The sequence below is a fragment of the Streptomyces sp. DSM 116795 genome, from assembly GCF_055792905.1.
Genome location: NZ_CM147707.1, coordinates 399,784 through 512,731, shown reverse-complemented (window position 1 = coordinate 512,731; position 112,948 = coordinate 399,784). Strand labels below are relative to the sequence as shown.

General features: G+C 67.7%; 102 protein-coding genes and 1 pseudogene (2 of these 103 running past the window's edge). 44 read left to right on the top strand and 59 right to left on the bottom strand.

From position 1 onward, the window contains the following. The 5 genes from ACSMXX_RS02235 to ACSMXX_RS02215 form a co-directional block, all read right to left on the bottom strand. Positions 1 to 128 carry the 5' portion of an MmgE/PrpD family protein gene (locus tag ACSMXX_RS02235; RefSeq protein ID WP_473182329.1) on the bottom strand. Its footprint begins 1,375 nt before the window's first position, so only the first 128 of its 1,503 coding nucleotides appear in the window; it begins with the start codon at positions 126 to 128; its stop codon lies beyond the left edge, outside the window. Further along, positions 125 to 952, bottom strand: a complete 828-nt coding sequence (locus ACSMXX_RS02230) for a cyclase family protein (protein WP_473182328.1) — start codon at positions 950 to 952, stop codon at positions 125 to 127. The genes ACSMXX_RS02235 and ACSMXX_RS02230 overlap by 4 nt, the downstream gene beginning before the upstream one ends. 90 nt (positions 953 to 1,042) lie before the next feature. Then, positions 1,043 to 1,921: an HpcH/HpaI aldolase/citrate lyase family protein gene (locus ACSMXX_RS02225; protein ID WP_473182327.1), complete on the bottom strand. Its 879-nt coding sequence runs from the start codon at positions 1,919 to 1,921 to the stop codon at positions 1,043 to 1,045. Continuing rightward, entirely contained in the window at positions 1,918 to 3,159 is a 1,242-nt protein-coding gene (locus tag ACSMXX_RS02220) for a CaiB/BaiF CoA transferase family protein (RefSeq protein ID WP_473182326.1), read from the bottom strand. The genes ACSMXX_RS02225 and ACSMXX_RS02220 overlap by 4 nt, the downstream gene beginning before the upstream one ends. Continuing rightward, the gene (locus ACSMXX_RS02215) at positions 3,156 to 3,944 is read right to left on the bottom strand and encodes an IclR family transcriptional regulator (protein WP_473182325.1); all 789 of its coding nucleotides are present in this window, start codon (positions 3,942 to 3,944) and stop codon (positions 3,156 to 3,158) included. Before ACSMXX_RS02215 ends, ACSMXX_RS02220 begins: the two co-directional genes overlap by 4 nt. 231 nt (positions 3,945 to 4,175) lie before the next feature. Here ACSMXX_RS02215 and ACSMXX_RS02210 point away from each other — a divergent pair, with 231 nt between their 5' ends. The 3 genes from ACSMXX_RS02210 (at position 4,176) to ACSMXX_RS02200 (ending at position 9,179) form a co-directional block, all read left to right on the top strand. Then, positions 4,176 to 5,597: an FAD-dependent oxidoreductase gene (locus ACSMXX_RS02210; protein ID WP_473182324.1), complete on the top strand. Its 1,422-nt coding sequence runs from the start codon at positions 4,176 to 4,178 to the stop codon at positions 5,595 to 5,597. After that, positions 5,594 to 7,060 (top strand): dihydroorotase, encoded by a 1,467-nt coding sequence (locus ACSMXX_RS02205; RefSeq protein WP_473182323.1) that lies wholly within the window; start codon positions 5,594 to 5,596, stop codon positions 7,058 to 7,060. The genes ACSMXX_RS02210 and ACSMXX_RS02205 overlap by 4 nt, the downstream gene beginning before the upstream one ends. 163 nt (positions 7,061 to 7,223) lie before the next feature. Continuing rightward, positions 7,224 to 9,179 (top strand): class I SAM-dependent methyltransferase, encoded by a 1,956-nt coding sequence (locus ACSMXX_RS02200; RefSeq protein ID WP_473182322.1) that lies wholly within the window; start codon positions 7,224 to 7,226, stop codon positions 9,177 to 9,179. Here the strand turns inward: ACSMXX_RS02200 and ACSMXX_RS02195 are convergent. The 3 genes from ACSMXX_RS02195 to ACSMXX_RS02185 all read right to left on the bottom strand — a co-directional run bounded on the left by ACSMXX_RS02195 (position 9,168) and on the right by ACSMXX_RS02185 (position 11,533). Continuing rightward, positions 9,168 to 10,394, bottom strand: coding sequence for a M20 metallopeptidase family protein (locus tag ACSMXX_RS02195; protein ID WP_473182321.1), 1,227 nt, complete (start codon positions 10,392 to 10,394; stop codon positions 9,168 to 9,170). The genes ACSMXX_RS02200 and ACSMXX_RS02195 overlap by 12 nt on opposite strands. Before the next feature lie 99 nt (positions 10,395 to 10,493). Beyond that, positions 10,494 to 11,054 (bottom strand): RipA family octameric membrane protein, encoded by a 561-nt coding sequence (locus ACSMXX_RS02190; RefSeq protein WP_473182320.1) that lies wholly within the window; start codon positions 11,052 to 11,054, stop codon positions 10,494 to 10,496. Between the two features lie 56 nt (positions 11,055 to 11,110). After that, positions 11,111 to 11,533: a nuclear transport factor 2 family protein gene (locus tag ACSMXX_RS02185; protein WP_473182319.1), complete on the bottom strand. Its 423-nt coding sequence runs from the start codon at positions 11,531 to 11,533 to the stop codon at positions 11,111 to 11,113. 206 nt (positions 11,534 to 11,739) lie between these two features. On the opposite strand from ACSMXX_RS02185, the gene ACSMXX_RS02180 reads away from it, so the two are divergent. Together ACSMXX_RS02180 and ACSMXX_RS02175 are read left to right on the top strand one after the other, a co-directional pair. Beyond that, on the top strand, positions 11,740 to 13,242 hold the full coding sequence (locus ACSMXX_RS02180) for a hypothetical protein (protein WP_473182318.1): 1,503 nt from the start codon (positions 11,740 to 11,742) through the stop codon (positions 13,240 to 13,242). Between the two features lie 347 nt (positions 13,243 to 13,589). Continuing rightward, positions 13,590 to 15,659: a LamG domain-containing protein gene (locus tag ACSMXX_RS02175; RefSeq protein WP_473182317.1), complete on the top strand. Its 2,070-nt coding sequence runs from the start codon at positions 13,590 to 13,592 to the stop codon at positions 15,657 to 15,659. Between the two features lie 163 nt (positions 15,660 to 15,822). On the opposite strand, the gene ACSMXX_RS02170 is transcribed toward ACSMXX_RS02175, so the two are convergent. The 4 genes from ACSMXX_RS02170 to ACSMXX_RS02155 form a co-directional block, all read right to left on the bottom strand. Continuing rightward, positions 15,823 to 16,119: a hypothetical protein gene (locus tag ACSMXX_RS02170; RefSeq protein WP_473182316.1), complete on the bottom strand. Its 297-nt coding sequence runs from the start codon at positions 16,117 to 16,119 to the stop codon at positions 15,823 to 15,825. Between the two features lie 246 nt (positions 16,120 to 16,365). Further along, complete coding sequence (locus ACSMXX_RS02165) at positions 16,366 to 18,495, bottom strand: beta-glucosidase (RefSeq protein ID WP_473182315.1); 2,130 nt, start codon at positions 18,493 to 18,495, stop codon at positions 16,366 to 16,368. A 118-nt stretch (positions 18,496 to 18,613) separates the two neighbouring features. Continuing rightward, positions 18,614 to 19,348: a 4'-phosphopantetheinyl transferase family protein gene (locus ACSMXX_RS02160; protein WP_473182314.1), complete on the bottom strand. Its 735-nt coding sequence runs from the start codon at positions 19,346 to 19,348 to the stop codon at positions 18,614 to 18,616. Continuing rightward, complete coding sequence (locus ACSMXX_RS02155) at positions 19,345 to 19,566, bottom strand: hypothetical protein (RefSeq protein ID WP_473182313.1); 222 nt, start codon at positions 19,564 to 19,566, stop codon at positions 19,345 to 19,347. Before ACSMXX_RS02155 ends, ACSMXX_RS02160 begins: the two co-directional genes overlap by 4 nt. Positions 19,567 to 19,812: 246 nt before the next feature. Between ACSMXX_RS02155 and ACSMXX_RS02150 the strand changes: the two genes are divergently transcribed. Continuing rightward, a complete protein-coding gene (locus ACSMXX_RS02150) occupies positions 19,813 to 20,493 on the top strand; it encodes a DNA alkylation repair protein (protein WP_473182312.1) in 681 nt (226 codons plus the stop codon). A gap of 65 nt (positions 20,494 to 20,558) precedes the next feature. Here ACSMXX_RS02150 and ACSMXX_RS02145 read toward each other — a convergent pair whose 3' ends face one another. After that, positions 20,559 to 21,782, bottom strand: coding sequence for a CehA/McbA family metallohydrolase (locus tag ACSMXX_RS02145; protein WP_473182311.1), 1,224 nt, complete (start codon positions 21,780 to 21,782; stop codon positions 20,559 to 20,561). Between the two features lie 380 nt (positions 21,783 to 22,162). On the opposite strand from ACSMXX_RS02145, the gene ACSMXX_RS02140 reads away from it, so the two are divergent. Both ACSMXX_RS02140 and ACSMXX_RS02135 read left to right on the top strand, forming a co-directional pair. Beyond that, on the top strand, positions 22,163 to 23,650 hold the full coding sequence (locus ACSMXX_RS02140; protein ID WP_473182310.1) for an FAD-dependent monooxygenase: 1,488 nt from the start codon (positions 22,163 to 22,165) through the stop codon (positions 23,648 to 23,650). After that, positions 23,647 to 24,111 (top strand): hypothetical protein, encoded by a 465-nt coding sequence (locus ACSMXX_RS02135; RefSeq protein ID WP_473182309.1) that lies wholly within the window; start codon positions 23,647 to 23,649, stop codon positions 24,109 to 24,111. Before ACSMXX_RS02140 ends, ACSMXX_RS02135 begins: the two co-directional genes overlap by 4 nt. Before the next feature lie 15 nt (positions 24,112 to 24,126). On the opposite strand, the gene ACSMXX_RS02130 is transcribed toward ACSMXX_RS02135, so the two are convergent. Continuing rightward, positions 24,127 to 24,777 carry a TetR/AcrR family transcriptional regulator gene (locus ACSMXX_RS02130; RefSeq protein WP_473182308.1) on the bottom strand — a complete coding sequence of 217 codons (651 nt, stop codon included), beginning with the start codon at positions 24,775 to 24,777 and terminating at the stop codon, positions 24,127 to 24,129. 147 nt (positions 24,778 to 24,924) lie between these two features. On the opposite strand from ACSMXX_RS02130, the gene ACSMXX_RS02125 reads away from it, so the two are divergent. Further along, the gene (locus ACSMXX_RS02125; RefSeq protein WP_473182307.1) at positions 24,925 to 25,914 is read left to right on the top strand and encodes a hydroxyacid dehydrogenase; all 990 of its coding nucleotides are present in this window, start codon (positions 24,925 to 24,927) and stop codon (positions 25,912 to 25,914) included. A gap of 83 nt (positions 25,915 to 25,997) precedes the next feature. Here ACSMXX_RS02125 and ACSMXX_RS02120 read toward each other — a convergent pair whose 3' ends face one another. Further along, complete coding sequence (locus ACSMXX_RS02120; RefSeq protein ID WP_473182306.1) at positions 25,998 to 26,330, bottom strand: ArsR/SmtB family transcription factor; 333 nt, start codon at positions 26,328 to 26,330, stop codon at positions 25,998 to 26,000. Between the two features lie 93 nt (positions 26,331 to 26,423). On the opposite strand from ACSMXX_RS02120, the gene ACSMXX_RS02115 reads away from it, so the two are divergent. The 7 genes from ACSMXX_RS02115 to ACSMXX_RS02085 all read left to right on the top strand — a co-directional run bounded on the left by ACSMXX_RS02115 (position 26,424) and on the right by ACSMXX_RS02085 (position 32,403). Beyond that, positions 26,424 to 27,413 carry a quinone oxidoreductase family protein gene (locus tag ACSMXX_RS02115; RefSeq protein WP_473182305.1) on the top strand — a complete coding sequence of 330 codons (990 nt, stop codon included), beginning with the start codon at positions 26,424 to 26,426 and terminating at the stop codon, positions 27,411 to 27,413. A 188-nt stretch (positions 27,414 to 27,601) separates the two neighbouring features. Then, complete coding sequence (locus tag ACSMXX_RS02110) at positions 27,602 to 28,069, top strand: cupin domain-containing protein (protein ID WP_473182304.1); 468 nt, start codon at positions 27,602 to 27,604, stop codon at positions 28,067 to 28,069. Positions 28,070 to 28,073: 4 nt separating this feature from the next. Further along, positions 28,074 to 29,327 (top strand): MFS transporter, encoded by a 1,254-nt coding sequence (locus tag ACSMXX_RS02105; protein WP_473182303.1) that lies wholly within the window; start codon positions 28,074 to 28,076, stop codon positions 29,325 to 29,327. A 50-nt stretch (positions 29,328 to 29,377) separates the two neighbouring features. Then, positions 29,378 to 29,713, top strand: a complete 336-nt coding sequence (locus tag ACSMXX_RS02100) for a DUF3870 domain-containing protein (RefSeq protein WP_473182302.1) — start codon at positions 29,378 to 29,380, stop codon at positions 29,711 to 29,713. A gap of 3 nt (positions 29,714 to 29,716) precedes the next feature. Beyond that, entirely contained in the window at positions 29,717 to 30,547 is an 831-nt protein-coding gene (locus ACSMXX_RS02095) for an MBL fold metallo-hydrolase (protein WP_473182301.1), read from the top strand. Positions 30,548 to 30,659: 112 nt separating this feature from the next. After that, positions 30,660 to 31,403, top strand: a complete 744-nt coding sequence (locus ACSMXX_RS02090) for a sulfite exporter TauE/SafE family protein (protein ID WP_473184595.1) — start codon at positions 30,660 to 30,662, stop codon at positions 31,401 to 31,403. 532 nt (positions 31,404 to 31,935) lie between these two features. After that, the gene (locus ACSMXX_RS02085) at positions 31,936 to 32,403 is read left to right on the top strand and encodes an amidohydrolase family protein (protein ID WP_473182300.1); all 468 of its coding nucleotides are present in this window, start codon (positions 31,936 to 31,938) and stop codon (positions 32,401 to 32,403) included. Between the two features lie 71 nt (positions 32,404 to 32,474). On the opposite strand, the gene ACSMXX_RS02080 is transcribed toward ACSMXX_RS02085, so the two are convergent. Both ACSMXX_RS02080 and ACSMXX_RS02075 read right to left on the bottom strand, forming a co-directional pair. Beyond that, positions 32,475 to 33,155 carry an NUDIX domain-containing protein gene (locus tag ACSMXX_RS02080; RefSeq protein WP_473182299.1) on the bottom strand — a complete coding sequence of 227 codons (681 nt, stop codon included), beginning with the start codon at positions 33,153 to 33,155 and terminating at the stop codon, positions 32,475 to 32,477. Continuing rightward, a complete protein-coding gene (locus tag ACSMXX_RS02075) occupies positions 33,152 to 33,535 on the bottom strand; it encodes a DUF4406 domain-containing protein (RefSeq protein ID WP_473182298.1) in 384 nt (127 codons plus the stop codon). Before ACSMXX_RS02075 ends, ACSMXX_RS02080 begins: the two co-directional genes overlap by 4 nt. A 49-nt stretch (positions 33,536 to 33,584) precedes the next feature. On the opposite strand from ACSMXX_RS02075, the gene ACSMXX_RS02070 reads away from it, so the two are divergent. The 11 genes from ACSMXX_RS02070 to ACSMXX_RS02020 all read left to right on the top strand — a co-directional run bounded on the left by ACSMXX_RS02070 (position 33,585) and on the right by ACSMXX_RS02020 (position 46,469). Continuing rightward, complete coding sequence (locus ACSMXX_RS02070) at positions 33,585 to 34,343, top strand: DeoR/GlpR family DNA-binding transcription regulator (protein ID WP_473182297.1); 759 nt, start codon at positions 33,585 to 33,587, stop codon at positions 34,341 to 34,343. 227 nt (positions 34,344 to 34,570) lie between these two features. Then, positions 34,571 to 35,884, top strand: coding sequence for a Trk system potassium transporter TrkA (gene trkA, locus ACSMXX_RS02065; RefSeq protein ID WP_473182296.1), 1,314 nt, complete (start codon positions 34,571 to 34,573; stop codon positions 35,882 to 35,884). A 71-nt stretch (positions 35,885 to 35,955) separates the two neighbouring features. Continuing rightward, positions 35,956 to 37,452, top strand: a complete 1,497-nt coding sequence (locus ACSMXX_RS02060) for a TrkH family potassium uptake protein (protein ID WP_473182295.1) — start codon at positions 35,956 to 35,958, stop codon at positions 37,450 to 37,452. A gap of 233 nt (positions 37,453 to 37,685) precedes the next feature. Next, positions 37,686 to 39,029 carry an MFS transporter gene (locus ACSMXX_RS02055; protein ID WP_473182294.1) on the top strand — a complete coding sequence of 448 codons (1,344 nt, stop codon included), beginning with the start codon at positions 37,686 to 37,688 and terminating at the stop codon, positions 39,027 to 39,029. A 66-nt stretch (positions 39,030 to 39,095) separates the two neighbouring features. Then, entirely contained in the window at positions 39,096 to 40,019 is a 924-nt protein-coding gene (locus ACSMXX_RS02050; RefSeq protein WP_473182293.1) for a LysR family transcriptional regulator, read from the top strand. A gap of 289 nt (positions 40,020 to 40,308) precedes the next feature. After that, positions 40,309 to 41,574: a flavin-containing monooxygenase gene (locus ACSMXX_RS02045; protein ID WP_473182292.1), complete on the top strand. Its 1,266-nt coding sequence runs from the start codon at positions 40,309 to 40,311 to the stop codon at positions 41,572 to 41,574. A gap of 160 nt (positions 41,575 to 41,734) precedes the next feature. Then, positions 41,735 to 42,151, top strand: coding sequence for a RidA family protein (locus tag ACSMXX_RS02040; RefSeq protein WP_473182291.1), 417 nt, complete (start codon positions 41,735 to 41,737; stop codon positions 42,149 to 42,151). Then, entirely contained in the window at positions 42,148 to 42,816 is a 669-nt protein-coding gene (locus tag ACSMXX_RS02035) for a DUF1028 domain-containing protein (RefSeq protein WP_473182290.1), read from the top strand. The genes ACSMXX_RS02040 and ACSMXX_RS02035 overlap by 4 nt, the downstream gene beginning before the upstream one ends. Beyond that, positions 42,809 to 43,936 (top strand): M20 family metallopeptidase, encoded by a 1,128-nt coding sequence (locus ACSMXX_RS02030; RefSeq protein WP_473182289.1) that lies wholly within the window; start codon positions 42,809 to 42,811, stop codon positions 43,934 to 43,936. Before ACSMXX_RS02035 ends, ACSMXX_RS02030 begins: the two co-directional genes overlap by 8 nt. A 101-nt stretch (positions 43,937 to 44,037) precedes the next feature. Next, positions 44,038 to 45,351, top strand: coding sequence for an MFS transporter (locus ACSMXX_RS02025; RefSeq protein ID WP_473182288.1), 1,314 nt, complete (start codon positions 44,038 to 44,040; stop codon positions 45,349 to 45,351). Beyond that, positions 45,348 to 46,469 (top strand): M20 family metallopeptidase, encoded by a 1,122-nt coding sequence (locus ACSMXX_RS02020; protein WP_473182287.1) that lies wholly within the window; start codon positions 45,348 to 45,350, stop codon positions 46,467 to 46,469. Before ACSMXX_RS02025 ends, ACSMXX_RS02020 begins: the two co-directional genes overlap by 4 nt. A gap of 73 nt (positions 46,470 to 46,542) precedes the next feature. On the opposite strand, the gene ACSMXX_RS02015 is transcribed toward ACSMXX_RS02020, so the two are convergent. From ACSMXX_RS02015 to ACSMXX_RS01990, 6 genes are all read right to left on the bottom strand, one after another. After that, on the bottom strand, positions 46,543 to 48,216 hold the full coding sequence (locus ACSMXX_RS02015) for an alkaline phosphatase D family protein (RefSeq protein WP_473182286.1): 1,674 nt from the start codon (positions 48,214 to 48,216) through the stop codon (positions 46,543 to 46,545). 396 nt (positions 48,217 to 48,612) lie between these two features. Beyond that, positions 48,613 to 50,076 carry an alpha/beta hydrolase family protein gene (locus ACSMXX_RS02010; RefSeq protein WP_473182285.1) on the bottom strand — a complete coding sequence of 488 codons (1,464 nt, stop codon included), beginning with the start codon at positions 50,074 to 50,076 and terminating at the stop codon, positions 48,613 to 48,615. A 195-nt stretch (positions 50,077 to 50,271) separates the two neighbouring features. Then, on the bottom strand, positions 50,272 to 50,934 hold the full coding sequence (locus ACSMXX_RS02005; protein ID WP_473182284.1) for a response regulator: 663 nt from the start codon (positions 50,932 to 50,934) through the stop codon (positions 50,272 to 50,274). Beyond that, entirely contained in the window at positions 50,931 to 52,175 is a 1,245-nt protein-coding gene (locus ACSMXX_RS02000; protein ID WP_473182283.1) for a sensor histidine kinase, read from the bottom strand. Before ACSMXX_RS02000 ends, ACSMXX_RS02005 begins: the two co-directional genes overlap by 4 nt. Continuing rightward, entirely contained in the window at positions 52,175 to 52,999 is an 825-nt protein-coding gene (locus ACSMXX_RS01995; RefSeq protein ID WP_473182282.1) for an ABC transporter permease, read from the bottom strand. The genes ACSMXX_RS02000 and ACSMXX_RS01995 overlap by 1 nt, the downstream gene beginning before the upstream one ends. Continuing rightward, a complete protein-coding gene (locus ACSMXX_RS01990; protein WP_473182281.1) occupies positions 52,996 to 53,952 on the bottom strand; it encodes an ATP-binding cassette domain-containing protein in 957 nt (318 codons plus the stop codon). Before ACSMXX_RS01990 ends, ACSMXX_RS01995 begins: the two co-directional genes overlap by 4 nt. Positions 53,953 to 54,492: 540 nt before the next feature. Between ACSMXX_RS01990 and ACSMXX_RS01985 the strand changes: the two genes are divergently transcribed. Continuing rightward, on the top strand, positions 54,493 to 55,962 hold the full coding sequence (locus ACSMXX_RS01985) for an amino acid permease (RefSeq protein WP_473182280.1): 1,470 nt from the start codon (positions 54,493 to 54,495) through the stop codon (positions 55,960 to 55,962). A 463-nt stretch (positions 55,963 to 56,425) separates the two neighbouring features. After that, positions 56,426 to 57,262 (top strand): PIG-L family deacetylase, encoded by an 837-nt coding sequence (locus ACSMXX_RS01980; protein WP_473182279.1) that lies wholly within the window; start codon positions 56,426 to 56,428, stop codon positions 57,260 to 57,262. Positions 57,263 to 57,763: 501 nt separating this feature from the next. Here ACSMXX_RS01980 and ACSMXX_RS01975 read toward each other — a convergent pair. Then, the gene (locus tag ACSMXX_RS01975; protein WP_473182278.1) at positions 57,764 to 59,107 is read right to left on the bottom strand and encodes a M14 family metallopeptidase; all 1,344 of its coding nucleotides are present in this window, start codon (positions 59,105 to 59,107) and stop codon (positions 57,764 to 57,766) included. Positions 59,108 to 59,407: 300 nt separating this feature from the next. Here ACSMXX_RS01975 and ACSMXX_RS01970 point away from each other — a divergent pair, with 300 nt between their 5' ends. Continuing rightward, positions 59,408 to 61,615: a molybdopterin oxidoreductase family protein gene (locus ACSMXX_RS01970; protein ID WP_473182277.1), complete on the top strand. Its 2,208-nt coding sequence runs from the start codon at positions 59,408 to 59,410 to the stop codon at positions 61,613 to 61,615. A gap of 202 nt (positions 61,616 to 61,817) precedes the next feature. Here the strand turns inward: ACSMXX_RS01970 and ACSMXX_RS01965 are convergent, their stop codons facing one another. The 6 genes from ACSMXX_RS01965 to ACSMXX_RS01940 form a co-directional block, all read right to left on the bottom strand. Then, positions 61,818 to 62,696, bottom strand: a complete 879-nt coding sequence (locus ACSMXX_RS01965; RefSeq protein ID WP_473182276.1) for an LLM class F420-dependent oxidoreductase — start codon at positions 62,694 to 62,696, stop codon at positions 61,818 to 61,820. A gap of 318 nt (positions 62,697 to 63,014) precedes the next feature. Beyond that, on the bottom strand, positions 63,015 to 63,500 hold the full coding sequence (locus ACSMXX_RS01960) for a carboxymuconolactone decarboxylase family protein (protein ID WP_473182275.1): 486 nt from the start codon (positions 63,498 to 63,500) through the stop codon (positions 63,015 to 63,017). A gap of 279 nt (positions 63,501 to 63,779) precedes the next feature. Further along, positions 63,780 to 64,784 (bottom strand): methyltransferase, encoded by a 1,005-nt coding sequence (locus tag ACSMXX_RS01955; protein ID WP_473184594.1) that lies wholly within the window; start codon positions 64,782 to 64,784, stop codon positions 63,780 to 63,782. Positions 64,785 to 64,903: 119 nt separating this feature from the next. Further along, complete coding sequence (locus tag ACSMXX_RS01950) at positions 64,904 to 65,950, bottom strand: methyltransferase (RefSeq protein WP_473184593.1); 1,047 nt, start codon at positions 65,948 to 65,950, stop codon at positions 64,904 to 64,906. A gap of 244 nt (positions 65,951 to 66,194) precedes the next feature. Beyond that, positions 66,195 to 66,377: a hypothetical protein gene (locus tag ACSMXX_RS01945; protein WP_473182274.1), complete on the bottom strand. Its 183-nt coding sequence runs from the start codon at positions 66,375 to 66,377 to the stop codon at positions 66,195 to 66,197. Next, positions 66,374 to 66,916, bottom strand: coding sequence for a hypothetical protein (locus ACSMXX_RS01940; protein WP_473182273.1), 543 nt, complete (start codon positions 66,914 to 66,916; stop codon positions 66,374 to 66,376). The genes ACSMXX_RS01945 and ACSMXX_RS01940 overlap by 4 nt, the downstream gene beginning before the upstream one ends. Positions 66,917 to 68,194: 1,278 nt before the next feature. On the opposite strand from ACSMXX_RS01940, the gene ACSMXX_RS01935 reads away from it, so the two are divergent. Genes ACSMXX_RS01935 through ACSMXX_RS01920 form a run of 4 tightly spaced genes read left to right on the top strand, consistent with a single transcriptional unit; the run spans position 68,195 to position 72,074 of the window. Next, the gene (locus ACSMXX_RS01935) at positions 68,195 to 69,298 is read left to right on the top strand and encodes a type III polyketide synthase (protein WP_473182272.1); all 1,104 of its coding nucleotides are present in this window, start codon (positions 68,195 to 68,197) and stop codon (positions 69,296 to 69,298) included. A 54-nt stretch (positions 69,299 to 69,352) separates the two neighbouring features. Beyond that, positions 69,353 to 69,880, top strand: coding sequence for a cupin domain-containing protein (locus ACSMXX_RS01930; protein ID WP_473182271.1), 528 nt, complete (start codon positions 69,353 to 69,355; stop codon positions 69,878 to 69,880). A 43-nt stretch (positions 69,881 to 69,923) separates the two neighbouring features. Then, positions 69,924 to 71,066 carry a DegT/DnrJ/EryC1/StrS family aminotransferase gene (locus ACSMXX_RS01925; protein WP_473182270.1) on the top strand — a complete coding sequence of 381 codons (1,143 nt, stop codon included), beginning with the start codon at positions 69,924 to 69,926 and terminating at the stop codon, positions 71,064 to 71,066. A 9-nt stretch (positions 71,067 to 71,075) separates the two neighbouring features. Then, a complete protein-coding gene (locus tag ACSMXX_RS01920) occupies positions 71,076 to 72,074 on the top strand; it encodes a class I SAM-dependent methyltransferase (protein ID WP_473182269.1) in 999 nt (332 codons plus the stop codon). A 66-nt stretch (positions 72,075 to 72,140) separates the two neighbouring features. On the opposite strand, the gene sigJ is transcribed toward ACSMXX_RS01920, so the two are convergent. Continuing rightward, entirely contained in the window at positions 72,141 to 73,073 is a 933-nt protein-coding gene (sigJ, locus tag ACSMXX_RS01915) for an RNA polymerase sigma factor SigJ (RefSeq protein ID WP_473182268.1), read from the bottom strand. A gap of 383 nt (positions 73,074 to 73,456) precedes the next feature. On the opposite strand from sigJ, the gene wrbA reads away from it, so the two are divergent. The 3 genes from wrbA to ACSMXX_RS01900 all read left to right on the top strand — a co-directional run bounded on the left by wrbA (position 73,457) and on the right by ACSMXX_RS01900 (position 77,528). Continuing rightward, on the top strand, positions 73,457 to 74,065 hold the full coding sequence (gene wrbA / locus ACSMXX_RS01910; protein ID WP_473182267.1) for an NAD(P)H:quinone oxidoreductase: 609 nt from the start codon (positions 73,457 to 73,459) through the stop codon (positions 74,063 to 74,065). Between the two features lie 564 nt (positions 74,066 to 74,629). Continuing rightward, a complete protein-coding gene (locus ACSMXX_RS01905) occupies positions 74,630 to 76,210 on the top strand; it encodes a class I adenylate-forming enzyme family protein (protein WP_473182266.1) in 1,581 nt (526 codons plus the stop codon). A 247-nt stretch (positions 76,211 to 76,457) separates the two neighbouring features. Beyond that, positions 76,458 to 77,528 (top strand): methyltransferase, encoded by a 1,071-nt coding sequence (locus ACSMXX_RS01900; protein ID WP_473182265.1) that lies wholly within the window; start codon positions 76,458 to 76,460, stop codon positions 77,526 to 77,528. A 457-nt stretch (positions 77,529 to 77,985) separates the two neighbouring features. Here the strand turns inward: ACSMXX_RS01900 and ACSMXX_RS01895 are convergent, their stop codons facing one another. The 5 genes from ACSMXX_RS01895 to ACSMXX_RS01875 are packed head-to-tail and all read right to left on the bottom strand — an operon-like array spanning position 77,986 to position 83,588. Then, entirely contained in the window at positions 77,986 to 78,435 is a 450-nt protein-coding gene (locus tag ACSMXX_RS01895; RefSeq protein WP_473182264.1) for a hypothetical protein, read from the bottom strand. Positions 78,436 to 78,444: 9 nt separating this feature from the next. After that, positions 78,445 to 79,536: a hypothetical protein gene (locus ACSMXX_RS01890; protein WP_473182263.1), complete on the bottom strand. Its 1,092-nt coding sequence runs from the start codon at positions 79,534 to 79,536 to the stop codon at positions 78,445 to 78,447. After that, on the bottom strand, positions 79,533 to 81,527 hold the full coding sequence (locus tag ACSMXX_RS01885; RefSeq protein WP_473182262.1) for a hypothetical protein: 1,995 nt from the start codon (positions 81,525 to 81,527) through the stop codon (positions 79,533 to 79,535). Before ACSMXX_RS01885 ends, ACSMXX_RS01890 begins: the two co-directional genes overlap by 4 nt. After that, positions 81,524 to 82,282 (bottom strand): toll/interleukin-1 receptor domain-containing protein, encoded by a 759-nt coding sequence (locus ACSMXX_RS01880; protein ID WP_473182261.1) that lies wholly within the window; start codon positions 82,280 to 82,282, stop codon positions 81,524 to 81,526. The genes ACSMXX_RS01885 and ACSMXX_RS01880 overlap by 4 nt, the downstream gene beginning before the upstream one ends. 13 nt (positions 82,283 to 82,295) lie before the next feature. Continuing rightward, positions 82,296 to 83,588 carry a helix-turn-helix domain-containing protein gene (locus ACSMXX_RS01875; protein ID WP_473182260.1) on the bottom strand — a complete coding sequence of 431 codons (1,293 nt, stop codon included), beginning with the start codon at positions 83,586 to 83,588 and terminating at the stop codon, positions 82,296 to 82,298. 720 nt (positions 83,589 to 84,308) lie between these two features. On the opposite strand from ACSMXX_RS01875, the gene ACSMXX_RS01870 reads away from it, so the two are divergent. The 3 genes from ACSMXX_RS01870 to ACSMXX_RS01860 all read left to right on the top strand — a co-directional run bounded on the left by ACSMXX_RS01870 (position 84,309) and on the right by ACSMXX_RS01860 (position 86,297). Continuing rightward, positions 84,309 to 84,680 carry a hypothetical protein gene (locus tag ACSMXX_RS01870; RefSeq protein WP_473182259.1) on the top strand — a complete coding sequence of 124 codons (372 nt, stop codon included), beginning with the start codon at positions 84,309 to 84,311 and terminating at the stop codon, positions 84,678 to 84,680. Between the two features lie 190 nt (positions 84,681 to 84,870). Further along, positions 84,871 to 85,569, top strand: coding sequence for a site-specific integrase (locus tag ACSMXX_RS01865; protein WP_473182258.1), 699 nt, complete (start codon positions 84,871 to 84,873; stop codon positions 85,567 to 85,569). Positions 85,570 to 85,793: 224 nt separating this feature from the next. Next, positions 85,794 to 86,297, top strand: a complete 504-nt coding sequence (locus ACSMXX_RS01860; protein WP_473182257.1) for a CGNR zinc finger domain-containing protein — start codon at positions 85,794 to 85,796, stop codon at positions 86,295 to 86,297. 21 nt (positions 86,298 to 86,318) lie between these two features. On the opposite strand, the gene ACSMXX_RS01855 is transcribed toward ACSMXX_RS01860, so the two are convergent. The 3 genes from ACSMXX_RS01855 to ACSMXX_RS01845 are packed head-to-tail and all read right to left on the bottom strand — an operon-like array spanning position 86,319 to position 88,278. Beyond that, positions 86,319 to 87,236 carry an AEC family transporter gene (locus ACSMXX_RS01855; protein ID WP_473182256.1) on the bottom strand — a complete coding sequence of 306 codons (918 nt, stop codon included), beginning with the start codon at positions 87,234 to 87,236 and terminating at the stop codon, positions 86,319 to 86,321. After that, positions 87,233 to 87,802 (bottom strand): aminotransferase class I/II-fold pyridoxal phosphate-dependent enzyme, encoded by a 570-nt coding sequence (locus ACSMXX_RS01850; RefSeq protein ID WP_473182255.1) that lies wholly within the window; start codon positions 87,800 to 87,802, stop codon positions 87,233 to 87,235. Before ACSMXX_RS01850 ends, ACSMXX_RS01855 begins: the two co-directional genes overlap by 4 nt. Next, complete coding sequence (locus ACSMXX_RS01845) at positions 87,799 to 88,278, bottom strand: aminotransferase class I/II-fold pyridoxal phosphate-dependent enzyme (RefSeq protein ID WP_473182254.1); 480 nt, start codon at positions 88,276 to 88,278, stop codon at positions 87,799 to 87,801. Before ACSMXX_RS01845 ends, ACSMXX_RS01850 begins: the two co-directional genes overlap by 4 nt. Positions 88,279 to 88,614: 336 nt before the next feature. On the opposite strand from ACSMXX_RS01845, the gene ACSMXX_RS01840 reads away from it, so the two are divergent. Next, on the top strand, positions 88,615 to 89,064 hold the full coding sequence (locus ACSMXX_RS01840) for a transposase (protein WP_473182253.1): 450 nt from the start codon (positions 88,615 to 88,617) through the stop codon (positions 89,062 to 89,064). A 137-nt stretch (positions 89,065 to 89,201) separates the two neighbouring features. Here the strand turns inward: ACSMXX_RS01840 and ACSMXX_RS01835 are convergent, their stop codons facing one another. The 3 genes from ACSMXX_RS01835 to ACSMXX_RS01825 all read right to left on the bottom strand — a co-directional run bounded on the left by ACSMXX_RS01835 (position 89,202) and on the right by ACSMXX_RS01825 (position 93,113). Next, the gene (locus tag ACSMXX_RS01835; RefSeq protein WP_473182252.1) at positions 89,202 to 89,966 is read right to left on the bottom strand and encodes an IPT/TIG domain-containing protein; all 765 of its coding nucleotides are present in this window, start codon (positions 89,964 to 89,966) and stop codon (positions 89,202 to 89,204) included. Positions 89,967 to 90,232: 266 nt separating this feature from the next. Next, on the bottom strand, positions 90,233 to 91,999 hold the full coding sequence (locus tag ACSMXX_RS01830; RefSeq protein WP_473182251.1) for an IPT/TIG domain-containing protein: 1,767 nt from the start codon (positions 91,997 to 91,999) through the stop codon (positions 90,233 to 90,235). Between the two features lie 301 nt (positions 92,000 to 92,300). Then, complete coding sequence (locus ACSMXX_RS01825) at positions 92,301 to 93,113, bottom strand: IPT/TIG domain-containing protein (RefSeq protein ID WP_473182250.1); 813 nt, start codon at positions 93,111 to 93,113, stop codon at positions 92,301 to 92,303. Positions 93,114 to 93,538: 425 nt separating this feature from the next. On the opposite strand from ACSMXX_RS01825, the gene ACSMXX_RS01820 reads away from it, so the two are divergent. After that, entirely contained in the window at positions 93,539 to 93,832 is a 294-nt protein-coding gene (locus tag ACSMXX_RS01820) for a hypothetical protein (RefSeq protein WP_473182249.1), read from the top strand. Between the two features lie 396 nt (positions 93,833 to 94,228). On the opposite strand, the gene ACSMXX_RS01815 is transcribed toward ACSMXX_RS01820, so the two are convergent. The 8 genes and pseudogenes from ACSMXX_RS01815 to ACSMXX_RS01780 all read right to left on the bottom strand — a co-directional run bounded on the left by ACSMXX_RS01815 (position 94,229) and on the right by ACSMXX_RS01780 (position 101,862). Next, on the bottom strand, positions 94,229 to 94,486 hold the full coding sequence (locus ACSMXX_RS01815; protein WP_473182248.1) for a hypothetical protein: 258 nt from the start codon (positions 94,484 to 94,486) through the stop codon (positions 94,229 to 94,231). Between the two features lie 297 nt (positions 94,487 to 94,783). Then, positions 94,784 to 95,395: a hypothetical protein gene (locus ACSMXX_RS01810; protein ID WP_473182247.1), complete on the bottom strand. Its 612-nt coding sequence runs from the start codon at positions 95,393 to 95,395 to the stop codon at positions 94,784 to 94,786. A gap of 403 nt (positions 95,396 to 95,798) precedes the next feature. Next, a pseudogene (locus tag ACSMXX_RS01805) lies at positions 95,799 to 96,323 on the bottom strand (transposase); the annotation flags it as partial. Between the two features lie 223 nt (positions 96,324 to 96,546). After that, positions 96,547 to 96,681, bottom strand: a complete 135-nt coding sequence (locus ACSMXX_RS01800) for a hypothetical protein (protein ID WP_473182246.1) — start codon at positions 96,679 to 96,681, stop codon at positions 96,547 to 96,549. Positions 96,682 to 96,703: 22 nt separating this feature from the next. Next, positions 96,704 to 97,357, bottom strand: coding sequence for an HAD family hydrolase (locus tag ACSMXX_RS01795; RefSeq protein ID WP_473182245.1), 654 nt, complete (start codon positions 97,355 to 97,357; stop codon positions 96,704 to 96,706). 656 nt (positions 97,358 to 98,013) lie between these two features. After that, positions 98,014 to 98,871, bottom strand: a complete 858-nt coding sequence (bla, locus tag ACSMXX_RS01790; RefSeq protein ID WP_473182244.1) for a class A beta-lactamase — start codon at positions 98,869 to 98,871, stop codon at positions 98,014 to 98,016. A gap of 588 nt (positions 98,872 to 99,459) precedes the next feature. Continuing rightward, complete coding sequence (locus ACSMXX_RS01785; RefSeq protein WP_473182243.1) at positions 99,460 to 100,083, bottom strand: class F sortase; 624 nt, start codon at positions 100,081 to 100,083, stop codon at positions 99,460 to 99,462. Between the two features lie 690 nt (positions 100,084 to 100,773). Continuing rightward, a complete protein-coding gene (locus tag ACSMXX_RS01780; protein ID WP_473182242.1) occupies positions 100,774 to 101,862 on the bottom strand; it encodes a hypothetical protein in 1,089 nt (362 codons plus the stop codon). Between the two features lie 791 nt (positions 101,863 to 102,653). On the opposite strand from ACSMXX_RS01780, the gene ACSMXX_RS01775 reads away from it, so the two are divergent. After that, positions 102,654 to 102,908 carry a response regulator gene (locus ACSMXX_RS01775; RefSeq protein WP_473182241.1) on the top strand — a complete coding sequence of 85 codons (255 nt, stop codon included), beginning with the start codon at positions 102,654 to 102,656 and terminating at the stop codon, positions 102,906 to 102,908. 11 nt (positions 102,909 to 102,919) lie between these two features. Beyond that, positions 102,920 to 103,249, top strand: coding sequence for a response regulator transcription factor (locus ACSMXX_RS01770; RefSeq protein WP_473182240.1), 330 nt, complete (start codon positions 102,920 to 102,922; stop codon positions 103,247 to 103,249). 12 nt (positions 103,250 to 103,261) lie between these two features. On the opposite strand, the gene ACSMXX_RS01765 is transcribed toward ACSMXX_RS01770, so the two are convergent. The 9 genes from ACSMXX_RS01765 to ACSMXX_RS01725 all read right to left on the bottom strand — a co-directional run. Next, positions 103,262 to 104,068: an ABC transporter permease gene (locus ACSMXX_RS01765; protein ID WP_473182239.1), complete on the bottom strand. Its 807-nt coding sequence runs from the start codon at positions 104,066 to 104,068 to the stop codon at positions 103,262 to 103,264. A 47-nt stretch (positions 104,069 to 104,115) separates the two neighbouring features. Next, entirely contained in the window at positions 104,116 to 105,027 is a 912-nt protein-coding gene (locus ACSMXX_RS01760; protein ID WP_473184592.1) for an ABC transporter ATP-binding protein, read from the bottom strand. Positions 105,028 to 105,323: 296 nt separating this feature from the next. Next, the gene (locus tag ACSMXX_RS01755; RefSeq protein ID WP_473182238.1) at positions 105,324 to 106,955 is read right to left on the bottom strand and encodes a Rieske 2Fe-2S domain-containing protein; all 1,632 of its coding nucleotides are present in this window, start codon (positions 106,953 to 106,955) and stop codon (positions 105,324 to 105,326) included. A 78-nt stretch (positions 106,956 to 107,033) separates the two neighbouring features. Beyond that, positions 107,034 to 108,224 carry a UDP-N-acetylglucosamine--N-acetylmuramyl-(pentapeptide) pyrophosphoryl-undecaprenol N-acetylglucosamine transferase gene (locus ACSMXX_RS01750; RefSeq protein ID WP_473182237.1) on the bottom strand — a complete coding sequence of 397 codons (1,191 nt, stop codon included), beginning with the start codon at positions 108,222 to 108,224 and terminating at the stop codon, positions 107,034 to 107,036. A 562-nt stretch (positions 108,225 to 108,786) separates the two neighbouring features. Continuing rightward, positions 108,787 to 109,353: a hypothetical protein gene (locus tag ACSMXX_RS01745; RefSeq protein ID WP_473182236.1), complete on the bottom strand. Its 567-nt coding sequence runs from the start codon at positions 109,351 to 109,353 to the stop codon at positions 108,787 to 108,789. Continuing rightward, positions 109,350 to 110,801: a sensor histidine kinase gene (locus tag ACSMXX_RS01740; protein ID WP_473182235.1), complete on the bottom strand. Its 1,452-nt coding sequence runs from the start codon at positions 110,799 to 110,801 to the stop codon at positions 109,350 to 109,352. Before ACSMXX_RS01740 ends, ACSMXX_RS01745 begins: the two co-directional genes overlap by 4 nt. Next, the gene (locus tag ACSMXX_RS01735) at positions 110,798 to 111,496 is read right to left on the bottom strand and encodes a winged helix-turn-helix domain-containing protein (protein WP_473182234.1); all 699 of its coding nucleotides are present in this window, start codon (positions 111,494 to 111,496) and stop codon (positions 110,798 to 110,800) included. The genes ACSMXX_RS01740 and ACSMXX_RS01735 overlap by 4 nt, the downstream gene beginning before the upstream one ends. Before the next feature lie 107 nt (positions 111,497 to 111,603). Next, positions 111,604 to 112,857 (bottom strand): acyltransferase family protein, encoded by a 1,254-nt coding sequence (locus ACSMXX_RS01730; protein WP_473182233.1) that lies wholly within the window; start codon positions 112,855 to 112,857, stop codon positions 111,604 to 111,606. 16 nt (positions 112,858 to 112,873) lie between these two features. Continuing rightward, a protein-coding gene (locus ACSMXX_RS01725) for an SGNH/GDSL hydrolase family protein (RefSeq protein WP_473182232.1) crosses the window boundary here: on the bottom strand, positions 112,874 to 112,948 show its 3' portion. 747 nt of this gene lie beyond the right edge of the window; the window shows 75 of its 822 coding nt (coding positions 748–822); the start codon falls outside the window, past its right edge; it ends in the stop codon at positions 112,874 to 112,876.

The following is a 112,948-nucleotide window of genomic DNA, read 5'->3' as shown; positions in this document are numbered from 1 at the left end:
AGCAGGTGCCCGGCGACCTTGTCGCGGAGGGCTCCGTCGAGGCCGTCCCTACGTACTGCGGTCGCGAACCGCGCGAGCTGCTGCGCGGGCGTGAACTCCGCGTCCGTGAGCCCCGCCGGGGCCGTCATCCGAGCACCGCCAGCGGACGTATCGGGGACCCGGTGCCGCCGACGATCCTCAACGGAGCGACGACGAAGAGGAATTGGTGCCGGCCGGTGGCCGCGACGTCCTCCAGCGCCAGGTGCTCCATGATGTAGATGCCGCTTTCGACGAGGAGCAGCCGGTGGACCGGCAGAAGCCGGTGGCCCGCGCCCGCCGGGATCTGTTCGCAGGCGGTGGTGTCCGCGCCCACGGCCCGTACGCCACGGGAGGCCAGCCACTCGCCCGCCTCCTCGGTGATGCCCGGCACGCCGGACTCCCCGCCGAGATAGGCCGCCGCGTCGCCGAAGTTCCGTGCCCAGCCTGTGCGTACGAGAGCGACATCGCCCTCGCCGGGCTCCGCACCGCCGAGTGCGGCCGCGTGCTCCAGGTCCGCGGCGGTGACGCCGTATCCGCCGGGCAGTGTGCCGGTCCCGTGTGCCGCGGCCGCGTCGAGGAGGACACCACGGGTGACCATCGCGGGGATCTGCTCGGCGCCGTGCTGTGAGAACGCGCCGCCCGCCTGCGCCTCGGCGGCGTCCACCCCGCCGTGCAGCCTGCCGTCGTGACTGACGTGGGACAGAGCGTCGATGTGGGTGCCGACATGGCCGCCGGTGATGATCACCTCGCTGGACGCGGAACCCCCGTCGGGGCGGACCATGTCGCCGTGGCGGCGTTCCAGAGTCATCCGGAACCCGGGGTGGTTGGGTGAGCACGGCATGCCGGTGAAGAGCGGCTGACCCAGCTCGACGATGTGCGCGCCGCCGGAGAGCGCGTCGAGCAGCGGGTCCGGGGATTGCGGAGGTGCTGTCATGGCCTGCCTTGCGTGAACGGTGCGGAAAGAAGAGGGAGTTGGAATGCGGGACGCGGTCGTTGCCGGGCGGCGGACCCGGTCGCCGGGCGGTCAGCCGGCCGGTACGCGGCCCGTCGCCAGTTCGAGCACCCAGTGGGCCTGGGCCACGACCGCCGGATCGATCAGACGGCCGTCGTCGTCGAGCCAGGCGGCGCTGCCGGCGGCCCCGGCCTGCCGCAGGGAGTCGACGAGGCGGCGGGCGTCCTCGACCTCTGCCGGTCTCGGCGTAAAGGCCGCGTTGACGGGGGCGACCTGACGGGGATGCACGACGGACCGGCCGTGGAAGCCGCGGTCGCGGGCGAGTCCGGTGCTCGCGGTAAGCCCTTCCAGGTCCGCCACGTCCGTCCATACGCTCTGCACAGGAGGGGCCAGACCGGCCGCCCGGGCCGCGTTGACGACGCGGCCGCGCGCCCAGCCGAGCGCTTCGCCCGTACGCACCCGCAGGTCCGCGCCGAGGTCCGCCTCGCCGAGCGACAGAAGCGTCACCTGCGGGGCTGTGGTGGCGAGTTCGTAGGCGCGCTCCACACCGAGCGCCGTCTCGATCAGCAGGTGCAGCGGCGCGTCGAGGTGGCGCAGCACGGTCGCGATTTGCAGCGGCCCCTCGCACTTGGGCAGTCTCAGGCCCTGTACGGGAGTGCCGGCGAGGGCGGCCAAGTCGGCTTCGCCCTGCGGGAGTTGCACCTGGTTGATGCGGATCCACAGCGGCTTCGGCCAGGGACGGCATGCGGCCTCGGCCGCGAACGCGCGTGCCTCGTCCTTGTGCTGGTCGGGCACCGAGTCCTCAAGGTCGAGGACGACGGCGTCGGCGTCGCCGCGCATCGCCTTCTCCAGCAGCCCGGGCCTGGTGGCGGGGACGTACAGCCAGGACCGCACTGCCCCGACGGGCCTGCTGCTCGGGCCGCCGAAGCCAGCGCTGTTCGCGGCGCTCATATGACGCCCCGCTCCGCCAGGTCGGCGAGCTCGTCGGCGCCGATGCCGTACGCACCGAAGACCTCGGCGTTGTCACGGCCCTTGCGCGGACCCGGCCAGCGGACCCGGCCGGGCGTCTCGCTGAGCCGGAACGGCACGTTCTGGAACCGGACTTGACCGAGCTCTTCGTCGTCGACCGTCGTGATGGTCTCCAGCGCCCGGTACTGGGCGTCGGCGAAGATGTCACTCATGTCGTAGATCGGCGCGACCGCTGCCTGCGCCTCCTCGAAGGCCTCGGTGACCTCGCTGCGGGTGTGCCGGGCGATCCAGGAACCGACCGCCTCGTCCAGCTCGTCGGCGTGCTCGGCCCGCTGCGCTCCCGAGGCGAACCACGGCTCGTCCACGTACTCGGGCCGGCCCACGAGGCGCATCACACGCTCCGCGACCGACTGCGCACTGGTGGACACGGCGACCCAACTGCCGTCCCTGGTGCGGTAGGTGTTGCGCGGCGCGTTGTTCGCCGACCTGTTGCCCGTACGCGGCTGAAGCTCGCCGAGCTGGTCGTACGTGATTGCCTGGGGGCCCAGCAGGGTGACCATCGGTTCGATGATCGCGAGGTCGAGCACCTGGCCGCGCCCCGTACGCTCACGCGCGTGCAGCGCGGTCATGATGCCGAACGCGGCGGTCAGCGCGGACACCCCGTCGGCCAGGCCGAAGGGCGGCAGCGTCGGCGGACCGTCCGGGTCGCCCGTGATGGCCGCGAACCCGCTCATGGCCTCGGCGAGGGTGCCGAAACCCGGGCGCCCGGCGTACGGCCCGTACTGCCCGAAGCCGGTGACCCGGGCAAGGACCAGGCGGGGGTTGATCTCCGAGAGCACCTCGTAGCCGAGGCCCCAGCGCTCAAGCGTGCCCGGCCTGAAGTTCTCGATCACGACGTCGGCGTCCGCAACCATGCGGCGGAAGGTCTCCTGGCCCTCGGGGCTGCCCAGGTAGAGCGTGATCGCCTTCTTGTTGCGGGAGAGCATCTTCCACCACAGGCCCACGCCGTCCTTGCTCGCACCGTGGCTGCGTACCGGATCGCCCCTGGGATGCTCGATCTTGGTGACGTCGGCGCCGTAGTCGCCGAGCAGGGTGGCGGCGAGTGGTCCCGCGAAGAGTGTGGCGATGTCCAGCACCTTGACGCCGTCCAGAGCGGCGGCGGTTGCGGCAGCCGGTTCCGCTCCGGAGCCGCCCGTGTCCACGGGCGCGGTGTCGGTCATGGAGATCGTGATCCTTCCGTCGTGCCGGGCCGGCCGAGCGCCTTGGAGATGTCGTGGGCGGCCGCGACCACGCGGGGCGCGCACTCGCGTACGAACCCGGGTGTGACGCGGGAGCGCGGACCGCACACCGAGACCGCTCCCAGGACCTCGCCGTCGAGTCCGAAGACCGGTGCTGCCACTGATCCCGCGTCCGCCTGGCGCTCGCCTGCGGAAGACGCGTATCCGGTGTCCCGGACCGAGGCCAGCTCCTCGCGGAGCCGGTCCGCGTCGGTCGGTGTGCTGTCGGTGAGGGCCGTGAGCCCGGCGGAGAGGATCTCCTCGCGGCGCCGCTCCGGCAGGAACGCCAGCACGGACTTTCCCGAACTGCCGGCGTGCAGAGGGAACCTCCGGCCCAGTTCCACGGTCATCTTCACCTCGTGGGTGCTGACGATCTGGTCGACGTAGGCGCGTCCTCCCGGGACGAGCGCGGTGAGAGTCACCGTCTCCCGCGTCTCCTCCTGCAGCCGCCGCAGGGTGCTCGCGGCCACGGCCCGCAGGTCGAGATCGCGCAGGGCGCGTGCGCCGAGAGCGGCGGTGGTGGGACCGAGATGGTAGAGCCGGGTCTGCTGATCGAGCGTCACCATGCCGCGCGCGAGGAGCGTCTGCAGGATGCGGTGCACCACGGCCTTGCTGAGGCCGAGTTCGCGGGCGATCCGGGACACCCCGAGCTCGTCCGAGCCGTCGGTGAACAGCAGCAGGACGTCGATCACGCGGCCCGCGGTCTCGGTTCCGGGTTGAGTCGTCATGGCCCCATTCTCACCTGCCCCTTCCACTGGACACGGGCGCGGTCACCCTGTTCGTACCGCTCAATGGAACACAGGGAAGCACTGCCTCCGGTTGATGGTCAAGGGTTGACCGTCAGAAAACAGCGGTTCTACTTGGGTTTTACCGCCAGGCATTGACGGTCCTTAGGAGCACTGAAATCATCGATCCGTATTACTGTTCCGCTCACTGGAACAGAGAGGGAGGTGGAGCAGATGCTCACCGACCGGACCGGCAGCACCGGCGACGAAGCGGTGGTCGACCTGGTGGTGGCCGGCGCAGGCGGCGGGCTCGCCGGAGCACTGCGCGCGGCCGAGGCCGGCTTGCGGGTGCTGGTCGTGGATGCGGACGAGCAGTTCCTGCACGGCAACAACACCTCGATGTCCACGGCGATGATTCCCGGAGCGGGTACGCGCTGGCAGCTCGCGGCGGGCGTCGAGGACAGCCCGGAGCGCTTCCTCGCCGACATCACCGCCAAGACCCGTGGCGCCGCCGACCCGGTGCTGGCCGCCGCGCTCGCCGGGCTCAGCGCGCCCCTGGTGGAGTGGCTGGCGGACAGCGCGGGCCTGCCGCTCCAGCTCGTACGGGACTTCAGCTATCCGGGACACTCCGCCGACCGGCTGCACACCGTCGACGGACGCCACGGGTCCGTGCTGCTCCGGCATCTCCACGAGCGGGTGCGGGCGCATCCGTCGGCCGACTTGCTCGTTCCGGCCCGGCTCGTGGACGTCACGCTCGACGCCGCCGGGGCCGTCACCGCAGCGGTGGTCCAGTACCCGAGCGCTCACCGGGAGACGATCCCAGCCCGCGGGGTGCTGCTCGCCACGAACGGATACGGCGCGAACCGCGAACTGGTGACCCGGCACATGCCGGAGATAGCGACGGCCGACTACCACGGCGGGCAGTTCTCCTCGGGCGACGGCCTGGCGACCGGCCTGCGGCACGGCGCCGCGTGCGCCTTCATGGACGCCTACCAGGGGCACGCAGCGCTCGCCCGCCGCTCCCGGACGCTGGTCGGCTGGGCCACCGTCATGCACGGCGCGGTCATGGTCGACGCGGACGGCGAGCGGTTCGGGGACGAGACCGCCGGCTATTCGGAGTACGCGGCGGCTCTCGCGGCCCGCCCCGGCGCGTACGGCTGGATCGTGCTCGACCGGCGCATCCACGACCTGTGCCGGTCCTTCACCGACTTCCGGCAGACCGCCGAGGCGGGGGCGCTGCTGTGGGCGGACGACCTGGACACGCTTGCGGCGCGCACCGGTTGCGGCGCGGAGGCGCTGGCGTCCTCGGTCGCGGATCAGGTGGCACTGGCTCGCGGGACGGCCGGTCACGACAGGTTCGGCCGGACGTTCTTCGAGGAGCCGCTGCGGGCGCCGTTCGCCGCCGTCGAGGTCGTGCCCGCGCTGTTCCACACCCAGGGCGGGCTCGTCGTCGACGGCCGGGCGCGCGTGCTGGACCGGGACGGGGCACCGATCGGCGGTCTCTACGCGTCGGGAGGCGCGGCACACGGCATATCGGGCCACGGCGCCGCCGGCTATCTCGCGGGCAACGGACTGCTGCCGGCCCTGGGCCTTGCGTGGCAGGCGGCGGACACCATGTCATGCACCTACGCACACGGAGAGGGCACAGCGCGATGACGGAGTTCGACCTGCTGATCAAGAACGTGCGACTGGTCAGGCACGACGCCGCGGACATCCCCACCACGGACATCGGCATCGCCGGCGGCGTCTTCCGCCGCATCGCCCCGGGCATCCCGGCCCAGGACGCGCGTGAAGTGACCGACGGCAGGGGCCTGCTGGCCTTCCCCGGCGTCGTGGACGCACACCAGCACTGGGGGATATACAACCCGCTGCCGGACGACACGGCGAGCGAGAGCCGCGCCTGCGCACAGGGCGGCGTGACGACGGCGCTCACCTACATGCGCACGGGGCAGTACTACATGAACCGCGGCGGCAGCTACGACGAGGTCTTCCCGCTGGTCCTCGAAGCCTGTGAGGGCCGCAGCCACGTCGACTACGGATTCCATCTCGCGCCGATGCAGAGGTCGCACATCGAGGAGATCCCGGAGCTCATCTCCCGGTTCGGCGTCCCCTCGTTCAAGGTGTTCATGTTCTACGGTAGTCACGGCCTGCACGGCCGCTCGGCCGACCAGAACTCGTTCCTGATGATCCCTCCCGACGAGCGGTACGACCTGGCCCACTTCGAGTTCGTGATGCGCGGCGTCCAGGCGGCGCGCGAGAAGTACCCGGAGCTGGCCGACTCCATCTCCCTGTCGCTGCACTGCGAGACGGCCGAGATCATGACGGCGTACACCAGGCTCGTCGAGGAGGAGGGCGAGCTGACCGGCCTCGCCGCGTACAGCGCCTCCCGCCCGCCGCACTCGGAGGGACTGGCGGTCACCATCGCGAGCTTCCTGGCCGCCGAGACGGAACTGCCCAACATCAACCTGCTGCACCTCTCCTCGCGCCGGGCGATCGAGTCCGCGATGCTGATGGCGAAGACGTTCCCGCAGGTCGACTTCCGACGCGAGGTCACCATCGGCCACCTGCTGGCGAACATCGAGACCGCCTCGGGCATCGGCGGAAAGGTCAACCCGCCACTGCGGCCGCAGGAGGACGTCGACGCGCTGTGGGAGCACCTCGTGGCTGGCAACGTCGACTGGGTCGTCAGCGACCATGCCTGCTGCAAGGAGGAGTCCAAGTTCGGCGAGCCGGAGAACGACGTCTTCGCGGCGAAGTCCGGCTTCGGCGGCACGGAATACCTGCTTCCAGGACTGGCGGGTGCTGCCGGCTCCCACGAACTGCCGCTGCAGAAGGTCGCGGAGCTGACGTCATGGGCACCCGCCCGCCGCTTCGGTCTCGGCTCGAAGGGCCTGATCGCCGAGGGGTACGACGCGGATCTGGCCCTCGTCGACCCCGGCCGCTCCTGGACCGCGGACGCGGCGGACTCCGAGTCGGCCCAGGAGTACACCCCGCTCCAGGGCCTGGAGATCGGCGCCACGGTGGAGTCGACCTACCTGCGCGGCCGGCCCGTCTACGCGAACCGTCAGGTGACGGGCGAGTCGAACGGCCGCTACCTCTCCCGCCCCGCCACCGCCTGACCCGAGAATCCGGAAGCCGGTCGAGCCGGCGCCGTGCGGCGCTCACCGAAAGCAAGCGCTTCCCCCAACTCCCGTCGCAGCACAGGGCCTTGAGCGGCGAGGGCTGACGCGGGGTCAGCAACGCGGCTAGAGTCATAAGTCAAGCGGCAGACATGGGGGCAACGTGACGTCGGTATCCACCTTTCTCGCCTGGAGCAAGCGGGCCCGTAACCGGAACGCGGTCGACAAGGCATTAGGGTGCATCAAGCAGCAGCTGGCGGCTTTCGGATTCAGTTGTTACGACTGGAGCGAGAACGAGAGCATCGACAACATCAAGACGAAGATCGGTGACGAGATCATCCGCTCCGACCTGGTGATTCTCGAGGCCAGCGACGGGCTGACGCCGAATCTCGGCTACGAGGCCGGATTCGCGCACGCACTGAACCGGCCGCTCATCATCGTCAAGCAGGGGAATTCGTCGGAGGAACTGCCCGCGGATTTCGGCGCCCCCGAATATCTCGCATACCCCGGCGACGTCACCGACGAGGCCGGATTCAAGGATTTCGAGAACCGCTTCAGCCGTCTGCTGGCGAACCTGGAGTCGAGCCTCCTGACCCCTGGCCGCCGCGCTGTACAGCACAGCGTCGACAGCCTGGCCGAGAAGATCCAGAGTTTCCTCTCCGCGCATCCCGCGGAGCATCCGACGCCGCATCTGATGAGCGGATGGCTCGACGCGCTCGCACAAGAAGTCGAGAGCGGCGGTCCCAAACGATTCGTCACCGACTCCGACTATTACACGGCGAGTTTCTCACGGCTTCGCCACTGGGGAGCCGGCAGAGTCGCTGCGATCGCCGACCTCACCGACACCACCGAGCCCTTCTGGATGCCGGACCATCCGGAGGAGCTCAGCGTCAGCGTCGACGAGCGGATTTTCCTCGTCGACTGGAGATGGTTCTTCGAGGACGAGTTCGCGCTCTCGGAATACATCAGTCTGTGGAAACGGCACAAGGTCCGGCACCGTGACCGCAAGTACGAGATCTACATCGCCACGAGAGAGACGCTGCGCGCCGACGAGGTGCATCCGCTCGGATCCGATGCGATCGGCCACCACCTGCTGCTGATCGGGCCGGACATCGTCGGCGGCTACCGCATGAAGCCCGGCAACAGCGGCGGCCGCCAGCTGATCGTCAAACGTGACAGTTTCCAGCACGCCACCGCCACCCAGTTCTACAACGCGATCAAGCAGCGGGCCGTCCACTTCGATCCCAACAGCAAGGTCCCCGACCTGCGGCGTGAGCTTCTGGCGAAGACAGGAGTCGGCCGCTGGGACCTGGAGTGGACGAACGAGACCGAATACCGCTCCTCGGACTACTTCGAGCTGTACGACCGGAACATCCGCTGCTGGATTCCGCTGTACAACCAGATGATCGACGACTGCGCGTCCCACGTCTCACGGGAGATCCTGAGAATCTACGCGCTGCACGCCAAACCCGTGGACCTGCTGGAGGTCGGCTACGGCACCGGCAATCTGACGCAGCGCCTGCTGCCCTGGATCGAGACCACCAACAAGCCCTTCTTCGACCTCGACCACATGGGCCCCGTGGCGAAGTACCGGGCCGTCGACCGGGCGGAACAGATGACCAGGCGGGCCCGCGAGTCCCTCAAGCCCAACGACTACAACCACTTCGATTTCCGCCTGGTCCGCGGAACCGCGTGGGAAGGCGTTCCGCCCCATCGCTACGGGGTGATCTTCGGCTCGCTGGCCATGCACTTCCTCATCGGGCCGGACCCGACCGACGAGACGCTGGACGGATTCTTCGCGAGCTGCGCCGAATACTCGGGCGACGACGCGAGCCTGGTCTTCGCGGACGTGTTCAGCGCGGACACGGAGGACGAGACGCGGCAGATGGTGGAGAACTGGCGCAACTGGATGGTCTCGCACGGAATGAACGCGCAGGACGCCGACACCTATCTGCAGGGCAACGCGGACATGACCCGGGCGACGTCGCCGCAGCGGCTGACCGCCGCGGCGCGGGCGCACGGCTTCGAGTGCGTCGTCCACTCGGTGGGAAGACGCGACATGCCTTTCCGGATCATCGTGCTCCGCAAGTCGTCCGGTGCGGCGCTGTCAGCCAAGTGACGCGGTGCGCCCCGCCCTTGTCGCACAGCCGGCCACGTAGCCGAGGGCCTGCGCCCTGGCCACCGTACGGATCGCCTCGTGCGGCGGCAGGAAGCGCGGGTGGTGCAGGGGGTTCTCCTGGAACCCGGGTGCGCCGTCAAGACCGACGAAGACCATCAACGTCGGGCCCAGCCTGGACAGGTGGGCGAAATCGTCCCCGCCGCAGGATCGCCACGGTGGGGCGGCCCGCAGGCCTGCGGCCGCGGCCATGGCCTTCGCCCGAGCCGCGAACATCTCGTCGTTGACGAGCGGCGGCTCGCTCTTGGTGAACCGGACCGAGCCGGTGCACCCGTACGCCTGTGCCACTCCCACGACTACGTCGCGCACTGCCGTCCGCAACGTCTCCTGGTCGGCGCCGTCGAGGGCTCGCAGCGTGGCCGACGCCCGCGCCTCACCGGGGATCACGTTCTCGGCGGTGCCCGCCTCCAGCTTTCCCACCGTGAGCGCCGCACCGTGCACGGGGTCTATGCGGCGTCCGACGAGGCCGTGCAGTGCCACGACGACGTGCGCCAGGGCGAGGACGGGATCGCGCGTCCGGTGCGGGTAGGCGCCGTGCCCGGCCACACCCTCCACCAGGATCTCGGCGGCGTCGGCCGCGGCGTTGACCGCTCCCGGCTCCGCGCCCACCGATCCCCACGGCAGATCGGGGTGAACATGCGCCGCGACCACCGCGTCGACCGCGGCCGCGACCTGCGGCTCGCCGGCCATGGCCAGCGCTCCTGACGGATGGCGCTCCTCGCTGGGCTGGCAGACGGCCACGAACGGGCCGGGCAGTTCCCGCGCCGGCACCCGCCGGACCGCCCGTGTGAGCGCCACCAGCGCAGCGAGGTGCACGTCATGTCCGCACGCGTGCATACGGCCGTTGCGCGAGGCGTACGGAGCGCCGGTGGCCTCGGTCATCGCAAGCCCGTCCAGCTCCGCGCGGACCCCGACGCCGGGGCCCTCCCCGTCGCCCACGCGGTACAGCCGACCGGTGCCCGCCACGGTGAGCCCCGGCTCGCCCATCGCTTCCGAGACCGTGCGTGCCGTCGCCGTTTCCGCGAATCCGGTCTCCGGCTCCGCGTGCAGCGCTTCGCGCAGTGAGACGACTCCGGGGATCTCGTCGTCGACGAGCTGCACGAGCCCGGCGAGAAAGACCCCGTATTCGGCGGGCGGCGGCAATCCGGCGGCATCCATCCGGCCAGAATGCCCGTGCGGGCGGACTGTGAGAAGAGTGCGTGAACGCCGCCCTCGCCGCGCCCGTACATACCGCGGACCCCGCGGTTCGAAGCGGAACTAGCCGACCGTCACGATGACCATCAACGTCACATAGGCAATGGCGAACACCACGGGCACCCATTGTTCGAGCTGTGTCACGGGCCAGTATTTCGACTTGTCCTTTCCCCTTCCGATCGCGGCCCATTCGGCACGGAACCAGGGCGCGGCAGGCAGACGCTCCTCCAGTGCGCCGATGACCCGGAATTTGGCCGAGTTCAGCTGCCGGTACGAACGCAGCAGCCAGAACCAGGCTCCGCACTGCACCAGCAGCATTCCGAAAGTGAGCACAAGCACCGAATTCTTCTGGAGCGGTGCGTTCTGGGTGAGCGGCCCGATGAACGCGAAAACAGTGCTGTTCACCAGGAGGAAGAATGTGTTGGCGGTGGCCCGGCGCACGCTCATGCGGTCGGCCATCTCCACATAGAGCTTGTACTGGTCCATGATCGCCGTCTGATATTTCTCGGAACGCTCCGTGTAATCCGATTCGTCGATCGCTGTGTTCCACAGACGCCCGCTGACGTCGTCCAGCGAAACCTGCCCCCGACGGAAATAGGATCCCAGGTAGTCGACTAATCCCATGGAATGAGTATGAAGCACCCGCACGCGGGCCACCAGGCCCGCGATCGGCCACCCTCTCAGTCCGAGGCCGCCGCGGTGATCTGGCTCAGGACGCACAACCAGCGGCCGTCCCGTCGCACGAAGACATCCGTCGTCCACTCGTCGGCGTCGAAGCGACGGTCCCGGTAGTGGGCGGTGTTGGTGACCCGCCCGGTGAAGACCGCGGTGTCGCCGTACACGCGGATCCTGGGCGGGCTTACGAGATCCATCGCGGAGTGGGTCAGATCTCCGGACCCGACGTAGGAGAGGAACTGCTCCTTGGAGGAGACTCCCGTGTCGGAGACCATCACCCAGTCGTCGGCCATGAACCGGGCGATCCGCGCGGAGTCGTCCGACACGATCGCGGCCGCCCAGTCCGCCGCGACAGCCGTGAGACGGGCGTGGTCCGACTCGTCGTCGCGGCCCTGCCTCTCCGGGTGGACACCAGCGTCGTCAGTCATCGCCCGACCGTATACCGGCAGGCGAGTCCCCGGAGCTCGTCACCACTTACGCAAAGTGTTCATGCGATCTCGTTGTGTGAGTGCGGGACTTGGGCGGGCCGCCGTCCGGGGCGCTGCCGCTCGAACGGCCGTCTGAAGTTGGTGCTGCCGTCGTTCACGCGGACCGTGGCAGCAGGGGGTCCGGCCCGACGGTGCGAGGTCTCACCATGCACGAAGCCCTGGTTCAGCGGACCGCCCCGATATCCGCGTTCCGCTCAGCGACATGGGGCCCGCGGCCTCTTCCATGGCTGGCGGGCCTCAGCGCGTCGTTCGTCCTCGTACAGCTGCTCCTGGTGGTGCCCGGATCCGGCATGGGCTGGGACGAGACGGTCTACTTCAGCCAGGTCAGCGGGGAGTTGCCGGCGGCGTTCTTCAGCGCTCCCCGCGCCCGCGGAATCTCGTTCCTGGCGGCGCCGGCAGCGGCGCTCACCTCCTCGGTCACCGTCGTCCGGGTCTACCTGGCGCTGCTGTCCGGCGCCGGTCTCTTCGCCGCACTCTGGGTCTGGCGGACGCTCCTACCGACTCGCATCCTGTTCACGGCGGGCGCACTGTTCGCGAGCTTGTGGATCACCTTGTTCTACGGCCCCACGGTGATGCCCAACCTCTGGAGCGCCTTCGGGACCCTCGCGGCCGCCGGATGCTTCGTCCGCGCCGCCCGGGACCGTACGGACCGCGCAGCGCTCGCAGGTCTGGCTCTCTCCATCGTGCTCGTGGCGCTCATGCGCCCGCCGGACGCACTGTGGCTCGTGGTCGCACTGACCGCCGTGAGCCTTGCCGTGCGCCGGTGGCGCCGGCCCGCGCTGCTGCTTCTGCTCGGCGCCGCGCTCGCCCTGGGATCAGCGGAGTGGGTGATCGAGTCGTACGTCCGGTACGGCGGCCTGCCGGAGCGGCTGCACCGTGCCAGCGAGATACAGGGCGGCATGGGGTGGCACATGGCGGTGGACGATCAGATCCGCAGCATGGACGGGCGCACGCTGTGCCGTCCATGCGACGTGCCCTGGCGGCACCCGCCCACGGCGCTGTGGCTGCTGGCCCTGCCAGCGCTGACCGTGACCGGCGTGGTCGTCGCGCCCCGGATCCGCCGCGCCGCCGTCGCGGTGGTGCCGGCCGTGGTGGCAGCCGTGATCTCGGTGCCGTATCTGTTCCTGATCGACTACGCCGCTCCGCGCTTCCTGCTTCCCGGTTACGCGCTGCTCGCCCTGCCGGTCGCCGAATGCCTGTGGCGGGCGGCGGCAGACAGGGAGGGCCGGTTCCGCAGAATCCGTACCGGAATCGTCCTCGTCGCGCTCGCCGGTCATGTCGCCGTGCAGACGGCCGTCCTGGCGAACGCCGCGGCGGGCAGCCGGGATTCACGGCGGGACTTCTCGCAGGCGGCAGCTCACCTGCAACGTATGGGCGTACGGCCGCCCTGCGTGCTGTCCGGCGACCAGGCCGTGCAACTCTCCTTCTACACCGGCTGCGCATCCCGTCAGACCGGTGGGCCCGACGCGAGCATCACCCCCGGCGGACTGAGAACCGCCGCACGGCAGAAGCCCGTCGCCGTCATCGCGCCACCGGCCGCGGAAACCCCCACTTTCGCCCGTAGTTGGCAAGAGAGGACGATCTCCGGCACATCCCGTTTCGACGGCTATCAGGTCTACTTGCCGGCCACCGTGCGGTCCTCCCGCTGACGGTCCACGTCCCGTGACGATTGACCACCCGCTGACGATTCACGTCCGGTCACGCAACGCGCGTAGTCCCTGCCGGGCTGCGGCGGGTCGACCGGTGCGATGGACGAACCGCCATCACTCGTCACCAACCCCCTCGCCCACGCGATTCACTTCGGCCTCAGGCTGCGCAGGCTATGGCGTTCGGGGCTCGTTTGCGCTGGACTACGACCCGACCGCCCATGAAATCGACACAGGACCCGGTGTCGAGCCCCCACCTGAAGCAGTCGCCTTGTGACCTCGTGACCCAGTGATCTCGCGACTTGCCCTGTAGAGGCCGTGAACCGCCGGGAGTTGATCGGGGGAGACGAATGGATTGCGTACGACTGCCCGACGCAGAGCTGCTCCGCCTCGTACAGGAGGGGGGAGAGCCCTACTTCCCGGCGCTCCATGAGCTGGAGCAGCGACACTTCCGTGCCGTACGGACCTTCGCGGCAGCCGGCACCGTACGCCCGCCTGCTGCCGACGAACTGGCGTACCAGTCGTGGGAGGCGGCGCTGCGGCAGCATGTGAACGGCAGCGTCAGCGGTGCCGTACGTCCCTGCGCGCTCTCCTCGGTGCTGAGCACGGCCTCCGTCTGGGCGCGAGGGCGCGAACGCTCCGTGCTGAACCGGGAATTGGCCGCGTGGTTCGACACGAACGGCCCGGTGATGCTGGGGAACACCGCGACGGCGGGGTTCCGCCGCCCGTCACTCGTGGCGCGCGCCTTCGCCGGTCTTCCGTGCCGCAGCCAGGCGGCCCTGTGGCACCAGACGGTCGAGCGCGACGACAGCGCGCTGACCGGCCGGCTGATCAGCATGGGCTCCCGTGACGTGTCCGTGTTCACCGGCCATGCACAGGCGGAGCTCTACAACGCGTACGTCCACGTCCTCCGGAACGGGATGGCCCACGAGTGCCGTCTCTTCCACCACCTGGTGCTTGCCTACGCGGACGCGAGATCCCTCGACATCGCCATGGACCTCGCGCCGCACCTGGAGCGGTGCCCCCGCTGCGCCCAGGCGGTCGCCGACCTGGGGCGCCTGCGGCACGACTGCGGCGCACTGCTGGCGCAGGCGCTCCTGCCGTGGGGCGGCCTCGAATACGCAGCCCGCGGCACGAACGAGGGCTTCACCCAGGACTTCATGTCCGGGCCCGCCGTGCCGGGCCCGGACATGCCGAGTGTGCCGGTCACGGACATTCCGGGGGTGCCGGGCTGGGACATGCCCGGCGTGCCGGTCGTCGCGGACATGCCGAGCATGCCGGGGACGGCCGCACCGGTCGGCCTGCCGCCCGCCGGTATGCCGACCGCCGCGCTGCCTGCCGCCGCGCTGCCGGTGGGCGGCCAGACTCCCGAAGGCCTGCCGCCCGGCCACCACTTCGCGGCCGCAGGCCACAGGTCCGGCAGCGCTCCGGCCGGCAGGGGCCGGCACGCGGCCGTCGGCGCGGCGGGCACCCGTGCGCGTACGAAGGGGCGGAGACGCGCCGACCTGGTCGTGAGAGGGTCGGCGGTCGCCGGTGTCTGCGCCGTGGCCGCCGCCTTCGCGTTCGCCGGGGACTTCAACAACGGGGGAGAGCCGCAGAGCAAGGAATCGGCACCGGCACCGGCACCGCCGGCCGGTGCCACACCGTCCTCGAAGAGCCCCACCCCTTCTGGTACCAAGCAGAAGCCCACGGCGTCGGCGTCCCCCACTGCGAGCAAGACCAGGCCCGCTCCGCCGAAGCCCAGCCCGACTCGGCCCTCCAACCCGCCCGTCGGCGCCGGCGCGACGGTGGAGTGGCTCTTCAACGAGGTCGACGGCGACGGCACGACGCCCGACAGCTCGGACAACGGCAAGGAGGGCACCCTCTTCGGCACGTCCCGTCCGAGCCCTGTGAAGGGCGGAGCGCTGGCGTTCGCCGGGGACCAGTTCGTGGGGTCGAAGGGCCCCCTGGTCGACACGAGCAGCAGCTTCTCGGTATCGGCACGGGTCAAGCTGGACCGTACCGACGTCTCGCAGACCGTGGTGAGCCAGGACGCGTCGGAGTCCAGCGGCTTCATGCTCCAGTACGACGCGGACGAGACCCAATGGGAGATGCGCATCCCGGAGGAGGACACCGACGACGAGGATGCGGACGCCGACGAGTCCGTCTTCGTGGTCCGGCCACGGCCGGGCGAGTGGACGCATCTGACGGGTGTCTACGACGACGCCGACGACGAGGTCCGTCTGTACGTCGGCGGCCGCCTCGGTGAGACCGTCGAGCGGGAGGACGACTTCGACTCGGAAGGGAACTTCGCCGTCGGCCGGGGGCTGCTGGACAACGAGTTCTTCCAGGGAGTCGACGGGACCATCGACGACGTACGCGCCTTCGGGCGGGCCGTCTCCTCGGCGGAAGCGCGAGCTCTCGCACGGAAGTCCCGCTGACCTCGGTCCGGACGGCTCTCCCGCCGGGGCAGGCGACGGTCGGCGGTGCCGGTGCTCGGCGGCGCAGCCGCACGTCGCCGCCTCACGGCTGTGCGGGCAGCCTGATCCTGGCCCCTCGCGCACGGGGGAGCGCTGCGGGGGCTTGCCAGGCCCGGCGCCTCACCTACGGGGTCGTCTTGTCGGTGTCGTCCGTGTCGCGGCGTGCGCTCGGGTCGCCGTGGAACTGCGGATCGATCGAGTTCGCCGCGCCGAGGGCGGTGAGGAGCCACTCGTCGTCCTGTGACCGCAGCCGGGCGGCCTCACGATGGGCCAGGGCGGCCTCCAGCTCGTCGAGAGAGGATTCGAGCTGGGAGCTGTCCAATCCGGCTGCTGCGTCACGAACGTTCTGGCGCGCTTCCTCCACGCCTTGGTTCGCGTCCTCGTACAGGGCGTCGGGCTCGGAATTCTTCGGATCAGCCATACTTCCGAGCGTACGGTTCCCGCGCGTCCGTGTGCGCTGCCGGGTTCCCTCAAACTCTGTGAGGACCTTGTGCCTCACCGCGACAGCGCCGACCCAGCGGCCCAGTCGCCCGCCACTCACCCCGTGTGCTCCTGCGGCTACGGCCTGCTGAAACCCCGCGGCGCTGGGCGCGACGAGCGCGGCCCGCCGTGACGTTGCCGGCGCCTCCTGCCCGGTGGAGCGGTGCGGGGGCAGGAGGCGTCCGCCTCACTCCGTGACCCTGTAGGAGGTGCTGAGCGGCACTTCGCGCGAGGAGGAGCCGACGGCGATGCCGTATTCGCCGGGCCGTACCCGGAAGCGGTCGGCGCCCGTGTCCCAGTAGGAGAGCTGCCGCGGGTCGACGTCGATCCGCAGATGCCTGCTCTCGCCGGCCGCCAGGTTCACCTTCCGGTAGCCGGCCAGCTCCCTGGGCGGGCTGGCCGCCCCCGTGTCCGGCTTGCTGACGTACACCTGCGCCGCCTCGGAGCCTGCGCGCTTCCCGGTGTTGGTGACGGTGAACGACAGGCTCACCGGGTCGCCTGGCCCGCCGGAGCTCTTCTCCAGGCGCAGGTCCGAGTAGCTGAAGCCGCTGTAGGACAGGCCGTGCCCGAAGGGGAAGAGGGGCTTCGTGCCCGTCTTGTCGTACCAGCGGTAGCCGACGTGGACCCCCTCCGTGTAGTGCGCCGTTCCGTTCACGCCCGGGTACTGGGCCCTGGTGTTCGCGGGCACCTCGTTCTCGCGGGCGGGGAAGGTCTGAGGGAGCTTGCCCGAGGGATTCACGTCGCCCCACAGCAGGCGCGCGGTGGCGGCGCCCCCGCGTGCGCCCGGGTACCAGGTCTCCAGGACGCTCTTGACCCGGGGCAGCCAGGGCATCAGCACGGGGCCGCCGGTCTGGAGCACCACGGACGTCTCGGGGTTGGCTGCGGCCACCTTCGAGATCAGTTCGTCCTGGTTGCCCGGCAGCGACAGGCCGGCGCGGTCGCCTCCCTCGCCCTCCTCGTCGTGTGCGAATACGAGGGCCACGTCTGCCGACCTCGCCGCCTCGGCCGCGGCCCTCGGGTCGGCCCCGTCGTGGTACGTGACGTGGGCCGAGCCGCCCGCGCGCTTCTTGACCGCGTCGAGCGCCGTGTCCTCCGAGAGCGGGTCGACCTTGCTGCTGCCGCCGCCCTGCGCCGAGTCGGCAGCGGCGGAGCCGATGACGGCGATCCTGCCGGCCGACTCCGTCAGGGGGAGTGCCGCGTCGTCGTTCTTGAGCAGGACGGCGCTCCGTTCGGCGACTCGCTGCGCGGCGGCGTTTCCCGCCGCCTCGTCGATCGGGGACGTTGCGGTGCCGTCCCGCTCGAAGAGGCCGAACCTGAACATGACGGTGAGAACTTCCCGTACGCGCTGGTCGATCGCTTCCTGTGGGACGGCGCCTGCGAGCCGCGCGGTGCGGACGGTGAGGGAGTTGACGTGGACGGGGAGCGGCAGTTCGACGTTGAGGCCTGCTACGAGGTCCGAAGTCCTGTGGGTGGAGGGGTAGTCGGAGACCACGTAACCGTCGAACCCGAAGCGGGAGCGCAGCATCGTGCGCAGGGTGTGCTCGTTGGAGCAGGCGTAGACGGTGTTGACGCGGTTGTACGAGCACATCACGGAGCCCGGCCTGCCCTGACGTATCGCCAGGTCGAAGGGCGTGCCGTAGATCTCGTGCAGCGTTCGCTCGTCGATGTCGGCCGAGACGGTCATGCGGTCCGTCTCCTGGTTGTTGGCCATGAAGTGCTTGACGGTGGCGATGACGCCCTGGGACTGGATGCCGGTGGTGTCGGCGCCCGCGATCGTGCCCGAGAGATACGGATCCTCGCTGTAGTACTCGAAGTTGCGGCCGTTCACGGGAACGCGCTGGATGTTGGTGCCCGGTCCGAAAACCTGCATCTGGCCTCTCGCGCGGGCCTCGCGCGCGAGAGTCCGCCCGTACTGCCGCGCCACCTCGGTGTCGAAGCTGGCGGCCTGTGCGATGGGGGCGGGCAGTTCGGTGGCCTTCTGCCCGTTGCGTACGCCGGCGGGGCCGTCCGTCATCGTCACGCCGGGCACACCGAGGCGCCGGATCGGCGCGATGTAGCCGGTGGTGGGCACGGGGGAGCCGAGGGCGCCGTGCAGCATGCGGACCTTCTCGTCAAGGGTCATGGCCTTCAGCAGCAGTTCGGCACGGTCCTCGGGGCCGAGTGATCGGTCCGTCCACGGACGGTCCCGCTCCGCGCCCGCAGAGGCGGCGGACGCGGTGGTCTCCCCGTAGGAGAGCGGGCCGGGGCCCGGCATTGTCAGCGCGGCACAGAACACCAGCGTCGTCGCGACCCTGACGAAGGGCCGAGGAGCTCCCATCACCTCAGCATGTCCTTTCCGCCGCCCGAGCGGCCTCACAGACGACTGGCACGGACTTGTCCATGTGCCGGGTTATCCCCATGCACCTGTCAAGAAATGCGGGGTGAGTGCCCGAAGCTCAGCGGGACGGCGTGTGCCGCGCCTCCGTGGCGCCGGCGGCCTCACGGGTGACGGTGCCGGGTGCCCGGCGGGTGCCGAGGAGGACAGCCGTGACGATCAGCCCCCGCTGCGCCTCCCACCGTCCGGTCATGCCGCGCAGCCGCTCGCCGTCCAGTACGGGGCCCTCGACCAGAAGCCGCGCGGAGAACGTGCCGGCCACCGCGTCGATGACGATCTCCGCCTGGGAGAAGTCGAGTTCACGCGCGGTGAGCGGATACCAGGCCTTGAAGACGCTCTCCTTGGCGCTGAACAGCAGGCGGTCCCAGCACACTTCGGGATGCGCCGCCGACAGCGCGCCCAGATGTTCGCGCTCCGCGGGCAGGGAGACGACGTCCAGGACGCCTTCCGGCAGCGGCCCGTCGGGCTCCGCGTCGATGCCGAGGCCGGCGGCGTCGGCGGCACGGGCGACCGCTGCCGCGCGGTACCCGTCGCAGTGCGTCATGCTGCCGATGACGCCCTCAGGCCACCGAGGGGCGCCACGGTGTCCGGGTATCAGCGGCACGGGCGGTACACCCAGCTGTGCAAGGGCACCCCTGGCGCAGGCCCGTACGTCGGCGAACTCCCGCTGCCGCTTCGGCACCGCCTTGGCCACGACCGCGGCCTCGTCGGGGAAGAGGCCGCCGTACGCGCTGCCGTCGCCGTTTCCGAACGTCTCCTCGGTGCGCACCTGCCGGGGCAACAGCCGCCCGATCACTGCGCGTTCCCAAGAGGGTGCGCGTCCCGGGAGGAGGACGGTGCCTGCGCGGCGGACCCGTCGTCCGGCGACGGCCGGGGAAGGATCTGGCGCAGGGGCCTGCGCGGCGGACGGTCCCGCCACTCACGCGGGTAACCGACGGAGACCTCCTCGAAGCGCACCCCGTCATGCCAGGTGACCCTGGGAACATCACTGACGGCGAACAGCTTGCCCTTCATCAAGTCGCTTTCCCCCTGCGGCTCAGGAGCCCCGTCGTACGGGCGACGGACACCTGACGGACACCCCCGACGGACAGTACACCGACCGGAAGACAGAGGACCCGGAGGATTCGGTCACCGCTGGCGCCCGGCCGTCGGCGAGGAACACCGGCACCGTCCCTTGACCAGCTCGACCACGGCGCGGGCGGATCACGAGGCCGCCTTCCGTCGTAGGCTGAATCTCCCACGCGGTGGAGGGGAGGCCGGATGGCCGAGACGACGCTGACCGAGACGACCGTGGCCGAGGTGATGGCCGAGCTGGCCGAGCTCGAGGACCCGAAGACACGCGAGGTGAACGAGAAGCACGGTGACGATCACGGTGTGAACCTCGGCAAGCTGCGCGCGCTCGCGAAGCGGCTGAAGACGCAGCAGGAACTCGCGTGCCGGCTCTGGGAGACCGATGACACCGCCGCGAGACTGCTGGCGTTGCTGATCTGCCGCCCGAAGGCGTTCGGGCGCGACGAGTTGGACGTCATGTTGCGCGGGGCGCGCACCCCCAAGGTGCACGACTGGCTCGTGAACTACGTGGTGAAGAAGAACCCGCACTCCCAAGAGCTGCGCCTGGCCTGGTTCGCCGATCCGGATCCCGTGGTCGCGAGTGCCGGCTGGGCACTGACCACCGAACGCGTGGCGAAGAAGCCCGAGGACCTCGACCTCGCGGGACTGCTCGACGTCATCGAGGCGGAGATGAAGGATGCCCCGGACCGCCTGCAGTGGGCGATGAACCACTGCCTGGCTCAGATCGGGATCGAGCACCCCGAGCACCGCACCCGTGCCCTCGGCATCGGTGAGCGCCTGGAGGTGCTCAAGGACTACCCGACGTCGCCGAGCTGCACGTCTCCGTTCGCGCCCACCTGGATCACCGAGATGGTGCGCCGGCAGGGCTGAAGCAATGACCGGCTTCCCGCCCCCGCAGGGTGGTTGACCCCCAGGGCCAACCACCCCGGTGCGGGTTACGCCTGGAGCCACCACGGGCTCGAGTACGCCACGCCCCAGTCGTTGCACGCGTGGCCCGAGGGCCCCGGGGACGGGTTGGCCTGTGCCGGGTCGGAGATGCGCAGGACGATCCAGTTCCCGTCGGCCGCGTTGAGGGGCACGGTGAACGTCGTCAGCTGGTTGGACTGGGTCTCGATGACGTCCACGACGGTCGGCGCGTCCGAACCCGGGCGCAGGACCTGGACGTTGAGGGGCTTGCCCTCCCACTCGGGGCCGCGGTCGAGGTCGACGGTGAACTGGACGTCGCCTGAGGCCAGGCCGAGGGTGCCGCCCATCTGGACGCCGCCCGCCACTGCGTCAAGTCGCAGGCCCGACACGCGCGTTGCGAAGAAACGCCGGGCCTGCATCGCCTCGAAGACGGCCGTACGGGTGTTCTCGGTGACCCACAGCCCGCTGCGGCCCTTGCCCTCGGGGAAGCCCCAGTTGGTGCCGTGCTCGTCGGTGACGCCCGTCAGGCCGGTGCGCCAGCCGGCGTTGAGGCAGGCGACGAGGGGTGAGCGGCCGGTGTCGGACCAGCCGTCGAAGAGATAGTCGTCGCCGCGGTTGAACATCTCCAGGCCGACCATCTTCTCCAACACCCCTGCGGAGAAGCTGAAGTTGTCGAACATCCCGGACTCGCGCCCCGGGTGGTTGAAGCTGGCGACGGCCTCCCGGCCCTGCAGCCAGCTGTAGAGCGAGCCCGGACTGCCGGCGCCGCCGAGGTCGACCCAGTCGTCGGTGAACCAGACGTTGGCGTGGCCCTGCAGCGGGTGGGACCACTCGAAGCCGCGGATGGCGGTGTAGGCCCCGGGGTCGTTGGCGGCGTCGGCGAGCTGGCCCGTCCGGTCCCACTCCTCGGAGCTGAGGCCCTCGACCGACAGCAACGTGGCATGGTCGGTGAGGGCGGCGACGTCCAGCCCCGCGTCACGCAACGAGGCGAAGGCGAGCTCGGGGTCGCCGTCGCCGTCGGACATGGCGGTGTGGTTGTGCATGTCGGCATGGACGAGTGTGGTGCCCTGGGTGAGGCGGGAGGCCCGGGCGGCTCCGGTGCGCTTGACCGGTATGCCGGACGATCTGGCGGTCCGGGTGCTGGCCGCGCTCGCGGTGCCCGGCGCCGAGGCGAGGATGAGGAGGCCGCTGGCGCCGGCGAGCATCGAGCGTCTGCTGGGTGTGTGGGGGTGGTGGTGCTCGTGTGTCGTCATGCGAGGTATTTAGCGCAGAGCGGGTGTACCCGTCAGTACCCCGCGCACGACGGATAGTTGAACGGTTCTCTTCGGAACGCGTCCGGGCCCCCGCGTGCCGCGTCCCAACTGCGGGCAGCGGCCCGGGAGTTGCCCGACGCGAGACAGCAGACCCACCGCTTGAACCGGGCCCTCAGCCCTGCTCCCGTCCAGGCAGCGGGCCTCCGCATCCGAGCCCGGGACTGGGCAAACCGATCAGGACGGCTGCCCCAGTGCGCAGGGTCAGCGCATCAGTCTTTCGTTTCACTAGAGTCGTAGTAGTAGTGTTGTAGTGGTACCTGGGAGATCTTCAGGGCGCCGGCATCGTCGAGAGATCCGCGCCCGGGAAACGAGGACGTGGCATGAGTGATGAGCGAGTCATCGTTGTCGGCGCCGGGCCGACCGGCCTGGCGCTCGCGGCGGAGTTGGCGCTGGGTGGAGTCCGATGCACCGTGCTGGAAAAGCGCAGCGGGGCGCCGAACATCACCCGTGCGTTCGGAGTGAGCGCGCGGACGTTGGAGCATCTGGACGCGCGAGGGCTTGCCGACGAGGTGATCTCGAAGGGCAACAAGGTACCGAAGGCGCAGGTCAACGTAGACGTGTTCATCGACTTCACGCAGCTCGACAGTCGCTACAACTTCATGCTGATCGTGCCTCAGAGCGGAACTGAAGCGGTGCTGGAACGCAGGTGCCGCGAGCTCGGAGTGGAGATCGAGCGGGGGGCCGAGGTGATCGGCATCTCCCAGGACGACGATGGCGCCGATGTCCGGATCGAGGGTCCGGGAGGCGCCAGGACAGAGCGTGCCTCGTACGTGGTGGGCTGCGACGGTGCACACAGCGCGGTTCGGGACCGGCTGGGAGCGCGGTTCATCGGCGATCAGTACGACGTCCACCTGGCCCTCGCGGACGTCCGTCTCGCAAGTCCGCCCCACGAGTTCGTCTTCGGTCGCACGAACGAGGCCGGAATCCAGTTGCTCATCCCATTCGGCGACGGCTACCACCGCTCCATCTCGTTCCGGCACGGAGTGGCATCCACAGATCAGCCGCTCACGCTGGACGAGGTCCGTGAGGCAAGTCGGCAGATCGCGGGAACCGACTACGGCATGACCGAAATGCGGTGGGCCATGCGGTTTCACAGTGAGCGTCGACAAGCGGAGCACTACAGGTTCGGCCGGGTCCTGCTCGCCGGGGATGCCGCCCACGTGCATTCCCCGGCGGGGGCACAGGGCATGAACACCGGGATAGGCGACGCCATGAACCTCGGCTGGAAGCTCGCCGCCACGATGCGGGGAACAGCACCGTCGTGGCTTCTGGACACCTACGAGTCCGAACGCCATCCGGTCGGGGACCAGGTCTTGAAGATCACCGACCGTATGTTCCGGCTTGTCATGGTGAAGTCGAAACTCGCTCAGAGCCTCGCGCGGGTCGCGATGCGGACGGCCTTCGGGATCGAGGCGGTGCAGCGGGTGCCGCGGTCGTTCCTGTCGGGCATCGGCTTCTCGTACGCTCCTCACGGAGACAGGCCGCACAAGCTGGTCGGCAAGCGTGCACCGGAGACAGCGGTGCAAGGTGTTCGGCTGGCCGAGGCTCTCCGCTCCGGCCGGTTCGTGTTGATCGACCGCACCCCCTCCGGTGCCGCCGCCGAAGTCGCAAAGGCCCACTACAGCGATCATGTCGACACCCTCACAGGAGGATCCGAGGAGGCCGGCGGGGTCGCGCACCCGCAGGTGCTCCTGGTCCGTCCGGACGGCTACATCGCGTGGGCGAGGGACGACGCGTCCGGCGGTCTGGCGGACGCCGTGGACGGGGCCCTCGCCGAGTGGTGCGGCACTCGGCCGGTCGCGACATGACGCTCGGCCGCGCAATGGTCTCCGGGGCGGAGGGCCGGACCCGCATCCCGTGGACGAGAGTGCTCCTGCTGGTCGACGGCTCCTTCTTCATGGTTGTCGGTGTGTTCGTCAGCGTCATCGCCAACCAGGGCCACACGGACGGCAGGGGACCGTTCGGCAGGGCGCTCGAGGGGCAGCCGTACGTCGTCGGATTCGTCGAGTCCGGACTCCTCATCGCGGTCATCGGTACGGGTCTGGTCGTCTCCGGTCTCCGTACACCGAGCCGGGTCTGGCACGGATGGGCAGTGCTCGCCCACAGCACACTGGCGGCGGTTGATCTCACCTACATGGGAGCGATGGCGTCCATGCACCTGCCTGCGACGAACCTGGTGGCGCTCGTGCTGGTCCATGCAGTGTGCGTTGCGGCCCATGTCACAGCACTTGCCGGTGGCAGAAGAACAAGGCCCGACCGTTCCGTATGACGGCCTCGGACAGGTTCAGCCGGCCATCTTGCGCCCTTGGCGCGCCGGACGCGCCGGAGTGGCGGTCGGCGGCTCGGTGTCCAGGACCTTGGTGTCCAGGACCTTTCCGAGCATGGCGCGGGTGATTTCGCCGGGGCTCCGCCCTCCGAGGGTCTGCGGCATCACCAGGGACGTGAACAGCACGCCGTTGTAGAAGGCGTTGAGGAGCTCGACATCCTGCCGCGACGGCCCGTTGCCGTCGTCCGCGTGTGCCTCCTCGGTGAGCTTCATCGATTCGTCGGCGATACGGGCGAACTCCCGCCGCAGTCCGGGCCTGCGGGTGCTCTCCAGTGACAGCTCGAACATCGTGAGGTAGCGCCCGGGAAAGCGGCTGAGCGCCTGATCGACGACGGTACTCAAGAGGTCGATCGTGCCTGTGTTTCCCGGCTTCCCTGTGTGCTGTGCCCGTAGTTCCTCGATCAGCGCGAAGTGGAGTTCAACGATCCGCTGAGCGGTCGCTCCGAGCAACGCCTCACGGGAACGGAAGTAGTTGGACGTCGTCCCCCGCGGCACTTCGGCCTCTTCGTCCACCGCGCGATGCGAGAGTCCGTGCAGGCCGTCGCGCTGCACGATCTCGATGGCGGCGTCGGCAATGTCGTTGCGCCGCTGCTGGTTGCTCGGTGGCACGCGACGATCCTCTCCGTTCCCCGATTCACTACCGCGATAGTACTATGGGTGCACCCTGTCAGGCCCGTAGCGAGGACGTGGCGGTGGCGAGGTGAGCCAGAGGGCCGCCCTCCTTTGCTGCGACGCCGACGAGGAGAAATTCACCGTATGACCGGAAAGCCGGCGATCGTTCTCGACGTGGCACACTCGCTCGAAGTGACGTTGTTCGACGAGGCGTTGCTCGACAGGCTGGCCGCGCTGGGCACCCTCACCCGTACCACCCCGGGCGCGGACGCGGCGGCACGGCTGGAGGCCGACATCCTTGTGACCGGCTGGGGTTCCGCCCCGCTGCCGGTGCACGGAGCGGATGCGGGCCGGATCCGGTTCATCGCTCACAGCGCGGGGACCGTACGCCACCTCGTGCCCAAGTCGCTGCTGGGAGAGGGCATCCGCCTCACGCACGCATCCGCCGGCATGGCGCGGTCGGTCGCCGAGACGGCCCTGTATTTCACTCTCGGCCTGTTGCGCTCCCTGCACGGCGTCGACCAGGCGATGCGCCGGCAGCATGATTGGCAGCAGGCGCAGTCGTTCGGCCTGGGCCGTACGGTGGCGGGCACCCGCGTCGGGGTGATCGGCGCCGGCCGGGTCGGCCGCGTCTATATCGAACTGGTCCGTGCGCTCGGCGCCACCGTAGCCGTCTTCGACCCGTACCTCTCGGCCGAGGAAGCCGGGCAACTGGGCGTGGAGGCCGCGCCGTTGGAGTCCGTGCTGCGCACCTGCCCCGTCATCGCGCTGCACGCTCCCGTCACCGACGAGACACGCGGCATGCTCAGCGCCGAACGGCTCGCCATGATTCCGGACGGGGGCATCCTGGTGAACACCGCCCGCTCCGCGCTCCTGGACACCGTGGCACTCACCGGCTTGCTGCGCGAGGGTCGGCTCAGTGCCGCCCTCGACGTCTTCGACGTCGAACCGCTGCCCGGCGACAGTGAGTTGTGGGGCCTGCCGAACGTCGTCCTCACCCCGCACATCGCGGGCGCCACTCATCACTCCCGGCGGCTCCAGGGCACGATCGTGGTCGAGGAGATCGAGCGCTACGTCCGGGGGCTGCCGCTGGTCCACGAGATCCACGCATCGACGTACGACCGTCTGGCCTGAGCGCGCGATCAAGTTCTCGGCTTCTACGAAGGAACCACGCAAAGGAATCCCGGGGCGGGCGATGGGTCGCTGCTGACGGGGGATCAGGCCTGACGTTCATAGGTGGTGACGACGGCGTCGATCAGGCCCGGGAAGCGCGCCTCCAGGTCCTCGGCGCGCAGCGTGGTCCAGCGGCGGTTGCCGTCCTCGCGCTGACGGATCACGCCGGCCTCGCGCAGGATGCGGAAGTGGTGGGTGAGCGTCGACGGAGCGACATCGACCGGGAACGTACCGCAGGCTCGCTCCGGATCCGCTCGCAGTGTCCGCACGATCGTCATCCGGGTCTGGTCGGACAGGGCATGCAGCACGTCGAGCAGGTCGAGTTCGCCGGTGTCGGGGTGCACCAGCGATGCACGGCGACGCTGTGAGCGGGCCATCGGGCATCCCTTCGAGGTTCGACGTTCGTCGTACGACGCTGCTATCATACATGTACGACGTACGTGGTACGTCGTACAACCAAGGAGTCCACGATGCGCGCACTCGTCATGACCGAACCCTCGGCCGGCCCCGACCGCACCGAGGTGCGTGAGGTCGACGCGCCACGGCCCGGTCCGGGGGAGGTGACCATCGACGTCACCTGGGCAGGGATCAATTTCCTCGACATCATGGCCCGCCGCGGCGACGCCGGGTACGTGCGGACATGGCCGCACGTACCGGGGCTGGAGGTCGCCGGTGCAGTGCGCGAGGCCGGCGCCGGCGTGCCGCTGGAACCTGGACGGCGAGTTGCCGCGCTCACCGTCAACGGCGGCCTGGCGGAGGTTGCCCTCGTCCCGGCCGCGCTCGCGGTGCCGGTGCCGGACGGTGTTGCGCTGCCGGTCGCGGCAGCCGCGCCGGGGGCGCTGGCCACCGCCATGCTGCTGCTGACCGAGGCCGGACGCTTCCGGCCCGGGGAGACCGTGCTGGTGCACTCGGCCAGCGGCGGCGTGGGCAGCGCTGTCGCCCGGTTCGTGTCCGCACTTGGTGGCGGGACGCTGATCGGCACTGTCGGCAGCGCCGAGAAGGTGGCAGCGGCCAAGAACCTCGGCTACGACGTCGCCGCAGTCAGAAGCGGTGAACTCGCCGTGGCAGTGCGGGCCGCCGCCCCCGACGGCGTCGACGTCGTCCTGGACCCCTTCGGCACCGCACAACTCGACGCGGACCTGACGGTTCTGGCGCCGGGCGGCCGGATCGTCCTGTTCGGCAACACCGCCGGAGACGCGCCCGGCGAGCTGCCGTCGCTGCGGCATCTCATCGGCGGCAACGTCTCGATCGGAGGCTTCAGCATCAGCCGGCTCGCTGCCGCCGCGCCCGAACGCGCGGCAACAGCGTTGCGGCAGGTGCTCGACATGCTCGCGGACGGCACCGTTGACATGCCCGTCACCAAGATCGGCTCGCTGGAGGAGGTACGTGCCGTACATCAGCTCCTGGCCGAAGGCCACGGCCGGGGCAAGTACGTGGTCAGGCCCTGGCGGGTCTCCTGACCGGGCTCTTGCGCCGCCGGTGAGCGGGAGCTACGTTTCGTGCCAATCAACAGACCCCGTCGAGGATGTGAACGATGGCGAGCCTTCAGCGCTCGCGCCACTCACATCACTGATCACGTGATCTCCCTTGAGAGGCGTCGCACCAGCGCCGCCGGGCGGATGCGCTTCCGCGCGTCCCGGGAGGTCTCGTGTCCATCTACGCCTCCGGCCGGTCTGTTCCCGAGCAGACGGCCGACATGGGGGACACGTCGTTCACGACCAAGGTCGTGTACGGCAACTCGTCCTCGTTGATGATCGCCACGCGTCCGGGCGGGTACCACTCCCGTCCGCACGTCCACGACTGCGAGCAGCTGAACCTGCTGCAGGGCGGCGAACTTTGGGTGTTCGTCGAGGAGGACGCGTTCCATCTGAGTGCCGGTGACTTCCTCCGGGTGCCGGCCGGCCGGATCCACTGGTCGTGGAACAAGTCCCGCGCCGAGTGCACGCTGATCGAGGTGCACAGTCCCGGCCTGCACGCCGATCCGCTGGTCGAGCGCTTCGCGGTCGGCCTGCACCGTGCGGACGAGATACCCGCATTCCTCGGCTCGCCGGCGAACGAGTTCCTTCCGGACGACTCGGCGTTCGACCAGTCGGTCGCCGAGCGGAAGGCGGGGTGACGTCATGTCGGAACTGCTCGGGTCGGCGGGACCGGCGAAGTCCGGCTACCGCTGGGTCGTTCTCGGTGTCCTGTGGCTGACATTGCTCGTGTCGTACTTCGACCGGGTCGCGATCGCCGCCGCCTTGCCGTTCATGTCGAAGGAGCTGCACCTGACTCCGGCGACCGGCGGCCTCGTGACGGGTGCACTGTTCCTGAGCTACACGGCGGTGCTGGTGCCCGCCGGCATCCTGTGCGAACGGTTCGGGCAGCGCCGCCTCATCGCCGCCGCCATCGCCTGGTGGACGGTGTTCAGCGTCCTGACGGGCGTCGTGGCCGGCAGCGTCGCGGCACTCGTCGCCGTGCGCTTCCTGATGGGTGCGGGGGAGGGTGTCCACCCGCCGCCGCTGTGGCGGATGCTGTCGAACTGGTTCGGGAAGGGACGGCGCTCACAGCCGCTGGCGCTCATGCTGACGGCCCTGACGCTGGGCCCTGCGCTCGCTCCGCTCGTCGCGTTTCCCATCGTCTCGTCGCTCGGCTGGCGATGGGTCTTCTACCTGACGGTCGTGCCGGGGGTGCTGACACTGCTGGCAGTGCTGCTGTTGCTGCGCGACACCCCCGAGCGCCGCAACGTCACGCAGCCCCGCTCCGTGTCAGTGGCGCCGGCCACCAAGCGGAACTGGTGGGTGCCGCACATCTGGTTGACGTTCGCCGCGTTCTTCTTCTTCGGTTTCGTGCTCTACGGACTGATGGGCTGGCTGCCGACGTACCTCATCGAGTACCGCGGTCTCGATCTGTCCATGGCCGGGGTGTTCGCCACGTCGCCGTACATCGCCGGCACCATCGGTCTCGTCCTCGGCGCGGTGATCTGCGAACGGCGGTTCAACCATGTCAGGCGGCGGTTCATCTCCGGGACGTACCTGGCGACGGCTGCCTGCATCGCCGGCACCGCACTGGCGCCCTCGGCCAACCTCGCCGGAACGATGCTGACTGCCTCCGGCTTCTTCCTCTACGCCGGACTGGGGCCCTTCTGGTCGGTGCCGATGGACATCGTCAGGCCGCACGAGGTCGGGCTGTGGCTCGGCTTCATCAACATGGGCACGCAACTGTCCGGTTTCCTCGGTCCGATCCTGATCGGCTGGCTGATCGGCATCACCGGCTCGTTCACACCCGGGCTGGTCGCCATGGTCGCATCGCTCATCCTGGCCGCGGTCTGCCTGAGCCTGGCCCGTACGACCGGCCCGGCACCGGCGACCGCCCCGGCGGTGGTGACGACATGAGCCTCACTGCAGTTGTCGACCGGGCGGATGGCCGATGGCAGGCTGACCTCGTGGACCTGGCGGACAGCATGATCGTGGTGGGCTACGCGAAGGTGCCCGCGACGTCGGCGTCGCGAAGTGCCCATGAGTACCTCTCGATCACCCTGCGGATCGAACGCGGCACCGGGACGGTGACGGATGTCGACTCGACCGCCGTCACGGCCCTGGTCCGCAGATGGGTCGCCGAACTGCTGCTCGGCGTCGACTTCGGACAGGACATCTCCGCCGTCACCGCCCGGATCGACAGCGACTACCTCGGTCACGGCGCGGGTGCCATCAAGCAGGCGGTGATCGACGCGTGGCGTCGCTACGCCGCTTACCGGGCCCACCACAGGCCGGAGGACTGACCGGTGTTCTACGAAGTCCGCCGCCTCAACTTTGGCTCAGTCACCATCGACGAATCGATGCGGCTGCGCGGCATCAGTCCCGGGAAGGTCATCGACGTACCGGCCCAAGGCTTCCTGGTGCTCGGTGGTCCGGCTCCAGTGCTGGTCGACGCCGGCTACAGGGATGTGTCCGTGCTCGGTGCCGGAGGCACGGTGGCACCCGGGCAGGGATTCGAGGAGCAGCTGGCCAAACACGGGATCGAGCCGGCGGACCTCGGCTGCGTGATCATGACGCATCTGCACCGTGACCACGCCGGTCACTTGGACAAGGTGCCGATGACCGTTCCCGTGGTGGTCAATCGCAGTGAACTCGGCAGCGCGTGCACCGGGATCCAGGGCCGGGCATACGCGCGGGAGGACGTCCATCACCTGATCGACCGCGTCTATACGCCGGGCGCGATCCGGTTCCTCGACCTTGAGCAGTCCGGACCGCAGGAGGTGCTGCCTGGAATCGTCTGCCGGCTCTCCGGCGGGCACACCCCGGGCTCGATCGGAATCGTGGTGCCGACCGAAGAAGGCGAGGCGTATCTGTGCGGCGACCTGTTCTACGACGTCGAGGGCGCGCTGCGGAACCAGCCGGCCGGCACGTTCACCGCGGGCGTGCAGCCATCTGCGCTGGTTGCTGACGACCCCGCACTCAGCAACAACTTCACCACTTCGGTGCTGCATGAGATCGGCGCAATCAAGCACGCGCTCCGCTACCGCTTCATCGTGCCCGCGCACGACGATCCCGGTGTGATCGAAGGAGGCCGGTACGTCGCCAGAATCACCGGCGACGTCATCCCCGGCACGTGACAGTCCTCCCGCCCGGCGACAGTGTGCGCGACAGCACTCCGGTCTCCGTGGTTCAATCGGGGACGCCGCTGCTACGTTTTCCGTAGCATCGACAGGGGGCGCTGTGACTGGACTGGAGTCAGTGGCGGTTTTCGCAGCGGGAATCGTCGCCGGGACGGTCAACGCCGCTGTCGGTTCGGGAACGCTGATCGCTTTCCCGGTGCTGCTCGCGGTCGGCTACCCGCCGGTCACGGCGAACGTCTCCTGCACTCTTGGCCTGCTTTCCGGGGCCTTCTCCGGCGCGTACGGCTATCGGCGCGAACTTGCGGGCCAGCGGGGCCGGTTGATTCGGCTCGGAACTGCTTCGGTCCTGGGCGGTGTCACGGGCGGAGTTCTGCTCCTGCTGCTTCCCGCGGCGGCTTTCGCGGCTGTCGTCCCGGCATTGATCGTGCTCGCCGGTGCGTTGGTCCTGGTGCAGCCCAAGTTGGCCGCCCGGCTGGCCCGTCGACGGAGGGTCGCGGTGCACGGGGGCGTACTGCTCTGGTTGGGCATCTACGGGGTGGGTGTCTACGGCGGCTACTTCGGGGCGGCGCAAGGCGTGCTGGCGATCGCCTTGATGGGGCTGGCCCTCGACGACGGCCTGCAGCGGCTGAATGCCGCACGAAATGTGCTGTCTCTGCTGGTCAATCTCGTCGCCGCGTCCTTGTTCCTGGCCGTCGTGGACGTGGCGTGGCTGCCGTCGGCCCTGCTTGCCGCCGGATCGCTCCTGGGTGGCGTACTCGGGGCACGGCTGGGCCGTCGGCTGCCGCCGATGGTGCTGCGCGGCTTCCTCGTGCTGGTTGGCCTCGCCGCGATTCCTCTGCTGGTGCTGGATTGATCAGATTGCTCCAGGTCCGTCCAGTGGCCGCTTGCGTTGGGAGAAGCGCAACGGCACGGGCCGGTAAGGTCCCGGCCGGCAGCATGCTCAGATCGAGGGCGGGGGTCAGTGCGCCCATCGAGATCACTGCGTTCGCACAGCCGCTCCGGCGCGGTACGGCCGGCGGCGTAAGGAGAGAGAGGGAGCCTGTGCCGGTCATCGATGCATGGATGCAGCACCCCACACTGCGCCACTCCAACCACGAGATGTTCGAGTCGTTGCGTCGGTGGACGGGAATGGAGTTGCTGGAGGAGCCGTTGCCGGTCCAGGCCACGGTGGCCGCGATGTCCGCGGCGGATGTCGAGATCGGACTGTCCGCGGCCTGGTACGGCCCGCAGGGGCCGCTGATCAGCAACGACGAGGTGGCCGAGTTCGTCGCCCAGTCGGGCGGACGGCTGCGCGGTGTAGCCGGCGCGGATCTGGCCCGGCCGGTCAAGGCCGTACGAGAACTGCGCCGTGCGGTGGAGGAACTCGGATTCGTGGCCTGCGGGTCGTGCCCTGGCTGTGGCAGCTCCCACCCACCGACCGGCTGTACTACCCCCTGTACTCCGCCTGCGTCGAACTCGGCATTCCCTTCTGCACGCAGGTCGGTCACACCGGTCCGCTGCGCCCGTCCGAGACCGGCCGCCCCATCCCGTACATCGACCAGGTTGCGCTCGACTTCCCCGAGTTGACCATCGTGTGCGGACACATCGGCTACCCGTGGACCACGGAGATGATCGCGGTGGCCGACAAGCACGCCAACGTCTGCATCGACACCAGCGCCTACACCGTCCGCCGCTACCCGCGTGAGCTGGTGGACTACCTGCGCGGCCGAGGCCGTACGAAGGTGCTGTTCGGCACGAACTACCCCATGATCACCCCTGGCCGGGCACTGGAACACCTCGATGACCTGGGGCTGGACGAGGAGGCCGCCGAGCTGTTCCTGTCCGGCAACGCACGACGGATCTTCAGCCTCTGACAGTGATGATGTCCGTCTGGTGCCGCCGCTGCCTGATCACGCATCACCCGAACCACGCTCTTGTCCAGTGTCTAGTGCCTCTGCCCGGCTGCGGGGGCGAGGGGTCCGTCCAGGGCTGCCCATTGCAGGAGCAGGATGGTCTTGCCGTCGGCGATGCGGCCGTCGCGGGTCATGGCGAGGGCTTCAGCGAAGGGCAGTTCGAGGACTTCGATGTCCTCGCCGTCTTCCTCGAGGCCGCCGCCGGTTCCGGTCCGGTCGGCCGGCGTGTAGGGGGCGGCGAAGAAGTGGAGGCGTTCGGTGACGGAGCCGGGGCTCATGTAGGCGTCGAGGACGTGCGTGAGCGGGCCGAGGGTGACGCCGAGTTCTTCGGCGCTCTCGCGCCGGACGGCGGTGAGCGGGTCGTCGGCGTCGAGCAGTCCCGCGGCCGCTTCGACGAGCATGCCGTCGGGGTGGCCGTTGACGTAGGCCGGGTAGCGGAACTGGCGGGTGAGCAGGACGCGACCGCGGTCGGTGTCGTAGGGCAGGACGACGGCGCCGTTGCCGCGGTCGTAGGTCTCGCGCGCTTGGGTTTCCCAGCGTCCGTCGCGGCGGCGGTAGTCGAAGGTGGTGCGGCGCAGGACGTGCCAGCCCTGGGAGGTGAGCTCGACGTCGCGGATCACGACGTCGGGGTTGCGGTCCAGGTCGCGTCCGGCCTGGTCGAGGCCAGTGCGCCCGCGGTGGTCGGGGGCGCCGATGCCGGGGCGGAGTGTCACGCGGTCTCCTGCGGGGTGCGGCGGGGGATCTCGGCCACGTCGTGATAGACGGGCAGGCCGCGGCGGTGGGCGGTGGCCACGTCCTGGTCGGCGCCGGTGGAGTCGCCGGGGAGGCGCAGCACGGCGTCGCAGTGCGCGAGCAGGCGGTCGGCGGTCGGGTAGAGCACCTGGTCAGCGAGGGGGTCGGTGGGTCCCGCACCGACGGAGTGCAGTACGGGCAGGGCGATCCATTCCCCGATCACGGGGAGGTGGCCAGCGGTGAAGACGGGCCAGGCGGCGGCTTCGAGGCGGGCGAGGTTGGCGGCCACGGCCTCCGGGTCGCCGTTGGTACCGGAGCGGTAGGGCCCGGCGATAAGGATGAGCATGGGCTTGTCGGTCATGGGGCGCTACGATACACGCAGAAACATGCAAGAACAGGAGAGAGTGTGCATGCTGGCTGCTGAACGACGCGACCACCTGCTTGATCTGCTCGCCCGTGAGCGCAAGATCGTTGCCAAGGAGGTCTCCGCCGAACTGGGGATCTCCGAGGACAGCGTGCGGCGCGACCTGCGCGATCTCGCCGCCGAGGGACTGTGCCAGCGGGTCTACGGCGGCGCGCTGCCCGTCTCGCCGGCGGTGGCCGGCTACGGCGCCCGGCTGACCGTGGCCCCGGAAGGTAAGCAGAAGGTCGCCGGGCTGGCCGCCGGACTGGTGCGGCCGGGCGGCGCGCTGATCCTCGACGGCGGCACCACTGCCCTCGCCGTCGCCCACTCACTCCCGCTGGACCTGGCCTGCACCGTGATCACCCACAGCCCGACCATTGCCGCCGCCCTGCTCGACCATCCCCAGGCGGAGCTCTTTCTGCTCGGTGGCCGCATCTTCAAGCACTCGGCGGTCGCCTGCGGGGCGACCGCGGTCGAGGCCGCGCAGAACGTCTCCGCCGACCTCTGCATGCTCGGCGTCACCGGCGTGCATCCCGAGGCGGGACTGACCACTGGCGACGCCGAGGAGGCCGCGATGAAGCGCGCCCTGGCCGCACGCGCGGCGGACACCTACATCCTCGCCTCCTCCGAGAAGATCGGCACAGCTTCGCGTTACCGGGTCCTGCCCTGGGAAGAGACCAGCGGACTGATCACCGACGCCGACCCCCACGACGCAGTCCTCGAACGGCTCACGGTGCTCGGCGTGGAGATCTTCACAACCGGCTGACAGCAACGGGCCGGCCGCAGGCGTCGACTCGACGAGCAGATGACGGGACGCCGCCGCGGGGCGGCGGCCCCTCACACCCGAAGTGTCGGCGCCTCACACCCCAAGGCTCACGATCTGTAGCCGTTCGTGAGGTTCCTTCCGAGGGTGATGAGTGCTCGCCGCCGGCCTCGGGATCCCCCGCCGAAGCTGCGGCGGCGGCTGGTATCCGTGCGTGCCACGATGCTGGCATGCAGGTCATCGTGGTGGGTGCGGGCCAGGTCGGTCACACCGTGATCAAGTCGCTCGCCGAGGTGCACGAGTGCACGGTGATCGACATCGACGAGGCGCGCCTGGCGGCCCTCTCGCACGCCTACGACGTGCGGATCACACACGGTAGCGGCGCCCGGCGCGAGACGCTTCTCGAAGCCGGTGTGGCCGACGCCGAACTTGTCCTGGCATGCACGTCACGGGACGAGGTCAACCTGGTGATCGCCATGCTCGCCCGCCGGCTGTCGTCGGCGCGGACGGTCGTGCGCGCCACCGACATGGACTACCTGGCGGCCTGGCGTGCGGGCGACCTCGATGTGGACCTCCTCGTCTCGACTGCGTTCGAGACCGCGAGCGCGGTCGCGCGCGTCCTCGATGTGCCGGGCGCCCGGCACGTGGACTACTTCGCCGGCGGCGAGGTGGTCGTGCTCGGGGTCGACGTTCGTGAGGAGAAGCCGCCGGGATTCGCCGGCCGCCTCATGGGTGACGCGGACCGGCCCGCGGCGTCGCGGATGGTCGCCATCGTCCGGGACGGGAGCTGGATCACACCGGCCGCGCATGAGGTGGTGCGGCCCGGTGACTGGGTGATCGTGATGGCGTCACGTCCAGCAGCGCGCACGTGGAGCCGGCTGGTCGCCGGGGCCGAACCCGTCGACGACGTCGCGCTCTTCGGAGCCGGGCGCGTGGGGACGGCGATCGCCCGAGTACTGCTCGACAAGGGGATCTCCGTACGGTTGATCGAGCCGGATGCGGGAAGAGCGCGCGCGGCCGCCGACGCACTCGACGGGGCACGGGTGTTCCACGGGACGGGCCTCGACCCGGCGTTCCTGCGCCGTGAACGAATCGGTGCGGCGAGAGCGGCGGTGTTCGCCAGCGGCGACGACTCGCGCAACCTGCACGCGGCGGTGCTCACGAAAGTCCACGGGGTGGGACTCACGCTGACGGTCCTCGACGACCCCGCTGCAGCCGAGGTCTTCGAGGCCGCCGGCGTCGACGTGACGATCGATCCGGGTGACGAGACCGCCGAGAAGATGGCCCGCTTCACGTTCCACGAGCGCACACACCAGATGGCGATGCTGGAGGACGACCGCTTCGAGGTGCTCGACATCACCGTCCGGCCCGGCAGCCGGTTCGCGCATCGCCCGGTCGACGCGCTTCCCGGGGCCGGCGTGGGCGCGCTCATCCGCGACGGCGACGTGTTCTTCCCCGAAGGGGCGGACGAACTGCGGCCCGGGGACCGCGCAATCGTCCTCACCGAGCCCGAATGCGTATCCGCGATCGAGCGCGACCTGTGACGCTGTCGCGCTCGTCGCCGCGTCCGCACCGGTGGCCGCCGCGTCCGCACCGGTGGCGCCCGCGCAGACGAATGGGTGTCGACGTACGGACGGCGCTGGGCGTCGTCGGCACTCTGCTCGCGTGGTTCGCGGTCGCGTTCGCCGCCCCGGCAGTCGTCGCACTCGCGGCTGGCGAGCCCCCATGGCCCTTCCTCATCACGGGAGTTGCCGTGGCTGCGACGGGCCTGGCGCTCAAGCGTCTGACGGGCAAACGGCCACCGCTGGGCGTACGGGAGGGATTTCTCGTCGTCGTCGCCGTCTGGCTGCTCGTGCCCGCGTTCGGCGCGCTGCCGTTCGTGCTCGGCCACGTCCCGCAGCTCGATCACCCGGTCGATGCCTACTTCGAGGCGATGTCGGGGTTCACCGCTACCGGCGCGACTGTCCTGACCGACGTGAGCGCGCTCGGACTCGACATGCTGTTCTGGCGCCAGCTCACCCAGGTGCTGGGCGGTCTGGGAATCATCGTGCTCGCGCTCGCGGTGCTGCCGCGGCTGCGCATCGGCGGCCGCGAACTCCTGCGCTCCGAGCTGCCGGGAGGTCCGATCGAGGTCGAGTCGCTCGGCGCGACCATTCGCGCCACCGCCCGGCGGCTCTGGAAGGTCTACCTCGCGGTGACGGTGATCGGCATCCTGGTCCTGGCCGCCCTGGGCTGGAGCGGACTGGACCGGCGGATGGATCTCTTCGGCGCGTTCTCCTACGGCACGTCCGCCGTGGCCCTCGGTGGATTCACCCCGGAGTCCGGCTCGGCTCAGGGCCTCGCCCCCGTGACGCAGTGGGTGCTGTGCGGGCTGATGGCGGTGGCCGGAGTGAACCTGCTGCGGTTGTACCGCCTCGCTGCGCTGCGCCAGATCCGGGCCGTGGCTCGCGACGAGGAGCTGCGCCTGTATCTCGGACTGCTCGCCGTGGGCACGTCCGTCCTGGCTGTCGAACTGTTCGCCGACGGAACGGTGGACGGGTTCGGCGGCGTCCGGCACGCGGCCTTCCAGACGGTCTCGGTGATGACCACCACCGGCTTCGCGACGCTGGACTGGTCGAGCTGGGGAACGCTCGCGACGCTCACCCTGCTGGCGCTGATGTTCGTCGGGGCCTGCGCCGGGTCGGCGAGTGGCTCGATCAAGGTCGTTCGCCATCTCATCCTCTTTCGCTTTGCCCGCCACGACCTGGAACAAGCCGTTCACCCCGACGCTGTCATCCCGGTGCGGGTGAGCGGCCGGGTGGTCGAGAACCCCGCGCTCCGCTCGGCGCTCTTGTTCGTCGTCCTCTACGTGCTCGTGCTCGCGCTCGGAACGCTCGGAGTCGCCCTCGACGCCGAAGCGAGCACGACCGGCACCGGTGCTTTCACCGCGCTCGGCGCCGCCGCGGCCTGCCTCGGCAACGTCGGTCCGGCTTTCGGCGAGGTCGGCCCGTTCGGTTCCTACGCGCCGCTCGGGGAGCTGTCGAAGGTGATCCTCACGGCCCTCATGTTCCTCGGCCGTATCGAGATCGTTCCGCTGGCGGTGCTGCTCCGCCGAAGCTACTGGCGAGCGTAGGAGACAAGGGCGGCCCCGTCCGGGCACAGGGCGAATCCCGGACGACGGCGCCGTCGGCGAGTTGAAGGCTGAAGCCCGGGCCTCGTGCGCCCCACGGTGCCGCGCCCTCTGTGTTGAAAGGCATCGATAAGACCGTGGGCACCATCGATTTTTTCCTCTGGTTGGGGCCGAGATGGCCACCTACGCTGCTGCGCACTCCCGGCTACCGGGATCCCCCTGAGGTAGGAGCACCGATGGCAACCACGCTTGCGGATGACCGGACCACGCAAAAAGGTCTACGACGCAGTGTCATCGCTGGGTCGATCGGCGTCCTCGTCCACTGGTTCGACTGGGCGGTCTACGCCTACATGGCCACGACGATGGCCGACATCTTCTTCCCCAACCAGGACGGCACGGCCAGTCTCCTCTCGGTTTTCGCCGTCTTCGCCATCGCGTTCTTCGTGCGCCCCCTCGGGTCGGTCATCTTCGGTCACCTGGGTGACCGCTTCGGCCGTAAGAAGACCCTCTCCCTGGTCATCATTTCCATGGCCGCCGGAACTCTGCTGCTCGGTCTGATTCCGAGCTACGAAACAATCGGTTTGATGGCGCCGGTGCTCCTCGTCGTCGCCCGGATCATCCAAGGGCTCGCCGCGGGTGGTGAGTTCGGTTCCGCCGCCGCCTTCCTCGCGGAGTACTCCCCGGCGAAGCGCCGCGGTCTGGGGACCTCCTCCATCGAGGTCGGCTCCGTCCTCGGCTTCCTGCTCGCGTCCTTCGTCGTGTGGGCGCTCCACACGACGATGAGCGAAGAGGCGATCCTCGCCGACGGCTGGCGCATCCCCTTCCTTGTGACGGTTCCACTGGCCCTCGTCGGCCTGTACATCCGCCTCAAGGTCGAGGACACCCCGGAGTACCGCGCGCTGGAGGAGCTCGACACCGTCCCGGCGTCGCCCGTCACCGAGGTCTTCAAGAGCAACCGCAAGCAGTTCTTCCAGACCATCGGTATCGAGACCTTCATGAACTGCACGTTCTACGTGGTGCTCGTCTACCTCCTCACGTATCAAGAGGAGATCGTGGGCCTGCACCCCGATCAAGCGGCCCTGCTGTCGACCGTCGCGTCGCTGGTGGCCATCGCCCTCATCCCTCTTTCTGGCATCGCCTCCGACCGTGTCGGGCGCAAGCCGGTCCTCCTGAGCGCCGCCGGGCTGCTCATAGCGGGTGCCGTACCGCTGTTCCTCCTCATGCGACAGGGCTCCGAGTCCGCCGCCTTCGTGGCGACCGCCGGCCTCGCCGCCATCCTGGCGATCATCCTCGGCACGCACTCCGCGACCGTCGCCGAACTCTTCCCCACCCGCACCCGGCAGAGTGGCCTGTCCATGGCGTACGCCATTGCCGGTGCCTTCTTCGCCGGCACCCTGCCGTACCTCAACACGTGGCTCATCTCGGTGACGGACGACCAGATGGTCCCGGCCTACACCCTCATCGTCGTGGGCATCGTGGGTCTGCTGACCGTCCTGACGATCCCGGAGACCAAGGGCACCGACCTGCTTCACGAGTCGGACAAACCATCGGAAGTACGGCTTTCTGCGCCCGTAGACTGAGCAGCACCGCCAAGAGGGCCGCCTGGCGCCCCTCTTGGCGGTGCACCGTGACGGACGGGAGTGCCGATGCTCAGCGTGACCCTGCGACAGCTCGACTACCTGGTCGCAGTCGCCGAACATGGAACGGTCACTGCCGCGGCGCAAGCGCTCCATCTCTCGCAGTCGACGGTCTCGACGGCGATCGCCGACCTCGAGCACATCCTCAAGATCAGCCTCTTCGTGCGGCACTCCCGCGGACTCTCGCTCACCCGTGACGGCGAGATGGTCCTCGCCGAGGCCAGGCGCCTGCTGCGGGACGTCGCGAACCTCGAACGCCGTGCGGCAGGCCTGAGCGGGGAACTGGCGGGGGAGCTCCACATCGGCTGCTATTCGACGATCGCGCCGCTGCTTCTTCCCGCCGTCGTCACCGAGTTCATGCTCCACTATCCGGCCGTGGACGTGAACTTCTCGGAAGGGTCGCAGCACGCGCTCCTGGAACAGATGGACCAGGGCAAGAGCGACGTGGCCGTCATGTACGCGTACCGGTTCCGGAACCATCTGACGGACCTCGGCCACACCGCCACCAAGCTGACGGCCGTGCCGCCCTACGTCCTGCTGCATCCGGAGCACCGCCTCGCCCAGGCGGACTCCGTCGCGTTGCGTGATCTGGCGGAGGAGCCCTACATCCTCTTCGACCTCGAGCCTGGTGGGCAGTACTTCCTGTCCGTTTTCGACGCGGAGGGCGTGAACCCCAACATCCGCTTCCGCACGCCCAATTCCGAGCTCGTTCGCTGTCTGGTCGCCCGGGGTGCGGGCTATTCGCTGCTGAGCCAACGGCCGAAGACGACCGTCAGCTACGAGGGCCTGCCGTACGTGACCAAGGAACTCACGAACAGACACGAGGGACTTGACGTCGTCGCGGTCACGCCGGGCGACCGCATGCGCAGCAAGCGGGTCGTGACTTTCATCGAGATGGCCGTGGGTCTACTCCGGCCCGAGGTATTGAGGTAACCGAAGGGACCTACGGAAATCCGTTCTGGCTGACGAGGCTTCATTCTCCGTACGGTGATGAACGAATTCCCCGGGCAACGTCGTCGCCACGGAGGGAGCCATGTGCTGCGCACTGAGTAAGAGCTCTTCGGGTTCCTCAGTGCCGGGACGCCCGTATCGCCGACAGGCCCGGACGGGAGGCATCCCTCATGCCACCTCGCCTCTGAAGTCGCCGGTGGAAACACGAAGTGAGTCCTTCCCGGACGAGTCCGGCTCGCGCGGGCAACAGATGAAGTGAGTGGAGGTACGGATGTCGAGCACAGCGACGGAAGTTCTCGTCGTGGGTGGAGGCCAGGCCGGGATCGCCATGAGCGAGCACCTCGGCAACCGCGGTGTCCCGCACATCGTCCTGGAGCGGGACCGCGTCGCCGAGCGGTGGCGGACGTCCCGTTGGGACTCCCTCGTGGCCAACGGCCCAGCGTGGCACGACCGCTTCCCGAACCTGGAATTCCGCTGCGACCCCGACGCCTTCCCCACGAAGGACGAGGTGGCGGCCTATCTGGCGGAGTACGCGGAGAAGATCGACGCTCCGATACGCAGCGGGGTCGAGGTGACGTCCGTGACCAAGAACATGGGCGAGCCCGGATTCCACGTGGCGACGTCGGAGGGCACCATCGACGCCCGTTACGTGGTGGCCGCGACGGGTCCCTTCCAGAAGCCCGTGATTCCGGCCGTCGTACCCGACGCGGCGCCCGTCCACCAGATCCACTCCGACGCCTACAACAACCCGCGGCAGCTGCCGGAAGGGGCCGTCCTCGTGATCGGGGCCGGGTCCTCCGGAGTGCAGATCGCCGACGAACTCCGCCGGGCGGGGCGCGAGGTCTACCTCGCCGTCAGCCCGCACGACCGGCCCCCGCGCCGCTACCGCGGCCGTGACTTCGTCTGGTGGCTCGGTGTACTCAACAAGTGGGAGGCGGCGACCCCGCCTCAGGGCGCCGAGCACGTCACCATCGCGGTCAGCGGAGCGCAGGGCGGCCACACCGTCGACTTCCGCGACCTCGCCGAGGACGGCATCAGGCTCGTCGGGACTGCCGAATCCTACGAGGACGGGAAGATCCGGTTCGCTACGGACCTCAAGCAGAACATCGCTCAGGGCGACGCCAACTACCTGTCCCTGCTCCAGGAAGCCGACGCCTACATCGAGCGCAACGGCCTCGACCTGCCCGAGGAGCCGGAGGCCCACCACCTCCGGCCTGACCCGGAGTGCGTGACGAACCCCCTGCCCGAACTCCACCTCGCCGGGGCGGGCGTCGCCTCGATCGTCTGGGCCACCGGCTTCACACAGGACTACAGCTGGCTGAAGGTCGACGCGTTCGACGAGAGGGGACGGCCGCAGCACCGGCGTGGGATCTCGTCCGAGCCTGGCGTCTTCTTCCTCGGCCTGCCGTGGCAGTCACGGCGCGGATCAAGCTTCATCTGGGGCGTCTGGCACGACGCCGGGTTCCTCGCCGACCACATCCTGATCCGCCGCTCCTACCGCGCCTACAACTCCGCGGAGGCGCCGGCGACCGCTTAGCCGAGCCGGAGCCGGAGCCGCCCAGCGTCGCCTCCGGGCGAGCCCTTGTCCACCCGCCGCCACCCACCTGTCCGCTGACTTCAATTCCGAGATGTCGAACGGCCGTTCGCGGTGCCCCGCAGATCGGCCCGGCAGCCCCTCGAAGATTCGGGGAACGCTCATGAAGCACACCAGAATCCGTACGTTCAACACCAAGGACACCTACCCCGAGCAGAACCTCGACAACGACCTGTGCCAGGCCGTCGTCGCCGGCGGCGTCGTATATCTGCGGGGCCAGATCGGTCAGGACCTCGAAACCCGCGAGAGCGTGGGCATCGGCGACGTCGAGGCCCAGGCGGAGAAGGCGATGTCGAACATCGCCATGCTGCTGGAAGAGGCCGGCGGCGAGCTCGAGGACATCGTCAAGGTCGTCGTGTATCTCACTGACATCCGCTACCGCGAGACGGTGTACCGCGTGATGGGGCGCTGGCTGAAGGGCGTCTACCCGGTGTCGACCGGCATCGTCGTCCAGGCGCTCGCCCGCCCCGAGTGGCTCGTGGAGATCGATGCCACGGCCGTTCCCGGGGAGCGCCCATGACGTTCTCGATCTTGGCCAGGGACGACTCCGGCGCCTTCGGGATGGCGGTCACTTCATCCTCTCCGTGCGTGGCGGCACGATGCCTCCACCTTCGCTGTGGTGTGGGAGCCGTGGCCTCCCAGAACATCACCGACCCCCGGTTCGGTGACTGGCTCCTCGACAGGCTCGCCGACGGGGACTCGGCCGACGAGGCTCTGGCAAGGCTCCGCGAGCACGACGGCACGATGGACTACCGCCAGGTGGCCGTGATCGGGGCCCAGAATGCTCCGGCCGTGCACTCCGGTGGGCGGACCCTCGGTGTCCACCACTCGCGGACATCGGAGCACGCGGTGGCCGCCGGCAACCTGCTGGACGACACCGGTGTCGTCGACGCCGTCCTGAAGGGGTTCGAGTCCGCCACCGGCGAGTTCGAGCAGCAGCTGCTCACAGCACTGACGGCCGGTCTGGCGGCCGGCGGCGAAGCCGGTGACCTCCACTCGGCCGGCCTCGCGGTCGTCCGCGACGCCGGGTGGCGCGAGACCGACCTCCGCGTCGACTGGAGCCGGACTCCCATCTCCGATCTGCAGGAGTTGCTCGAGATGTGGCTGCCGCAGCGGCGGGACTACGTGACACGCGGCATCGACCCCAGCACGGCCCCGGCGTACGGGGTGCCCGGCGATGAGTGAGGCGAAGAGGCGCGTCCAGAGCGACGTCGACAGCATCCGCGACGAGCTGATCGCGCTGTCGGAGAGTCTCTACCGCAACCCCGAGACGGCCTGGAAGGAGTTCGGGTCTGCAAGAAGGGTGGCCGAGGTCCTGCGGCGGAACGGCTTCGAAGTCACGGAGAACTTCGTCGATCTGCCGACCGCCTTCCACGCCCGGCTCGGATCAGGCACGAAGCGAATCGGCTACATGGCCGAGTACGACGCCTTGCCGGGCATCGGGCATGCCTGCGGTCACAACCTCATTTCTGCGATGTCCGTGGGTGCGGCGATCGCTCTGGCCCAGCGAGCCGACGAGCTCGGCATCACCGTCGAGGTCTTCGGGACCCCTGCCGAGGAGGGCGGTGGCGGCAAGATCGAGATGCTTGACCGCGGCGCCTTCGAGGGCCTCGACTTCGCGATGATGGCCCACCCGGCCCCGGTGGACGTCGCCCGCGCAGTCCCCTTCGCCGTGTCTCACTCGGCGATCCGCTACACAGGCAAGGCGGCGCACGCGGCGGCGTATCCGACCCATGGAAGGAACGCCGCGGACGCGTTCACGATCGCGCAGGTCGCGATCGGGATGCTGCGTCAGCAACTGCCCCCGAGCGTCCGCGTGCACGGCATCGTCACCTCGGGCGGCGAGGCCCCGAACGCCATCCCGCAGACGACCGCAGGACGTTGGTACGTGCGCGCGACGGACATGGCCGAACTCGCCGAAACCGAGGAGAAGGTGCGCCGCTGCTTCGAGGCCGGTGCACTCGCCACCGGGTGCGACCTGGAGATCGAGCCGGAGTCGCAGCCGTACTCCGACTTTCGCACTCATGAGGCCGCGTTGCGGTCGTACGAGCAGAACGCCGTGGAACTGGGGCGCCAACTCGTCACCGAGGGCCCCGAGATGCAGATGTGCCGCGCGTCGACAGACATGGGCAACGTCTCGCAAGCCGTCCCCGCCATTCACCCCTACGTCGGTCTCGACTGCTTTCCAGTGCTCAACCACCAGAAGGAGTTCGCCGATCACTGCATCGGCGAGGTCGCCGAGCGCACCATCACCGATGGTGCGACAGCACTTGCCTGGACGGCAGTCGACCTGGCAGCGGGCTGAACAGACCTGGGATTCGGCCCTGGCCGGAAAGTGCCCACGCTGCTACTTTGGCTCAGCCATTCGTCCAATTCTTCGGGGGCTCTCACACATTCGGAGCGCCAATGAGCGAAATCAGGCAGGACCCGGCGGCGACCACCGCCGACTCGGCCCCTCACAAGCTGCCGGTCAGGACCCTCGTCGCGGCCAGCATCGGCAACGCCATCGAGTGGTACGACTGGACCATTTATGCGACATTCCTCATCTACTTCGCGACGCAGTTCTTTCCCTCCGACAACCCCGAACTCGCTCTGGTGAACACCACGGCGACATACGCGGTCGCCTTCTTCTTCCGCCCGGTCGGCGGGTGGCTGCTCGGTCGCATGGCCGACGTCCGCGGCCGCAAGACCGCCATGATCGTGACCATCCTGATGATGGCCGGCGGCTCGCTGGCGATAGGACTGCTGCCAACCTACGAGCAGGTCGGCTGGCTGGCTCCGATCCTGCTCCTGCTGGCTCGCGTCTCCCAGGGCATGTCGCTCGGAGGTGAAGTCTCCAACGCCTCCGCGTACCTGGCCGAGATCGCCCCCCGGGGCCGCCGGGGCCGGTACTCGTCCTTCTTCTACATATCGACCGGCACGGCAGTGCTGCTCGCCTCGCTGCTGGGGGCCTTCCTCTCGTCGGTGCTCACCGACGGCCAGCTGCGCGATTACGGATGGCGCATCCCGTTCATCGTGGGCGGCCTCCTCGCGGTCGTGGGTCTGTACTTGCGGCGCACCATCTCGGAGACCGAGCAGTTCGAGCAGAACAAGAACAAGGCCGTACGCACGAAGCGGCCGCTGCTCACCACGATCACGCAGCACCCCAAGGCGGTGGGACAGCTGGTCGGCATCACGCTGCTGAGCACGCTGAACTACTACGTGTTCTTCAGCGCGCTCACGCCGTACGCCGTGGAGTCTCAAGGAGCCGACGACAGCGACGTGTTCATCGCACTCTCGGTCGGAACGGCGCTCTTCGTCGTGCTGCAGTATCCGTGCGGCAAGCTGTCGGACCGGTTCGGACGCAAGCGGCAGCTGCTGTTCTGGTCCGCGGCGCTCGCCTGCCTCATCATCCCGCTGTCCAAGCTGATCACCCCCGGGGCCGGGCTGCCGCAACTGCTGGTGGTCTTCTGCACGGGCCTCGGCCTGTACGCCCTGATGTCATCCATCGCGCCGGCCATCATGAGCGAGCTGTTCCCGACCGAACTGCGCGGCGTGGGCATCGGCGCCTGGTACAACATCACGGTCGCGACTTTCGGGGGGACCGCACCGCTGGTGATCACCTCCCTGTCCAACGCGGGCCACCCCGACCTGTTCTTCGTCTACGTCACCGCCGGCGCGGTCATCGCGTTCCTGACGATCTTGACGCTGCGCGAGACCGCCCACGAGGAGCTCCGGTGACCGCCGTCCTCGGCCTCCTCACCGAACTGGTGCGGCAGCGGACGGTGGCGTCCGGCGAGGGCGTACTGGCAGCGCTGTGCGCCGACCCGTTGCGCGACAACGGCTTCGAGGTGTCCACGCCCGGTTGGGAGGAGGGGCGTGAGCAGCTCGTCGCCCGCACCGGATCGGGCTCCGCACCGCTCACGGTGACCGGGCATCTCGACACGGTGCCCGCCGACCCCGAGCAGTGGACCGCCGACCCGTGGGCCGCAGAACGGGACGGCGACCGCATGGTCGGGCGCGGCACCAGCGACATGAAATCGGGGGTGGCCGCGGCCGTCGTCGCCGCCGTCGACCACGCCGCGCGGGCGCACCACTGCAACGGCCTGCAACTGGTCCTGACCGCGGGGGAGGAGACCGGCTGCACCGGAGCCCGCCGTCTCCGGCGATCGTCGCTCGCGCCGGGCGGTCCGCTGCTCGTGGCCGAGCCGACGGCCAACCGCCTCACTCTCGGTCACAAGGGCGCGCACTGGATGCGGCTGACCGCCACGGGCCGCGCCGCGCACGGGTCGGCTCCCCAGCTCGGGGACAACGCCGTTGTGCGGCTGGCCCGTGCCGCGGGCGCGCTGCACGACCACGATGCCTGGCCCTCCCACGCGACGTTCGGCCCGGTGACTGCCAACGTGGGTCTGCTGCGCGGCGGCGTCCAGCCCAACGTCGTGCCCGACTTCGCGGAGTTGCTCCTCGACGTCCGCACCGTCCCGGGCGTGGACGGCGACGACGTGCGCTCCGTCGTCGCCGAGCTGGGCGGCGACGGCGTCCGGGTCGACGACCACGTGGTGCTGCCCGTCGTCGACACGGACGGGCACGACCCGTTCGTCGCTCTCGTGCGCGAGGCTCTGGTCGCCGCCGGCGAGGACGATGAACCCCAGTCCCCTGCCCGGTACTTCACGGACGCCTCTGTGCTGGCGGGGCTGCTGTCGCCGTCCGAGGACGGCCGCCCGGCGCCCACCGTCGTACTCGGGCCGGGCGAGCCGGACCAGTGTCACGTTGTGGACGAGTGGTGCTCGGCGTCCAAGGTCGAGGCCGCCGTGGAGATCTACCGCGAGCTGTTCGACCGGTGGTGCCGCGACCGGTGACCGCACCGAGGGAGTCAGCTGACGTCGGCGGTATGCCCTTTCCGGGCATGGGAGTGATATCCCGGGCCCGTCTCTATCCGCGCACGGGTGCGTCCGCCCGCTCCAGCCGCTGCGTGCCGGACAGAGTGCGGTAGGAGCGGCGGACCTCGGCAGTGGCATCGCGGTCGGTCTTGTCGGACAGGGCGAAGTAGTCCATCTGGACGCGCTCGGCGTCGATGTCGAGGACTCCGTACCCGTGGGAGTCCACGTCCACCCACCGCACATGGGGGTTGGAGCGTCGGATGGCGGTCTTTGCCGTGACGGAGACTCCGACGGAGGGGTCCCACCGGATGTCGTGGAGGTTCGGGGAGGTGACGGACGTGACGGCGAACTCCGTCGCAACCGGTGCCGCCGCCTGCGAGGAGAAGTCCCCGTTTCCCGGCACGTCGTTGGCCAAAGCCATATGGAGGTCGCCGCTGAGGAACACCGTGTTGGCGATCTGGTTGTCGCGGAGGTGGGTCAGCAGTTCCCGGCGGTCGTCCGCGTAGCCGTCCCAGCGGTCGAGGTTGAGCGCCAAGCTCAGCAGCTTCGCCAGGGACCTGAGCGTATCGGTTGGCACGGCGCTGAAGTCGAGGGGGGCGATCATGACCGAGGTGCCGACCAGCCGCCACTTGGCCGTGGAGCCGGACAGCCTGGCCTTCAGCCAGTCCAGCTGGGCGCGTCCCGTGATGGTGCGGTCAGGGTCGTCGCTGACGTGGTGGCCCAGGATGTGGGGTGGCTGCTTGTCGCGGAAGGAACGCAGGTCGAGCACGTGCAGGTCGGCGAGTTGGCCGAACCGGAGGCAGCGGTATGTGGTGCCTTCGATGGAGGGGCGCACCGGCATCCACTCGAAGTACGCCTGTTTCGAGGCTCGTAAGCGTTTCGCCCAGTCTCCTTCGTCCGTGGACGTGTGGTTCTCGGCGCCTCCGGACCAGGCGTTGTTGGCGAAGTCGTGGTCGTCCCACATGGCGACCACGGGGTGCGCGGCATGCATGGCCTGAAGATCTGGGTCGAGCTTGTAGTGGGCGTGCCGGACGCGGTAGTCGGCGAGGGTGACGGTCTCGTGCTCGGGCCGGACCCTTCGGACGATCTTCTTCTCAAGGGGGTACTCGCCCGTTCCGAACTCGTAGATGTAGTCGCCGAGATGGAGGACCGCGTGCAAGTCGGTACGGGCGGCCAGGTGCCGGTAGGCGGCGAAGTAGCCGCCCTCGTAGTGCGAGCACGAGACCACGCCGAAACGGAGGTTGCCGGCCGTGGCGTCCTGGGCGCAGGCCGTACGCGTGCGGCCTGCGGGCGAGCGGACCGTGCCGACACTGAAGCGGTACCAGTACGTGGTGTCGGGGCGCAGTCCGCGTACGTCGGCCTTGACGGTGTGGTCGGCGGTGGCATCGGTCTGTGCCGTACCCCGGGCGACGACGGTGGCGAACTCCTCGTCCTCGGCGACGTGCCAGGTCACCTCGACGGGGGCTCCCTTACCGGAACCGGGTACTGCCTCTGAGGAGGGGGTGATTCGGGTCCACAGCAGAACGCCCTCGGGCAGCGGGTCACCGGAGGCGACACCGTGCAGGAAGGCGGGTGCTACGCCCGCCTGTGCGCTGAGGAGGCCGTAGCTGAGCGGCAGCAGGACCGCGCATGCCGCGGTGGCCGTAGCAACGGTGCGGCGCCGGAGGTTGCGGGCGGGTCTGTTTTCGGGGGAGGGATCCTGGGGGGTGGTCCGGCTATTGGTCACGGCACATGACGTTACCCGTGGGCAGCCGTGAACTCGGGGTTGTCCGACGGCGATTTGCCAATGCCGAAAGAGCCGGTTCCATGATTTCCCATACGGTCTGCCGGATCTCCTCAATTCACGTGGAAAAAGGTCTCAAGCCTTGGTAACGAATGGCAGGGAGTCGCGAACTCCCTGCCATTCTCAACGCATTGCACACCGGTGGGCCTGCGGCGAGACCCCGGTTGTTCTGGGAGAATCCTCCGGGCGCCGCCTGAACGACGCATGGGGAGTAGCGAATTCCTGATATCCGCCCGTGTCGACGGCGTTTGCGACGGCCGACTCGATCGTCGCGATTCGCATTGTTCGACCGGCAGTCATCGACGTGAGACAACGAGGATGCTGCGATGACGAGCCCGGCTAGCTCCCGTTGTGCCCCCGTTGTTTTTGATCGGTGTCGTAGACACTCAGCTCGCCATGCTCGGAGAAGAGGCCCGGAAGGTCCGTCGGTTGATCGCGAAGCTCGGCGTCGAGGAAGCCGATCGTCACCTCGGTGATGATGCGGTTGCCTTCGGTGCGCCCGAGGGAGCCGACCAGCGACGGCACCGGAGGCATCCACAGTGGCGCGTCGGTGAAGGCCGGATGGGTCATGCCGGGGATGGTGAGCATGTAGGCGGTCGACGTGCTGTGCTCGAGCATCCGCTTCAGAGCGGGGAGATATCTGGGATTTTCCTCCAGCCCGATCTGCTGGGTCAGCGCCAGCACTGGCTGGTCATACGGCCCGGGATCGCCGTCGTACGGAAAGCCGTCGAGGGCGATCACCGCGGAGAAGCGCTCGTCGGCGCGGGCCGCTTGGAAGGCGCCGCCTACGCCGGCCGACATGCCGACGACCGCGGCGCGGCCGGTGTCCAGCCGACCGGCGAGGACGCCCTTCACTTGGCCGCTGTCGAGGCGGCCGAGGTGTGAGAGGGCCGAACTGATGTCGCCGGCCTTCACCGCCGCCAATTCCTCGCCCAATCGGTAGCCTTCGGCGTCGGAGCTGACCCTGTGCTTCGCCCTGCGAACCGTCCGGCCGTCGGCGAACATGACCGCGGCCGTGTCGTAGGGGTGGTCGAGCGCGGCGACCACGTAGCCGTGGCTGGCCAACTCCTCGGCCCAGGCGGTGTTCGTGGTGCGCCCGACGCCCATACCCGGCGTGAACAGCACCACCGGGAACCGCTCCTTGCCGGAGGCGGCCGGCGCGTCGGGCACCGCGTTGGTGCGGGCCACCACAGAGCCGTCCAAGACGAACCGGGGGAACCCGAGATAGTCCGCCTCGGCCTCGGCGGCGACGTTCGCCTCGGCCTCCGAGCGGCCCATGTACAGCGCCCGCTCCACCTCGTCCGGGCCCGCCTCGGCCGGGTACCAGATCTGGGCCTGCAGCGTACGCACGTCGTCGGGATCGGTCGTCCACGTCTCGGGCCGATCGGGATCGGACCACTCGACGACGGTGGTGCCGACCGCGTACTTGCCGGTCGGCGTGGGGAAGTCCGGGACGGGGAAGGCGATCGCCGCCCCCACACCGGCGACGATCGCCAGGACGCCGGCCGCCGAAGCCGGTCCGGCCAGCCACCAGCGGATCCGCCGACCGCCGGGCTTCCCCATCATGGTCCGGGCCGTGAACGGCAGCACTACCACGACTGCCACCACCACCGGGACCGTCTGCCAGCGAAGGCCGACCACCGCGAGCGCCGCCGCCGCCGCCGACGACACCGCCGCGGCGCCGATCGCGACTCGGCGCCGGAATCGCGGCGGCAGCCAGCGGGCCGACACAAGCGCGAGCGCGCCCACGACCAGGGCTGCTTCGATCGGCGTGATGCCGATTGCGCTGATCGTCTCGTTCACGGAAGGGGTGGCGAGGGAGGTCGGGTGAGTAGTCCTGCTCGATGCTGGCATGACGGCTCCAGAGCATGCGGCCTCGCGGGCCGCCCGGGTAGGGGTCTTGTCGAGGGGTCCTGTGGTGGAAGCCCAGCGCCTGGGGCGACCATGGGCAGTGGGGCTTACGGGAAGTGCTGAGAGTGCGCGGCGGTCCGTCCGCCGTCATTCGGGGCGGATGAGCCGGGTCTCGTAGGCGAAGACCACGGCCTGCACCCGGTCGCGCAGCTCCAACTTCGTCAGGATCCGGTTGAGATGGGTCTTGACGGTGGCCTCGGCGAGGTGGAGCGAGGCGGCGATCTCGGCGTTCGACAGGCCGCCCGCCACCTCGACGAGCACTTCGCGCTCGCGTGTCGTGAGCCTCTCCAGCCGGTCGTCCTCCACCGTGCCGCGGTCGGCGGGCAGTTGGTGGGCGAAGTTCTCCAGCAGACGGCGGGTGATGCGCGGGGAGACCACCGCGTCCCCCGCGGCGACGCTGCGGATCGCCGCGAGCAGCTCCTCGGGCAGTGCGTTCTTCAACAGGAAGCCCGATGCCCCGGACTTGAGTCCCGCGAAGGCGTGTTCGTCGAGGTCGAAGGTGGTGAGGATGAGCACCCGGGTGTGCCGGCAGTCCCGGACGACACGGGCCGTCGCCTCGATTCCGTCGATGCCGGGCATGCGTACGTCCATCAGCACGACATCGGGGTTCAACTGCCGTGCCAGGCGTACGGCTTCGGCGCCGTCACCGGCCTCGCCGACCGGTTCCATGTCCGGCTGTGCCTCCAGCACCATGGTGAACGCCATGCGCAGCAGCGGTTCGTCATCGGCGAGCAGGATGCGGATCGTCACGCGGCACCGTCTCCCGCCGTGCCTGGGCGGGGCGCCGTGCCGAGGCCGAGGCGGGCCGACACCCGCCAGCCACCGCCATGCGGGAGAGGGCCCGCCTCCAACGTCGCCCCGTACGCGGCCGCGCGCTCGCGCATGCCCGGGATTCCGTGCCCGGACGGTGAGCCGCAGGCCTGCGCGGGCCGGTCGGTGCCCGCGCCGTCGTCGGACACCTCGACGGCGACTGCCTCGGCGGAGCACCGCACCCGGACTTCGGCGCGAGTGCCCGTCGGAGTGTGCTTGAGAGTGTTGGTCAACGCCTCCTGCACCAGGCGGTAGACGGTCAGTTGCGCGGCGGGGGAGACCGGAGATGGATCACCCGTCTGATCGAGACGGGTCGGCAGTCCAGCGGCCCGCACTTGATCGGCGAGAGCCTCCAACTGTGCGATGCCGGGCATCGGATGGCGCAGCGCATCCGGTTCGTCCGCCCGCAGGACTCCGAGGAACCGCCGCATGTCGGTGAGTGCTTGCCTTCCCGTGCCGGAGATCTGCCGCATGGCGGCGGTCGTTGTATCGGGGGAGCGGAACTGGGCGAAGACCGCGCCGTCGGCGAGCGCGACCATCACGGACAGGTTGTGGCTGACGATGTCGTGCATCTCGCGGGCGATACGGGCCCGTTCGTCCGCGACGGCGAGTTGAGCCCGCTGGTCGCGTTCACGCTCCAGACGTACGGCTCGGTCCTCCACGGACGCGAGGTAGGCACGCCTGGTCCGGACGTTCGTACCGATGACGGCGGTGGCGATGGCCATGGAGGTGAGGCTGATGATGTTGCCGACGACTCCGTCCTCGGGCGCCCAGCTCAGGGAGTTCAGCACGATGCCCACTTCGAGGACAGCACCGGCCAGCAATGTGCGGCGCCGGTCGCGGTACGCGGCCACCGTGTAGAGGGCGATCAACAGCGCGACATCAGCCGAGAGTTGAACGTCGGCGAGCCACTGGACGAACGCCGTGGTGGCCACCGCACCGAACACGGCCAGCGGCGCCCGTCGCCGCCACACCAGGGGCACCAGCAGCCCCGCCTGGAGGGCCAGGAGCCACGGATGGTCGCTCAGGTCGTCGCGGACGACCACGGCGGCCAGGATGAAGAGCACGGCAACCAGCAGCGCGTCCACCGCCGTCGGCGACAGCCGGGCACGCGCCCGCAGCAGCCGAAGGAACCCGGTCAGGGTGCCCCGCGACCGTACGGGCGGTGCTGCGGCCGTCATTACGCGTCCCGCCGTTTCAGCACCACGGCGGCTGCGGCGAGCGCCACGGCCGCGTACAGGCACAGGACCGCGAAGCCGGTCCACGGGGCCAGCGAAGTGGGCCCCGGATGAAGGACGGTGACAGCGCGTCCGGCGTTGTTCGGCAGGTACTTGCCGATGCTGTCGGCCCAGAAGGCCGGGAGAGTCTTGACGATTTCCGGCACGACCAGCAGCAGACCGAAGACGGTGGTCGTGCCGCCCGCCGTATTGCGGATCAGCGCGCCGATGCCGACGCTCAGCAGCCCCAGCATCGTCAGATACAGACCGTTGCCTAGGACGACACGGGCGATACCGGGATCGCCCAGTGAGGTCCCGATGCCCGTGGGTTTCAGCAGGTCCTGGCTGACCAGGAAGGCCGCCAGGGACGCGGCGGTCATCAGGGCCCAGACCACCGCCCCGAACACGGCGGCCTTGGCCCACAGGACCGGAAGACGGCGCGGCACCGCGGAGAGCGTGGCACGGATCATGCCCGTCGAGTACTCGCCCGTGATCACGAGAACACCCAGTACGCCGACCGCGAGTTGGGCAAGGTAGTAGCCGACCAGGCTCAGTGCGGCCGGCTCGTAGGCTGCCCGCTCGGCCGCGGTCAGGTCCGGCCAGCGGCCGGCGGTGACTTCCGCGAAGAGAGGTCCCAGCCCGATCATTGCGATCGTCGCGGCGACCAGTGTGAAGAACGTCGAGCGCACGGTGCGGAGTTTGACCCATTCGGAGACCAGAACCCGGGCCTGGGTGACATGGCCGTGCGCGACCCGGGGGCGGGGGAAGGCATCGGTGCTCGCGCTCATGCCGCACTTCCTTCGGCGCCGGTCCGGCCTGTCGCACCGACCGCGACCGGCCGGGCAGCCGGGTACTCGACGGCATCGCGGGTGAGTTCCATGAACGCCTCCTCCAACGAAGCCTGCCGCGGGGTCAGTTCGGACAGCGCGATCCCGTTGTCGGCGGCGATCCGGCCGATCCGTTCGCCGCTCAGGCCGGTCACCTCCAGCGCCCCGCGCTCGTGCGAGGTGACGACCACCTCCGTACCTGCCAGCAAAGTACGCAGCCGATCCGTCTCATCGGTGCGTACGTGCACCGAAGTGTGCGCCGCGTTCCGCGTGAACTGCTCGACGGAGGTGTCCGCGATCAGCCGTCCGCGCCCGACGACGATGAGGTGCTCGGCGGTCAGCGCCATCTCGCTCATCAGGTGCGAGGAGACCAGCACGGTGCGGCCTTCGGCTGCCAGCCGCTTGAGGAGGTTACGGATCCAGAGGATGCCCTCGGGATCAAGGCCGTTCACCGGCTCGTCGAGGACGAGGGTGGCCGGGTCGCCGAGCAGGGCGCTCGCGATGCCGAGCCGCTGGCCCATGCCCAGCGAGAAGCCGCCGGCTCGCCTGCCGGCCACCTCCCGCAGGCCGACGATGTCGATCACCTCCTCCACCCGGCTACGGGGTATGCCCGTGGTGGCCGCCAGGGAGAGCAGATGATGGAACGCCGAACGGCCGGTGTGGACCGAGCGTGCCTCCAGCATCGCGCCGACCTCATGCAGCGGTGCGCGGTGCGCGGCGTAGTGTTTTCCGTTGACCGCGACGTGACCTGCGGTCGGGGCGTCCAGGCCCAGGATCATCCGCATCGTGGTGGACTTCCCGGCTCCGTTCGGACCGAGGAAGCCGGTGACGGCGCCGGGCCGTACGGTGAAGCTGAGATCAGCGACGGCGGTCTTGTCTCCATACCGTTTGGTGAGCGCGTGAGCTTCGATCATTGAGCTTCCTCGTCGAGGGCGGGAGCTGGATGACTCCCAAGCTAGATTTCGCGGCCGACGAGCGCGTGAGCCCACAGGCTGGACTCCCTGCCGGTGAACTGCATCCACAGGTGGATCCCCGCTACGCCTCGAGGCGCATCCCCGCACCGTGAGATGGCTCGGCCTGGGCCTGCCGATGAGGGCAACGGCTGATTTCCGCCCTTGCGTGATTCTCTGCCACGCGCCGGTGTCAGCCTGACACGCGCCCTGAGGACGTGAGAAAGGGCGCCGGCTACCGGAGAATTCCGTCAAGAATTCCGTCACCCGGCGCCACGACGGCTCCCGCACCGACGAGGGTCCCGTTTGTCAGCCGGGAAGGTAACGAAGAACGAAGACAGTTCCCTCCGCCTGCGAATTCATGCTCAACGGCCTGGCGGCACGGGCCGATCAACGACCGGTGAACGGCAGCCAGGGCCGTGGCTCGTGTCGCCTGCTGCGTCCCGACTATGGAGGTTCGGCGTGAGAGAGGGTAGCGGGGCCGCGGGTCGCGGCTTGGGAGAGTTGTTCCGGACGAAGAGCATCGAGCAGTCGATTCAGGACACGGAGGAGCCGGACCGCAAGCTGTCGAGGTCGTTGTCCGCTCTGGACCTGACGGTCTTCGGTATCGGTGTCGTCATCGGCACCGGCATCTTCGTGCTCACCGGTGCGGTGGCCAAGGACACCGCGGGTCCCGCGGTCGCGATCGCCTTCGCCGTGTCGGGGGCCGTCTGCGCGCTGGCTGCGCTGTGCTACGCCGAGTTCGCCTCGACGGTGCCGGTCGCGGGGTCGGCGTACACCTTCTCCTACGCCTCGTTGGGTGAGTTCCCGGCCTGGATCATCGGCTGGGACCTGATGCTGGAGATGGCGCTGGCCACCGCGGTGGTGTCCGTCGGCTGGTCCGGCTACGTCCGGTCCCTGATGGACACCGCGGGCTGGGACCTGCCCACCGTCCTCCAGGGGTCGGCAGCCGCAGACGGGTTCGGCTTCGATCTGCTGGCCGCCATCCTGGTTCTGGTGCTGACGGTGATCCTGCTGCTCGGTATGAAGCTCTCCGCGCGGGTGACGGCACTCGTGGTCGCGATCAAGGTGACCGTGGTGCTGGTCGTCATCGTCGCCGGTGCCTTCCTCATCGACGCGGCCAACTACAGCCCGTTCATCCCGGAGGAAAAGGGAAACCTCGGAGGCTCCGGCTTCGAGGCCCCGTTGATTCAGCTGATCTTCGGTTACGCGCCGACGAATTTCGGGGTCCAGGGCATTTTCACGGCGGCGTCCGTGGTCTTCTTCGCCTTCATCGGCTTCGACATCGTGGCCACCGCGGCCGAGGAGACCAGGAATCCGCAGCGCGACATGCCGCGCGGAATCCTCGGCTCGCTGCTCATCTGCACCGTGCTCTACGTCGCCGTCGCCATCGTGGTGACCGGCATGCAGCACTACACGCGGCTGACGGTGGATGCGCCGCTCGCCGACGCGTTCAAGGCCACGGGGCAGCCCTGGTTCGCCGGATTCATCAGCTTCGGTGCCGCGATCGGTCTCACGACCGTATGCATGATCCTGCTTCTCGGTCAGACCCGCGTGTTCTTCGCGATGAGCCGCGACGGGCTGCTGCCCCGGTTCTTCTCCAAAGTGCATCCACGCTTCGCCACCCCCTACCGCTCCACGATTCTGCTGGGCCTCGTCGTGGCTCTCCTGGCGGGGTTCACCAGCATCGAGGAGCTTGCCAGCCTGGTGAACATCGGGACTCTCTTCGCCTTCGCCGTCGTCGCGCTGGGCGTCATCATCCTGCGCCGCACCCGCCCCGACCTGCCGCGCTCCTTCCGCACTCCCTGGGTGCCGGCGCTCCCGATCGTCTCGATCGCCGCCTCCACCTGGCTGATGCTCAACCTCTCCGCCGAGACGTGGCTGCGATTCGCAGTGTGGATGGCGGCAGGGGTGACGCTCTACTTCTTCTACGGGCGTACGCGCAGCAGGATGAACACCGACAAGCGACAGTAGCCACCCCGGCCACCCCCACGCCGCCAGCCGCAGCCGGTGGTCTGCCCGGAAACAGAAAGAAGCCCGCTGAGCTGGAGATTCGCTCTCCGGGAATCGTACGAGCTCGTCAGTGACTGCTCCCATGACTGGGTTGGTTCGTCCTAGGGGGTAGCGCTTGAGCGGCTCACGGGTCTCGTCGCGAAAGCGGTACGAGCAAGTCGGATCCGACGTGGCGCTGAGAGGTGCAGGTGGCGCCTTTGCCTTGTTCACGTTGAAACGCCGACGCGTGGAAAGGTGGAGCAGCCTGGCCGCGCCGGGAACAGCGGTCCGGTCGGCACGGTTGCATCGTCCGAGGGGCCGGCGCCGCAGGGGCGGGGAACACGGAGAGCACAGGGTCGTCCTCCCCATCAGGATCCGGTCCCCAGGATCGTGGTGCGCCCGCCGTTCGTTCGGACCAGGATGTTTTTCTGCAGGAGGACGTTTCATGACTGACCGGCCCTTGACGCTGATGGCAGTACACGCCCACCCCGACGACGAGGCCACCGGAACCGGAGGGGTACTTGCGCGGTACGCGGCGGAGGGCATCCGCACGGTTCTCGTGACGTGTACCGACGGCGGTTGCGGTGACGGACCGGGGGGTGTCAAGCCGGGCGATCCCGCGCACGATCCGGCGGCCGTCGCCGTGATGCGCCGGCAAGAACTCAAGGCTAGCTGTGACGTCCTGAAGGTCAGCGATCTGGAGATGCTGGACTATGCCGACTCCGGGATGACGGGCTGGCCGAGCAACGACGCCCCCGGATCCTTCTGGCAGACCCCCGTGGAGGAAGGCGCCGCCCGACTTGCGGAACTCATGCGGCACTACCGACCCGATGTGGTCGTCACCTACGACGAGAACGGCTTCTACGGCCACCCCGACCACATCCAGGCCCACCGCATCACGATGGCGGCGCTGGAGATGACGACCGAGCTGACGCCGAAGGTGTACTGGACGACGGTGCCCCGCTCGATGATGCAGCGGTTCGGGGAAACCATGCGCGAGTTTCACGAGGACCTGCCGGAGCCGGATCCTGCCGAGGCCGCCGCGCTGGCCGAGATCGGCCTCCCCGACGATGAGGTCACCACGTGGGTGGACACCATCGCATTCAGCAGTCAGAAGTTCGATGCGCTGGCCGCGCACGCCAGTCAGGGCGAGAACATCTTCTTCCTCAAGATGGGCAAGGAGAGGTTCGGCGAGTTGATGGGCATGGAGACCTTCGTACGTGTCAAGGACGCCACCGGCGCGGCCGTACCCGAGAACGATCTCTTCGCCGGACTGCGCTGATCCGCCCGTCCGACAGGGGCCCGGGAATCAACTCAGCCGTGCGGGCCTGGCACTGCCGGATCGGAGCGCTCTCGAACCGTCTCTCGGCTGCGCTGGTGGAGAGTTCCGCGGGCGAATACACCGGCTGGGGAGACGTGGGCAGAACAAAAAATCCCGCTGACCCGGAGATATTCTCTCCGTCAGCGGGCCTTTCGATGCTGTCGGGACGGCGGGATTCGAACCCACGCCCCCTTGGACCCCAGCAGATCGCGGCAGGTGTCTGCGCAGCCAGGGATTCCGACGACGCAAGGGGCAAGAGGGCCGTTCGGTTGAACTGGGCTTGTTCGGCAACGCGCAGCGCGTGTGGTCCCCAAGTGGTCCCCATATTCTGCGCGTTGCTCCGAGCGAGGGGACTCAGCCCATTCTTGGAGCGCACACGGGTGTTGGACAGCCCTCGGTGACCGGACGAGGGGTCGGGCACGTAAAGGACGTGCCCGACCCCTCGTCCGCGTCTCTAGCGACTCACTTGTCCTTGCAGTACTCCGCTTCCTTGCCGATGGATCGGTACATGCAGTCGGCGTTCTCGATCAGCTGGAGCACCGCGTCGCGGTTGCGGCTCGTCTCGCGCTCGATGACCTCGTCGGGCGGGTAGAAGCCGCCGCCGCCGACGTCCGTCGGATACATCTCGAAGGTGTAGGCGAAGACCTTCTGGTCACCCCACAGCCAGTCGTCGATCGACCCGTCCGTGACGTAGAGGTCGCTGGACTGCTCGGCGGTGTACTTGTTGCTCTTGCCCATCTTCTTGCCAACGGCCTCGAACGCGTCGTGGTCGTCCTGGGTGAGCCCCTCTGCGGTGTCGTCGGTCGTGTATCCGTACGGCCAGAGCACCAGTTCGCTGTAGGTGTGGAAGTCGATGGCCGCCTTGAGTTGCTGCTTGCCTCCGACCACCCGGGAGCGTGCGAAGTCGGCGACGACCTTCACCTCCGGTGCGGACTCGCCGGACTTGCCTCGATAGGTCTCATCGCCGGGATCGTCTGAGGAGCCGCCGCAGCAGCCGAACTTGAAGTCCCAGTTGCGATTCAGGTCCGTGCCCACTTGATCGGAGCCGGAGTTGGGCTGCCGGTTCTTGCGCCAGCTCTCATAGGAACCGGACTTGATGTCGTACTCGCCGCCGTCCGGATTGAGGTCGGGGACGATCCAGATCTCGCGGCCGTCCACGGCCTTCTTTATCCGGTCGTCCGAGTCGTAGTCCTCGCCGAACTCCCCCATCAGGTAGAGCGCCATCTCGACGGTGAGGTGCTCGCGGGCGTGCTGGTGGTGGGTGAAGAGGACTTCGGGCTCGTCCTCGTCCTTCTTGACGTTGTCACTGATCTTGACGGCGATGATGTCCCGGTCCTCGTGGGACTTGCCGATGACCTTCTTGCTCATGATCTTGGGGTTCTGATCGATGCGCTTGTCGATCGCCTTCATCGCTTCGGCGTAGTTGTGATAGCCGGAGTCGTCGGGCGGGAAGTCGCCGGGCTTGCGGGCCTGTCCGCCTGTACGGGCAGGGGGCCCGCTCAGCTTCTTCAGCTTGTGCCCGAGCTTGCGCAGCTTGCCTGCCTGGGCCGAGTCGGCGCTGACGACCACGGAGTGATCGTGGACTTCGTCCAGCGAGACACCGGTGGCGGCGAGTGCCGTGCGGTCGGCGGTGCTGGAGGGCCCATTGATCTCGTACTGCCTGATGTCCTCGTCCGCGGCCGTGCTGGACGGCCGGTCCGGGGGAGAGGCGGTGGCGTTCGCGGTGGCTATGAGCGCCCCCGTGAGAACCACTGCCAGCAGGGCGATGAGGGCTCTGGTCGGTTTACGGAATATGCGAAGTCGCATTGCAACTCCTGTATCGGGAGTGGGGGGTGCCCCCAAGCGCGCGGATGGCGTCCGCGCGCTTCGGGTCTGGCGATACATGTCGTGCGTAGATCCTGACTCAGAACAAGCTGTCGAGCAGCTTGTTCGGGGAACCGGCCATCGGGTCCTGGGAACATCTCGCTCGTGGCGTTCGCCACGAGAGCGTCGAGTCGCGGACGGTCCGTTATTCCCAGCTTCAGTGTCCGTGGCCGCATCTACGGTTGCAGGAGCTGTGGAGCACCACCGGGCGAGCCCGTAGACCCAGCCGCGTACCGTGGCACCATGTGTGTAGATTCCACGGCCAGTTCTGCTACTTCAGGAACGGACACGCACTGCCCGTACTGCGCTCTGCAATGCGGCATGACGTTACTACCCTTGCCAGACAGCAACGGGGCCCACTCTGCGACGCGGGCCGGTGTGGAGGTCGCGGAGCGCCCCTCGTTCCCTGTGAACCAGGGCGCGCTGTGCGGAAAGGGCCGTACGGCTCCAGCGGTTCTCACCCGGCAGGCGCGCCTCACCCAGCCGCTCGTGCGCCGCCGCTCATCCGACGAGTTGGAGCCCGCCACGTGGGAGGAGGCGCTCGACCTCGTCGCCACAGCCCTGGACCAGACACGTATCACGCACGGTCCAGATGCTGTAAGCGTCTTCGGCGGGGGCGGACTGACGAACGAAAAGGCCTACGCCTTAGGCAAGTTCGCGCGGCTGGTGCTCGGCACCTCCCAGATCGACTACAACGGCCGCTTCTGCATGTCCTCGGCCGCCGCAGCCGGGAACAGGGCCTTCGGCGTCGACAGGGGCCTGCCGTTCCCGCTGTCGGACGTGGCACGTACGGGCTGTCTCATCCTCGTCGGCTCGAACCCGGCGGAGACAATGCCGCCCGCGATGAGGTATCTGAAGGAGCTGCGTGAAGGCGGAGGCACCCTGATCGTCGTCGATCCACGGCGCACCCGAACCGCGAAGCAGGCCACCCTCCACCTCGCCCCGCGACCCGGCACCGATCTGGCGCTGGCGCTGGGCCTCCTCCACCTCGTCATCGCCGAGGGCAGGCTGGACCAGGACTTCATCGACTCGCGGACCGCTGGCTGGACGGAGGCCCACAGCGCCGCCATGGCCCACCGACCGGAATCGGTGGAACACATCACCGGAGTGTCCGAGCCCGAACTGCACCAGGCCGTACGGCTCTTCTGCGACCCGGAGCACGCCATGGTGCTCACGGCACGTGGTCCGGAGCAGCAGTCGAACGGTACCGACGCGGTCAGCGCCTGGATCAACCTGTGCCTGGCGACGGGGCGTGCCGGACGGCCGCTGTCCGGCTACGGCTGCCTGACCGGGCAGGGCAACGGACAGGGCGGACGTGAACACGGCCAGAAGGCAGACCAGTTGCCGGGATACCGAAAACTGGACGACCCCCTTGCCCGTGCTCACGTGGCACGGGTGTGGGGCGTGGACGCGGAGGCTCTGCCGGGTCCAGGACGCAGCGCGTACGAACTACTGGACGCGCTCGGCGGCGACATCCGCACCCTGCTGCTGATGGGCTCGAACCCAGTCGTCTCCGGCCCGCGCGCGGCACATGTCGAAGAGCGGCTGCGCGCGCTCGACTTCCTCGCCGTCTGCGACGTGGTTCTCTCCGAGTCGGCGCAGCATGCGGACGTGGTGCTCCCCGTCGCCCAGTGGGCCGAGGAGACCGGCACGACGACCAATCTGGAAGGCCGTGTGCTGCTGCGCCGCAAGGCGGCCGACCCGCCGGCAGGCGTACGCACGGACCTCGACGTGCTCAACGGGCTTGCGGTACGGCTGGGCTGGGAGCAGAGCTTCCCCACCGACGCGGAAGAGGTCTTCAGCGAGCTGGGTCGCGCCTCGGCGGGCGGCCCCGCCGACTACTCGGGCATCACCTACGCTCGCATCGCGGCCGGAGACGGCGTGTTCTGGCCCTGCCCGGAAGGGGGTGCGGAGCCGGCGGAGACGGGTACGGCGGGTGGTGCCGAGGCCGGGGCGTGCGCAGCCGGAACTCCCCGGCTCTTCCTCGACCGCTTCGCCACACCAGACGGTCGCGCACGCTTCGTCGCGGTGAAGTACCGCCCTACTGCCGAGGAGCCGGATGCCGATTACCCGTTGCGGCTGACGACCGGCCGTGTGCAGGCCCAGTACCAGTCGGGCGCACAGACACGCCGCGTCGACGCCCTCAACAGGGCGGCCCCAGGCCCCTTCGTCGAGCTGCACCCCCGCCTGGCCCTGCAGCTGGGCGCCGAAAGCGGCGACAGGCTCGCGGTCGTCTCACGGCGGGGACGTGCGGTGGCGCCGGCGCGTGTCACGCGAGGCATCCGTCCCGACACCGTCTTCATGCCGTTCCACTGGTACGGCGAGGGCCGCGCGAACACGCTCACCAACCCCGCGCTCGACCCGACGTCACGGATGCCGGAGTTCAAGACCTGCGCGGTACGCGTCGAACTGGCCACGCCCGTATCGCAGGAACGCAACCACAAGCACTGAGTAACGCGATCGGCCACGGCGAGTGACGCGTCGGAACAGTCACGCGGAGGCAGTGCACACGGAATTCCTTCCGGCCCACTGGCAGTACGCGTGGGCGGCTGTGTCTCTCGAAATCGTCGACCCGATACTCCCGTTCTCGTCGTGAACACAGCAACCACGCTTGCTTGAGCAATATGATGTAAGGCGAAAATCGGCCGGCAGGTCAGAAGCGTTTCGCGGTATCGGCGACTTCCTTGAGGAATTTCCGCTCAGTCCCGGTGGGGAGCATGACCACGACGCGATCGACGCCGGCCGCCTCGTAGTCGTTGAGTCGATCGAGGTGGGCGAGGAACACATTGATCTCCATGCGCCCACGGCCGAGTGCGGCGGCGCGCTCCTGCAGCTCGGAGACCCGCGCCCCGAAGTAGCCCATGTCGTCATGGTGGCCGGGCATCCATCCGTCGCCGAAGGCCAGCACCCGGTCCAGCACGGTGGGGCCGTCCCCTCCGACGAACACCTTCGGCCTCGGCTTCTGAAGCGGTTTCGGCCAGGAGTGGATGGGGTCGAACTGCACGAACTCGCCGTGATACTCCGCCTCGTCGTTCGTCCAGATCTGCTGCATCGCCGCCATCCGCTCGGCTGTCAGCCCCATCCGTGTACGGGGATCGGTGCCGTGGTTGCGCATCTCCTCGCGGTTCCACCCCGAGCCGGCACCGACCCCGAGCAGCAGCCGCCCATGCGACAACTGGTCGAGTGTAGCGATTTCCTTTGCCAGCAGGATGGGATCGCGTTGCACGACAAGGCAGATCCCGGTGCCGAGTCGCAGGGTCGAGGTGACCGCGGCCATCGAGGCCAGAGTCAGGAGCTGATCGCGGTTGCGGTAGTAATCGCGGGGCATGTCGTTCGCTGATTGCACGAACTCTTCGCGCTGCCCTAGTTTGACGTTCTTGTCCCCGGCGGCGTACGCGACCCGGCGGGCCACCGGCACGTGGCTATGGTCGGGCAGGAAGACCGACTCGATGCCGAGCCCCTCGGCCTCGCGGGCGATCTCAAGTGGGTCGAGACCCTCATCCGAGTTCATGGAGAACACACCGAACTTCATTGTCCCTTACCTCCTGGTTTCGGACGTCGAGTCCGGCCTGTGTTCAGGTCATGTACGGGAGCACGAAGTGTGTGGCCCAAGTGAACTGTTCGCCGGTCTCTGCTTGTTGCTCGGCGCGCCCTGGACAGCCCCTGACATGGTCCCGGCCGGCAGGCCGTTTCCTCCGCATGTGTCGTTCTGGGACCCTGCGCAGGGCGCGGCATCGCGCGGTTATCGACGTCGCGGCGGATCAGCGGCCGCCGGCTGCGTCGAGGCAACCACCCCCGGGCCCGGGGTGGTTGCTGTGCGATGACCTCCCGGGCCCGGCCAGACCCTCGGCTATGTGGTGGGGTCGAGCTGGCCGACTTGGTAGTCGCCGGCGGGCTGCTGTGAGATGACGTTGATTCGGTTGACGGTGTTCATGAAGGCGATCAGGGACACCAGGGCTGCGAGTTGCTCCTCGTCGTAGTGCTTGGCGGCATTTGCCCAGACCTCATCGGCGACGCCACCGGCCGCGTCGGCGATGCGCGTACCCTGTTCGGCAAGTTCCAGGGCGGCCCGTTCGGCGTCGTTGAACACCATGGCCTCCCGCCAGGCCCCGACCAGGTGGAGGCGCAACTCGGACTCTCCCGCGTGCGCGGCCTCCTTGGTGTGCATGTCGATACAGGTGCCACAGCCGTTGATCTGACTGGTACGGAGGGACACCAGCTCCCGCGTCGTGACCGGCAGCGGCGAGTCCGCGAAGAACACCTTGCTTGCCGCGAAGACGTACTTCAGGAACTTGGCCGAGAACGGGTTCTCGAAGAGGTTGTAACGAGCAGTCATGGATGAACTCCTTTGTTCTATCGTTGTCGGCGATTACGTCCCGACGACCGGTACGACTGGGACGCGACAGGGAAACGCGGGCTCGTCAGGCCTGCCGCGCGAGCGATCAGCCACGGAACGAAGAACGTTCGCTTCCGCCCCCTTGTGCTTCATGTGGATCCGCAGCCGGTTTTCGGTCGTTCGGCTTCGAGCAGAGGGGTGGTTGACCAACTGAGCCGTGCCGTGCCGGACTCGGCAAGCGCGGTGGTCTCCCCTGATGAATCGCCGGCCGGCCGATCATCATGCGACCTTCTCGGCGCTCACGACGGCCTGCACGGGGATGACGTCCGGTGGCAGATCCGCAGGGTCCTGGGTGATCGTCTCGGTGACCGCGAACCCGCATTCTTCCAGCCAGCGCCGGTAAGTCGACACTTTCTGCGGCCCGCCCTGCCCGGTGGCGCAGCCGAGGAAGAAGGTCGGGTAGTAGTCAACGGTGTACGAGTCCTTGAGGTTCTCGGTGTACACGGGCACCAGGATGTGAACCTGTCCGCCGACGTCCAGTGCCTTGTTGACGCCGTGGAGGATCGTGAACACCTCGTCCTTGTCGAACATGTTCAGGAAGTGCTTGATCAGTACGGCGTCGAATCCTCGGGGGATCTCCGTGAAGGCGTCACCGCCGATGAACGAGCAGTGCTCGGCGACACTATGAGTCCGGAAGTTCTCCAGGCACTCCGCCTCTTTCTCGGGGAGGTCGAAGGTGGTCACCCGAAGTCCGGGCGACGCCTTTCGCTTGTACGTGTGGACGGCGCCGAGTCCGGTGTTGCCGGCGAGGTCGAGCACCTGCGCACCGGACGGGATGTCGATGTTCTCGAAGAACCACGGGTCGATGCGGGCGGTGACGACGTCCATCAACGTCGACCAGGACTCGCGCAAATCCCGGTGCTCACCGACGGCGCCGTACAGGTCCCCGTCGAATCCGTAGATCTCCTTGAGGCCGACGACCGTGCCGGTCCGCACACTCTCGGTCAGGTAGAAGAGCTGCCGAAGCGTGGTGACCTTGATCAAGTTCATGAACGCGAGCACTCGCTGGAGGTCGGCTTCGGCGACGCCGCCGAGCGCGGCGAGGGTGTAGCCGCCGGACGCCTCGTCGTGTGCGACGAAGTCCTCCTTGACCAGCAGGTGCAGCAGTTGTTCGACCGCGTCCGGCTTGACACCGGCCGCCTCACCGAGCTGCGCCGCCGTCATCCCTGGGGTCTCCCGTAGCGAATCGATAATGCCCAGCTCGAAACAGGACAACAGGTTCATGAAGCGTGAGGGCCCCACCATGTATTCACGAAGTCGCGCGAGTGTGGCTTCCGGTGTCATGTACTGAACCCCTTAGAGTCGGTTGTCTCCGTCCCCGCGACGCAGCCGCTCGAACCGATCTATCCGGCAATGTCCGTGACCTTCTCCGCAGCCACGATCGCATGTACGGGAATGGCGTCCGCAGGTATGTCAGCAGGGTCCTCGACGATCACGTTCGTGACCTCGAACCCGCACTCCTTGAGCCAGGTGCGGTAGGTCGACAACTTCTGTCCTCCGCCCTGTCCCATGGCACATCCGATGAAAAAGGTCGGGTAGAACTCCACGCTGCTGCGGGTGTCCGTGTCGTCGTTGTTCTCTGGATACAGCGGAATCAGGATGTTGACCTGTCCGCCGACGTCCAGCGACTTGTTCACGCCTCGGAAGATCTTGAACACGTCGGCCTTGTCCCACATGGCCAGGAAGTGCTTGATCAGTACGACGTCGAATCCCCGGGGGATCTCCGTGAAGACGTCACCGCCGATGAACGAGCAGTGCTCTGCCACACCGTGAGCCCGGAAGTTCTCCAGGGCTTCCTCTTCCCTCGCGGGGAGGTCGAAGGTGGTCACCCGAAGTCCGGGCGACGCCTTCTGCTTGTACGTGTGGACGGCGCCGAGTCCGGTGTTGCCGGCGAGGTCGAGCACCTGTGCACCGGACGGGATGTCGATGTTCTCGAAGAACCAGGGATCCACGCGGACGGTTTCCATGTCCATCGCCGGTGCCCAGGAGTCGCGCAGGTCCTTGTGTTCGGCCAGGGCGGCGAACAGCGTGCCGTCGAATCCGTAGAACTCCTTGAGGCCGACGACCGTGCCGGTCCGAACGGTTTCGGTCAGGTAGAAGAGCTGCCGAAGCGTAGTGACCTTGATCAGGTCGAACATGGCGAGCACTCGCTGGAGGTCGGCTTGGGCGACGCCGCCGAGCGCGGCGAGGGTGTAGCCGCCGGACGCCTCGTCGTGTGCGACGAAGTCCTCCTTGACCAGCAGGTGCAGCAGTTGTTCGACCGCGTCCGGCTTGACACCGGCCGCCTCACCGAGCTGCGCCGCCGTCATCCCTGGGGACTCCCGTAGCGAATCGATAATGCCCAGCTCGAAACAGGACAACAGGTTCATGAAGCGTGAGGGCCCCACCATGTATTCACGAAGTCGCGCGAGTGTAGCTTCCGGTGTCATTGCACCGATCCTCTCGATTGGCGATCTGATCTTCATTGCTCTGCCGGCACGCCGAGTGAACGACCTTGCCGGCCGGCGTCGTCAGCTTGACCGATGGCTTGGAGATCCGGCGTCCTTGCGACGCCAGGTGGATTTGCCGGTCGAGACCGAGGCGCCATCGTGCTGACAAGCAATTGCCAGAGCGAATTTCGGTTCCGGGAGTTCGCTACTTGGCCAACCGGTCGAAGGTGGCCGTGACATCTTTCGGATGGTAGTAGGTGCGCCCAATGTGGGTGTAGCGGCGCCATCGGTGCTTGTGGGCGTAGCGGTAGATACTGCCTTTGGGAATGTGCCAGACAGTGGCAATGTCATCGGCCGTCAGACCGGCCGTCAAGGTTTCACGGTTCAAGCCCGCTCTCCTTTCCTGATGCGTATCTGACGGGCAAGCCTTGCCCACCAGGTCACCGGCCACGAATGGCAAGGGGAAAGGGTGCAGACGATCTCTGAGGGAAGGAGATCATCGTGAGCGCGTATGTAGGCGAAGAGCTCACCTGCGCAGTCGCTTTCGGGACAGGAGCCGACCGGTACCCGCCGGACGCTGTTCGGATAGGCGAGATCCCGTGCGTTGCGCGTGAGGTCCCGGATCTCCTCCGCCATGTCTCCTGCCGCGGGATGGCGGGTCAGCCACAGCATGTGCCGGCCCAGAAATCGGGCGAGCGTGGGGATTTCCCGGTTCGGGGGCTGCAGTCGTCGCTCGTCGGAAACGAGACCGGCCCAGGATGCCAGGACTGTACGGATGGACGATCGCACCTCGACGGCTGCGGGGTTCATCGAGTCGCTGGTGGCGCTTTTCTTGTGGGATTTCTTTATGACACGTACTGCGTCCGGGCTGGCGCCCGTGTTGCAATCTGCGTACAGAGCAGGCAGGTTCCGCAGTTCGTGCGTCAAGCGATCATGGCACGGTAAGCATAAGAACGTGCCGTCACATGGCCTACCCGGACCGTCCCTCCCGCTCCGACAGGATCGGGTACGGCAAAATTCTCCTCCCATTCCATTCCCCTTTCCCGTGCTTCCCCGGTCTGTCCACCGAGGATTTGCGCCGTGGTTTTCATGCTTTACGGGACGCAGACGGGATTGTGATCTGACCCTTACGAAACGGCATGATGTGAGTGGGCGAAGGGAGACGTCAAGGGGGGCTGTCGCAGCGCCACGGAGGCCCGCGCGGCGCCGCGGGAGGCCGTCTCTGCAGGCTCGCCGGTCATCGACCTGAAAGACCGTCACATCGTCCCAACGTCTTGTCGGCGGCTTCTTCACTGCCGGTCTTCCACTTGTTCATCGAGCTCGTTCGCGACGGCGTGCGGGGTCTCGGTCCACTGCGAACCCGCCCCGAGAAGCCAGGAACCGGGCCGAGCTGGCGCCAATCCTTCTCGTTGCCACCGGGTCCCCCTTCCACCCATCACGGCGGTGTCAGCCCAGGAGGCCTCCTGGGCTGACACCGCAGGTCAACGTCGTTTGCAGGGAACGTAGTCCGCGCTCCGTACGACACTTCGTCGACCTTGACAGCCGGTCGACGAAGAACCTATACATAAGATCGCAGCCTTGAGTACGCCCTGGAACCGCCCGCTCGGTTCTCGCTTCAGACCGCGACGTGCTCTGTGAGGCGCCGGCATGACGTGCCGGTCCGCCTGGTCGAGCTGCTTCCTCGCCCGATCCCCTCGCCCCACGGGCGGCCGTACAGCCACGGGTTCCCACGGGGCGTTCGCCGGTGAGCGGGCCTGGCATGGACGTCCGCGGCTGACACGGCTGGGCGGGCCGCCGGCCGGTTCCCCCCTTTCGGACGCCGACTCCGTCACGCCGAGGTTGCGTCCCTCTCTCCGCCCGCCGCACCCGCATCGGTGTCATGGCTCCCACGGCTGTGCCCGTGCGGGGGTGCGCTGTGGAACCGGCGGAGGATGCAAGCCAGTTGATCGCAAGTCCCCTCGAGGGGCGGCCGTCCGGTGGCCGGCCGCGAGTCTCTCCAGGTCAAGGTGCCCACGGAGGTACCTGCTTCAGTACGTGCCGCACGGCAGGCAGGCGCGACGGTCAGAGCCTGCTCGTCCTCCCGGCAGCCGACGCCTCGATCGGGCACCACGCCGGCGCCGGTCGATGGCACATGGTGAACGACGGTTCGGGCTTCTTGCCTGCCCCGATTCCCAGACGGACCCAGAAGAAAGCGGAATTCCAGACATGCCCATTCTGTGCAAGCCGTCGGTGAGTGTTCCGGAACATGTCATCACTGTTGAGGAGACTCTAGAGTTCGCCGAGAAAGTACATTCCGGAAAGCCTCAACTTCCTTTGGCGCTCCGGCTGATCAAGAACACGGGAGTGCGGAAGCGGCACATCGTGCAGCCCATCGAGAAGACGCTCCTCCACCCTGGGCTGGAGGAACGCAACCGCGTCTACGAGATCGAGTCCAAGAAGAGGTGCCCGGAGGTCATCGAACGGGCATTGGAGAACGCCGGGACGACGGCCCGGGACATCGACGCGATCATCTACGTGTCGTGCACCGGGTTCCTGATGCCGTCGCTGACCGCTTGGCTGATCAACACCATGGGCTTCCGGTACGACACCCGGCAGATACCCATCGCGCAGTTGGGGTGCGCGGCGGGCGGCGCGGCGATCAACCGGGCTCAGGAATTCTGCACGGTCTACCCCGAGAGCAATGTCCTGATCGTCTCCTGCGAGCTGTGCTCGCTGTGCTATCAGCCCGAGGACGACGGTGTCGGTTCGCTGTTGTCCGACGGCCTGTTCGGCGACGCGGTCGCGGCGGCCGTGGTGCGGGGGCGCGGGGGCACCGGCATGGCGCTGGAACGCAACGCCTCCCACCTCATTCCCCACACCGAGGACTGGATCTCCTACGCCGTGCGCTCCACAGGGTTCCATTTCCAGCTGGATCGCCGGGTGCCCGGGACGATGGAGCCCATCGCCCCTGTGATGCGCCAGCTCGCCCTGGAACACGGCTGGGACGTCGGCAACCTCGACTTCTACATCGTGCACGCCGGCGGCCCACGCATCCTGGATGATCTCAGCAAGTTCCTCGGCGCCGATTCGAGGATGTTCCGCCACAGTTGGACGACCCTCACCGAGTACGGCAACATCGCCAGCGCCGTCGTACTGGAAGCCCTCCGCAGGCTTTTCGAAGAAGACGCGCTTGTGCCGGGCGCCACGGGAGTGGTCGCGGGATTCGGTCCCGGTATCACCGCCGAGATGGCCGTGGGCCAGTGGACCGTCGACGCACAGAGCCCCACGGACTGGATGCTGCACGAATCCTCCGAACCGGCTCTTTCCTGAGCGCCCTCCTGAACGCGCGCTCCAACGACCCTCGACGACAAGGAAGTACATCGCATGAGCGGCCTCGTCATGCCCGCTGGTCATGGACGGAAGCTGATCACGAAAGCACAGGAGATCACCTTCAAGGTCACCGGGGCGGACGGCTCCGTCACGTCCTGCTTCGAGGTGGTGGTTCCGCCCGGCTTCGACGTCGGGGCGCACATCCACCACCACTCGCAGGAGTTCTTCTACGTGCTGGAGGGAGAACTCGAACTCCTGGCGTTCGAGCCGACCGAGCGCACCGAGGACGGCTGGCACGACTGGGAGGCAGCCGACGGGACTCGTGCGGTGCGCGCGGGCCGGGGCAGCTGCATGTTCGTCCCGCCGAGCACCCCGCACGCGTTCAGGAACCGCAGCGACGAGCCCGCGGTCATGCTCTTCCAGAGCCACCCGGCCCCGGACCACGAGCACTACTTCGACGAGATCGCCGAGATCTTCTCGGCCGGCCAGGAGGTCGACCCGGCAGCAGTCGAGAAGATGCGTGAACGGTACGACGTCCAGCAGATCACGCCGCTCCGCTACGAGCCGCCGTCCGCCGCCTGAACCCCGTCGAGCAGCAGTCCACAAGGCGTCGTGAAGGGTGACGATGGACATGATTCCCCTGGTCCAGGCGAGCTTGGGCGAGCAGGAACTGGCAGCCGTCTCAGAGGTGTTCGCCTCGGGCTGGCCGGCCGGTCAAGGCCCGAGAGGGAAGGCGCTCGAAGCCGAGCTGACAGCCCGGTACGCGGTAGGTGATGCGGTCGCGTTGAGCAACTGCGGCGCCGCCCTTCATCTGGCCCTGCTCGCGCTCGGGGTCCAGCCGGGCGACGAGGTGATCGTCGCCGACTACACGTTCCCGGCGCCGGCCCACGCGGTGCGCTACCTCGACGCCGTTCCGGTCTTCGCCGACGTGCGTGCCGACACCGGCACCGTGGACCCGCAGGCGGTGGCAGACCTGGTCGGGCCGCGCACCGTGGGCATCATCGCCGTGGACACGGTCGGCCTGCCCGCCGACTACGCGGAACTGCGGTCGATCGCGGACCGCCACCAGCTGTTTGTCGTAGAGGACGCCGCATGCTCGGTCGGCGCGACCTACCAAGGGGGCCAGGCGGGTGCGCTGGCGAGCGTGGCCTGCCTGTCGTTCCACGGGCGCAAGGGCGCGACCAGCGGTGAGGGCGGGGCCCTGTTGACGGCCGACCCGGCGCTCGGGGCGGACGCGCGACTGCGGTCGTCCTTCGGCATCGGCAGCATCTTCGACCAGTCGAAGGTCGTCGGGCTGCCGATCCCGGAGTTCACCGAGATCGGTTACAACTACAAGCTGTCCGACGTCGCCGCCGCGATCCTCCAGGTGCAGATCAGCCGGATCGACGCGTTGCTGGAGCGTCGGCAGGCCGTAGCGGCGCTGTACGCGGAACTGCTGGCCGACGAGGAACTTCTGACGCTGCCGCACGTGCCGCAGGACCGCACCCACGCCTGGCAGTCCTACATGGTGACGCTGCACCCGGGCGTCGACCGGGCGGCGGTCGCCGCCGACCTGCGAGCCCGGGGCGTCGGCTGCGGGCACGGTACCTGGGCCTCCCACCTGCAGCCCGTCTACGAGGCGAAGCAGCAGTGCCCGGTCTCGGCGGACCTCTTCCAACGCAACCTCGCCATCCCCATGCACGCAGAGCTGAGCGCGGACCAGGTGGAGCGGGTCGCGGAAGTCCTTCGGAACGCGCTCAAGAGCCACGTACGTCCACACACGACCTGAGAGGGGCGCATGACAAACAGCCAGCCGACGCCGGAGCGCATCATGCAGCTCATCAACGGCTATTGGACGACCGCCGTCGTCGGCGCTGCGGCGAAACACTCGCTCTTCACCCACCTCGAAGCCGGCGCCGACACGGCCGCTCGACTGGCCGAGCGGGCGGAGATCTCGGAGCGGGGTGCACAGACCCTCCTCGACGGGCTCGTCAGCCTCGGCCTTGTGGAGCTGCGCGACGGCGGCTACCGCAACACCCCCGAGGCATCGGCCTTCCTGGTCGAGGGCAGGCCGGCCGGCCTGACGAGCTTCGCGACACTGAAGCTGCCCCAGATGTGCGTCATGGCGGACCTGCCCGAAGTCGTCGAAGCCGGGGGGCCGGTGACGGACCCGGCGGTGGAGGTGGCCGACAACCCGCACTGGGCGGAGGTGGTTCCGGCCATCGCCGCGCAGTCCGTGCCCGTGGCGAAGATCGCTGCCGAGACCCTGCGCCTGGCGGAGGCCGGGGACGTCTCGATCCTCGACGTGGGTGGTGGCTCGGGCATCTACTCGGCCATCTGGCTCGGGCTCAACCCGACCGCCCGGGCGACCCAGCTCGACTGGGGACCGGTCAACACCATCGCCCGCCGACTGGTGGCCGAGGACGGCATGGCCGACCGGTTCTCCTGCGTGGACGGCGACTTCCACACGACCGACTTCGGCACCGACACCTACGACGTGGCGGTGTACTCCCACATCGCCCACCAGGAAGGCCCGGAGGACAACATCGAGCTCTTCGGCAAGCTGCGGAGCGCCCTCAAGCCCGGCGGCACCCTGGTCGTCTGTGACTACGTCGTCGAGAACGACCGCAGTGGCCCGCCCTTCCCGCTGATCTTCGCCACGGAGATGCTGATGAAGAGCAAGCAGGGCAGTACCTGGCGGCGGGCCGACTACCGGTCGTGGCTCACCAAGGCCGGTTTCGACGACGTCTCGTTCCAGTCGACGCCCGCGCCCGCTACCTTGATCTTCGCCCGATGAGCAGCATCGGGCCGACACTTGGAGGACTTGATCGGGATCGACTGGCAATCAGGACGATGAACGTGGTCAGCCGTTCCAGGGGCGGAGCTTCTCGGGGTTCCGAACCGCCCAGACCTGCTTGATGCGGTCGCCCACGACGTGGAACGCGAGGACCGCGGCGGTCACTCCCTCCTGGTGGACCACCAGGCCGGGCTGGCCGTTGACCGTACGTTCCAGCAGCTTCAGGTCGGGTGTCCGCTCGGCGATGTCGACGATGGCCCGCGCGACGTGCTCTCCTCCCTTGATGGGGCGCAGCACGGCGCTCACGAGGCCGCCGCCGTCGGCGGTCGTCAGGGCCTCGGGGTCGAGGAGGGCGATCAGGGCGTCGATGTCCTTGGCCTCCCAGGCCAGCTTGAACTCCCTGACGATGTCGGTGCGTTGGGTCGTCGGCGTGGCGCGGGCCCGTGACGCGCGGATGCGGCGGCGGCCCGAGAAGGCCAGCTGGCGACAGGCATGCGGAGTACGGCCGACGATCTCCGCCACTTCGCCGAAGGAGTAGTGGAAGACGTCGTGCAGGACGAACGCCACGCGTTCGGCCGGGGTCATCGACTCCAGCACGACGAGAAAGGCCATGTTGACCGACTCGTCGAGGGTGACCCGGTCGGCCGGATCACCGGTGCTCCCGGGCGACCGCCCGGCGGTCCACTCCGCACGATCCGGCAGGGGCTCGGGGATCCACTGGCCCACGTAGTTCTCCCGCCGGGCCCGCGCCGATCCGAGGTGGTCGAGGCAGATGCGGCTGGCGACCTTCATCAGCCAGCGGGCGGGGGACTCGATGGCCTCCTGCTGCTCACGGGACAGGGCGTACCAGCGGACGTACGTCTCCTGCACGACGTCCTCGGCGTCGGTCAGGGAACCGAGGAACCTGTACCCGAGGTTGATGAGCTGGCGCCGCTCGCTCAGGATCGCGCTCAGGTCCGGGTCGAGCCGGCCGTCCGCCGGTTCGGACTGCATGCTCATGGTGTGGCCAACTCGCTCTCTAGCTCTCGCCATTGCCCGTTCGGCCGGACCTCGTACCCAGACGGGCGGGACGCCTGACATTACGAGGGTGTGCGTCGTCGTACTGGTGAGGGACCGGCTTCCCGCCAGTCCTCTGCCTTCTGTGGCATACCCGATCACCAACTGTCGACTTCGGGACCGGAGCGGCTCACACCCGTGAGGGTTCCCGTCCTTCGGGTTGAGCGTGGTCCTGTTCGCATGGCGGTGTTCGCGGCGTGAGGCCGCTTCGGCGGCCCACTCCTCGCCGGCTGGACCGGGACGCCGGACGGGCTCGGCCGGCGCCCACCGGCACGGTTGGCCCGGCCGACATCAGCGGACAAGAATCGTCGAAGAGGGAAACAACTATGGAATCTGTGAACGTCTCCATCATCTACTACAGCTCCACCGGAACGGTGCACAGCCTGACGCAGGCGGCAGCCGAGGGTGCGGAGAAGGCCGGTGCGACCGTACGCGTGCGCAAGGTCGCCGAGTCCGCTCCGCCGGAGGCGATCGCCGCAAACCCGGAGTGGGGCCAGCACTTGGAGGCCACCGCCGACGTCGAGCAGGCCTCCAACGACGACCTGCTCTGGGCGGACGCGGTGATCTTCGGTACCCCCACCCGTTTCGGCAACGTCTCCAGTCAGCTCAAGGCGTTCCTGGACGCAGCCGGCCCCCTGTGGTTCCAGGGCGCGCTCGCAGACAAGGTGTACTCGGCCTTCACCTCCAGCAGCACCGCCCACGGCGGGCAGGAGTCCACGCTGCTGGCGCTGGGGAACACCTTCTACCACTGGGGCGGCATCATCGTGCCCCCCGGCTACACCGACCCCATCCAGTTCCAGTCGGGCAATCCCTACGGCACGTCCCACGTGGCGGGTGAGGGCCCGCCCGGCGAAGTGGCCCTGACGGCGGCCGAGTACCAGGCCCAGCGGGTCGTGACCACCGCGACGGCGCTCAAGGTCGGCCGCTCAGCCTGATCCGACAGGGTAACGACGGCAAGCGCGGCGTCCCCCTGCCATCGGGCCGGGGGACGCCGCGTGCACGCAGGACGGACAGCACAGGTACTCATCCGGCGTGCGGCAAGCACCCGTGGGGACGTTCGCCGAAGACCTGGCCACCCGCTCGTCCGCCGCCCCGGGCCTCGCTGTTCGAGGCCCCCGACCGGCCCCAGGCCGACAAACGCCGACGAGATCGTTGCCCACGGAGCCCGGCGGTCCTGTCGCTTTCGGGAAGCCGGCCCCGGCCCGGGACCCGGTGGCACCGGCAACAACTCTGCTTCTCCCGCTGGGACTTCAGCGCACTCTGCGCGACGGCCGCCTACGCCCGACCGTCCCACGCGACGCGATGCTCCGGGTACGCCAGATCGGGCCGCTCGCACCCTCGGGCTACCACAGGCCCGCTCCGGGCCGTCCCGTGCCTCCTGCGATTCCCGCGAACGCGTCGTCCCAGGGACCGGCCGGCTCACCGCTCCTCGTACGGGCCCGGCCACCGAGCCGCCGACGGCCCGGACGTCCACCGAACGCTGCGAAGGAGACACTCCGATGAAAGACTCCCAGCTCCACCGAACGATACGGCAGCGCGGTCTTCACCTCGGCGTCGTGCCGGAGAGGGCCGCGGCGAAGAACGGCTCGACGACGATCACACTCGACCACGACTTGGACGTCCTCCCCGAAGCGGGGCGGCGCCTGACGGTGGCCAAGCTGGCCGAGGACGTGGACGACCTGGCCGGCCGGCTGTGGGCGGCCGGGGTGCGGACCGATGACCATCTGGTGGTCCACAAGACCGCCAACTCCGACGTCTGTCTCCTCGCCATGGCGGCGGCGCGCATCGGGGCGATTCCCGTGATGCTGTCGCCCGCCCTGGACGGCGCGACCGTAGGTGCCCTGCTACGACGCCTGGATCAGCCGACATTGCTCACCGACGTGCACAAACTCGACGTGCTGGCCGACGAGCCGGTGGCGGACCTCACCCGACGGGTGATCGTCGTGGTCGGTGACCGGCCGGGGGCGGTGTCACTCGGTGAACTCGCCGGGTCCCCGCGGGTCGAGCCGGTGTTCCGGCCGCTGGACGAGCCCGCGTTGATCACCCACACCTCGGGGACCACCGGGCTGCCCAAGCTCGTGGTGCACACGCCGCGGACCCAGGGCCTCCGGCTCACGCCTCAGTGGCGGCTCCTGTCACTGATGCGGAAGCGGGAAACCGTCGCGATCCACATCTCCTTCGTGCACTCGCGGATGTTCGCGGCGCTGGCACTGGCGCTCTTCAAGGAGATGCCGGTGCTGCTGATGAACAAATCCGATCCGGACGACGCCGCCCGGTTCTTCCTCAGCAACCGGCCGGGGTTCATCGAGGCGCTGCCCAACTCGCTGATGGAGTGGGAGCCGCTCGCCGACGATCCGCGCAAGCCGTTCGCGTCGGTGAAGTACTTCAGCAGCACCTTCGACGCGATCCACCCCCGGACCATGAGCCGGCTGCTCACCTCGTCCGAGCGGCGCCGCCCCCTGTTCTTCCAGATCTACGGGCAGAGCGAGGTCGGCCCGGCCGTCGGCCGAGCGTACTTCCGCAGTTCGGCACACCGGACGAACGGACGCTGCGTCGGGTTCGTAATGCCGGGGTGCGCGAAGGTGCGGGTGGTGAGCCCGGACGGCAAGCGGCCCTCCAAGCGCAACCCCGGCTTCATCGAGGTCAGTTGGGACGGACTGGCGAAGACCTACTTCGGTGAGCAGGAGCGGTACGACGACAACCGGCACGGCGCCTGGTGGCGGACCGGGGACGTCGGTTACCGCACCAAGGCGGGCTGCCTCCACATGCTCGACCGCGAGGTGGACATGATCCCCGGGATCGACAGCAGCCTGGAGATCGAGGACCACGTCCTGGGCGAGTTGGACGAATTGAGTGAACTGGTCGTGGTGCCCGGTCAGGACGACGAGGCGGTTCCGGTGATCTGCACCCACGACGACAAGCCGCTGGACCGGGAGCGCTGGCGCAAGGCCGTCGCCGGCTTCCCTCAGCTGGCCGACCCGATCCAGATCCCCCAGGCCGAACTGCCGCAGACCGCCACGCTGAAGGTGCAGCGCATCCAGCTCGCCCGGCGGCTGCGCGAACAGCCGCAGCAGCACTGATGAGGACCTGCCCGACGGGACCCCGGACGTCCCGGGGGCCTCGACGTACCTCCGGTGTCCTCGACGCCGGACGACGAACGCCGGTGGGTGCACCGGACGGCCGCCGCGTCAGGGTGGAGCGCCTCGTCGCGTACGGTCCGGTGCGCACCGGTGACCCATGCGCACCCCGCCGAGGTGGACATCGGGACATCGGTCCGCCCGGCTCGCCGCAGTAGTGGAGTCCCACCAACCCGAAGGGATCAACAACATGACGCCGGAAGCCACACTCGGGCGGTTTCGCGAGTACATGGTCGGGCCCGCGCGGTTCATGAACCTGCTGTCCTGCTTCGAGCTGGGCATCATCGACAAGATCCGGGAGCAGCCGGGGGCGACGGCCACCGACCTGGGCAAGGCCGTCGGCGCCAAGCCGGACGCAGTGGAGCAGCTTCTGCACCTGCTGGTCAAGGAGCGGTTCGTCTCCTGCGACGAAGCCTCGGGCGGGTACGCCCTCGACGCGCTCGCCGGGGTCGACGACGCCGACCTCCGGCGCGCGCTCACCTACATGAACATGATCAAGGTTGTGGCGCTCAGGCAGTCGTTCTACCTAACCGACAGCGCGCGTACCGGCACGCCCTTCGGTCTGAAGGAGCTCTACGGGTCCGAGGGAACCCTGTACGGAGCCGTGGCCGAGCACAAGGACCTGCGCGAGTCCTGGTCGACGTTGATGGACACGGTCACCTCCCGCATCGACTCCTGGTTCTTCGAGAACATCGACCTCCCGTCGGGCGGGCGGGTGCTGGACCTCGCCGGGAACACCGGCCTCGGAGCGATCAACATGTACAAGCTGAAGGCGTCCCCCGGACTCACGGTGACGACCTTCGACCTGCCGGAGAAGGAGGAGGAGTGCCTCGAGAACTTCCGGACCCACGGTGTGGACGAGCACTGTTCCTTCATCGGCGGTGACGTCTTCGACAGCATCCCCAAGGGGTTCGACGTCGTGCTGATCAAGCACTTCCTGGACATGTTCGACAGGGACGACGTGTTCCGGATCCTCGCCGGCGTCCACGGGTCGCTGGAGGTGGGCGGACGGGTCAGTGTCCTGGTGCCGGTGTATCCCGAGAACATCACCGAGTCCGACAACTACAACGTCGACTTCTTCCCGGCCTTCTTCATCGGCTGCACCATGGGGCAGGGCGGGCCGCAGAAGCTGTCGACGTACAAGAAGTGGCTGGAGCAGTGCGGCTTCACGGTGACCAGCACGGTCACCAAGGATCCAGCCGACATCCCCTCCGACGTCATCCCCGTACCGGCTGTTCTGTGCGCCGCGAAGACGGCGTGACCGACTGGTCCTCCCCGATTCCGTCGGGCCCGCAGTGGCTCGACGCTCGCTCTCGGGATCGCTGATCCGGGAGAGGCCGAGGGGGCTCCGCGCCGCATGGGCGGCGGTGCCCGATGGAGAACTTCGAGCGGGGACCCGGGGCTGCACAACAAAGCCCGCCGACCTGGAGATTCTCTCTCCGTCAGCGGGCTTTACCGTGTTGTCGGGACGGCGGGATTTGAACCCACGACCCCTTGACCCCCAGCAGATCGCGGTGGAGATATGTGCAGGTCAGGACTCTGACGGCGCACGCTGGCTCGTTCGGTTGAACTGGGATTGTTCAGCGGCACGCACAGCGTGTGGTCCCCAAGTGGTCCCCACAATCTCGGGCGCCCTATGAGGACGACACAAGCCCTCAGCGTCGATCGCCATGTGTGTGCCTCTGGTGTGAGTGCTTCCCTTCGCGCCGTCCTGGTGCTCAGCCCGGGGTGGGGGGTGAGGGCTGATCGACGTGGAAGGTAAGCCCGGTGATTCGGCCTGATTGGATGACGGGACCGTGCTGAACGCCGCCGTTGATGTCGTTGTGCACGATGTCACGACGTGTGGCTGAGGTGGCGGCGAGTTGCTGCAGCGAGGTGAGCAGAACACGTAGGTCGTCGCTGGTGATTGCCCCGACTTCGACGAGCTGTTGTAGGTGGGCGTGCCACTGGTTTCTGACCTCGGAGGCGGTCTGTTCGTCCATCGTGCCGTCGCCGGTGAGCAGCCGAGTCCTTGCGTTGTCCAGGTCGGGGAGTGCGGCGGTGTCCGAACCAGTACGTGCCAGGAGGCGTCCGACAAGTTCACGGGCATGTGTCCATGAGTCGGTGACCATGAGGGAGACCAGTGTGGTTGCTCCCGAGGCTGCGAGAATGGCCAACTCGCTGTCCATAGCCTTCTCCTAAGTGCGTGCGGACGTGGACGTCTCGTCGGTCGCGTCGTCGTCAGAAGTCGGCCCCTCAGGGTCGTTCTGGGTGGAGGCAGTCGGTGGATCGAATCGGCGTAACAGGCCTTCGGCTGTCTCGTGTTGGTTCTGTTTCGTGATGATGTTGGAGATCTGTTTGGCCAGCATCCCCCGCCGAATGTCTCCCTCCGTGAAGCCCATGGAGTCGAAGAAGCCGGAGAGGTGATCTTCCGCCGTCCGTGCTTGCGACTTGGGCTCGGGCTCTACCTCTGCGTTCTCTGGCATGGCCGACTCGCTTGGGGGCTCTGACAGGAGGTTCTGAAGTCGCTCGGGTATGTCAGTGTCGTTGGCTGCGGAGGTGAGCTGCGCAAGCAGAGGGAGGTCTGCCACCGTCCTTTCCACGTGCTCTTCGTTTTTGGCGAGCCACCAGACCACCGCACTGCCGGTGTCTTTCAGTACGTCTTCACCGAGGTACTGGCGCTTGCTCTGCTCGTACTTGCGTTGGTGTTCCCAGACCGCGCCTTCCTTCCGTACTTCAGCAAGTCTGTCCAAACGCTCCTGGTCCTGTTGGGGCAAGGAAAGGTTGATGTTTTCCGCCATGGCCTGAAGATGTCCTGTCGGTTCCGGGCTCATACGACTCAGAGCACCGCTGAGCTCATGTTGAATGAGTGAGGCTTGGATCGGCTCACGCTTCTCGGTGATGCTGCGGGCACGGCTCAGGACTGCCTCGACGGCGAGTCCTGCCGGGTTCAACACGGGCATGGTTTCAGGTGATTTGATGAGATGCCAGCGTACGGTCGCCGAGAAGACGAAGCGGTAGTCGTCCCAGAGACTGGGGAGCGCTACGTGGCTGACGTGGTGTTCCGTACGTTCGACGGGCGGAGCCGTGAGTTGTTCTTCGAAGCTCACCGGAATGGATCCGCGGCGCAGTGAAGCGATCCGGAACGCCGCTGCGGGAACAACGAGGAGAAGCACGGCCAACGTCGGCCATGTCCATGTGGGCCACCGGTTTGTCAGGCCGGCAATGGTGAGCAGAAGGCCGCATAGAAGGGTGAGGAAGACGGTTGTCGTCTTTCTTGCGGTAGTCATGATCGAGTCCCCCCGGTTGATGCTGGTGGTGTGGCTGGCTCCAGACCCTGAGCAACGTTGATCTTGTGGAGTAGCAGTTCGGTGGTTTCTATGGAGCGCGCGAGGCTTCCCGGAGCAGTGCGCTCGGCTTGGCGGGCGCTTGCGTACAGTGCGGCGAAGACTTCGCCCCGCGATTCCTCGCACTGCTCCGCAGCGTTGACGAGGAGATCGAGCAGGACCTCACCGCGGTGTCCGGTGTCGAGGGCGGCGCGGTGGAGCCAGCTTTCTGCGTGCGGCCCCCACGTTGCCCGCGGTAGTTCGGCCAGTACCGCGTGCCAGCCGATGGTGAGGGAGCGCTGCACACCCTTCTCTTCCACCAGCGCCCGTGTGGTGTCAGGGGAGTCCGTCAGCTGCACCGGCTCGCAGGCTCGCAGGAAGATGTCGAGGTCAGGCAGCGAGAAGTGGGAGCGTGCCAGGCGGTCGAGCAGCCTTCGGCGCAGTCGGCGACTGATGGCCGCCAGGTCGCACAATGCTTGTAGGGCACGAGCTGAGCCGCGCTCGCGCCGGGCCAGGTAGTAGAGCCTGAGCAGGGCCTGGTCCGGATGGCTCGCTGCGATGACATCAGCGCAGACCCTGACCAGCACCTGTGCGAACTCTCCTCTCAGCTGCCGGTAGGCACACCACTGATAGATGCGTTCGCGAAATTCTCTGGCGTGAGCAGGATCGTTTAGAGCGCACGTGAGCGCTTGTACTGCGGCTTCCAGTCGTGACCTGCTGGCCGCGCCGGAACTCCATTGCTCGGCGAGGGAGGCCAGATTGCCCCCGCGCCCGGTCCGTAGGTACTCGCCGGCCAGGCGTGTCACGAGGCCGTCGCGGGCCGGAGGGTCGACGTGCGGGTGGTTGAGTTCTACGACGTCTGCTGCCCAGGCACCTAGGTGAGGGCGCAGGTCCGGCATGTGGTCCCAGAAGTGTGTGAGTACGGCGGAGTCGTAGTCGAGCTTGGTGTACCGCACCTTTCCGCCTGACCCGACAGTGGCTGAGATCTCTTCAAGCCGTTGGGCGAGGTCTTTGTGCTGTAGCAGCGGGGCTTCCTCCGACGGGGGCCCGACCGTGCGCAGCAGAAGCTGCGTCGCCTTGTGGATGACGTCAGCGTGCGCTCCGTGGAGCGTGGCGACAACGATCAGCAGAGCCCGTTGAGGAGCCTCGCTCAGTGTGGCGACCTTTTCGGCGACGTCCTTTCGGTAATCGTTCAGTGCCCCCCTGGCGGTCTCACACCACTGCGCGAAGTGCTCCCCGGGTTGAGCGGACTCCCTGGCGCGACGCACTAAGTCGGCGAAGTCCGCGATCTCTTGCATCGGCCTGTTCTCATTAAGGAATTCGGTGACGATGCTGTCGGATTGAGCGTATTGCTCGTGCGGTATGCCGTGCATGCGTAAGTGCTGCCTGAAGACGTCAAGGCGGTTGGGGGGCTTGATTTCGATGCGGTAGTGCTGCAGGTCGGGGTCGAGAGTGCCGCCGTGCGGCATGACGACGACGAGGTGAGCGTGTTGTTCTTGCACGGTCTTGCGGAGGGCGGAGAGGTCGGCTCGGGCGGTATTCCACTGCTGGCCGTCGGCGGCGGACATGTCCAGCAGCAACTGGTCGCCGTTTTCGACCAGAGCGGGGTCGTGGAGGTGGAGTCCGTCCTCCTCACCCGGTAGCAGTTCGTGAAAGACGCCGCTGTCGCCGTGGTGTTCGCGCAGGAGTACGCGGGCTGTGGAGGTACGACCGCTGCCTGGTGCACCGTCCAGAATTACAGTGCCGGTGTCGGCGAGGAGGGCGCGGGCGTCGCCCATGCCGGGTGGAGCGACCAGCACACGTCGCAGGCGGACGAGTTGGTCTTCGGCGAGGCGCCGAAAGGACGGTTTGTCCGATTCCTGTAGTTGGGGGCCGACGTTGAAGTGGATGTCGCCGGTGCCGGTGTGCACGAATCCTTGCGGGTTCTCGATGCGTGTACTGCTGTGCTGATTCACCGGCCTTCGTCCTCACCGCTGTCTGATTCGTTGAACCGGTGCTGGACGTTCCCGTGATTGTCGCCTTCGAAATACGTCATCCCGTTCCCCGAGAACTGCCGGTCACCCGACACATGGCGGGAGTTCTGATAGATGTGGCCGTTGCCCGCGTGGACAGGGCCCTGAGCACCCTTCACGACGGTGCCGCCGACGTCTCCGGTGAATTCACGGCTCTGTACTGCGGTTCCGCTCACTTCGCGGATCGAGTTCGTCACGGTGTCCGGCGCGGGCGACTTCTCATAGGCTTGGTCGGTCGAGTCGTTCAGCCAGGGAACTAGTTCGGCTACCACATCACCGATTCGCTTGACGCCGGCTTCGGTGTCGTGTGTGTCGAACGGGAGGGACTGGAGGTCGGCTAGCCGCGCCAGTTCAGGTGGCAGGTCGGCCTTGCTGAGCCGATCTGTCTTCCGGCCGTCCAGGATCGGCAGGACTGGCAGTTGATGGGAGAAGGCCAGCTCGATCTCCCTGCGCACCCAATCTTTCGGGTTGTGCAGCTGGCTGCGGAAGCTCGTCCAGGCTGGCCCTACCACGACTAGAAGCAGGGAGCTTCGTCGCAGCGCGGTCAGGAGGTTGTCGGGGTAGAGCTCACTGGGAGGGATGGACTTCGAGGCGCGGAAGATGGACTTCTTACCGAATCGACGGGACAACTCCTGATCGAGGAGAGCGGCAGTCTTCTCGCCGTCGCCCGTGCGGTAGTTGATGAAAACCTCGGTCACAGCGGTCTCTCCTTCAGGAATTGGATAAGCGCGATAACGTGCTGAGACGCGGCCCCAGCTGGCGGACCGAAGGGTGATTCGAATAGCGGGTGAGAACCCTGGCGAGGCGTCGCAGGTCAGTCGTGACGGTTGCTGAGCGCACTGTTGCCACGCCGTCGAGCAGGGGTGCAGCCAGTGCACATGCGTGGTCGATCTCGCCGGCCGATGCGTAGGCGATTGCACGGCGCACGCCGTAGCGGACCTGGGTACGCAGTGCGTTCTCGCCGACCGAGGCGAGTTGGCGATCGAGCTCCTCGCTCGCTTCCCGCGGCCGACCGAGATCGACTAGGCACCATCCCGTGACCATGCCGACAGGGTCAGGAAGGTGCATGCTGCCGATCACTGGTTCGTCTGAGCCGTCGTCCTTACGGGCGAGGAAGGTACGAGCGCGGTCCAGTGCCCGCAGGCAGGCACGGGAATCGCCCGCAAGTGCGTGCCCCTGGGCTTCGCGTTGTGCGGCCAGCCCCCGGATCCGTGGGGGCAGTGCGCCGCTCTGTGCGCGACGTGCCAAGGCCACCGTCTCCTGAGCGTCGTCCCGGTACATCGTGACTAGAGCTCTACGGACCAGTGCGTAGCCAGCTAGCGCCTGGTCACCGCCGGCCGCTGCCAAATCGACTGCGCGCTGTGTCCACCACAGCGCCCCACGGTCGTCCCCTGTTTCCTGCACCAGCCAGCCGACGTACTCGGCGTACCGGGAGCCGAGCGACAGCAGTTGCTGACGAGTGCTGGTGTCGCTTTGAGTGGACAGCTCCCGCAGAGTGTGCGTCTGCGCGATCAGGACCGGCAGGAGCACACTGGGCTCCACGCTCTGGCCGAGTCGCCTGTAGTGCGTGAACAGCGAGCGGGAGGCTTCCAGCATGCCAACCCCCGCAGCCGGAGAGAGCGAACCCGATGCACCCGATCCCCATGTCATCGCCGAGGCGACGCCGACGCTCATCACCTGCCGCCGGCCCATGGGCTGGAACCGGTTCAGACCGTCCGGAGATAAGTGCATGATCCAGTCCTCCTCGTTGACTTGGCCGAACGTTGCTTCGGTAGGTTTGTCAGGAGCGGCTTGAGCGATCAGGGCAATCAGCGCTCCGTCGGCACCGAGTGCCCCGTCACACAGCCGTACAAGGTCATGGCTGGGCGCCTTGATGCCTCGCTCGACTTTGCTCAGCTGGGCCTTGCTGTAGTGCACGGCGCCCGACAGGGCCGTGAGGCTCAAGCCGGCCTCCAAGCGCCGCTTTCTCAGCTCCTCGCCGAACTCGGTGGACGGCTGTGGCACGGAAACCTCCCAAGCCCATCCGTTCAGGCCGAGGTGTTGCTGCACGAAAGACTGCGGCAACCTCTCCCAAATGGACAAGGCGCTCGATGCTGTTTCCCGTTTCCTTCTCCGACGGTCGGGTGCAGCATGCGCGGGGGCTGAAACTCGTGCCTGTCACACAGGCACAGGCAGCCCTGCTCCACCCCAATCATGGCCAGCCGAGTCGCAAGGCTCTTCGCTGGCAGACCAGACCCGCCTATGCCCAGCAGGATTCGAATCTGCGCCGCCGGTTTCACAGAGGGATCGATTGCACGGGGTCCCTGAGCTGGGCGTTCGCATTTTTCATCAAGCCCCCGGCATAAGCCCGTCGCTGACCGTGCCTTTCCCGAGTGAGGCCGGCTGGTGTCGCCGACCGGCGGGCATGGATTGTGCCTGCCGTAGCCCTACTCCGACATACGCGAAGACCTCGCCGACTTCACTCAAGCGTCGGCAACTTGAAAGCAGATCCACGCGCCCCAGGCGAGCTTCAGTGTCTTGTTGTTTGGTAGGGGGAGTGGTCTTCCCAGGGCTCGCAACGAGCCCGAACCGGGAGCCCTCCAAAGGGGTACTGGCTGCTCAGCGGGCCGGGGGAGACCGGGTGACAGCGACGTGATGGCAGTCGCACCATCAACGCCATGGTCCGCCAGCTCCCGCGCGGGAGCCGGGAGCCCAGATGGTGGGGTCATCCGATACCCACTGGAGGTGAGCATCGTGGCTCCTCATCCGTCCAAGCGCGGCCGTGTGTACCGACGTTGCGGCTGCCGGCGTTCCGACGGCCGGCAGTTCGGTGCCAGCTGCCCGAAGCTCAAGTTCCGATCCCGGCACGGCTCTTGGGCTTTCGCCGTCGATCTCCCCACTGCCGATGGCACGCGTGGTGCGCACTGCCGCAGCGGCTTTCCCACCCGCAAAACCGCGCATGCCGCACTCGAGCGCACCCTGGAATCGGAGCGCACGGGTGTGCAGTGCGTCGAGGACCTCACGGTCGCTGCCTACCTGACTGAGTGGCTTAGTGAGAAGGAGGAGAGCCTCAAGCCGACCACCTTCGTGCGCTACCGGGGATCACGTCCACCGTGACCTGATCCCCGGCTTCGGGCGCATGGCTCTGGGTGACCTGAGGCCACGTCACCTCACCGCCTGGACGAAGGCCGAACTGGCCCGCGGGCGCGGTCGTACTACTGTCTATCGGATCTCAGCCACTCCTTCCAGCGCGATGGGCTTCGCAGAACGGGCCCGACTGATCCGCGAAAACCCGTGCCGGTTCGCGATGATGCCCCCTCCGGCCGCGCCGGAGCGGATCTGCTGGAACCCCAGCCAGGCAGCGGCTTTCCTGCGGCACGACCACACCCACTACCGTGACCAGCTGGCGGACCTATTCGAACTGCTCCTGGGCACCGGGATGCGGCGCGGGGAGGCCCTCGGGCTGCACTGGAGCGACGTCCACCTCGCCGAGAAGGTACTGCTGGTGCGCTGGAACCTCACCGCCGTGGACAACAACCATCTCTACCTCGGCCACCCCAAGACCAGGGCCAGCCGCAACTGGGTAAGTCTGTCCCCGCGCGTGCTGACCGCTCTCACCCGCCGGGCCGCACACGCCCGGCGTGAACACCCTGAGGGCGCACCACTGGAGGGCCTGGTCTTCTGCTGCCGCGACGGCTCCCCACTGCGTCCCCAAGGCGTTCTGGGTGACCTGCGCAGGCGAGGCGCAGAGATCGGCCTGCCCAGGATCGCTCTGCACGACCTGCGGCACACCGCCGCCACGATCATGATCAGCTCACAGGTGCCGCTGGCCGTTGTCTGCAAGACTCTGCGTCACTCGACACTCTCGACCACGGTCAACCTCTACGGCCACCTGCTGCCCCACGCCGCGCGAGAAGCCATCACCGCCGTCGATGACGCCCTGGAATGCGCCGACCGCAACCAGCAGTGCAGCGCCGACGGGTCCTCGGGCAGTCGCGCGGCCTGAGCTGCTGACCTGGCGAACGAAACCGGTCCAGGAGTGCGAGAGACCACGGAAGTCATCACGTCGCCGTCACGCGTCACACGAACGCATTCAGCGGGTCTGCCGTTTCCGACAAACCCGCTGCTCACAATGTCGGGACGGCGGGATTTGAACCCACGACCCCTTGACCCCCAGCTTCGGGGCCGGGCATGTGTTGCAATGGTTGAGTGCAGTTTGAACATGACAACATGGTCGGAGTCCGTCTGGCCGTGTCGCTGGTTAATCTCGAGTCGAGTGGCTCCTGGGGGTCTGAGGAACTGGAACGGGCACTGCAGGAGTACGCGATCCGGCGTTCGCGTGTCACTGGCTCGGCCGGTGAGGAGATCAGAGCGTGGTCGCGGATTCTCAGGCCGGTTTTCGAGGCTGCCTCCCAGGACGAACGGTGCGAGAAGATCAATGCTCTGCTCGCTGACGGCGCTGGAAGGGTGTACCTGACCACGCACGACGACTTGCGGCCGCATCTGCACTTCGCACCGGATGCCCAAGACGTCCAGAGCCGCGTGAAAGCCGTGACCGCGGGAGCTCTGGCCATCTTCACCATGGAGGCGGAGGGAGAACGGCTGGGCGTGTGCGCGCTGGACTCCTGCCGGACCGCCTTCGTCGACACCAGCCGCAGCGGTCGCCGTGCATACTGCTGCGCGCGCTGTGCCAACACCGATGCGGTCCGCCGCCACCGCGTGAAGCGGCGCTAGCGTTCCGCCCGGTTGTGGGCGCTATGCCGAGACCAGTGCCAGGACGTACGGGACGGCGGCGATGCCAAGCAGTGTCTGCGCCGCGGTGATGCCAGCCATCAGCGGTGCGTCGCCGCCGAGTTGTCTCGCCATGATGTACGAGGACGATGCCGTGGGCAGAGCCTGGAAGAGAACGGCGATGACCAGCGCTTGGGAGCCCAGGCCGATCATCTGAGCAGCCAGGAGGGTCGCGGCGGGCATGAGGGCGAACTTGACGGACGAGGACGTGAGGATCGGTGCCGCCCAGGAGCGTGCCGCACCGAAGCGCAGAGCGGCGCCGATACACAGGAGCCCCAGCGGCATCGAGGCGGCTCCGAGTGCCTGGAGCGTGGGCTCGATACCCGGCGGCGGGCGCAGATCGAGTGCCTGAAGGAGGATGCCTCCCGCGCAGGCGAGGATGAGCGGGTTAGTCGCGAGGTTCTTGACGATGCCCGAAAGGCGCAGGCGTGTGCTCCCGAACCGCGCGAAGACCAGCACGCACAGGACGTTGACCGTGGGCACGGTCACCGCGTTGCATACCGCGGCGGTGACGATGCCCTGGGTGCCGTACAGGCCGGCGGCAATCGTCACCCCGATGTAGTTGTTGAACCTGACGCTGCCCTGGAAGACGGAGGTGAAGCCGTCGTCCTTCAGTCGCATCATGGGCCTGAAGGCGATGACCAGCACGGCGACAGTCACCGTGGAGGCGATCAGAGTGCCTGCCAGGGCCGTTACCGGCAGATCGTCGGTGTCGGCCGTCGCCAGGCTGTGCAGGAACAGAGCCGGGAGTAGCACGTGGTAGCTCAGGCGCTCGGCTTCGGACCAGAACCGCTCGGTCGTGATCAGCGATCGCTTGAGCGCGTAGCCCAGCGCGATCAGCAGAACGACCGGAATGAGCGCCTTGACGGTCAGTGCGATCACGCCGGAATCCCGTTCAGCGTGGCGACGACGATGCGGCAGCCCTCTTCCAGGGTGGCGATGTCGGTGGCGAAGGAGAGCCGCAGGTGGTCCGGCGCGCCGAAGGCGCTGCCCGGGACGGTCGCGGATCCCGCTTCGAGGAGGATGTCCGCTGCTGCGCGGTCGTCGCCGGTCGCAAGGCGCGGAAGGAGGTAGAACGCGCTGTCCGGTTCCAGGGTGTCCAGGTGTCGGCTCTGCCGAAGGATCGCCAGAGCCGCATTGCGCCGCTGGCGGTATGTCTCACGGCGTTCCGCCAGCAGTGCCTGCGGCCCGTCCAGGGCGGCGACTGCGGCGCTCTGGCTGGTGGTGGCCGTCTGTGTGCAGTTCTGTGTCTGTACGGGGTGATACGACGGACGAGTTCGACCGGACCAACCCCCCAGCCGACCCCGCCAGCCGGTCATCGCGTATGCCTTGGAGACGCCGTCGACCAGCAGGATCCACTCAGGCATGTCAGGCGCTGTCTGCGCGATGCTCATGTAATCGCCCTCGCCGAAGCGAATGTGGGCGTAGATCTCGTCCGAGAGGATCATCGCCGAGGGTGCCGTCGCAGAACCTCGGCCAGGCCGGCCAGGGTATCCGGGCTGTAGCTTGCGCCCGAGGGGTTTCCGTGAGCGTTGAGCACGACCCAGCGGGTACGTTCGGTCATGGCCTCCAGCGCTTCGGGGGTGAGCCTGAACCCCGAGTCGGCCGAGCAGGGCACGGCAGGGGTGATCACCTCGTCGCCCGGGCCCAGAGTGGCGAAGAGCCCGTTGAAGATAACCTGTTTGGCACCGCATCCCACGGCCGCCTCGGCATCCGTGTAACTCAGGGCGCGGTCTGGTTCCAGCGCGTGCCGTGCACGGCGCAGTTCCGGTATCCCGTTGACGCGGGCATAGCCCAACGGGTGGGCGGCGGCCTCCTGTGCGGCGAGAACGGCGTGCGCGGGCGGGGCGAAGTCGGGCTTGTCGAGCGTGAGGTCGATGATGCGACGGCCTCCCGCGCGATACTCGACAGCGCGGCGGGCCATCTCCACGATGGGTGAGCCGGATGGCGTCACCGGGCAGCCAGTCACCAGCCGGCCCTCCCCGAGGCGAACGGAACATCCGGAGAGCCGGTGGCCGCTCCGTCTCGCCGGTGATGCTGGGAACAGTTAGTGCGCTGGGCACTGGGCGTCAAAGAGTGCACGCCGATAGGCTGATGTAATCCTGCGAGGCATGACAACCATTACAGGATCCGCATGAGGGATTCCAGCAGCCCTTACCTTGCGGCTGCTGCACGCCAAGAGCTGGGACAGGCGAGGCCGCACTCCGGTGGTACGGGGTCCGCGGCCGTTCCGACCTACCGGCCCCCGGAACGACGGGCGATGCAACGACCGCAAAGCTTCTCCTGGCGCGATCTTCTGATCGCCGCCCACAGCACTATCGGTTCGCGTCCCAGGCTCGTCATTTCCGCCGAGGGAACGGGGGTGGTCGGGCACGCTGGGGCACGGTTGTTGGCGGATCTCGCCGATGTCACCGGGCTGACCAGCGCGTACTCCGCCGCGCTGCGTTCACTCCGGCCGCGTGGGACCGGACACGACCCGGGACGTGTCGCTACCGACCTTGCGGTGATGCTCGCTGGCGGTGGTGAGGCCATCGCGGACCTGGCCGTGCTGCGGGACCAGGGCGAGGTGTTCGGCCCCGTGGCGTCCACGCCCACAGCGTGGAGGCTGCTGGCGACGGTCGAGGAGAGCATGCTGGGCCAGCTGCGGTCGACCCGGGAAGAGATCGCCTGGATGCAGGCCCTCGAGCACAGTGGGGGCTACCTGCGGTGAAGGCCGGTGGACGCGAATCAGACGGCCCGCTCACGGAGCTCGTCCGTGTATTTGCGTGGTGCTGGCACTGTTCGTGGTTCTCCTTCGGGCCAGAATCATAAGCCTGGCTTCAGGCACTCCACGAAACCGGCGTCAGCTCACAGGATGTATAGGAAAGTTCCCGGGGCCGTTGCGCTGCCGCCTGAGGTGGTGACACTAATGGCTACCGTTCCGAGAGCGTGACTGGGGGAGACGGTCGCTGCGCGGGTATTGGAGAGGGCGGCGAACTGGGTGGCCGGGGTGCTGCCGAAGGAAACCCCGGTCACAAAGGCAAGGTTGGTGCCGGTGATGCTGACGAGGGTCCCCCCGGAAGTTGTGCCGGAGATCGGGCTGAAGCCAGTGACGGTGGGAGGTGCGACGAAGGTGAAGGATTGGTCAGAAGCGACGCCGCCGCGCGTTGTCACGACAACCTGTACCGCACCCGCCGCGTGTGCCGGAGCGACCGTGGTTACCTGACTGTCTGACACCACGGTGGGCGTGACACTGAAACCGCCGAATTGCACCACTGAGGCGGTACTGAGGTAACGTCCCGTCAAGGTGACCGGACTGCCCCCCGCGATAGGCCCGGAGGCAGGCGAGACATCCAAGATCACAGGTGCGGTAAGGTAAAAGAACGGCAGGGCGTTGCTGGTGGCGTTGGTGCTGCTGGTCACGCTGACGTTCACTTGGCCGGCACACAGCCCCGGGGGGATGGTGAGGGACACCTGGGTGGACGTGACGGTCAGTCCGCTGGTGATGACCTTGGTTCCGAAGTTCACCTTGGTGGTCGTTCCCATGCCGGTGCCGTTGATCTGGAGGGTGTCGCCGGCCTTGCCTTGGCTAATGGTTGTGGTGGTGTCCACCAGCGATGTGATGGTTGCCATGATGTTGTCTCCTTTGAGAGGCCGCTCGGGCCAGGGAGCCCGTGGCCCCGTCCGATGGCCACAGCAGGCATCCCGGGTACGGGTGCCAGGTGTTGACCGCCTGGCACCCTCAGCACGCATCGGCATCACTCCCGCCCCAGAGATCAAGGCAGCGAGTTATTGATCGGCAAGCCCTAACTACGCGGCCCCTAACTACGCGGCTTTGGGGACAGGGGCCGTTAGGTTGACGCACCCTGCACGCAACCTCGGCAGCGCTCGGCACCGGATCAAGACGGCTCGTAAGTGTAGGAGAGGGCGTTACTGTTCCCGGCCGGGGTATGGGCCACCACCATGACCGTGCCGGGCGGACCGCCCGGGGTGGTCGCGACGACCTGGGTGTCCGAGATCGCGAAGAACGCGGCCGGGTCGCTCCCGAACATTACCGCGTCGGTGTAGGTCAGATTGACTCCGTTGAGCACCACCGAGTCCCCGCCGGACTCCGGCCCCTGAGCGGGGTTGAGGCTCGCGAGCACCGGTGCCCCGAGATAGGTGTAGTAGGGATTGCCAGTCCCCGTCGAGCTAGTGCCGCCTGGTGTGGTCACGGCGACGGCGACGGTCCCGGTCCCGGCCGGCGCGGCGACAGTCAGCTGGTTGTCCGAAACCACGGTCATCCCAGCGGTCGGATTCCCCCCGAAGGCGACGGCGCTGGTGAGCGTCAGCCCGGTGCCGAAGATGGTGACGGTGTTACTGCCGGCGGCAGGGCCGAAGTGGGGTGCCAGATCGGACACGGTGGGTGCGGCGATATAGAAGTACGGCAGCGGATTGCTGGTGCCGCCGGGCGTGGTGACGGTGACTGAGACCGAGCCGGGAGGCCCGGCTGGGGCACTGACAGTGATCTGGGCTGCGGTGTTGGTGAGGATGGTGGCGGGTGTGGGGCCAAAGAGGACCTGGATGGCGCCGGTGAGGTTGGTGCCGTTGAGAATGACGGTGTTGCCGCCTTCCGTCGGTCCTTGGCTGGGACTGAGGTCGGTGAGCATAGGGATAACTGGCGCCATGACATAGGTGTAGAGATTGGTACCTGTGCCCGTTCCACTCGGCGTGGTTACTGCCACATCCGCCGGACCCGCCGAACCCACAGGAGTCGTCGCCGTGATCGTGGTGGCATCCACCACCGTGAAAGCCGCCGAAGTCCCGTCGAACGTCACCGACGTCGTACCGAGGAAACCCGTACCCGTGATCGTCACCAACTGACCACCCGCCACCGGACCCGACGGAGGCGACACCGAAACCACCGACGGCACCGCCACATACGTGTACACACCCAACCCGGTGCCCGTTCCACTCGGCGTGGTTACTGCCACATCCGCCGGACCCGCCGAACCCACAGGAGTCGTCGCCGTGATCGTGGTGGCATCCACCACCGTGAAAGCCGCCGAAGTCCCGTCGAACGTCACCGACGTCGCGCCGAGGAAACCCGTACCCGTGATCGTCACCAACTGACCACCCGCCACCGGACCCGACGGAGGCGACACCGAAACCACCGACGGCACCGCCACATAGTCGTAGGCGATGCCCGTGCCCGGGAGGCCGGATGTCACTGCGGTGACCAGCACCGTCCCGAGAGTTCCGGGAGGAGTCGTGACAGTGATGATCTGGCTGCCGACCCTCTGGGGGTTGGTGGCGTTGGTGTTGCCGAACTTCACCACCGTCCCGGAGTTGAAACCCTGCCCAGTGATCGTCACCGACTGGTTGCCCGTAACCGGTCCGGATGACGGGGAGATGGTCGTGATCTGCGCGCCTGGCGTCCCGGTGTAGGTGAATGCCTTGCCGTTGCTGGTGCCGCTGGGAGTCACCACCGTGACAAGGAGCGAACCCCTCCCTGGCGGAACGGTGGCCTTGATCGTCGCGTCATTGATCACGGTGAAGTTGGTGGCGTTGGTGCTGCCGAACTTCACAGCAGTCGCACCCGTGAATCCGGAACCGCTGAGGGTGACGGTCGCGCCAGCAGGCTGAATAGAGGGCTGGACAAGTGTGAGCTTTAGAGCCGGCATCATGGGGCCTCCTTCACAGAGGGCTTGAGGTAGGAGCTCCACAGCCCGGAGCACACAGGCCTCGTCAACTCCCCACCCCTGCCACTGAACTGAGCTGAGCTGAGCTGAGCACCACGGGAGACGGAGCCGCCCCAGCCGCTGACGCAATGCGGCCCACTACCTCGTTACCGCCGTGGAAGCGAACAGCAGACAACCCCGAAAGGAGTGAAATCGGGCAGACGATACGCACGTAGTGAATACGAAGATTTTCACGATGCATCAACTGGCCGGGTGCGGCGCGCTGTTGCGGCCGGTCGACGGAGGGTCAGACGATGGTGAACGGCTCGGCATTGGAGTCGCCGCCACAGGTGGTGACGGTGATGGTTCCGGCTCCGGCGATGAGACCCGCAGGCACGGTGGTCACCAGCTGGGTGTCGTCGAGGCTGGTGAAGTCCGCGGTGACGACATTGGCGGGCGTGTCCGAGTCGGTGAACGTTACCGACTCCACATCGATCAGACAGGTGCCGGCGAGGGTGACGCTGTCTGTCTCGGTGCCCGTGGCGGGGGTCGCTGTGGCGATGGCCGGGGCGGTGTAGTACGAGAACTGAGCCAGGTTGCTGACCGGGGTGCTCGAACCGCCCGCCGTGGTCACGACGATGTCCACCGTGTCGATGCACGGATTGACCATCGTGTGGACTGGTGTGTCGAAGGTGACCTGCGAGTTGGAGCTGAAGGCGGGGTCCGGGGTGACCGCGGTGCCGCCCACCGTGACTTCGCTCCCGGTCAGGAAGTTGGTGCCGAAGACCGTGACCTCGGTGCCACCGGCCGCGGGACCGCAGGTGGCGCTCACACCGGTGACTGCCGGCGGTGCGACCAGGAAGAACGGCAGGGCGTTGCTGGTGACATTGGTGGTACTGGTCACGCTGACGGACACCTGACCGGCACATAGCCCCGAGGGGATGTCGAAGGTCACCGTGGTGGCGGTGACGATGAGGGATGTGGAGGGGATGACCTTGGTCCCGAAGTTCACCTTGGCGGTCGTCGCCATGCCGGTGCCGTTGATCTGGACTGTGTCGCCGGCCTTGCCCTGGTTAGTGTTGGCGTTGTCGAGGTTCTGCAGCGACGTGATGGTTGCCATGATGTTGCCTCCTTTGAGGGCGCGCTCGGCCAGGGGTCGCGGGGCCCCGAGGCGCACTGGGCGTCCCGGGTCGTCCGGGCGATAGGCATGAGCGGGTCGTTGACATGCGCGTCCGATGGCCGCGCCAGGCATCCCAGGTACGGGTGCGAGGCGATGACGAGCTGAGTCGATTAAAGCAATCGGGTGATAGGTGCGACAGGTGCAATCGGCGCATCACGGCACTCTTCTGAAAATAGCGTTTAAATCCGACACAACTTTTCGCGCGGGCGTGCGCCCCCTCATCCCCGCCGCGCTCGTGGAGCTGGCCGATTCGGGCGTCGGCTGCGTGGTCGAGGGTCCAGTACTACAGCCGGAGATCATGTGACGTCTCCGGCTGGTCGTTGGTCGGGCATGATGCAGGATGTGACGGCTGAGTAGATAGCTGGGTGGGGTCGGGCGCTGGACGTGACCTGCGCGCTTCCGGCGTCCCCGGCACCCTCGTCGGCCACGAGCACAAGCGGCTCAGCCGCAGCATCGAACTCGCCATGCTCGCCGAGGAACTGAAGGCCAGCGACGTCGGCCTTCAGTTCCTGACCGGAGAGCTGAAGGGCTCGCGCGACCCGTCCGGCGTCGTGTTCACCGTGCTCGCGGGTCTCACCGTTATCTCAAGCTCGCCGATCAAGCAGGGCTGTGACCTGGGCGGCCAGGTCAAGGACACTGTCTTCGACCTGGCCGCGTAACAGTTTCGAGGCCAGGTCACAGCACGGGCCGATCGTTACTGAAGAGCGACACGGGGCACCGGGCTCGGGGCCTGTTCTTGCCGATGTCCGCTGGTCACCGAGCGCATGAGCGAGCTGCCGCCGCAGACGCTGATTCTCTTCTGTGAGTTGCCGGTTCTGTTCCAGCGCTGCCTCCAGGCGAGCGTGCAGCGAGGCATCGGAGGCGCGCTCAGCCGTAGGAATCGGCAGCGATGAAGGACGGCGACTCGCGTCACGGAGTCGTTCGGCCTCGGCTCGGATGACAGGCTGACCGTAGCGTTGAACGTGAGATGCCCGCGCGCCGGGCGACGCCCTCGAAAGACACCGGGGCTCCGGTGCGGTCGAGTTCTCGCAAGGCCTGGATGGCCTAGGCGCGTGTCAGTTCGTGGCGCTTGCGGGCGGCGGCGACGATCGGTGGCGGGGTTGGGCCCAGGAGACATCGGCGGCCACCCCACCAGGGTCTGGCTGGTCGTCGTCCTCGAGTGACGTGATGATCTTCTCTAGGTTGTCGGCGACCTGTCGGTTCATCTCCACGAGCCGCTTCTGCCCGCGGGCTTCGGCCGATGAGATGATCTGCAGGGTTTGCTGGCGATGTTCCCGGTGCTGGGGCAGGAACTCGACAGTGGTGATGAACATCGGGCAGGTCAGGCACGAGTTGGCATGCGGGCAGGACTGTACCACCGGCAGTCCGCAGTAGCCGTTGGGCAGGGCCTGCGTAGCCCGGGAGAGCCTCTCTTTAGCCCCGGCTGCCTCCGTGAGTGGGGCCAGCTGGGTCCAGGGCAACGGTCTCGCTTTGGGCGTTGACCTTGCGTGCCTTCTCTCCCAGTGCCGGCGGACCGTCGTGTCCGACAATCGCGCCTAATGGGCTGTCATCTGGGCTGAGGTGTGACCAAGGATCTGACGGACGACCTCCTGCGGGGACGGCCTTGTTGATCAGGCTGGTGCCCAGGGTGTGCCGGAACTGATGCGGGGCGATTTGCGCTGGTCGACCCAACTCGTCGCGTGTATCGCGCTGTTGGGCGCCTCGGCCAGCGAGATCCGGTAACCGGAGGTGCTGATCGGTCTGTCACCGCGGAGGTTCGCGTCGGCGCGCGGGAAGAGGATCGACACCCCTCGGGCCGCTCCTCCAGGATATCGGCGCTGGTGGTCACGGAGCTGTTGTTCGAGTTCTTCGTCGATGGAGATCAGCGCTTCGCGCTTCATCCTGTGGTTGAAGTAGCGCAGGTAGGGCGCCCTTTCGGCGTCATGGACGACGGGGTCGAGCGGCAGGTTGATGGCGTCGGTGATGCGCAGCCCGCAGCGCATCAGGACGAGCGTGATCAGCCGTCGTGCGGGGTCCTGCCAGCGAGCAAGGTTGACGGGGACTCCCAGCTGGGCCATGACGTGTTCGGCCACGGCCCGGGGTAGCAGGGGCGGCGGCGTGTGGTAGTCCTCGGCGACGAAGGCCGCGTTGCCCGGCAGCGTCTCGTCCCAGCGGTGCACCCAGATCGTGCGCAGGAAGGTATTCCGGTTGCTGATGTGCGTGTTCTGTATCTGCGGCCGCACATCGCGGCCTGGAGATCGGCCAAGTAGCGCTCCAGCAAGGCGCGATCGACGTGGGCGAGTCCGGTCACCTCGGCCGGTAGGAAGGCGGAGAAGCGGGCGACCATGCGGACTCCGGCGCGTACGGTGCTGGCGTTGATGCCGCTGGACGGCCACCAGCGGGCCTAGCGCTTGGACAGATCCCGCAGCCAGGGCTGGGTGATCTTCTCGAAGGTGACGGTCGACGTGTGCGGGTGGACGATGCCGAGATTCCGCAGCCACCCGACGGTGCGGGGGTATTCCGTTTCCCAGCCGCGACCGTAGGCGAGTTCCTCCTCGGCGCCGGCGGGCGCCGAGGAGGAAGGTGCGAGTTGCCGCTCGGGCCGCGGAAGGCAGGAGGTTCAACCTCGGGAGTGGACACGGGGTTTCATGCGACTAGTGACAGCGAGTGTGATGAGATCAGTTGTTGTTCGAACTCGATGGGTGCGAGGTAGCCGAGGGCGGAGCGTCGGCGACGCCGGTTGTGGTAGGCCAGCCAGCGGAATAGCTCCAGCCGTGTCTGCGCCTTCGATGTGAGGCGTCGTCCGTGGAGCAACTCCCGTTTCAGGCCCTGAAAGAACGACTCGGCCAGGGCATTGTCATAGCTCGAGCCGACGCGCCTCATGCTGCGGCGGATGCCGTGCCGGCGGCAGGCCTCGGCGAAGGCCGCCGCACTGTTTGGGCGGATTCAACCGGTCGTTGCAGCACCGGCTTGGACTCCGCGGTCGGAGTGGTGTGTGAGGCCGGTGAGGTCGGCGTCGGTGTGCCGGCGGTGCCAGATCGCCATCTCCAGGGCGTCGAGGGGGAGGTCGGTGTACAGGGAGGTGGCCACCTGCCACCCAACGACCATGCGGGAGAAGACGTCGACGACGAAGGTGGCAAACACCCAGCCGGAGACGGTGCGGATGTAGGTGTAAGGGTCGGACCGGGGTGCCCTGTCAGTCTCTCGGCTGATGGGTTTCCCCGGCCCGCCCTCCGAACCGGACGTGCGACTCTCACCGCATCCGGCTCACCACGTGTCAAAGCAGCCTGCACGGCTCGGCCCCGCGCAGTCGGGATCCCGAGCGCCCGGACCTTGCCCGACGCCTTGGAGATCGTCTTCTGACGAACCGGCAGCGGCACAAACCTCCCGGCCTTCAGGTCTTCGCGGTCCCCGGCCAGCAGATCAGCAGCCGCTCAGCCGACGCCGTGCGGAGTGACTCCGTCGACGCCCGCTGTTCGTCCACCGAGCCCTCATCGACCGCAACCTCGCTCCATACCGGTCTGGCCATCAACCCCTGACCACATGCGACATCAGGAGTTCAACTCCAGTAGTCCCAAATTGCCAGGTGTCAGTTCCGATAGAGCGGCGACCTGGCGGATTCCGGCTATGGATAGCTGGGTATCCGCGCTTACTGCGGTGACAGTCGTGCCCGCCGATAGAGCCGCCTGCAGTCCGGTCGCCGAATCTTCCAAGACGTGTGCTTGGCTTGGCGCGACCCCCAGCCTTTTGCAAGCAGCCGCGTAAATGTCGGGCGCGGGCTTAGGACGCAGTCCTCGTCCAGGTCCCATGACGAAACGAAACCGGTCACGGATACCGAGTCCTTCCAGCATCCGATCAACCAGTTCCGCAGGAGAATTAGAGACGACGGCGAGAGGTACACCCAGGAGAGAATCGAGTAGTGTTTTGGCGCCAGGCATAAGGGAAACAGTGTGCTCTTGGATGACCTCTTCGAAATGGGAGAGCAATCGCTCTCCAGCTACTGCACATGGATATTCGGCCTGAGCTAGGTCAGCCAGGAGGGCGGCATTTCCTTCGACAGAACTGCCGCAGGTATGTTGACTGATTCCGTCATCCCAGATACCGCCGAGAGCTGCAAGGAAGTCTCGTTCCGCTATTCTCCACAACGTTTCAGTGTCGAGGAGCAATCCATCACAATCGAATAGCACAACAGTAATTTCAGGCAAATCGTCCTACTCGGGGGATCGCAGAGTTATCTGTGATTTCGTTTATTCCGTAGGAACCGCTTCAGTACTGATCGAGAAAGGAGGGCTCACAGAACTTGAGTCCCTATCGCCGCCTTGAACAACAAAGGGCTGCTACGCAGCTCCGCTACTCCAGTCCATTGCCGGACCTAGCCCGGGCCATCCTCCCTCCACATTTTGCATCACCCAAGGGATTGGAAAGGCCCCTTGATTCACCCGATCCTAGTTGTTCTGTAAATTGCCTTTCTGATCTGCGGTGCGCGAAGTGCTGCCAACTCCGGTGCTAAGTCCGTAGAAATGCGGGTGCTCGGTGTCAAACCGGTCACCCAATACCCCCGAACAAAGACACGGCCAATCAACGGACACGCCACCACCGAGCGAACCTGATCACACTACCAGGGGCGGGCGCCCGGAACGAGGGCTGTCACTCGGGAACGGTCTCGGCTTCCTTCACGCACCGGTTGATTTCGGCGTTGCCGATGCGGAACTCACACTCGAGCCGGCCCTGGCCGCGCGTCTTCTTGGTGGCGCGGCCGGGTCGTGGGAATTGAGAGGGCCGCGCATAAGCCGGGCGACTCCCTGGCCATCAGGTGAGGGCTGCTGCCAACAATGTGGCGGTCTTGGCGACCAGCGGGTTGTCAGTCGGTCCTTCGGGGGCGTATTTGATCGAAAGACTGACAGAACAAGAGGCGACTCCCCGGGCGTCCACACGACGCCGACGTCCTGGCCACCCCGTACTCTTTTCCGCCGCCGGTTTCGTCGGCAAGGGTCCAGTCAGTAGGCAAGCCGGCACGGAAGCGTTCGCCGTTGGTTATGTTGGAGATCAGCCACGCGGTCAGCCGGTTCCTGTCTTCGACCGAGAGAGCGCTCCCGAGAATGAGTCGCCCGTATGTGTGCCCGACGGCCCGAGGGCTGGTGATGTCGGTCTTTAGCCATGGCTCCGCAGAATTCAGCTCGGGTTCCCACCTGTCGAGCCGTGTTGTTTTATCCCCGACCGAGCGGCAGAACCGGGTAATCGCGGCAGGGCCGCCCAGCTCACGAAGAAGCAGATTCGCTGCCCCATTATCGCTATGAGAGATAGTCGCAGCGCACAATTCACCGATGGTCATTCCGTTGCTGAGGTTCTCAGGCTTACCCGTGATCGGGTGATGGTCCGAGTTCGTAACGTATACGCTGGTGTACCTGATCCGCTTCGCCAGAAACGTACCGTTGCGGTCGAGGTCACGCAAGACGGCCGCGACGGCAAGCGTCTTGAAGACCGAGCATATAGGAAAATGCTCATCTGCGCGAAACACCACCGTCCGGCCCGTGGCCTTATTGCGGGCGAACACTCCAAGCCGCGCGGAGTACTCCTGTTCAAGACCACGCAACTGCTTGGTTATCTCCCCTCCGGCAGGGCTTGAGGCGGACGCCTCGGACGACAGGGCAGCCAGCGCAGCCCCAGCACCGAAAGCCAGCACCGCGCGTCGCCCGGGACGAAATTCCGTGGTGTTCAAAGCTGAGCTCCCTTCATTTATCCCGATCACAACGTTTACTTCAACGCTCAAGACGCTACGACAACCGCACTGGGGCCTTAGCGGCCGGATTGATCTAAGTCGGTGAGGCACTAGGGCCTCGGGACCGATGCAGGGATAGGTGAAAGTCGGGAGTCAGCCGCGAGGGTTGCGGTGGGCTTCATGGTGATCTCGTACTCGATGGGGCACCACCACGTCACCCTCGCCTCAGTCGCCCACACCTTCTGCACCCTTCAGCGGCTGACGCGATCCCCGAAAGAAGCGGCGTCGGCCTGAGTCTCTATCGAGTCATCCGCGAAGTGCAGTTACTCCTCGCACTCTGGACCGCGCCTGCCCCACCTGGCACCGCGACATACCCGACCCAGCACCAACCTGACTAAGCACTACTAGATGGCACCCGCCGCGAACGACCCTCAACACGTTAGGACGCCATGCAGCCCAACCGCGCTACAAGGGTCCCCTCCGACCCTGCTTGGGAACAGTCATGCCGATCCGGAGGCCAGCAGTCCTCTTTCGGAGCGCGAAGAAGATAGTGGGGCTCCAGAAGCCGATGTCGCTGCGTTATCCGGGTCACTTCATCAGATCCGCGTAGAAGATGATGTTGTCGGACCGGTGGCCATCCGTTACTGGTCCACCGCAGGTGATCAGACGCAGCTCAGGACGTTTCGTCTCTCCGTAGACCTTCTGAGTGGGAAATTTACTCTTGCTGACCTGCTGCATCTGCCTGACCTTGAACGTTGCCGTTGTCCCGTCCTGGCGCCCGATCTTGATCTCCGAGCCGATCTTGATGTCATCCGCGTTCTCCATCAGGGCTGGGCCGTACTTGGTGTCATAGTGAGCGACCATGACGGCAGGTCCGCGCTCCCCGGGAGTCACCCCCTTTGCGTAGTAGCCGGGTAGATTCCCCTTAGAGGGAGGTGGGACTTCCAACTCAGCGGAGTTGTCCAGGCCCAGCGGAAGGACCTTAGGCGCCTTTACTTTCGCGTCGGGTATATCCAGGGTGACAGGCTTGGACTTTGCCAGTGGCTTAGCCTTGTTCGTGGCCGCCGGGACACTGCTGGATTTCACGGTGATGTCGGGAGCAGATTGGGCATCAGCCGAACCGCAGCCGGAGATGCCTGCCAGGCCCCCAACTGCGGCGAGCGCGAGTAGAGCTGCCCTGGCCGTTGGCCGATGCTTACGTATGGAATGCACGGTTCCCCTCACTCTGTGATTGGTTCGGTATGGCTCAGCCCTGCTGGCCTGCATGACTGCGGCCGCTTGAGCATGAAGCTCGGACCGGCGGCGGACGCAGCAACCGGCCGCTCACGCAGGCCTCCAAGGGTCCTGAATGATCATCCTTGCGCTGCCGATGAGCAGGAAACAGTCCCAGGGTCACGGCCGGGCGCCGGCCGTGTTCGTGTTCCGTCATGCGGCGCTAGTGGTCGTTCGGGTGTCGCGCTGCTCGCCCCCTCGGTGCGATGGTCTTGGGTGCCGGGAGGCCCCGTCCCCTCCACAGGGCCTCCGGGATGGTGCTGCCTGGTGTGTGCTCCTGGCCGTGACGGAGGCTCGCCGGCATCGGAGCTGTGACCACCGTGGCGCCGGTCCGGCGCCACGACCTCCCGTAACGCGCTCAGTGCGCATGTCCTGACGGGAGAATTCGGTGGTTCCAGGCACGGTTTGGATATTTCGGAGTTGACTCGAAGCTCGAGTGACGGGGGCCGGCAACCGGCCGCTCAGCTTCTGCTGCCGGCCCCCGCGCCGTTCGCTACGCTGGCCCGGCGGTCCGGGGCAATTTCGGTGCCCCGGACCGCCCCTCAACGCGACGGACGACGTTCGTTGCCGCTGGCCATGTCACCAGCCCTAGGTTGGGCCCTACCCACCCTGTGATTGGTTCGGCATGGCTCAGCCCTGCTGGCCTGCGTGACTGCGGCGCTTGAGCACGAAGCTCAGACCGGCGGCAGACGCAGCAGCGGCACCGGCGCCCACTCCGATCAGACCGCTGCCTCCCCCACCGGTCGGTTGCTCTGCACCCGCGGCGACGGAACCCCTCGGGATCGCCGTGGTCTGCTGATTGGAGGTGACGGGTACCGAAGCAGAACCATTCGCCTTGGCCTTAGCCTTGACTCGGGCATTAGAGGCCGATTTGACCTCACCATCCGTCAGCGTGCGCACGGTCTCCTTCCCATTGGAGGACACACGCTTGACGTAGCCGTCCTCGCCAAGGGTGTACTTGGCGTTCTTGTAGGTAACGACCTTGCCGGCCCCACTGATGGTGCCGCACTTGATCACCTTGCCGGTCTTAGTTTCCATGGTCCACAGCTCAGCGCTGTAGCTGCCACGTGCATCGACGAAGACCTTGACGGAAACGTTGGCGCTGGCCTGCGCGGTGGCCTCGGAGAAGGACTTCGTGGTGACCAGAGCCTTGGCGTCGGCGTTTGTTCCGGTGTTGCCGTGGCTCTTTGCCTTGGCGCGGGCCTCGGCTTCGGCCTTCGCCTTGGCGTCGGCGTTTGTTCCGGTGTTGCCGTGGCTCTTTGCCTTGGCGCGGGCCTCGGCTTCGGCCTTCGCCTTGGCGTCGGCGTTTGTTCCGGTGTTGCCGTGGCTCTTTGCCTTGGCGCGGGCCTCGGCTTCGGCCTTCGCCTTGGCGTCGGCGTTTGTTCCGGTGTTGCCGTGGCTCTTTGCCTTGGCGCGGGCCTCGGCTTCGGCCTTCGCCTTGGCGTCGGCGTTTGTTCCGGTGTTGCCGTGGCTCTTTGCCTTGGCGCGGGCCTCGGCTTCGGCCTTCGCCTTGGCGTCGGCGTTTGTTCCGGTGTTGCCGTGGCTCTTTGCCTCGGCAACGGCCTCAGCCTCAGCCTTCGCTTCGGCGGCGCCGGAAGACTTCGCTGGCGCTGATGTGTCGTCAGTTGTCGCGTAGGCAGCCGGAGCGATAGCGGCACCACCAGCAATAACTGTGATAGCGGCGGTGGGTAGGAGCGCAATGCGGCGTTTGATACGCATTCGGGGTTCCTCTCGGGGAGCCATGTGTTCTTCGTTCCAGATTCAACCGGGTAGGTCCCGGCCCATTCCTCGGCGGGCAAAAGCAGTGGCGGACTGCACCCATCAGCTTCGCCGACATTGAGCGACGGCCGCGCCCTTAGGTGTATCCCGCGACTGCGGCCTCCCAAGCTGCGCTGGGATGCCCGCACATTTCTATCGACGGCAGAATCGACTTCCCCGGTTTCCCATCTGGCATATGACACAGAACACATTGGCCCGCACGTCCAGCGCTCCCCGTCGGCCCATACGCGCGCCCTACAACGAAAGCCGCTCCGCTCTGGTCTCCCTGGCCAGCCCGCTTAATAGGTTTCCCGTTCAAATACATCCTCGCGACCGCGATCCCGACAGAGGCGAGGAACGGTTCGCCGCTCTCTGCGAGTACACCGGACGGCTGGAGTGTAAGTAAGCACTGTCGCGGATCTTGAGTATCGCGCTGAATCGGCGGCGCTCGAGAAAGTGCTGGGGCACGGTTGTTTTCTCGTGGTCTGGTCCCGGTTCGAGTCTGGGGGTGGTGAGCACCACCTTTAGAGGCTTTTTCCGTTGGTGATCGGTGGCGTCGATGATGGATGCGGGGATGCCGACGAATGGGAGGAAGCGTTCGGTGTTGCGTCCGTTGCGGTGGCGTGGGCTGCCGCCAGCCGGCGAGCCAGGAGACGGTTCGTTCTACGCCCCATCGGTGGGCGAACTAGCCGTTGCAAGGGCTCAACTCATCTGCGGGCATTCGGTGTTCCGACGCGCGCGCAGTGCCACTGGTGGGCGTCGCCGAGGCGAGCGACGGCGCACAGACCGTGCACCTCGCTCGTACGCACCGGCCGGACGTGGTGCTCATAGACATCCGGAATGCCGGTCATGCACGGACTGACCGTGGCCAAGGAGATCACCAACCTCCCCACCGCCCCAAGGTGGTCGCGCTCACCACCTTCGGCCTGGACGAGGATGTGCACGCGGCTCTGCAGGCCGAGGCGATGGGTTTCTTGCTGAAGAGAACACCCCGCCCCGCGACCTGATAGGTGCGGTCATGACCGCCGACAGCGCGGATGTCATGCTCGCCCCGTCGGTTACCCGCCGCCTGCTCTCCGCCTTCGCCACCCGCGATACCGACCGGACTACGGACGCCTGTGACCGTGTCACTGACCTGACCGCGCGCGAGCCCGAGGTGCTGAAGCTCGTGGGCGAGGGCAAGTCCAGCGCCGAGATCGGCGTATGTCTGCACATGGCCGAGGCCACGGTGAAGACCCACGTCAGCCGGGTCCTTGGCAGGCTGCGGTGCGCCAACCGTGTTCAGGCGGTGATCGTCACCCACGACGCCGACCTCCGCACCACACACCCGCAGTTCCCGATGACGTAGGTGCGGGCCGGCTCAAGCGTCGCGTCGCACCAGCTGGTAGAGCGCCCCGGACATGGCAGCCACTGTCGATGCGCCCAGCACCGCGAATCCAACCCATGGCGCAAGTCCGCCGAGCATCGCGTGGACCTGCGTGATCGCAAGCCCGGCGTTGGGGGGCAGCGTGCCGACTGGCAGGAACTTCTCCATGTGGCTGAGCGGAGAGCTGGACACGAGAACCGGTACGACAAAGATCAGCACGAACATCACGACGATACCGCCGGCTGTCCCGCGCACGATCGTGGTCACCGCGAGCGAGAGCACCGCCAGTACGCCCAGATAGAGCCCGCCACCGAGCACCGCCCGGATCACCTGCGGGTCCACGAACGTACCCGCGTCCAATGCGGACCCGTAAACAAGAGCGAACGAGATCACGCTCAGCACCATGCCGGTAACCAGGGCGAGCGTGCCCACGACGAACGCCTTCGCCAGGAGCCAACGCCCACGCCGTGACACGGCCGCCAGCGACGTACGGATCATCCCAGTGCCGTATTCACCGCCGATACTCGAGGCGCCGAGGACCACCACGGCCAGCTGGCCGAAACTAAGGCCCAGGTGGCTCAAGCTCACCAGCGCTTGGACGGACCGCGGGCTCCGCGGCGGCTCCTGAAGAGCGATCAGTGCTGCGGCACCGACAGCGAGCGCAGTCAGGGCAAGCAGACACCACGCGGTGACGCCCACGGTGCGGATCTTGACCCATTCCGACCGGATCAGGTTCACGAACACCGGCCCGCCCGGACGACCAAAGGGGAGGAAGGGACCGGTGCGGCACATGAAGGACATGAAGGTACCTATCTGAGAAGTGTCGTGCCTGTGCTGTGGTGGCGGAATCAGACCTGGTCGGGCGTGCGGGTGCGGTACTCCACGCTGCGCCCCGTCAGCTCCGTGAAGGCCGCCTCCAACGAGACGCGCTGTTCGAACAGTTCATGCAGCTCCACACCGCACTCCGACGCCATCGCCGAGATCCGCATGGCGCCGAGTCCGGTGACGACGAGGGTGTCCGCACCATCGGCGGTGACCCCGCCGCCCGCTTGCCGAAGCCGTACGCCAAGTTGGCAAGCCTGAGGGGTGCGTACCTTGATCACACGGCCCCTCCGGATGACCTCCTGCACGCTGGCGTCGGCGATGAGCCGGCCTTGGCCGATCACCACCAGGTGGTCCGCGGTCAACTCCATCTCGCTCATGAGATGGCTGGACACGAAAACGGTGCGCCCTTCGGCGGCGAGTCCCTTCATCAGGTTGCGGATCCAGCGGACGCCTTCAGGGTGGAGACCGTTGACCGGCTCGTCGAACAGCAGGGTCTTCGGATCACCGAGAAGAGCGGCGGCGATGCCCAGCCGCTGGCTCATGCCCAGTGAAAACCCACCGATCCGCTTCCCGGCCACCGCGCCGAGGCCGGTGACCTCCAGCACCTCGCCCACCCTTCGGCGCCCGATCCCGTTGCTGTACGCCAGCCCCAGCAGATGGCCGTAGGCGCTGCGTCCGGGATGAGCTGCCTCGGCCCCAAGCATCACGCCGACCTCGTGCATGGGATGACGAAGCTGATGGAAAGGCATGCCGTTGACCAGCGCACTACCCGAGTCGGGGTGATCCAGACCGAGAAACATCCGCATCGTCGAAGACTTGCCCGCCCCGTTCGGCCCCAGAAAGCCAGTCACCTGTCCACCACGCACCGTGAACGACAAGTCGTCCACCGCCCGCTTCCCGCCATACGCCTTCGTCAGCCCTCTGGCCTCCAACATCGTGCCGCCCAACGGACACTCACCCTTCCTCGATGTCCAGCGGATATCCAGCTACTCAGCACCGTACGAACCTGCACTCACCACCGGGATACCCGAAAAGTGAAGAACGTCCCTCGCGATTCGTCCCGACCTACCGTCGGCTTCCTCCGACTCATGACGGGCGTCTCCGTACATCGACCGACCGGCCCGGCACGACCTCTCGTGCAGCACCAACTGACCACTTACCTCGATTCGTCAACGACGATCGCTGCGCCGGTTCGTGACGCTGAACTGACCCGGCCTCTTAACAACCCGAGCTACACCGTTCCTTGGACGGACCCGGGGGGCTGCTGTTGCGGCTGCGCTTGGGGGATGACTGGGTGCCGCGCGGCCAGGTCGTCCGAGCTTGCCGGACGGGTGGTGAGTATGCGGTCGTCGCTGGTCAGGCAGCGGCCCGTCGCAAGATCGAAGTCCCAGTTGTGCATTGCGCAGGTCAGGACACCGTTCTTGACGCTGCCGAATCGGGTCAGGTCAGCCTGCAAATGTGGGCAGTGCCGCGGCACTACGCGCCCGTCGGCGAGCGCGTATTCCTGCGCGTCGTCCGTCTGCGCGTAGTAGCCCTCGACGAACGCCATGTGCTCTTGTGAGAACGACTTGAAGAACGTGTAGACGTAGTCGTTGTAGGGGCCATTGCGGGAGATCAGCAGGCGGCAGGAGAGGAAGAGCTCGTCAACCCAGTTCGCTGACCGCTCCCGTACCAGATGCTCGATCAGAGGCCGGCGGACCCGAAAGACGTAACGTGCCCCCTCACCTGCGTATCGGGCGACCCGGCGGTCCAAGAAGTCGAACACAATCTCCTCGTCCGGGCCGCCGTCGACGGCTTCCACCTGCAGCAGGATGCGGCCGTTGATTCCGGCGCAGGTCCGGTTGGCGGTTTCCATCAATGGCTGCACGTACTCCTTGAGCTGCCCGACGAGGTCGCTGCGGTCCTGCGGCAGGGAACTAGTGATGACATCGATGGCCGGCTGCATCTTGTGCTTGTACTCGGTGAGGTAGCCGCGGCGGTCGTGCCTAATCCGGGCGACCTCGGCGGCCGGTATCTGGTGTATCTGTGTCGTGCCGTCCGGATGCAGGTCGACCTCGGTGCCGGTCAGGAACAGGTGTGCCCGTTCCAAGCCCTGCTCCTGGAGGTATTCAAGGAAGGCAAACTGATCGGGAAAAGGGTTCGCCGGGTCCTGGTCGAAGTCGTTGAGGTGCCACAGCTCATCGTCGAGGAAGCACGCGGGACCGGCGAAGGGCAGCACGTTAGCCGCGTCGAGCTGCTCGATGTAGCGCAGAGCCCGGGCCATGCCATTGCGCCGCTTGCGGGTGCCCAGAGTCTTCTTCATCCGCTCCGGGAAGTTGTACGACCCCGGGAACCAGATCGCCCCGGAGTACTGCACCAGATGGGCGTGCAGGGGACCGAACGCCTTGATCGCCTCAAGGTCGATGGGGCGTGAGTCGTTCTGGTTGTAGATCCGTACTCGTCCGTCGTCCAGCGCCAGACCCGAGTCACCGAGCGGCCCGTCCAGCGGCGCGTCCACCGAGCTGATCTGCGCCCGCAGGCCGGAGTCCAGAACCAGCGGCTCGTTGTGCCGGGTCTGCACGAAGTTCCGGAACCCCAAGCCCTCCAGGGCATCGCGCAGGTCGGAAACCGGGAAGTCGGGCAGCAGGACAGTGACGTCCTTGCGCATGTGGCGGCTGAGCCACTGCGGATCGTAGTGGTCGCGGTGGAGGTGCGAGATGTAGAGATAGTCCGCGTCGGCCAGCCGGTCCGGGGCGATCCCGGTGTTGTCCGGGAACGGCACCCAGGAACCGAAGTAGGCCGGGGTGAACCAGGGGTCGCACAGGACCGATCCGGCGCTGGACTCGACGAACAGCCCGGCATGGCCGATCGAGGTGATACGCATTGCAGCCTTCCTTGCTATACAGCCCGGTGCGCACTCGCATCCCGGGGTAGGTGGGGGGCGGTTGGCCTGGTGACGCGCTCAGACGCCGAGCGTGTCCCTACGGTCAGGGAGCTGAACGGGCGGACCTCCCGTCGCTCGCCCGGCCAGGTCCAGGACCTGCTGGGCGAGCAGACCGGCGGCCTGAGCGTGCGGGCCCGGGTCGGCTGCCCCGCTCATCACTGACAGCCGCCGAGGATCGGCAAGGAGCGGTTCGATCAGGTCGGCCAGCTGGGACGGCACAGCCCGCTCGTTCGGCAGCAGCAGCGCGGCGCCTTGATCCACCAGGACACGCGCGTTGTGGGTCTGATGGTCACCGGGAGCGTGCGGCAGCGGGACGAGCACTGCAGGAAGGCCGGTGCTGGCCAGTTCGGCCACGGTCGACGAACCCGCCCGGCATACGGCCAGATCCGCCGCCGCATAGGCCAAGTCCATCCGCTCCAGATACGGGGTGGCTTCGGCCACCGAGTCGCCGCCGTTCGCGGCGAGCCGCTCCCGGACCTCAGTCAGCGCCTGCGGGCCCGTCTTGATCAGCAGCCGCACGTCGACACGGTCACGCCAATGAGCGGCCAAGCCGATTGCGGTGTCGGTCAGGCGCGCCGCCCCCAGGCTGCCGCCGTTGACCAGGACCAGACGTTGCCCCCGACGCAGCCCGGCCCAGGCCCGCGCTTCCTTGCGCAGCTGCAGCCGGTTCAGCCCGGTCATCGCATCGGCCAGCGGCATGCCGACCACCTGAGCGCGCTCGGCGCTGGCCTGCGGTAGCCGGGGGCGGGACTGCTCGAAGGCCAGCGCGACATGCGGGGTGAGCCGGGCAGAGAATCGGTTGGCCCGGCCGGGCACCGCATTGGATTCATGAATCAGGCTGGGCAGCCGGGCCCGCCGTGCGCCGAGGATCACCGGGGCGCTGGGGTAACCGCCCATCCCGACTGCAACCTGCGCACCCTGATCCCCGAGTATCTTCCTGGCCTGTCCCGAGGAGCGCCACAGATCGACCGGCAGCAGGTAACGCCGAGGCCCTATGCCGCGCTCAAAAGGGATCATGTCCACCGTATCCAGCCGGTAGCCGGCTTTGGGGATCAGCTCGCCTTCCAGACCACGCTCCGTACCGATGAAACTGATCCGGGCGCGCGGCTCGATCTGCCGCAGCGTGTCGGCCAGGGCGATGCCTGGGTAGATGTGTCCACCGGTGCCACCGGCACCGATGACCACCGAGAGTACTGAGTCGGTCGTCATCGCGTCTTCTCCGCTCTTCCACTTTCGGGGCGTTCCAGGGGCGAACAGCCGCCCGGCTGAAGTAGGCGATTCCGACCGTAGAGGGGCGTATTGAATGAATGAGACTCGAGAGTGTGGCCGTTCTGCCCGCGCAATGTCCGCGTTCCATGACAGGAACGGAGGGCTGATCCCGGACGTCACCAGGCTGTCCGGGAGAAAGCGCATGCGGTTACGATGCAGACGATCCCCGGGAAGGCGCTCAGCGGACCGCGGTAGACGGTAGTGAGGGACTCCACCCGCGTGTGAGCGGAGATCTCCTCGCGCCGTCGATTCCCGCGACGTCGCCTTGCGGCGCCGATGGGTTGCGGGTTGTGGTCGGCAGGGCGGTGGCCGGTAGGACAGGCGTTGCGCCCGACCCGGCGGGCAGCGTGTACGGCTCGTTGCACTGCTGCCCGCTGGGGCTAAGGCGCCGGCCTCTCGCCAGCCGTGACCGGCAGGCGCTGTCTGTTCCCGCGTGCGAGCGGCCAGACTGCACCACGCTTTGGCCCCTCCTGCGTGAAAGTCTCGGGACGCGTTCCACTTGCTATCTTGTGGCCGCCCCCTGGCTCGGGGCAGATTCGGGCACGGGAATGACGTTGCCCACCGCGTTGCAGCGGACGGTCCAGGGCGACCCCCCGACGCCCTCCTCGTGGACCCGTACGTCCACGTTGGAGGGCTGTGTGCCGTCGACCGCCTGGGCGTGGGCCGCGGTGCAGATGATCTGGCTGAGCCCGAGGTCGCTGCCGGGGTTTATGTGCGCCACGGGCACCGGGAGGCGTAGATCCACGGCGCCGTCAGCAGCCTTTGCGACTAGCCGTCCGTGTATCGGTGGTACGTCGGTGGTCAGGCCGCGGGCGCGTTCGGCGGCGTCGGGGCCTTTGAGGAGCAAGTCGAGTGCCTGCTGCGGGGTTGCGGAGGTGTCGACCTCGCGGGCTACGGCCTGGATGCCGTGCGGGCTGACGAGGTAGAGGTGGACATAGTGGGTCGCGGATCCCGGTTCGCGAAGGCCGGACGCCGGGGCGCCCGCTGGGACCGGCGCGGTGGTGCCAATGCCGCAGCCTGCGGCCAACACACCCAACACGGCTACGAGAGAGATGAGTTGGCGCTTCACGACTGGTCCTCCTGTCGGAGCGTGAGCGGGAGTGTGACGGTGAACACCGCGCCGCCGTCCGGGAGGTTGGCGGCGGTCAGGGTGCCGTGGTGCAGTCGTACGTCTTCCCTCGCGATGGCGAGTCCGAGGCCGCTGCCCTGGGAACGGGTCCGCGCAGCATCCGCCTTGTAGAAGCGGTCGAAGACATGCGGCAGGACTTCGTCGGGGATGCCGGGGCCGTGGTCGGCAACGTCGATCACAAGGAACTCCTGCGTGGCAGTCGCCCGGACCGTGACGGGAGCGGCGCCGTGGCGCAACGCGTTGCCGATCAGGTTGGCGAGGACGACGTCGATGCGCCGAGCGTCGACTCTGATGCGCAGATCGTCCTCAGGGAGCTCGACGATCACCTCATCCGGCTCGCGCCAGCCGCGCAGATGAAGCGACTTGTGGACGAGGGTGCGCAGACTCACGTCGTCCAGGTGCAACACCTCCGCACCCGCGTCGAAGCGGGAGATCTCCATCAGGTCCTCGACCATGCTGGCCAGCTTGCGGGTCTCGTCGCTGATGAGGAGACCCGCCTCGGCGGTGTCTGGAGGCAGCGTGCCGGAGCGGGCATCCTCGTCGAGGGCGTCGGCGACAGCGATCATCGCGGCGAGCGGAGTCCGCAGTTCGTGCGAGACGTCTGCGGCGAACCGACGGGCGTTGGCCTCCATGCGTCGCAGCTCGGCGTCGTCCCGCTCCAGCGCAGCCGCCATGGTGTTGAACGTGGCGGTAAGCGTGGCGAGTTCGTCCTTGCCGACAGCGTCCAGGCGCGGGTCCCGGGCGCCCGAGGCGATCTTCTCGGCGGCCGTACGCAGCTGCCGTACGGGACGCAGCACCCGGCGTGCCGCAAACAGGGCGGGCACAACGGCGAAGGCGAGCGTCACGACGGTTCCTACCCAGGCCGCGGTGATCAGAGCGGAGATGTCGGCCCGTTCGTTGTCCAGCGGCAGAACGGCGTGGACGACCATCCCCGACGGTTTCCCCGCTTCCTTGCCCTCGTCGGTGTAGTCGACGGGCATGCCGATGAGCAGTCGGGGTCCGCCAGCGTTCTGCACGCGCTCGTAGAAGGTGGTGTCGCCGTTCTTGGTCGCGTCGCGCAGATCGCTGGGGAGGTCGACCGCGGTGCCGATGAGCGGCCCGCCATCGCGGGAGACGGCCGTGTGCCAGCCGTGCGAGCCCGAAGCATGGTCCAGCTTGTGCACGAAGGCGCGCAGGTCCGTATCGGCGGGGTCGTCCGGAAGGTTGGGGGCAAGTGAGCCGATCTGGTGGCGCAGATCGTGGACGGCGCTGTTCTGGGTGCGGTTCAGGATCGCGCTGTGGGCCTGCCGGAAGGTGAGCGCGGCGGTGATCAACGCGCTGAGCGCGGCCACGAGCATAAAGGCGACGACCAGGCGCGGGCGCAGGCCGCGGGGCAACGCGAGCTTCATGCGGGCAGCGGGCCGAAGCGGTAACCGAAGCCGCGCACCGTCTGGACGTACACCGGGCGGCGCGGGTCCTCTTCGATCTTGTTGCGCAGCCGATTCACGCAAGCGTCGACCAGGCGGGAGTCCCCGTAATAGCTGTGCTCCCAGATTTCCTCGAGCAGTTGCTGGCGGCTGAAGGTCCGCTTCGGGGTGGCGCTGAGAAAGAGCAGCAACTTCAACTCGGAGGGGGAGAGCGGAAGTTCTTCGCCGTGCTTACGGACGATCAGCGCGTCGGGGTCGATCTCGAGATCGCCCACCCGGGTCGGCCCAGCACATGTGCCGGGGTGGGCCTGGGTGGGGGCGACGCGGCGCAGCACCGCGCGCATCCGTGCCTCGATGACCGCGGCGCTGGCGGGTTTGACGACGTAGTCGTCGCCGCCCGCCTCGAGGCCGACCACGACGTCGATGTCGTCGCTGCGCGCGGACAAGATCACGATGGGAACCCGGCCGGTCTCGTGGATGCGGCGGCATACTTCGAGGCCGCTCATGCCGGGGAGCATCAGATCGAGGAGCACGAGGTCAGGCTTGAAGGCAGCCAGGGCCTCAAGGCCGTCCTCGCCGGTGCCGACCGCCGCAGTCTCGTGCCCGTTGCGGGACAGGCCCAGGACGACACCGCGGCGCACGGCCGGATCGTCCTCGATCAGCAGGACACGGGTCATTTACGAGTCCTTTCCAGGATCTAGGTGTTGTTCCGGCACTAACTGGTATATAAGGCGCAGATCGCCCAGTGTACGGGCGAGCGTGGTGCCCGCTGCTTGTCCGGGGGTCACTTCAACCGGTTGACGTCGACCGTGCCCACCCCCGGTACCGGCTGAGGCACCGCGGCCCACAGGACGGCTCCAGCCAGAGCCACCGCGATCGCCGCGATCAAACCGCGCCTGCCGCGCGCCCACCCCACCCCGAACCGCACGGGATCCTCGACGAACCGCTTCGTCACCGCAGCGGCCACCAGCGAAACCCCGATCGCGACGCCGGTCCCGCCCCAGTCCCCGAGCACCGACAGCCTCGGCAATAGCAGCAGATACACCGGCAAGTGCCACAGATACAGGCTGTACGACAACTTGCCCAGGCCACGTGGCAGGCGGCTGCCCGCAATCCGTGCCGCCCAGGTGCCCGGCACCTGGGCCAGCATGACGATCAGCACGGCCGCAGTCAGAGAGTGAAGGAAGAGCCCGCCCCGGAAGAGCACGGGCGCCTTCTCGCCCTCGATCACCGCCCACGCCACCGCCAGCCCCCACCCCAGGGCCAGGCACATCAGGTCGGCCACGTGGCGCGGAACCCGGCTAACGAGATTGCGCACCGGTGCGGTGGCCACGAGCGCCCCGAGTAGCAGGGCGGCGCCACGGGTGTCGGCGCCCTCGTAGGCGTGGGTGGTGTCCGCCGCGGCACCGAACAAGACGGTCAGAGCGAGGGAGACCAGGGCACCCGCCCCGGCGAGCGAGGCCACGATCCGCTCACCGCACCGCCCCCGGGCGGCCACCGCTACCACCAGCGGCCAGGCCAGATAGAACTGCCACTCCACGCCAATGCTCCACAGGTGGGAGAAGACGCGGGTGTCGGAGGTGTTCCAGTAGCCGATCTGCTCGGTGATGTAGTGCCAGTTGACCGCCTGGGCCCCCACCCAGGGCATGTCGTCGAGCGCGAAGCGCAGATGCTCCGTGCTCCCCCACGCCCACGTGACCAACACGGTCACGACCACCACACAGAACAGAGCGGGCAACAGGCGACGGGCACGGCGTCCCCAGAAAGCGGCCAGGTCGATCCGGCCCCGCCCCGTTACTTCGCCGAGCAGCAGCCCTGTGATCAGAAACCCTGAGAGCACGAAGAATAGGTCGACGCCGAGAAACCCACCGCGCAGATGGCCTCCGTGGAAGAGCAGCACCGCCGCGACCGCGAACCCCCGCAGCCCATCGAGGGCGGCGACGTGCGCACGGCCCACTCCGCTGGGGCGTGCCACACGGTGCCTGCCCGGCACCGTGCGGCGGCGCCCAGGCGGGAGCAGCTGAAGATGCGAGGTCATGAAGCCAGCCGTTCCCTCACGCACCACAGCGGAGCTTGCTGTATCGCTCGTCGCCGGTCCAGGGCTTCTGGACCCAGGAGTCCACCGACGC

What these genes read in the sequence shown, in the direction of transcription:
- ACSMXX_RS02125 (WP_473182307.1), top strand. Translation starts at nt 24,925, where the DNA reads ATGACCGGAAAGCCGGCGATCGTTCTCGACGTGGCACACTCGCTCGAA.
- ACSMXX_RS01845 (WP_473182254.1), bottom strand. Translation starts at nt 88,278, where the DNA reads ATGGCCCGCCGCGCTGTCGAGTATCGCGCGGGAGGCCGTCGCATCATC.
- ACSMXX_RS01935 (WP_473182272.1), top strand. Translation starts at nt 68,195, where the DNA reads ATGCCCATTCTGTGCAAGCCGTCGGTGAGTGTTCCGGAACATGTCATC.
- ACSMXX_RS01780 (WP_473182242.1), bottom strand. Translation starts at nt 101,862, where the DNA reads ATGCGTATCAAACGCCGCATTGCGCTCCTACCCACCGCCGCTATCACA.
- ACSMXX_RS01970 (WP_473182277.1), top strand. Translation starts at nt 59,408, where the DNA reads ATGTGTGTAGATTCCACGGCCAGTTCTGCTACTTCAGGAACGGACACG.
- ACSMXX_RS02115 (WP_473182305.1), top strand. Translation starts at nt 26,424, where the DNA reads ATGCGCGCACTCGTCATGACCGAACCCTCGGCCGGCCCCGACCGCACC.
- ACSMXX_RS01920 (WP_473182269.1), top strand. Translation starts at nt 71,076, where the DNA reads ATGACAAACAGCCAGCCGACGCCGGAGCGCATCATGCAGCTCATCAAC.
- ACSMXX_RS01760 (WP_473184592.1), bottom strand. Translation starts at nt 105,027, where the DNA reads ATGTTGGAGGCCAGAGGGCTGACGAAGGCGTATGGCGGGAAGCGGGCG.
- ACSMXX_RS02135 (WP_473182309.1), top strand. Translation starts at nt 23,647, where the DNA reads ATGACGCTCGGCCGCGCAATGGTCTCCGGGGCGGAGGGCCGGACCCGC.
- ACSMXX_RS01950 (WP_473184593.1), bottom strand. Translation starts at nt 65,950, where the DNA reads ATGGTGGGGCCCTCACGCTTCATGAACCTGTTGTCCTGTTTCGAGCTG.
- ACSMXX_RS02000 (WP_473182283.1), bottom strand. Translation starts at nt 52,175, where the DNA reads ATGACGGCCGCAGCACCGCCCGTACGGTCGCGGGGCACCCTGACCGGG.
- ACSMXX_RS02145 (WP_473182311.1), bottom strand. Translation starts at nt 21,782, where the DNA reads ATGACGACACACGAGCACCACCACCCCCACACACCCAGCAGACGCTCG.
- ACSMXX_RS01825 (WP_473182250.1), bottom strand. Translation starts at nt 93,113, where the DNA reads ATGGCAACCATCACGTCGCTGCAGAACCTCGACAACGCCAACACTAAC.
- ACSMXX_RS01975 (WP_473182278.1), bottom strand. Translation starts at nt 59,107, where the DNA reads ATGCGACTTCGCATATTCCGTAAACCGACCAGAGCCCTCATCGCCCTG.
- ACSMXX_RS02070 (WP_473182297.1), top strand. Translation starts at nt 33,585, where the DNA reads ATGCTGGCTGCTGAACGACGCGACCACCTGCTTGATCTGCTCGCCCGT.
- ACSMXX_RS02050 (WP_473182293.1), top strand. Translation starts at nt 39,096, where the DNA reads ATGCTCAGCGTGACCCTGCGACAGCTCGACTACCTGGTCGCAGTCGCC.
- ACSMXX_RS02155 (WP_473182313.1), bottom strand. Translation starts at nt 19,566, where the DNA reads ATGAAGGGCAAGCTGTTCGCCGTCAGTGATGTTCCCAGGGTCACCTGG.
- ACSMXX_RS01965 (WP_473182276.1), bottom strand. Translation starts at nt 62,696, where the DNA reads ATGAAGTTCGGTGTGTTCTCCATGAACTCGGATGAGGGTCTCGACCCA.
- ACSMXX_RS02035 (WP_473182290.1), top strand. Translation starts at nt 42,148, where the DNA reads ATGACGTTCTCGATCTTGGCCAGGGACGACTCCGGCGCCTTCGGGATG.
- ACSMXX_RS01765 (WP_473182239.1), bottom strand. Translation starts at nt 104,068, where the DNA reads ATGTCCTTCATGTGCCGCACCGGTCCCTTCCTCCCCTTTGGTCGTCCG.
- ACSMXX_RS02215 (WP_473182325.1), bottom strand. Translation starts at nt 3,944, where the DNA reads ATGACGACTCAACCCGGAACCGAGACCGCGGGCCGCGTGATCGACGTC.
- ACSMXX_RS01740 (WP_473182235.1), bottom strand. Translation starts at nt 110,801, where the DNA reads ATGAAGCTCGCGTTGCCCCGCGGCCTGCGCCCGCGCCTGGTCGTCGCC.
- ACSMXX_RS01770 (WP_473182240.1), top strand. Translation starts at nt 102,920, where the DNA reads ATGACCGCCGACAGCGCGGATGTCATGCTCGCCCCGTCGGTTACCCGC.
- ACSMXX_RS02175 (WP_473182317.1), top strand. Translation starts at nt 13,590, where the DNA reads ATGGATTGCGTACGACTGCCCGACGCAGAGCTGCTCCGCCTCGTACAG.
- ACSMXX_RS01800 (WP_473182246.1), bottom strand. Translation starts at nt 96,681, where the DNA reads ATGGCCAGACCGGTATGGAGCGAGGTTGCGGTCGATGAGGGCTCGGTG.
- ACSMXX_RS01955 (WP_473184594.1), bottom strand. Translation starts at nt 64,784, where the DNA reads ATGAACCTGTTGTCCTGTTTCGAGCTGGGCATTATCGATTCGCTACGG.
- ACSMXX_RS02140 (WP_473182310.1), top strand. Translation starts at nt 22,163, where the DNA reads ATGAGTGATGAGCGAGTCATCGTTGTCGGCGCCGGGCCGACCGGCCTG.
- ACSMXX_RS02025 (WP_473182288.1), top strand. Translation starts at nt 44,038, where the DNA reads ATGAGCGAAATCAGGCAGGACCCGGCGGCGACCACCGCCGACTCGGCC.
- ACSMXX_RS02120 (WP_473182306.1), bottom strand. Translation starts at nt 26,330, where the DNA reads ATGGCCCGCTCACAGCGTCGCCGTGCATCGCTGGTGCACCCCGACACC.
- ACSMXX_RS01980 (WP_473182279.1), top strand. Translation starts at nt 56,426, where the DNA reads ATGACTGACCGGCCCTTGACGCTGATGGCAGTACACGCCCACCCCGAC.
- ACSMXX_RS01860 (WP_473182257.1), top strand. Translation starts at nt 85,794, where the DNA reads ATGGTCGGAGTCCGTCTGGCCGTGTCGCTGGTTAATCTCGAGTCGAGT.
- ACSMXX_RS02075 (WP_473182298.1), bottom strand. Translation starts at nt 33,535, where the DNA reads ATGACCGACAAGCCCATGCTCATCCTTATCGCCGGGCCCTACCGCTCC.
- ACSMXX_RS02030 (WP_473182289.1), top strand. Translation starts at nt 42,809, where the DNA reads ATGAGTGAGGCGAAGAGGCGCGTCCAGAGCGACGTCGACAGCATCCGC.
- ACSMXX_RS02205 (WP_473182323.1), top strand. Translation starts at nt 5,594, where the DNA reads ATGACGGAGTTCGACCTGCTGATCAAGAACGTGCGACTGGTCAGGCAC.
- ACSMXX_RS02225 (WP_473182327.1), bottom strand. Translation starts at nt 1,921, where the DNA reads ATGAGCGCCGCGAACAGCGCTGGCTTCGGCGGCCCGAGCAGCAGGCCC.
- ACSMXX_RS01830 (WP_473182251.1), bottom strand. Translation starts at nt 91,999, where the DNA reads ATGATGCCGGCTCTAAAGCTCACACTTGTCCAGCCCTCTATTCAGCCT.
- ACSMXX_RS01850 (WP_473182255.1), bottom strand. Translation starts at nt 87,802, where the DNA reads ATGATCCTCTCGGACGAGATCTACGCCCACATTCGCTTCGGCGAGGGC.
- ACSMXX_RS01995 (WP_473182282.1), bottom strand. Translation starts at nt 52,999, where the DNA reads ATGAGCGCGAGCACCGATGCCTTCCCCCGCCCCCGGGTCGCGCACGGC.
- ACSMXX_RS01865 (WP_473182258.1), top strand. Translation starts at nt 84,871, where the DNA reads ATGATGCCCCCTCCGGCCGCGCCGGAGCGGATCTGCTGGAACCCCAGC.
- ACSMXX_RS01890 (WP_473182263.1), bottom strand. Translation starts at nt 79,536, where the DNA reads ATGACTACCGCAAGAAAGACGACAACCGTCTTCCTCACCCTTCTATGC.
- ACSMXX_RS01835 (WP_473182252.1), bottom strand. Translation starts at nt 89,966, where the DNA reads ATGGCAACCATCACATCGCTGGTGGACACCACCACAACCATTAGCCAA.
- ACSMXX_RS02165 (WP_473182315.1), bottom strand. Translation starts at nt 18,495, where the DNA reads ATGGGAGCTCCTCGGCCCTTCGTCAGGGTCGCGACGACGCTGGTGTTC.
- ACSMXX_RS01895 (WP_473182264.1), bottom strand. Translation starts at nt 78,435, where the DNA reads ATGGACAGCGAGTTGGCCATTCTCGCAGCCTCGGGAGCAACCACACTG.
- sigJ (WP_473182268.1), bottom strand. Translation starts at nt 73,073, where the DNA reads ATGAGCATGCAGTCCGAACCGGCGGACGGCCGGCTCGACCCGGACCTG.
- ACSMXX_RS01930 (WP_473182271.1), top strand. Translation starts at nt 69,353, where the DNA reads ATGAGCGGCCTCGTCATGCCCGCTGGTCATGGACGGAAGCTGATCACG.
- ACSMXX_RS02185 (WP_473182319.1), bottom strand. Translation starts at nt 11,533, where the DNA reads ATGACTGACGACGCTGGTGTCCACCCGGAGAGGCAGGGCCGCGACGAC.
- ACSMXX_RS02150 (WP_473182312.1), top strand. Translation starts at nt 19,813, where the DNA reads ATGGCCGAGACGACGCTGACCGAGACGACCGTGGCCGAGGTGATGGCC.
- ACSMXX_RS02220 (WP_473182326.1), bottom strand. Translation starts at nt 3,159, where the DNA reads ATGACCGACACCGCGCCCGTGGACACGGGCGGCTCCGGAGCGGAACCG.
- ACSMXX_RS02040 (WP_473182291.1), top strand. Translation starts at nt 41,735, where the DNA reads ATGAAGCACACCAGAATCCGTACGTTCAACACCAAGGACACCTACCCC.
- ACSMXX_RS02210 (WP_473182324.1), top strand. Translation starts at nt 4,176, where the DNA reads ATGCTCACCGACCGGACCGGCAGCACCGGCGACGAAGCGGTGGTCGAC.
- ACSMXX_RS02180 (WP_473182318.1), top strand. Translation starts at nt 11,740, where the DNA reads ATGCACGAAGCCCTGGTTCAGCGGACCGCCCCGATATCCGCGTTCCGC.
- ACSMXX_RS02045 (WP_473182292.1), top strand. Translation starts at nt 40,309, where the DNA reads ATGTCGAGCACAGCGACGGAAGTTCTCGTCGTGGGTGGAGGCCAGGCC.
- ACSMXX_RS02230 (WP_473182328.1), bottom strand. Translation starts at nt 952, where the DNA reads ATGACAGCACCTCCGCAATCCCCGGACCCGCTGCTCGACGCGCTCTCC.
- ACSMXX_RS01735 (WP_473182234.1), bottom strand. Translation starts at nt 111,496, where the DNA reads ATGACCCGTGTCCTGCTGATCGAGGACGATCCGGCCGTGCGCCGCGGT.
- ACSMXX_RS01755 (WP_473182238.1), bottom strand. Translation starts at nt 106,955, where the DNA reads ATGCGTATCACCTCGATCGGCCATGCCGGGCTGTTCGTCGAGTCCAGC.
- ACSMXX_RS01900 (WP_473182265.1), top strand. Translation starts at nt 76,458, where the DNA reads ATGACGCCGGAAGCCACACTCGGGCGGTTTCGCGAGTACATGGTCGGG.
- ACSMXX_RS02195 (WP_473182321.1), bottom strand. Translation starts at nt 10,394, where the DNA reads ATGGATGCCGCCGGATTGCCGCCGCCCGCCGAATACGGGGTCTTTCTC.
- ACSMXX_RS01750 (WP_473182237.1), bottom strand. Translation starts at nt 108,224, where the DNA reads ATGACGACCGACTCAGTACTCTCGGTGGTCATCGGTGCCGGTGGCACC.
- ACSMXX_RS02105 (WP_473182303.1), top strand. Translation starts at nt 28,074, where the DNA reads ATGTCGGAACTGCTCGGGTCGGCGGGACCGGCGAAGTCCGGCTACCGC.
- ACSMXX_RS02055 (WP_473182294.1), top strand. Translation starts at nt 37,686, where the DNA reads ATGGCAACCACGCTTGCGGATGACCGGACCACGCAAAAAGGTCTACGA.
- ACSMXX_RS01905 (WP_473182266.1), top strand. Translation starts at nt 74,630, where the DNA reads ATGAAAGACTCCCAGCTCCACCGAACGATACGGCAGCGCGGTCTTCAC.
- ACSMXX_RS02060 (WP_473182295.1), top strand. Translation starts at nt 35,956, where the DNA reads ATGGGTGTCGACGTACGGACGGCGCTGGGCGTCGTCGGCACTCTGCTC.
- trkA (WP_473182296.1), top strand. Translation starts at nt 34,571, where the DNA reads ATGCAGGTCATCGTGGTGGGTGCGGGCCAGGTCGGTCACACCGTGATC.
- ACSMXX_RS01840 (WP_473182253.1), top strand. Translation starts at nt 88,615, where the DNA reads ATGCAACGACCGCAAAGCTTCTCCTGGCGCGATCTTCTGATCGCCGCC.
- ACSMXX_RS01960 (WP_473182275.1), bottom strand. Translation starts at nt 63,500, where the DNA reads ATGACTGCTCGTTACAACCTCTTCGAGAACCCGTTCTCGGCCAAGTTC.
- wrbA (WP_473182267.1), top strand. Translation starts at nt 73,457, where the DNA reads ATGGAATCTGTGAACGTCTCCATCATCTACTACAGCTCCACCGGAACG.
- ACSMXX_RS01815 (WP_473182248.1), bottom strand. Translation starts at nt 94,486, where the DNA reads ATGTTCATCACCACTGTCGAGTTCCTGCCCCAGCACCGGGAACATCGC.
- ACSMXX_RS01730 (WP_473182233.1), bottom strand. Translation starts at nt 112,857, where the DNA reads ATGACCTCGCATCTTCAGCTGCTCCCGCCTGGGCGCCGCCGCACGGTG.
- ACSMXX_RS01925 (WP_473182270.1), top strand. Translation starts at nt 69,924, where the DNA reads ATGGACATGATTCCCCTGGTCCAGGCGAGCTTGGGCGAGCAGGAACTG.
- ACSMXX_RS02190 (WP_473182320.1), bottom strand. Translation starts at nt 11,054, where the DNA reads ATGGGATTAGTCGACTACCTGGGATCCTATTTCCGTCGGGGGCAGGTT.
- ACSMXX_RS01990 (WP_473182281.1), bottom strand. Translation starts at nt 53,952, where the DNA reads ATGATCGAAGCTCACGCGCTCACCAAACGGTATGGAGACAAGACCGCC.
- ACSMXX_RS02170 (WP_473182316.1), bottom strand. Translation starts at nt 16,119, where the DNA reads ATGGCTGATCCGAAGAATTCCGAGCCCGACGCCCTGTACGAGGACGCG.